This window comes from Vibrio salinus (assembly GCF_021272385.1).
GTDB classification, from domain to species: Bacteria; Pseudomonadota; Gammaproteobacteria; order Enterobacterales; family Vibrionaceae; genus Vibrio; species Vibrio salinus.
The window spans coordinates 115,343-230,685 of sequence record NZ_JAJSDZ010000007.1; the positions used below are offsets into that span (position 1 = coordinate 115,343).

104 protein-coding genes, 6 tRNA genes, 3 rRNA genes and 1 riboswitch (2 of these 114 running past the window's edge) are annotated in these 115,343 nt (G+C 43.2%); of the genes, 34 read left to right on the forward strand and 79 right to left on the reverse strand.

Going from position 1 to position 115,343, the window contains the following annotated elements; translation table 11 throughout:
* The 4 genes in view from LRQ06_RS06345 to lptM are tightly spaced (at most 28 nt apart) and all read right to left on the reverse strand, a layout consistent with a single transcriptional unit that may run on beyond the window.
* A protein-coding gene (locus LRQ06_RS06345; RefSeq protein WP_373054812.1) for a DUF484 family protein crosses the window boundary here: on the reverse strand, positions 1–550 show its 5' portion. 122 nt of this gene lie to the left of the window's left edge; the window shows 550 of its 672 coding nt (coding positions 1–550); its start codon is at positions 548–550; the stop codon falls past the left edge of the window.
* A gap of 16 nt (positions 551–566) precedes the next feature.
* On the reverse strand, positions 567–1,397 hold the full coding sequence (dapF, locus tag LRQ06_RS06350; RefSeq protein WP_232765575.1) for a diaminopimelate epimerase: 831 nt from the start codon (positions 1,395–1,397) through the stop codon (positions 567–569).
* Between the two features lie 8 nt (positions 1,398–1,405).
* Positions 1,406–2,659 carry a diaminopimelate decarboxylase gene (lysA, locus tag LRQ06_RS06355; RefSeq protein ID WP_232765576.1) on the reverse strand — a complete coding sequence of 418 codons (1,254 nt, stop codon included), beginning with the start codon at positions 2,657–2,659 and terminating at the stop codon, positions 1,406–1,408.
* A 28-nt stretch (positions 2,660–2,687) separates the two neighbouring features.
* The gene (gene lptM / locus LRQ06_RS21300) at positions 2,688–2,807 is read right to left on the reverse strand and encodes an LPS translocon maturation chaperone LptM (RefSeq protein ID WP_444485033.1); all 120 of its coding nucleotides are present in this window, start codon (positions 2,805–2,807) and stop codon (positions 2,688–2,690) included.
* Between the two features lie 74 nt (positions 2,808–2,881).
* On the opposite strand from lptM, the gene cyaY reads away from it, so the two are divergent.
* Positions 2,882–3,196, forward strand: a complete 315-nt coding sequence (gene cyaY, locus LRQ06_RS06365) for an iron donor protein CyaY (protein ID WP_232765577.1) — start codon at positions 2,882–2,884, stop codon at positions 3,194–3,196.
* Between the two features lie 12 nt (positions 3,197–3,208).
* Here cyaY and LRQ06_RS06370 read toward each other — a convergent pair whose 3' ends face one another.
* On the reverse strand, positions 3,209–5,737 hold the full coding sequence (locus LRQ06_RS06370; RefSeq protein ID WP_232765578.1) for a class I adenylate cyclase: 2,529 nt from the start codon (positions 5,735–5,737) through the stop codon (positions 3,209–3,211).
* A 352-nt stretch (positions 5,738–6,089) separates the two neighbouring features.
* Between LRQ06_RS06370 and hemC the strand changes: the two genes are divergently transcribed.
* From hemC to LRQ06_RS06390, 4 genes are read left to right on the forward strand one after another with little or no spacing between them, the layout of a single operon-like run.
* Complete coding sequence (gene hemC, locus LRQ06_RS06375) at positions 6,090–7,019, forward strand: hydroxymethylbilane synthase (protein ID WP_232765579.1); 930 nt, start codon at positions 6,090–6,092, stop codon at positions 7,017–7,019.
* Between the two features lie 6 nt (positions 7,020–7,025).
* Entirely contained in the window at positions 7,026–7,808 is a 783-nt protein-coding gene (locus LRQ06_RS06380) for a uroporphyrinogen-III synthase (RefSeq protein ID WP_232765580.1), read from the forward strand.
* Positions 7,774–8,928, forward strand: coding sequence for a uroporphyrinogen-III C-methyltransferase (locus tag LRQ06_RS06385; RefSeq protein ID WP_232765581.1), 1,155 nt, complete (start codon positions 7,774–7,776; stop codon positions 8,926–8,928). Before LRQ06_RS06380 ends, LRQ06_RS06385 begins: the two co-directional genes overlap by 35 nt.
* Complete coding sequence (locus LRQ06_RS06390) at positions 8,925–10,106, forward strand: heme biosynthesis HemY N-terminal domain-containing protein (protein WP_232765582.1); 1,182 nt, start codon at positions 8,925–8,927, stop codon at positions 10,104–10,106. Before LRQ06_RS06385 ends, LRQ06_RS06390 begins: the two co-directional genes overlap by 4 nt.
* Positions 10,107–10,161: 55 nt before the next feature.
* On the opposite strand, the gene hemN is transcribed toward LRQ06_RS06390, so the two are convergent.
* From hemN to LRQ06_RS06410, 4 genes are all read right to left on the reverse strand, one after another.
* Complete coding sequence (gene hemN, locus LRQ06_RS06395) at positions 10,162–11,550, reverse strand: oxygen-independent coproporphyrinogen III oxidase (protein ID WP_232765583.1); 1,389 nt, start codon at positions 11,548–11,550, stop codon at positions 10,162–10,164.
* Between the two features lie 129 nt (positions 11,551–11,679).
* A complete protein-coding gene (locus LRQ06_RS06400; protein ID WP_232765584.1) occupies positions 11,680–12,195 on the reverse strand; it encodes a DUF2489 domain-containing protein in 516 nt (171 codons plus the stop codon).
* A 14-nt stretch (positions 12,196–12,209) separates the two neighbouring features.
* Positions 12,210–12,770, reverse strand: coding sequence for a Der GTPase-activating protein YihI (yihI, locus tag LRQ06_RS06405; protein WP_232765585.1), 561 nt, complete (start codon positions 12,768–12,770; stop codon positions 12,210–12,212).
* Positions 12,767–13,408 (reverse strand): class I SAM-dependent methyltransferase, encoded by a 642-nt coding sequence (locus LRQ06_RS06410; RefSeq protein WP_232765586.1) that lies wholly within the window; start codon positions 13,406–13,408, stop codon positions 12,767–12,769. The genes yihI and LRQ06_RS06410 overlap by 4 nt, the downstream gene beginning before the upstream one ends.
* A gap of 651 nt (positions 13,409–14,059) precedes the next feature.
* On the opposite strand from LRQ06_RS06410, the gene yihA reads away from it, so the two are divergent.
* Positions 14,060–14,695, forward strand: coding sequence for a ribosome biogenesis GTP-binding protein YihA/YsxC (gene yihA / locus LRQ06_RS06415; RefSeq protein WP_232765587.1), 636 nt, complete (start codon positions 14,060–14,062; stop codon positions 14,693–14,695).
* Between the two features lie 475 nt (positions 14,696–15,170).
* Here yihA and spfP read toward each other — a convergent pair whose 3' ends face one another.
* From spfP to hemB, 3 genes are all read right to left on the reverse strand, one after another.
* Complete coding sequence (gene spfP, locus LRQ06_RS21305; RefSeq protein WP_438356636.1) at positions 15,171–15,218, reverse strand: small protein SpfP; 48 nt, start codon at positions 15,216–15,218, stop codon at positions 15,171–15,173.
* A 192-nt stretch (positions 15,219–15,410) separates the two neighbouring features.
* On the reverse strand, positions 15,411–18,212 hold the full coding sequence (gene polA / locus LRQ06_RS06420) for a DNA polymerase I (protein WP_232765588.1): 2,802 nt from the start codon (positions 18,210–18,212) through the stop codon (positions 15,411–15,413).
* Positions 18,213–19,023: 811 nt separating this feature from the next.
* Positions 19,024–20,064: a porphobilinogen synthase gene (gene hemB / locus LRQ06_RS06425; RefSeq protein ID WP_232765589.1), complete on the reverse strand. Its 1,041-nt coding sequence runs from the start codon at positions 20,062–20,064 to the stop codon at positions 19,024–19,026.
* Between the two features lie 176 nt (positions 20,065–20,240).
* On the opposite strand from hemB, the gene LRQ06_RS06430 reads away from it, so the two are divergent.
* Positions 20,241–21,002, forward strand: coding sequence for a TatD family hydrolase (locus LRQ06_RS06430; protein WP_232765590.1), 762 nt, complete (start codon positions 20,241–20,243; stop codon positions 21,000–21,002).
* A gap of 79 nt (positions 21,003–21,081) precedes the next feature.
* On the opposite strand, the gene ubiB is transcribed toward LRQ06_RS06430, so the two are convergent.
* The 9 genes from ubiB to LRQ06_RS06475 form a co-directional block, all read right to left on the reverse strand.
* Positions 21,082–22,716, reverse strand: a complete 1,635-nt coding sequence (gene ubiB, locus LRQ06_RS06435) for a ubiquinone biosynthesis regulatory protein kinase UbiB (protein WP_232765591.1) — start codon at positions 22,714–22,716, stop codon at positions 21,082–21,084.
* Positions 22,713–23,318: a ubiquinone biosynthesis accessory factor UbiJ gene (locus LRQ06_RS06440; protein WP_232765851.1), complete on the reverse strand. Its 606-nt coding sequence runs from the start codon at positions 23,316–23,318 to the stop codon at positions 22,713–22,715. The genes ubiB and LRQ06_RS06440 overlap by 4 nt, the downstream gene beginning before the upstream one ends.
* A gap of 11 nt (positions 23,319–23,329) precedes the next feature.
* Complete coding sequence (ubiE, locus tag LRQ06_RS06445) at positions 23,330–24,097, reverse strand: bifunctional demethylmenaquinone methyltransferase/2-methoxy-6-polyprenyl-1,4-benzoquinol methylase UbiE (RefSeq protein ID WP_232765592.1); 768 nt, start codon at positions 24,095–24,097, stop codon at positions 23,330–23,332.
* Positions 24,098–24,226: 129 nt separating this feature from the next.
* Entirely contained in the window at positions 24,227–25,717 is a 1,491-nt protein-coding gene (rmuC, locus tag LRQ06_RS06450; RefSeq protein WP_232765593.1) for a DNA recombination protein RmuC, read from the reverse strand.
* A gap of 135 nt (positions 25,718–25,852) precedes the next feature.
* Complete coding sequence (locus tag LRQ06_RS06455) at positions 25,853–26,491, reverse strand: bifunctional 4-hydroxy-2-oxoglutarate aldolase/2-dehydro-3-deoxy-phosphogluconate aldolase (RefSeq protein ID WP_232765594.1); 639 nt, start codon at positions 26,489–26,491, stop codon at positions 25,853–25,855.
* A gap of 253 nt (positions 26,492–26,744) precedes the next feature.
* Complete coding sequence (gene araC / locus LRQ06_RS06460) at positions 26,745–27,581, reverse strand: arabinose operon transcriptional regulator AraC (RefSeq protein WP_232765595.1); 837 nt, start codon at positions 27,579–27,581, stop codon at positions 26,745–26,747.
* Between the two features lie 70 nt (positions 27,582–27,651).
* Positions 27,652–28,161 (reverse strand): hypothetical protein, encoded by a 510-nt coding sequence (locus tag LRQ06_RS06465; RefSeq protein ID WP_232765596.1) that lies wholly within the window; start codon positions 28,159–28,161, stop codon positions 27,652–27,654.
* A gap of 50 nt (positions 28,162–28,211) precedes the next feature.
* Positions 28,212–29,714, reverse strand: coding sequence for an L-arabinose isomerase (gene araA, locus LRQ06_RS06470; RefSeq protein ID WP_232765597.1), 1,503 nt, complete (start codon positions 29,712–29,714; stop codon positions 28,212–28,214).
* A 9-nt stretch (positions 29,715–29,723) separates the two neighbouring features.
* Positions 29,724–30,440, reverse strand: coding sequence for an L-ribulose-5-phosphate 4-epimerase (locus tag LRQ06_RS06475; protein WP_232765852.1), 717 nt, complete (start codon positions 30,438–30,440; stop codon positions 29,724–29,726).
* A gap of 484 nt (positions 30,441–30,924) precedes the next feature.
* Between LRQ06_RS06475 and LRQ06_RS06480 the strand changes: the two genes are divergently transcribed.
* The 3 genes from LRQ06_RS06480 to araH all read left to right on the forward strand — a co-directional run bounded on the left by LRQ06_RS06480 (position 30,925) and on the right by araH (position 34,517).
* Positions 30,925–31,929 (forward strand): arabinose ABC transporter substrate-binding protein, encoded by a 1,005-nt coding sequence (locus LRQ06_RS06480; protein WP_232765598.1) that lies wholly within the window; start codon positions 30,925–30,927, stop codon positions 31,927–31,929.
* A 70-nt stretch (positions 31,930–31,999) separates the two neighbouring features.
* Positions 32,000–33,514 carry an L-arabinose ABC transporter ATP-binding protein AraG gene (gene araG / locus LRQ06_RS06485; protein WP_232765599.1) on the forward strand — a complete coding sequence of 505 codons (1,515 nt, stop codon included), beginning with the start codon at positions 32,000–32,002 and terminating at the stop codon, positions 33,512–33,514.
* A 13-nt stretch (positions 33,515–33,527) separates the two neighbouring features.
* A complete protein-coding gene (gene araH, locus LRQ06_RS06490; RefSeq protein WP_232765600.1) occupies positions 33,528–34,517 on the forward strand; it encodes an L-arabinose ABC transporter permease AraH in 990 nt (329 codons plus the stop codon).
* Between the two features lie 554 nt (positions 34,518–35,071).
* Here the strand turns inward: araH and LRQ06_RS06495 are convergent.
* From LRQ06_RS06495 to ftnA, 4 genes are all read right to left on the reverse strand, one after another.
* Positions 35,072–37,672: a pectinesterase family protein gene (locus tag LRQ06_RS06495; RefSeq protein ID WP_232765601.1), complete on the reverse strand. Its 2,601-nt coding sequence runs from the start codon at positions 37,670–37,672 to the stop codon at positions 35,072–35,074.
* Between the two features lie 270 nt (positions 37,673–37,942).
* Positions 37,943–39,130: a BaiN/RdsA family NAD(P)/FAD-dependent oxidoreductase gene (locus tag LRQ06_RS06500; protein ID WP_232765602.1), complete on the reverse strand. Its 1,188-nt coding sequence runs from the start codon at positions 39,128–39,130 to the stop codon at positions 37,943–37,945.
* A gap of 105 nt (positions 39,131–39,235) precedes the next feature.
* Positions 39,236–39,559: a universal stress protein UspB gene (gene uspB, locus LRQ06_RS06505; RefSeq protein WP_232765603.1), complete on the reverse strand. Its 324-nt coding sequence runs from the start codon at positions 39,557–39,559 to the stop codon at positions 39,236–39,238.
* Positions 39,560–39,628: 69 nt separating this feature from the next.
* Positions 39,629–40,156 (reverse strand): non-heme ferritin, encoded by a 528-nt coding sequence (gene ftnA / locus LRQ06_RS06510; protein ID WP_232765604.1) that lies wholly within the window; start codon positions 40,154–40,156, stop codon positions 39,629–39,631.
* 165 nt (positions 40,157–40,321) lie between these two features.
* Here ftnA and LRQ06_RS06515 point away from each other — a divergent pair, with 165 nt between their 5' ends.
* Together LRQ06_RS06515 and LRQ06_RS06520 are read left to right on the forward strand one after the other, a co-directional pair.
* Positions 40,322–40,753 carry a universal stress protein gene (locus LRQ06_RS06515; RefSeq protein WP_232765605.1) on the forward strand — a complete coding sequence of 144 codons (432 nt, stop codon included), beginning with the start codon at positions 40,322–40,324 and terminating at the stop codon, positions 40,751–40,753.
* 67 nt (positions 40,754–40,820) lie between these two features.
* Positions 40,821–41,687: a carboxylate/amino acid/amine transporter gene (locus tag LRQ06_RS06520; protein ID WP_232765606.1), complete on the forward strand. Its 867-nt coding sequence runs from the start codon at positions 40,821–40,823 to the stop codon at positions 41,685–41,687.
* A 31-nt stretch (positions 41,688–41,718) separates the two neighbouring features.
* Here LRQ06_RS06520 and LRQ06_RS06525 read toward each other — a convergent pair whose 3' ends face one another.
* A complete protein-coding gene (locus LRQ06_RS06525) occupies positions 41,719–42,075 on the reverse strand; it encodes a hypothetical protein (protein ID WP_232765607.1) in 357 nt (118 codons plus the stop codon).
* 66 nt (positions 42,076–42,141) lie between these two features.
* On the reverse strand, positions 42,142–42,918 hold the full coding sequence (locus LRQ06_RS06530; RefSeq protein ID WP_232765608.1) for a class I SAM-dependent methyltransferase: 777 nt from the start codon (positions 42,916–42,918) through the stop codon (positions 42,142–42,144).
* A gap of 138 nt (positions 42,919–43,056) precedes the next feature.
* Here LRQ06_RS06530 and asnC point away from each other — a divergent pair, with 138 nt between their 5' ends.
* Complete coding sequence (asnC, locus tag LRQ06_RS06535; protein ID WP_232765609.1) at positions 43,057–43,521, forward strand: transcriptional regulator AsnC; 465 nt, start codon at positions 43,057–43,059, stop codon at positions 43,519–43,521.
* A 38-nt stretch (positions 43,522–43,559) separates the two neighbouring features.
* On the opposite strand, the gene tsrA is transcribed toward asnC, so the two are convergent.
* A complete protein-coding gene (tsrA, locus tag LRQ06_RS06540) occupies positions 43,560–43,841 on the reverse strand; it encodes an H-NS-like global regulator TsrA (RefSeq protein WP_232765610.1) in 282 nt (93 codons plus the stop codon).
* Between the two features lie 294 nt (positions 43,842–44,135).
* Between tsrA and LRQ06_RS06545 the strand changes: the two genes are divergently transcribed.
* The 6 genes from LRQ06_RS06545 (at position 44,136) to choV (ending at position 51,421) form a co-directional block, all read left to right on the forward strand.
* Positions 44,136–45,917: an aminopeptidase P family protein gene (locus tag LRQ06_RS06545; RefSeq protein WP_232765611.1), complete on the forward strand. Its 1,782-nt coding sequence runs from the start codon at positions 44,136–44,138 to the stop codon at positions 45,915–45,917.
* A gap of 276 nt (positions 45,918–46,193) precedes the next feature.
* Complete coding sequence (gene betI, locus LRQ06_RS06550) at positions 46,194–46,793, forward strand: transcriptional regulator BetI (RefSeq protein ID WP_232765612.1); 600 nt, start codon at positions 46,194–46,196, stop codon at positions 46,791–46,793.
* Positions 46,794–46,806: 13 nt separating this feature from the next.
* Positions 46,807–48,264: a betaine-aldehyde dehydrogenase gene (betB, locus tag LRQ06_RS06555; RefSeq protein WP_232765613.1), complete on the forward strand. Its 1,458-nt coding sequence runs from the start codon at positions 46,807–46,809 to the stop codon at positions 48,262–48,264.
* A gap of 90 nt (positions 48,265–48,354) precedes the next feature.
* On the forward strand, positions 48,355–49,296 hold the full coding sequence (locus LRQ06_RS06560; RefSeq protein ID WP_232765614.1) for a choline ABC transporter substrate-binding protein: 942 nt from the start codon (positions 48,355–48,357) through the stop codon (positions 49,294–49,296).
* A 62-nt stretch (positions 49,297–49,358) separates the two neighbouring features.
* A complete protein-coding gene (gene choW, locus LRQ06_RS06565) occupies positions 49,359–50,204 on the forward strand; it encodes a choline ABC transporter permease subunit (protein WP_232765615.1) in 846 nt (281 codons plus the stop codon).
* A gap of 2 nt (positions 50,205–50,206) precedes the next feature.
* Positions 50,207–51,421 carry a choline ABC transporter ATP-binding protein gene (choV, locus tag LRQ06_RS06570; RefSeq protein WP_232765616.1) on the forward strand — a complete coding sequence of 405 codons (1,215 nt, stop codon included), beginning with the start codon at positions 50,207–50,209 and terminating at the stop codon, positions 51,419–51,421.
* Between the two features lie 76 nt (positions 51,422–51,497).
* Here the strand turns inward: choV and thiH are convergent, their stop codons facing one another.
* The 19 genes from thiH to LRQ06_RS06665 all read right to left on the reverse strand — a co-directional run bounded on the left by thiH (position 51,498) and on the right by LRQ06_RS06665 (position 67,102).
* The gene (gene thiH, locus LRQ06_RS06575) at positions 51,498–52,610 is read right to left on the reverse strand and encodes a 2-iminoacetate synthase ThiH (RefSeq protein WP_232765617.1); all 1,113 of its coding nucleotides are present in this window, start codon (positions 52,608–52,610) and stop codon (positions 51,498–51,500) included.
* Between the two features lie 9 nt (positions 52,611–52,619).
* Positions 52,620–53,387, reverse strand: coding sequence for a thiazole synthase (locus LRQ06_RS06580; RefSeq protein ID WP_232765618.1), 768 nt, complete (start codon positions 53,385–53,387; stop codon positions 52,620–52,622).
* 5 nt (positions 53,388–53,392) lie between these two features.
* Positions 53,393–53,599 carry a sulfur carrier protein ThiS gene (gene thiS, locus LRQ06_RS06585; RefSeq protein ID WP_232765619.1) on the reverse strand — a complete coding sequence of 69 codons (207 nt, stop codon included), beginning with the start codon at positions 53,597–53,599 and terminating at the stop codon, positions 53,393–53,395.
* Positions 53,589–54,371, reverse strand: a complete 783-nt coding sequence (locus tag LRQ06_RS06590; protein WP_232765620.1) for a HesA/MoeB/ThiF family protein — start codon at positions 54,369–54,371, stop codon at positions 53,589–53,591. Before LRQ06_RS06590 ends, thiS begins: the two co-directional genes overlap by 11 nt.
* Positions 54,368–55,615 (reverse strand): thiamine phosphate synthase, encoded by a 1,248-nt coding sequence (gene thiE, locus LRQ06_RS06595; protein ID WP_232765621.1) that lies wholly within the window; start codon positions 55,613–55,615, stop codon positions 54,368–54,370. The genes LRQ06_RS06590 and thiE overlap by 4 nt, the downstream gene beginning before the upstream one ends.
* A gap of 2 nt (positions 55,616–55,617) precedes the next feature.
* On the reverse strand, positions 55,618–57,540 hold the full coding sequence (thiC, locus tag LRQ06_RS06600) for a phosphomethylpyrimidine synthase ThiC (RefSeq protein ID WP_232765622.1): 1,923 nt from the start codon (positions 57,538–57,540) through the stop codon (positions 55,618–55,620).
* A 102-nt stretch (positions 57,541–57,642) separates the two neighbouring features.
* Positions 57,643–57,741, reverse strand: a riboswitch (TPP riboswitch).
* Between the two features lie 49 nt (positions 57,742–57,790).
* Positions 57,791–58,174 carry a fluoride efflux transporter CrcB gene (gene crcB, locus LRQ06_RS06605; protein WP_232765623.1) on the reverse strand — a complete coding sequence of 128 codons (384 nt, stop codon included), beginning with the start codon at positions 58,172–58,174 and terminating at the stop codon, positions 57,791–57,793.
* A 265-nt stretch (positions 58,175–58,439) separates the two neighbouring features.
* Positions 58,440–58,516 (reverse strand) — tRNA-Trp (locus LRQ06_RS06610).
* A gap of 46 nt (positions 58,517–58,562) precedes the next feature.
* Positions 58,563–58,639 (reverse strand) — tRNA-Asp (locus LRQ06_RS06615).
* Between the two features lie 59 nt (positions 58,640–58,698).
* Positions 58,699–58,814 (reverse strand): 5S ribosomal RNA (gene rrf, locus LRQ06_RS06620).
* Between the two features lie 86 nt (positions 58,815–58,900).
* Positions 58,901–61,790, reverse strand: a 23S ribosomal RNA gene (locus tag LRQ06_RS06625).
* 277 nt (positions 61,791–62,067) lie between these two features.
* Positions 62,068–62,143: transfer RNA gene (locus LRQ06_RS06630), tRNA-Val, on the reverse strand.
* 11 nt (positions 62,144–62,154) lie between these two features.
* Positions 62,155–62,230, reverse strand: a tRNA-Ala gene (locus LRQ06_RS06635).
* Positions 62,231–62,242: 12 nt separating this feature from the next.
* Positions 62,243–62,318: transfer RNA gene (locus tag LRQ06_RS06640), tRNA-Lys, on the reverse strand.
* A gap of 2 nt (positions 62,319–62,320) precedes the next feature.
* Positions 62,321–62,396 (reverse strand) — tRNA-Glu (locus LRQ06_RS06645).
* Positions 62,397–62,464: 68 nt separating this feature from the next.
* Positions 62,465–64,006: ribosomal RNA gene (locus LRQ06_RS06650) — 16S ribosomal RNA — on the reverse strand.
* Together the 16S, 23S and 5S rRNA genes with 6 tRNA genes alongside form the textbook arrangement of a ribosomal RNA operon.
* A gap of 443 nt (positions 64,007–64,449) precedes the next feature.
* A complete protein-coding gene (gene hemG / locus LRQ06_RS06655) occupies positions 64,450–64,977 on the reverse strand; it encodes a menaquinone-dependent protoporphyrinogen IX dehydrogenase (RefSeq protein WP_232765624.1) in 528 nt (175 codons plus the stop codon).
* 9 nt (positions 64,978–64,986) lie between these two features.
* Positions 64,987–66,444, reverse strand: coding sequence for a TrkH family potassium uptake protein (locus LRQ06_RS06660; protein WP_232765625.1), 1,458 nt, complete (start codon positions 66,442–66,444; stop codon positions 64,987–64,989).
* Positions 66,445–66,466: 22 nt separating this feature from the next.
* Positions 66,467–67,102 (reverse strand): YigZ family protein, encoded by a 636-nt coding sequence (locus LRQ06_RS06665; RefSeq protein WP_232765626.1) that lies wholly within the window; start codon positions 67,100–67,102, stop codon positions 66,467–66,469.
* A 198-nt stretch (positions 67,103–67,300) separates the two neighbouring features.
* Between LRQ06_RS06665 and LRQ06_RS06670 the strand changes: the two genes are divergently transcribed.
* A complete protein-coding gene (locus tag LRQ06_RS06670) occupies positions 67,301–69,499 on the forward strand; it encodes a 3-hydroxyacyl-CoA dehydrogenase NAD-binding domain-containing protein (RefSeq protein WP_232765627.1) in 2,199 nt (732 codons plus the stop codon).
* A gap of 54 nt (positions 69,500–69,553) precedes the next feature.
* Here the strand turns inward: LRQ06_RS06670 and glmU are convergent, their stop codons facing one another.
* The 15 genes from glmU to mioC all read right to left on the reverse strand — a co-directional run bounded on the left by glmU (position 69,554) and on the right by mioC (position 83,207).
* A complete protein-coding gene (glmU, locus tag LRQ06_RS06675; protein WP_232765628.1) occupies positions 69,554–70,918 on the reverse strand; it encodes a bifunctional UDP-N-acetylglucosamine diphosphorylase/glucosamine-1-phosphate N-acetyltransferase GlmU in 1,365 nt (454 codons plus the stop codon).
* A 150-nt stretch (positions 70,919–71,068) separates the two neighbouring features.
* The gene (locus tag LRQ06_RS06680) at positions 71,069–71,491 is read right to left on the reverse strand and encodes a F0F1 ATP synthase subunit epsilon (RefSeq protein ID WP_232765629.1); all 423 of its coding nucleotides are present in this window, start codon (positions 71,489–71,491) and stop codon (positions 71,069–71,071) included.
* Positions 71,492–71,509: 18 nt separating this feature from the next.
* Positions 71,510–72,913 carry a F0F1 ATP synthase subunit beta gene (atpD, locus tag LRQ06_RS06685; RefSeq protein WP_232765630.1) on the reverse strand — a complete coding sequence of 468 codons (1,404 nt, stop codon included), beginning with the start codon at positions 72,911–72,913 and terminating at the stop codon, positions 71,510–71,512.
* A 34-nt stretch (positions 72,914–72,947) separates the two neighbouring features.
* Positions 72,948–73,817, reverse strand: a complete 870-nt coding sequence (atpG, locus tag LRQ06_RS06690; RefSeq protein ID WP_232765631.1) for a F0F1 ATP synthase subunit gamma — start codon at positions 73,815–73,817, stop codon at positions 72,948–72,950.
* Between the two features lie 43 nt (positions 73,818–73,860).
* Complete coding sequence (gene atpA / locus LRQ06_RS06695; RefSeq protein WP_232765632.1) at positions 73,861–75,402, reverse strand: F0F1 ATP synthase subunit alpha; 1,542 nt, start codon at positions 75,400–75,402, stop codon at positions 73,861–73,863.
* Positions 75,403–75,415: 13 nt separating this feature from the next.
* Positions 75,416–75,949 carry a F0F1 ATP synthase subunit delta gene (gene atpH / locus LRQ06_RS06700; RefSeq protein ID WP_232765633.1) on the reverse strand — a complete coding sequence of 178 codons (534 nt, stop codon included), beginning with the start codon at positions 75,947–75,949 and terminating at the stop codon, positions 75,416–75,418.
* Between the two features lie 12 nt (positions 75,950–75,961).
* Positions 75,962–76,432: a F0F1 ATP synthase subunit B gene (gene atpF, locus LRQ06_RS06705; protein ID WP_232765634.1), complete on the reverse strand. Its 471-nt coding sequence runs from the start codon at positions 76,430–76,432 to the stop codon at positions 75,962–75,964.
* 61 nt (positions 76,433–76,493) lie between these two features.
* The gene (gene atpE / locus LRQ06_RS06710; protein ID WP_232765635.1) at positions 76,494–76,736 is read right to left on the reverse strand and encodes a F0F1 ATP synthase subunit C; all 243 of its coding nucleotides are present in this window, start codon (positions 76,734–76,736) and stop codon (positions 76,494–76,496) included.
* A gap of 50 nt (positions 76,737–76,786) precedes the next feature.
* Complete coding sequence (gene atpB, locus LRQ06_RS06715; protein WP_232765636.1) at positions 76,787–77,569, reverse strand: F0F1 ATP synthase subunit A; 783 nt, start codon at positions 77,567–77,569, stop codon at positions 76,787–76,789.
* Positions 77,570–77,581: 12 nt separating this feature from the next.
* Complete coding sequence (locus LRQ06_RS06720; protein WP_232765637.1) at positions 77,582–77,944, reverse strand: ATP synthase subunit I; 363 nt, start codon at positions 77,942–77,944, stop codon at positions 77,582–77,584.
* Between the two features lie 155 nt (positions 77,945–78,099).
* On the reverse strand, positions 78,100–78,993 hold the full coding sequence (locus LRQ06_RS06725; protein WP_232765638.1) for a ParB/RepB/Spo0J family partition protein: 894 nt from the start codon (positions 78,991–78,993) through the stop codon (positions 78,100–78,102).
* A gap of 24 nt (positions 78,994–79,017) precedes the next feature.
* On the reverse strand, positions 79,018–79,791 hold the full coding sequence (locus LRQ06_RS06730) for a ParA family protein (protein ID WP_232765639.1): 774 nt from the start codon (positions 79,789–79,791) through the stop codon (positions 79,018–79,020).
* Positions 79,792–79,806: 15 nt separating this feature from the next.
* Positions 79,807–80,439 (reverse strand): 16S rRNA (guanine(527)-N(7))-methyltransferase RsmG, encoded by a 633-nt coding sequence (gene rsmG, locus LRQ06_RS06735; protein WP_232765640.1) that lies wholly within the window; start codon positions 80,437–80,439, stop codon positions 79,807–79,809.
* Entirely contained in the window at positions 80,439–82,334 is a 1,896-nt protein-coding gene (mnmG, locus tag LRQ06_RS06740) for a tRNA uridine-5-carboxymethylaminomethyl(34) synthesis enzyme MnmG (RefSeq protein WP_232765641.1), read from the reverse strand. The genes rsmG and mnmG overlap by 1 nt, the downstream gene beginning before the upstream one ends.
* A 435-nt stretch (positions 82,335–82,769) precedes the next feature.
* A complete protein-coding gene (gene mioC, locus LRQ06_RS06745) occupies positions 82,770–83,207 on the reverse strand; it encodes an FMN-binding protein MioC (protein WP_232765642.1) in 438 nt (145 codons plus the stop codon).
* A gap of 183 nt (positions 83,208–83,390) precedes the next feature.
* On the opposite strand from mioC, the gene LRQ06_RS06750 reads away from it, so the two are divergent.
* Complete coding sequence (locus tag LRQ06_RS06750; protein ID WP_232765853.1) at positions 83,391–84,404, forward strand: GGDEF domain-containing protein; 1,014 nt, start codon at positions 83,391–83,393, stop codon at positions 84,402–84,404.
* A gap of 15 nt (positions 84,405–84,419) precedes the next feature.
* Here the strand turns inward: LRQ06_RS06750 and LRQ06_RS06755 are convergent, their stop codons facing one another.
* The 4 genes from LRQ06_RS06755 to LRQ06_RS06770 all read right to left on the reverse strand — a co-directional run bounded on the left by LRQ06_RS06755 (position 84,420) and on the right by LRQ06_RS06770 (position 88,527).
* The gene (locus LRQ06_RS06755) at positions 84,420–85,400 is read right to left on the reverse strand and encodes a DUF2955 domain-containing protein (RefSeq protein ID WP_232765643.1); all 981 of its coding nucleotides are present in this window, start codon (positions 85,398–85,400) and stop codon (positions 84,420–84,422) included.
* Entirely contained in the window at positions 85,400–86,302 is a 903-nt protein-coding gene (locus tag LRQ06_RS06760) for an efflux RND transporter periplasmic adaptor subunit (RefSeq protein WP_232765644.1), read from the reverse strand. The genes LRQ06_RS06755 and LRQ06_RS06760 overlap by 1 nt, the downstream gene beginning before the upstream one ends.
* Positions 86,303–86,374: 72 nt before the next feature.
* The gene (locus LRQ06_RS06765) at positions 86,375–87,052 is read right to left on the reverse strand and encodes a type 1 glutamine amidotransferase domain-containing protein (RefSeq protein WP_232765645.1); all 678 of its coding nucleotides are present in this window, start codon (positions 87,050–87,052) and stop codon (positions 86,375–86,377) included.
* 59 nt (positions 87,053–87,111) lie between these two features.
* Positions 87,112–88,527, reverse strand: coding sequence for a coniferyl aldehyde dehydrogenase (locus LRQ06_RS06770; RefSeq protein ID WP_232765646.1), 1,416 nt, complete (start codon positions 88,525–88,527; stop codon positions 87,112–87,114).
* A 156-nt stretch (positions 88,528–88,683) separates the two neighbouring features.
* On the opposite strand from LRQ06_RS06770, the gene LRQ06_RS06775 reads away from it, so the two are divergent.
* Entirely contained in the window at positions 88,684–89,568 is an 885-nt protein-coding gene (locus LRQ06_RS06775) for a LysR family transcriptional regulator (protein ID WP_232765647.1), read from the forward strand.
* 74 nt (positions 89,569–89,642) lie between these two features.
* On the opposite strand, the gene mnmE is transcribed toward LRQ06_RS06775, so the two are convergent.
* From mnmE to LRQ06_RS06815, 8 genes are all read right to left on the reverse strand, one after another.
* Positions 89,643–91,004: a tRNA uridine-5-carboxymethylaminomethyl(34) synthesis GTPase MnmE gene (gene mnmE / locus LRQ06_RS06780; protein WP_232765648.1), complete on the reverse strand. Its 1,362-nt coding sequence runs from the start codon at positions 91,002–91,004 to the stop codon at positions 89,643–89,645.
* Between the two features lie 97 nt (positions 91,005–91,101).
* Positions 91,102–92,739 (reverse strand): membrane protein insertase YidC, encoded by a 1,638-nt coding sequence (yidC, locus tag LRQ06_RS06785; protein ID WP_232765649.1) that lies wholly within the window; start codon positions 92,737–92,739, stop codon positions 91,102–91,104.
* A gap of 2 nt (positions 92,740–92,741) precedes the next feature.
* Positions 92,742–92,999, reverse strand: coding sequence for a membrane protein insertion efficiency factor YidD (gene yidD, locus LRQ06_RS06790; RefSeq protein ID WP_232765650.1), 258 nt, complete (start codon positions 92,997–92,999; stop codon positions 92,742–92,744).
* Positions 92,966–93,289, reverse strand: coding sequence for a ribonuclease P protein component (gene rnpA / locus LRQ06_RS06795; protein ID WP_232765651.1), 324 nt, complete (start codon positions 93,287–93,289; stop codon positions 92,966–92,968). Before rnpA ends, yidD begins: the two co-directional genes overlap by 34 nt.
* 46 nt (positions 93,290–93,335) lie before the next feature.
* On the reverse strand, positions 93,336–93,470 hold the full coding sequence (gene rpmH, locus LRQ06_RS06800) for a 50S ribosomal protein L34 (RefSeq protein ID WP_005378825.1): 135 nt from the start codon (positions 93,468–93,470) through the stop codon (positions 93,336–93,338).
* A gap of 236 nt (positions 93,471–93,706) precedes the next feature.
* Positions 93,707–94,447, reverse strand: a complete 741-nt coding sequence (locus tag LRQ06_RS06805) for an amino acid ABC transporter ATP-binding protein (RefSeq protein WP_232765652.1) — start codon at positions 94,445–94,447, stop codon at positions 93,707–93,709.
* Complete coding sequence (locus LRQ06_RS06810) at positions 94,444–95,115, reverse strand: amino acid ABC transporter permease (RefSeq protein WP_232765653.1); 672 nt, start codon at positions 95,113–95,115, stop codon at positions 94,444–94,446. The genes LRQ06_RS06805 and LRQ06_RS06810 overlap by 4 nt, the downstream gene beginning before the upstream one ends.
* A 90-nt stretch (positions 95,116–95,205) precedes the next feature.
* Positions 95,206–95,955, reverse strand: coding sequence for an amino acid ABC transporter substrate-binding protein (locus LRQ06_RS06815; protein WP_232765654.1), 750 nt, complete (start codon positions 95,953–95,955; stop codon positions 95,206–95,208).
* Positions 95,956–96,261: 306 nt separating this feature from the next.
* Between LRQ06_RS06815 and dnaA the strand changes: the two genes are divergently transcribed.
* The 6 genes from dnaA to LRQ06_RS06845 all read left to right on the forward strand — a co-directional run bounded on the left by dnaA (position 96,262) and on the right by LRQ06_RS06845 (position 104,512).
* A complete protein-coding gene (gene dnaA / locus LRQ06_RS06820) occupies positions 96,262–97,668 on the forward strand; it encodes a chromosomal replication initiator protein DnaA (RefSeq protein ID WP_232765655.1) in 1,407 nt (468 codons plus the stop codon).
* Positions 97,669–97,725: 57 nt separating this feature from the next.
* Positions 97,726–98,826: a DNA polymerase III subunit beta gene (dnaN, locus tag LRQ06_RS06825; RefSeq protein ID WP_232765656.1), complete on the forward strand. Its 1,101-nt coding sequence runs from the start codon at positions 97,726–97,728 to the stop codon at positions 98,824–98,826.
* Position 98,827: 1 nt separating this feature from the next.
* The gene (recF, locus tag LRQ06_RS06830; RefSeq protein ID WP_232765657.1) at positions 98,828–99,907 is read left to right on the forward strand and encodes a DNA replication/repair protein RecF; all 1,080 of its coding nucleotides are present in this window, start codon (positions 98,828–98,830) and stop codon (positions 99,905–99,907) included.
* Between the two features lie 18 nt (positions 99,908–99,925).
* The gene (gene gyrB / locus LRQ06_RS06835; RefSeq protein WP_232765658.1) at positions 99,926–102,343 is read left to right on the forward strand and encodes a DNA topoisomerase (ATP-hydrolyzing) subunit B; all 2,418 of its coding nucleotides are present in this window, start codon (positions 99,926–99,928) and stop codon (positions 102,341–102,343) included.
* Positions 102,344–102,561: 218 nt separating this feature from the next.
* Complete coding sequence (locus tag LRQ06_RS06840) at positions 102,562–103,335, forward strand: transporter substrate-binding domain-containing protein (protein WP_232765659.1); 774 nt, start codon at positions 102,562–102,564, stop codon at positions 103,333–103,335.
* Between the two features lie 61 nt (positions 103,336–103,396).
* A complete protein-coding gene (locus LRQ06_RS06845) occupies positions 103,397–104,512 on the forward strand; it encodes a succinylglutamate desuccinylase/aspartoacylase family protein (RefSeq protein WP_232765660.1) in 1,116 nt (371 codons plus the stop codon).
* An 18-nt stretch (positions 104,513–104,530) separates the two neighbouring features.
* Here the strand turns inward: LRQ06_RS06845 and LRQ06_RS06850 are convergent, their stop codons facing one another.
* Positions 104,531–105,379: a helix-turn-helix domain-containing protein gene (locus tag LRQ06_RS06850; protein ID WP_232765661.1), complete on the reverse strand. Its 849-nt coding sequence runs from the start codon at positions 105,377–105,379 to the stop codon at positions 104,531–104,533.
* Positions 105,380–105,667: 288 nt separating this feature from the next.
* On the opposite strand from LRQ06_RS06850, the gene LRQ06_RS06855 reads away from it, so the two are divergent.
* Positions 105,668–106,108: an Hsp20 family protein gene (locus LRQ06_RS06855; RefSeq protein ID WP_232765662.1), complete on the forward strand. Its 441-nt coding sequence runs from the start codon at positions 105,668–105,670 to the stop codon at positions 106,106–106,108.
* 58 nt (positions 106,109–106,166) lie between these two features.
* On the opposite strand, the gene LRQ06_RS06860 is transcribed toward LRQ06_RS06855, so the two are convergent.
* The 3 genes from LRQ06_RS06860 to glyQ all read right to left on the reverse strand — a co-directional run bounded on the left by LRQ06_RS06860 (position 106,167) and on the right by glyQ (position 110,637).
* Entirely contained in the window at positions 106,167–107,420 is a 1,254-nt protein-coding gene (locus LRQ06_RS06860; RefSeq protein ID WP_232765663.1) for a valine--pyruvate transaminase, read from the reverse strand.
* Between the two features lie 218 nt (positions 107,421–107,638).
* On the reverse strand, positions 107,639–109,705 hold the full coding sequence (gene glyS / locus LRQ06_RS06865) for a glycine--tRNA ligase subunit beta (RefSeq protein ID WP_232765664.1): 2,067 nt from the start codon (positions 109,703–109,705) through the stop codon (positions 107,639–107,641).
* Between the two features lie 11 nt (positions 109,706–109,716).
* Complete coding sequence (glyQ, locus tag LRQ06_RS06870; protein ID WP_232765665.1) at positions 109,717–110,637, reverse strand: glycine--tRNA ligase subunit alpha; 921 nt, start codon at positions 110,635–110,637, stop codon at positions 109,717–109,719.
* A 411-nt stretch (positions 110,638–111,048) separates the two neighbouring features.
* Here glyQ and LRQ06_RS06875 point away from each other — a divergent pair, with 411 nt between their 5' ends.
* Both LRQ06_RS06875 and LRQ06_RS06880 read left to right on the forward strand, forming a co-directional pair.
* Positions 111,049–111,603 (forward strand): TMEM165/GDT1 family protein, encoded by a 555-nt coding sequence (locus LRQ06_RS06875; protein ID WP_232765854.1) that lies wholly within the window; start codon positions 111,049–111,051, stop codon positions 111,601–111,603.
* 121 nt (positions 111,604–111,724) lie between these two features.
* Positions 111,725–111,985: a hypothetical protein gene (locus LRQ06_RS06880; protein ID WP_232765666.1), complete on the forward strand. Its 261-nt coding sequence runs from the start codon at positions 111,725–111,727 to the stop codon at positions 111,983–111,985.
* 9 nt (positions 111,986–111,994) lie between these two features.
* On the opposite strand, the gene tusA is transcribed toward LRQ06_RS06880, so the two are convergent.
* A complete protein-coding gene (gene tusA, locus LRQ06_RS06885) occupies positions 111,995–112,249 on the reverse strand; it encodes a sulfurtransferase TusA (RefSeq protein WP_232765667.1) in 255 nt (84 codons plus the stop codon).
* A gap of 591 nt (positions 112,250–112,840) precedes the next feature.
* On the opposite strand from tusA, the gene galE reads away from it, so the two are divergent.
* The 3 genes from galE to galK form a co-directional block, all read left to right on the forward strand.
* Positions 112,841–113,860, forward strand: coding sequence for a UDP-glucose 4-epimerase GalE (gene galE / locus LRQ06_RS06890; protein WP_232765668.1), 1,020 nt, complete (start codon positions 112,841–112,843; stop codon positions 113,858–113,860).
* Between the two features lie 31 nt (positions 113,861–113,891).
* Complete coding sequence (locus tag LRQ06_RS06895; protein WP_232765669.1) at positions 113,892–114,944, forward strand: UDP-glucose--hexose-1-phosphate uridylyltransferase; 1,053 nt, start codon at positions 113,892–113,894, stop codon at positions 114,942–114,944.
* A 74-nt stretch (positions 114,945–115,018) separates the two neighbouring features.
* Positions 115,019–115,343 carry the 5' end (the start) of a galactokinase gene (gene galK, locus LRQ06_RS06900; protein ID WP_232765670.1) on the forward strand. 830 nt of this gene lie beyond the right edge of the window, so only the first 325 of its 1,155 coding nucleotides appear in the window; the start codon lies at positions 115,019–115,021; the stop codon falls past the right edge of the window.

Below are 115,343 nucleotides of genomic sequence, written 5' to 3' on the forward strand. Positions count from 1 at the left end.
CGTGCCCCAGTTGAGTAGAGAGAGATAAGACCGCGTACGAACCAAATTCCGGAGCCCGGGAAGCCTCTCCGAATAGAGCATCGCGATCCACTTTCTTCAGACGGCCCAGAAAAGCCTGTTTACCATTAAAATGATTGGTCGTAAAACGCTGAAAATTCAGCCTGTCAATTCGGTATGAATCATCAGGGGCATCAATAAACCGAACATAAGAACGCAGGTTTAAATCCTGAGCAGTCTGGTAAATCGCTTCGAGCGATTCAACGACGCAGCGGGTACCAAGCATTTTCCCCTGTAAATCCATAAACGCATGAAACGTCAAATCATTGGATGCAGCAAGCGACATCAGGGTCGTAATTTCTTCTTCTAACTCTTCAATCCGCACTCTCTGACGGTTCAGTTGCAGATGAACGAGAGAAACAGCCCCATCATCAGGACGGGGTAAAGTTAATCTATCCACCAACTCAGGCCGGCGGTAAAAAAAATCAGGATGCTCACGAAGGTATTGTTCGATCATATCGTCAGTAAGCATTACGGTCTCAGTTTGTGACACAATATTACCACTTCAATTAACAAGAAAGCTGGCCATCATAAATATGAGTAGCCGGGCCAGTCATATATAATGGCTTTCCGGGGCCCTTCCAACTAATTTTAAGCTCACCTCCAGACAAATGCACGCTGACACTCTCATCTAACAGTCCCTGAGTAATACCGACCGCAACCGCAGCGCAGGCACCACTACCACAAGCCTGAGTTTCACCGGCCCCCCTTTCGTACACCCGTAAGCGTATATCCTGACGGTTAACAATCTGCATAAAACCGGCGTTCACCCTTTCAGGGAAACGTTCATGAGACTCCAACAAGGGCCCCAGAGTATCAACATCGGCCGTATCAACATCTTCAACCACCGTCACAACATGCGGATTGCCCATGCTGACAGCCCCACAGAATAATGTGGTATCCGCCACTCTCAGAATGTATGTTTTTTCCGTCTGCTTAGCTTTAAAGGGAATTTTGCCTGGTTCAAATTCGGGAATACCCATATTGACTTTGATTAAATCATTCTCTTCAACATTCAGTACCATTTTCCCTTTTTTAGTGCTGACATTGATGCTGTATTTGTTAGTTAACCCTTTCATTCGGACAAAACGAGCAAAACAACGGGCACCATTGCCACACTGCTCAACTTCGCTACCATCTGCATTAAAAATACGGTAATGAAAATCCGACTCTGGATCATAAGGGGCTTCAACAACCAATAGCTGGTCGAAACCAACTCCGGTGTGTCGATCGGACAAACGCCGGATCAATTCCGGAGAAAAAAAGATGTTCTGAGTAATACAATCCACCACCATGAAATCGTTACCCAAACCATGCATTTTTGAAAAGTGAAAGTGCATATACTTAATTACTCCGGCAGGACGCTTTCAAGCGCCCACAAATCGGATAGCGCCTCTCTTTTACGAACAACATAATGTTTATCACCATCCACCATGATTTCAGCAGCCCGAAGACGAGAATTATAATTAGACGACATGGAGAACCCATAAGCACCAGCCGAACGGACAGCCAGTAAATCACCCTGATCTAAAATTAATTCACGATCTTTACCCAACCAGTCACCGGTTTCGCATATTGGTCCGACTAAATCGTATTTCTTCGCCTCGCCCTGATGAGGTGCTACCGGTATGATATTTTGCCATGCCTGATATAAGGCAGGACGCATCAGGTCATTCATTGCGGCATCAATAATAGCAAAGTTCTTAAATTCAGTATGTTTCAGAAATTCCACTTTTGTCAGCAAAATTCCGGCATTAGCCGCAATTGCCCGGCCCGGTTCAAAAATCAATTCCAGATCTTTATGATTTGTCAGACGCTCCATCAAAACGGTGGCGTACTCTGCTGGCTGCGGTGGCTGCTCATTATCGTAAATCACACCAAGTCCGCCACCCACATCGAGATGCTTAATATAAATCCCCTGAGACTTCAGGGTATCAATCAATACGAGCAAACGATCAACGGCATCAATAAAAGGAGCAATCTCTGTCAGCTGAGAACCAATATGGCAATCAATTCCTTTAATTTCCAAATGTTCAAGAGTACTGGCCAGCTTGTACACCTCAGGAGCCCGCTCATAAGAAATGCCAAATTTGTTATCACGTAAACCGGTCGAAATATACGGATGCGTTTTTGCATCAACGTCTGGATTAATACGTAAAGAAATCGGCGCTTTAACACCCATCTCACCAGCAACTTTATTGATTCTGTCCAGCTCGGGTTCAGATTCAACATTAAAACATTTGATTTTAAGCTCTAACGCCCGTTGAATTTCAGCTTCTGTTTTCCCGACACCGGAGAAAACAACTTTCGAAGGATCCGCTCCGGCAGCAACAACACGTTCCAGTTCACCAACAGAAACAATATCAAAACCTGAGCCTAATTTTGCCAACGCATTTAAAACCCCTAAATTGGAATTCGCTTTAATTGCATAACAAATCAGATGAGGGTGTTCAGCTACCGCCTGATCAAACGCTTTCCAGTGACGTTCCAGAGTTGCACGGGAATAGACGTAAAGCGGTGTACCATGTTGCTGCGCTAACTGGTTTAAATTCACATTCTCAGCCCAAAGCTGGCCATCTTCCTGATAATTAAAATAATCCAAAATATACTTCCTTAAAAATCATGAATAATTATGGTTGTGTCTGTTCATTTTGTGGCGCGTCTTTGGGCATATATAATGGACCTGTCTGACCACATCCAGCTAACGCTAACACGCTTAGCATAAAAAGTGCAGTGATAATCTTTTTCATTTTCATATACGTGATTATTACATCGATGCCCTCTATAATCGCATCACAATCAAGAAAAGCAATAGGACATTAAAATGAACGATACTGAATTTCACCAACTGGTAGATATTCAATTTACGAAACTGGAACAATTGATTGACGATTCAGGTGCCGATATTGACTACGACACATCAGGCAATGTCATGACCCTCGAATTCGAGAATCGCAGTCAAATCATTATAAACCGTCAGGAACCACTACACGAAATCTGGCTGGCTTCAAAGTCTGGCGGATTCCATTTTAAACTAAATGATCAACAATGGATTTGTACTAAGACAGGAAAGGAATTCATACAACTCATCAAAGAAGAGTGTGAAAAGCAGGCTGATGAAGAAATAGACTGGAACTAAATCGCCAGAACATTAAGCATTAACGACTTCATCAGAACGGGAACTGGAGGATGAATCACTACGGTAAGGAATAATGTAGTCTGAACCGTCCTCTGCTTTAACAATCTGATAATATTGAGGAAGGTTAAAGTTAATAAACTTCGAAGCCATTGTATTATCGTGCTTCACAGACGTATAGAAAGTGTTCACGTTAGCGATCATTTCATCTTTACCGCCACGGAACTGATGATAGACTTCAACACGGTTCGTCTCATCTAAGACATAGATATTGAACCCTTTATCGCTGTCTTCGAAAAAGAACTGTACCAAGCCTTCACTGGCAAAGCCATCAATCACTTCAGGTAAGTGATACGACTGCTCTTTATCCAGCATTAGTAAAGGAGAGCCTGTTAACTTATTCTTTGAAATACTACGGTAAAAATCGACAGAGTTTTCCAACTTCTGAACCGACACGGCTCTTCTCTCGAAAAACAACCCATACATTTCATCGGCAATTTTCAGAGCTTTAAAGCGGCGGCGACGTTGCTGTTCGACAGGTTTCAGACGCAAATCAATACACTCTGCCAGCAACTGATAAACCGCATTTCGCATCACACCCCGTAGATTCTGGCTATAACAGAACACATCAACCGATTCGGGTGGAAGCGCGTCCTGGTGCATCTTGCATAATACGGTTTTCAATGCCTCCAGCATGGCCGTCTCACCCCGGAAGTGAAGCGTACGCACTTCCTGCCAGGAGTTACGGTAGACAAGATCAACGCTACCAATCAGACAGCGGGATTCAGCGCCGAAACTCAGCATATCCACATTTTTTAAATCAATCTTTAATGCCCGGCCTTCTATTTCCGACGTCGGATCGTTTTCAAAGTTAATGAACATGGCCAACTGACGAATTTCACACGGGCTTGCCAATGCCTGCATTGTCGGACGGCTTTTATGCATAGAAAACGTGTTTCTCAGATCACTGACCATCTGATAAAACTTATCAATATCAAGATCCGCATCGCGGACAATCGCATGCAGACGGGTCGATTCGGTAATTAAACCATTAAAAAATGCCCAGGCAACAATCTTACTCAGATACTCATTATGCTGCAGAAATTTTTGTCCCAGCATTTTGTGCGGATCAATCGGCGCTTTATACAGATACCACCCTGCAGGGTTTGTCCGGCCTTCACGCACTTCAATAAACGTCAAATCCGGTTCATGCAAATCGGGCGATATCTGTGAATTCAGTAAGGTCACTTTTCCGGGTAAGACTTCAAATGCGGTATATAACTTTCTGGCAAGAATCGAAATGTCCTGAGGACTGATCGATGAGGTAATATCATTTCGGCGGGCATACTGAATCAGATTCCGGTAACTTTGCATTAATGCATCCAGCAAACGGGTATGCAGTACCTGAACCTGTTCAACTTTCCAGTTACGCCGGTTATCCAGACTTTCGATAATATCGTCATCCCACTGCCATTTAGACAATAAATCGCTCAGTGCCTGTCTACGCCACGAAACAGATCCGGGCCCGGGCTGACGGGAAAGTTTTTCGTGCGTTTTCAGATAAAAGCAACGACGAACCAAGTCCAGCCTCTCAGTGTCCCCCGTGCGCTCTAAGTAACGGGTGACTTTTTCCAGCATCAAATAGTATGCATCAAGACTATACAGATCCGGTTCATGGGTGAAAAAACGACGTTTCGTATTAATACTCAGCAGTTGAGTATTAGGATATTCCCACGAATACGCTTCAAGCAAAATGGCCTTAAGTACCGATTTATAAGGTGAATCAATGCTCTTATACAATTGCCATAAGCTCGCCCCAAAATATTCTTCTGCAGGAATATGATTCAGACGGCCAAAATCTATCCAGTCATTACAGTTGATGTATGATTTACTGCACAGCTCCCGCACGTAATCGTCATAGCAGTTTTCCATCTCTGGCGGGACTATCTGCCACAATAACCGCTTACCGGCAAGACGAACGGCTGAGCGGTAAAATTCATCAAGTAACAGCAGATGCTGAGAAGAACCGCAGTTATCACCGGTCATTTCATCAGACTGGTTATGACGGAACCTTTCCTCATCCATCAAAAAGAAATTCGCTTCAACGCCCTGGGTATTTGCCCAGTTGGTAATCAATGCACATTTATTGGATAACTTTTCTCTGTCATCGTCACTCATCGATGACGATACACACACCCAAATATCCAGGTCGCTGGATGTACTCTGACCAATGGAAGACGTACTGCCCATGGTATAAAGAGCCAGAATTTGCGGTGTTTCTGCTGAAGTTAGTTTTTGTCCCAGCGTCAGCTCCATGTCATCAATAAACTGCTGCTGGACGTCTTCCGGTTCATATCCCCAGACACCATAAGGAACCTGAGCATCGTAAAAACCGGGAATTAAAGGATGATTAAAGTGGAAAAGACTGGGAATTAATCGAAATACACGTTGGCTTTGCAGATCCATCACCGCCAACGCACGTTCTGTACGCTGTTGGTTCAGATTATCTAATCTTTGAATTAATATCTGCGTGTAAGCTTGCAAGGTATATTTCCCTGATTGATAACTAACTGTAGGAATAGGTTACAGTTTACTCGAAATAACCATAAAAACGTGACGAGTTTAACATTTTTAATGCACCACCGCAAAGCTAATTCCAGCTCAGAACTCACTCATTTGGAGCAACTCACCGTACGTTTCACCAAGGGGTCTGTATTTTCGTATTTCAGCAGTCCAATTAATAATATCTCATGCTATAAACAAGATCTATCTCACATAATTTTAGCGCATGATTAACTTTTTACATAAAACAAAATTGCATATTGTTACTAATTTCATTTCCGGTACTTTAGAATGATATGATATCAACGATATTCACCAAATAAGCCGGAAGTCAATGACACATTCAAGCCCAATCCGAATCGCAACCAGAAAAAGTCCTCTCGCATTATGGCAGGCGGAATTTGTTAAAAATAAACTGGAACAGGCTCACCCCGGCCTGCAGGTTGAACTTGTCACGATGGTAACCAGAGGCGACGTTATTCTCGACACCCCTCTTGCCAAAGTAGGAGGAAAGGGATTATTTGTGAAAGAACTGGAACTTGCTATGCTTGAAGGCCGTGCAGATTTAGCGGTCCACTCTATGAAAGATGTTCCTGTGGATTTTCCTGAAGGTCTGGGCTTAGTGGCGATTTGCGAAAGAGAAGACCCGACCGACGCGTTTGTTTCCAATCGCTATCAAAATTTTGACGAACTACCACAGGGCGCCATTGTCGGAACATGCAGCCTGCGCCGGCAATGTCAGATAAAAGCACGTCGCCCGGACCTTATTATTAAAGACTTACGTGGCAATGTTGGCACACGGCTGAGTAAATTAGATGACGGTGAGTTTGATGCCATCATTCTGGCCTCTGCAGGTCTGAAGCGTCTGGGCTTAGCGAAGAGAATTACGGCCCCGCTGGCACCGGAAGAATCCCTGCCGGCCGTCGGACAAGGCGCTGTTGGTATTGAATGCAGGCTGAACGATTCAAAACTTCGAGCCTTGCTTGAACCTCTTAATGATAAAGACACGTCAGATCGGGTACGGTGTGAAAGAGCCATGAATAACACGTTGGAAGGTGGCTGTCAGGTTCCGATAGGAAGTTATTCTGAACTTCAGGGGGAAAACCTCTGGCTGCGGGCATTAGTCGGCAAACCGGATGGCACCACCCTCGTTACCGGAGAAATCAAGGGGCCCAGACAAGATGCAGAGATGCTCGGACAACGCCTTGCAAAACAGCTGTTAGCAAATGGTGCCGATGTCATTTTGGCTCAGCTATACAAATAATGCCTTATGCCGACGGTACTGATCACCCGCCCCTCCCTACAAGGCAAAGAGCTTTGCTCTTTGCTCAACTCGGCCGGGATATCTACTCAATATCAACCGCTGATAGAATTTCAACCCACTGAGACTATCCCGGATCTAAAACAGACCCTTTATCAGGCAGATATCATCATTGCCGTCAGCCAGCCTGCGGTCAGATATTTTCATCAGCAGCTGGTTAAAAATTCATTATTTTGGCCTCAAACGTCCAGATATCTTGCCATCGGTCAAAAAACCGCACGACTTTTAAGAAAATTATCTCAACAACAGGTAGACTACCCGTCACACGGTGATAGTGAACACCTGCTGTCCCACCCGTCACTACTCAATGTCCGGGAGCAAAATATTGTTATCCTGAGAGGAAACGGGGGCAGAGAATTTCTTGCAGAACAACTTTTGCAACAGGGAGCTCATGTAAAATATTGTGAGTCTTACCGGCGAAAGTTTATTCCATTTGAAGCTAGTGATAAGGTAGTTCAGTGGCAAAAACAAAATGTAAGTCATGTTGTCTTCACAAGCGAAGAACAACTTCGCTTTTTCGTTAACCAGATAACCAAAGAAAACCGGCTCTGGATGTTGAACTTACACATTTTTGTTCCAAGCCAGCGAATAGCTCAAGTGGCAAAAGAAATTGGATTTCAGAATACCATTGTTGTCGGTAGCGCCAACAATTTCGATTTAGTGGCTGCCATTCAGCCGAAAGTGATAGGAATACTTAATGACAACCAACAACACAACGCCAGAAAGCAATAAAAAGGATCAGGCTCATCCAGCTCAGGATGACAAAAGTAAATCCGTAGCGGCGACTAAAAACCCCCAGTCTTCATCAGATTATGAACAGCTACAAAAGCAAGCTAAAAAAGGCGTTAAACTTGGTGGTTTAGCGATAGTTATTTCAATACTGCTGAGTGGTGGTGTCACGGTTTATACCCAACAGAATTATCAAGCTCAGATTGCTGATTTGCAGACTCAGTTATTGCAAACACAAAAGCAATTGAAAGCCCAGTTAGATTCCTCTCTGCAAGAAACAAAAGAGGTCACGAACCATGCAGTAAATAAGACAGAAACGGCGCTGGCACAACAACATAAAAGCATTGAAAGCCTTCAGATGGCTTTAGCTGAAGTTAAAGGCAGACGTCCTAATGACTGGCTGCTGGCAGAGTCTGATTATCTGGTAAAACTGGCAGGAAGAAAACTCTTCTTAGAGCATGATCCTGAAAGCGCGACGCTCCTGATGGAGAGTGCTGACCAGAGAATCGCAGCGCTGAATGACCCGAGTCTGGTTCCTTTACGCAAAGCAATGGCAACAGACATTACAACACTGAAGTCGATCCCTCTGATTGACAAAGATGGTCTGGTACTGCGTTTGACCAGTTTGTCTCAGGTTGTCGATAAACTTCCACTGGCTAATGCCATTTTACCGGATTCCGTAGAGGTGAAAAAAGAAGAAGTAACCGGCAATATCGATAACTGGAAAACAAACCTGTTAACGTCTGCGAAAAACTTTGCCGATAAATTTATCACCTTCAGAACCCGTGATGGAAATGCCATTCCACTGCTATCCCCCGAGCAGCATTTCTTCCTGAGAGAAAACCTCAAAATGCAACTCGAAACTGCCATTAAAGCGGTCTACGATGAGCAGCAGGAAATTTATACCACTGCATTAAATACAGCAGATAAATGGTCCAAGTCTTACCTGAACCAAACGGATAACCACGTTATCGAATTCAACAAAGCACTGGAGTCTCTTAGCAAACAGAAAATCCAGGTAACTTACCCTGTCAAACTGCAATCTCAATCAATCTTAACGGATGTAATTCATGAACGCTTACGCCGGGAAGTCACCAGTTTAATCAAGGAGGATAAAGAATGATCCGCATTATTTTTCTTTTTCTTGTCCTTGGTTTAGGACTGTATGCCGGAACAGAATACGCTGGTGAACAGGGATATGTCCTGATTTCCATTGCAGACAAAACACTGGAAATGAGTGTTACAACACTGGTTATTTTTGTCGTTGTCGCTCTGGCAATTTTATTTGCGGCTGAATTTATTATTAAACGAATTCTGAGGGCTGGTTCCGACACATGGAACTGGTTTAGCATCAGAAAACTTAAACGCTCACGCCGTATGACCAATGAAGGCATCCTTAAATTAATGGAAGGAGACTGGAAACAGGCAGAACAGAAAGTCGTTCGCTGGGCCAGACACCATGATATGCCGGTACTCTGTTATCTGATCGCAGCTCAGGCGGCCCAGGAACAGGGAAATAGTGAGAAACGAGACAAATACCTGCAACTGGCTTCAGAGCAAGACAATGCTTCTCTGGCAGTTGAATTAACCAAAGCTAAACAGTACGTACAGGCAGAGCAATATGAGCGCGCCCTCGATTCACTGGGCGCGGTAGCACACGACTACCCACAGAATCCAATCCTGCTTTCTCTGCAAAAAATCATTTACGTTAAACTGGGTAAGTGGGAACCACTGCTTTCCTTAGTGCAAGATCTTAAGAGCACAAAAATGGCCAGTGGTTTTGAAATCCAGAAACTGACGGATCAGGCCTATTGTGGATTGCTGTCAGAAACCTCAGAACACAGAGGTACGGAAGGGTTACTAGACCGCTGGAGTGATCTTCCTAAGAATGCCCGGTCTTCATCCGTGATCTGTGGTCATTTAGTCCGATTACTGTTAGCCCGTAATGCCGATGAACAGGCGTATGCTCTTATTAAAGAACACACGAAGAAACACCCGAATTCTGAACTGTATGGATTATTACCAGAACTGCACCTGACCAACGAAAAGTCAGCCATTTCACTTCTGGAACATGCTCTGAAGAAAGACGCGAACAACGCAGAAGTATTAAGCGCATTAGGCAGAATTCATTTGGAGAAGCAAAACTGGTCTCTGGCCCAAAGCGAATTTGAAAAAGCATTGTCTATCCGTCCTAGCGTGAATGACTTCGGCTATTTGTCAACGGCTTTGGAAAAACAAAACAAACATCAGGATGCGCATGATGTGAGTAAAAAAGCACTTAAACTGATTACAACCAGTTAGAAAGACGGAATAAAATAAGTACGATAAAAAACCAAGTTGCATCAACTTGGTTTTTTTAAATAACTCGGGAAAACTGCTGCTGTCGGGCCCGGGTTCTCAGATATTTATCGAAACACATGCAAATATTCCGAATCAATAACCGCCCCCGGGGCGTAACCTGAATATACTGTTCGTCATCAAGAACAAGCTCATCTTTAATAAAAGGAGCTAATAGCTCAAGATCTTCGGAAAAATACTGACGGAATGAGACCTTAAACTGCGCCTCGACCCGCCGTTTATCTAATTTGAAATTACAGATAAGCTGTTTAATCACATCCCGCCGGACAATATCATCGGCTTCCAGTGATAATCCTTTCCATAATGCATGACGGAGTGTATCAACCGAAGAATAATAGGCTTTCAGATCTTTCTGGTTCTGAGCATAAGTATCCCCCACCATTGAAATAGCGGAGACTCCAAACCCAATCAAATCATTGTTACCGTGCGTGGTATACCCCTGAAAATTACGGTGCAATACACCTTGTCTCTGCGCAACTGACAGCTCATCGTCAGGCAGTGCAAAATGATCCATTCCGATAAACTGATAGCCCGCCAGGGTCAGTTTTTTTATCGTCATTTGAAGAATCGCCATTTTCTCCTGTGCATCCGGTAAATCTTTATCCTTAATTTTACGCTGGGCTGCAAATAGCTGTGGCATATGCGCATAGTTGAAAACCGACAACCGGTTAGGACGAATACTGATAACCTGATCCAATGTTTTCGCAAAACTTTCTGTTGTTTGCAGCGGTAGCCCATAAATCAGATCAAGATTAATTGATTCAAAACCAAGCTCTTTTGCCTTATCAATCAAAGCATGAATAAAACCTTCATCCTGCTCACGATTCACCAGTTTCTGAACCTGTTTATTAAAGTCCTGAACGCCAATACTCAAACGGTTAAATCCCTGCTCCCGCAAACTCGAAATCAAACTCAACTCGATCTCGCGGGGATCAACTTCAATACTAATTTCAACGTCTTCTGAAAAAGAAAACTCCTGCCTTAAGACAGACATCAGACGACGAATTTGTTCTTCTTTCAGAAATGTCGGTGTACCGCCACCGAAATGTACCTGATTGACTTTTCTGCCAACCAGTAAGGTCGCCCGTTGAGAAATTTCGTACTCGAGAGCATCAAGGTACTCCTCAGCTTTATCATTATGCCGGGTAATAACCTTATTACATCCGCAGTAATAACAAAGCTTATGACAGAAAGGAATATGAATGTATAACGATAAAGGACGGTCCGGATACTGAGCATAAGCCATATCAAGCTCAGCAATCGTAAAAGCTTCATGGAATTCAACCGCCGTCGGATATGACGTATAGCGAGGACCAGAATAGTTATACTTATCCAGTATATTCTGATCCCATTCAATTTGCTGATTGTTCTCCGCTTCGCACATCATTTTATCTATCCACAAGAAACTTCACCGCTGACCATTTTGCCACATAGAAAGAAAAAGACGTTAATTAGAAGATAAAAGTACTCAAATGATGTACGAAAATGTAAACGGGATCACTATATGATCGAAAAATTACACCAATTGAACAGATGTGGTTTTATCTGTCACATGGACTTTTACTTTTTGTTGCAACAATTTCAGCTCTTCTTTGATCAAGTCACCTAAGCGACCTTCTGCTTTCATTCGTTGCATATTTTGCTTCATTCTTTCTTTCTTAGCCAAGGCCTTCCTTGCATCTCCGCGAGCCATATCTTTAACCGTATGATATAACTCCGTCAATGCCGGATAAGACTTCTCAACATCAATACGCGCATCACCCTGTACGTATTCCAGAATACGATAGACACGAATGGTAATTTCCGATAAATCGCACTGCCCCTGAATTCCAACTTTACATAAGGTCTCAACACTTTCGAAAATATTGGCATTTCTTTTGTGCAATGCTTCTCGTTCAAGTTCAACTTGCTTCTTACGCACTTCTTCCTGAAGTTTCGTTTGCTTTTTCAGACGCACAAACAGAGATGCGGCATAGGAGGCCAGTCCGATAATAATGATGCCACCAATACTGGCTAATATGGTTAAATACATCCTAACTTACCTTTTCAGCTATCTAACTTATTTATATCCGTATCTTCAAACCGGGACAAAACATCGTCCTCTGATGATACTTTTCCGGCTTTTTTCTGAGGTTGAGGCATAATTGCCTCGTCGTCCTCTTCTGCATTTTCATCAAAATCGTCATAAAGTCCAAGTTGCTTCATCAACTGTTCAATACGATCTAATTTCTCATCAACGTACTTCTGTAACCCTTCACCTAAGCTTTCTCCGCTATCCAGGCGCTCGAGTAACACATTCAGCTGAGAATCATTTTCCAGCATCTCTAATTCCTGCTCAGCATTTAGTTTACGTTTTTGCTTCACCACTTTTTCTGAGGCATTCACAATCAGAGGAACTTTCTTTTTACTGCCGATACGGGGATCTTTTGCTTTTGATCCTGACTTTACTACATGCGCCTCTTCCTGAGAATGACGGCTGCCAGATTTCAGGCCTTTACGTTTCTTCTGCTTTTTTAATTCTCGACCTAATTTATCCGATTCTGATCGCTGACGGACAACAATCACATCGGAACTGCCAGCTGATCTGACCTTTTTCTTACGACTCATAACTTGGGAACCCTCAGTAAAATAACGTCGTTGCCTACAAATTCCAGTTCGAGCTTATCCCGCTCAGCCAAATATTGAAATGTATTACGACTATAGAACCTTACGTGCGTAAAATCATTTTTATAGTGCCATTTCGCAAATGCGTCCACATCTTTGACCATTTTCGTCATCAGCCCAATCCACCCTCCGGGCTTAACTAATTTCAGCCACGATTCCCAAACAAGGTCGGGGGTATAAATGTGTTCAATCACTTCCGTCGATACCATAAAATCGTATTGTTGTCTGAGAGGCGCAGTATCCGGGAAATAATAGATATCATACAAAGACATCCGCATACCCTGTTCTTCCAACATATGTGCAAGAGCAGGCCCCGGACCACATCCAAAATCCAACCCCTGAGACTTTACCGGCACCCGACAACAGATGGGCTCTGCGACTCTGGACAAAAAACGACGATACCTTTCATCATGTATGTCATTTTCGTGCAGATCATAAAATGATTTTTCGTCTTTCTCTTTTAATAGTGAGTCGTCCCCGACAAAGACCAGTTCGCAGCGCTGGCATTGCCAATACGCACGGTATTTATCAGTATGATAGTGATGCACCTGTTCACTATGACAAAGCGGGCAACCAGACATCCTGTACTCCTCCTATTAAAGGAAGCGCAAGATACCAGAAATGACCGATTTAGTGGAGAGGTTTAGCTGAATTTTTCATCGGCAGGCAAAAATAGAAAATAAAAAAGCGATAGAATGTTCTATCGCTGTAAAAAAGCCAGCACCTGAGTGCAAGATAACAGCACAACTGAACTGTGCACAATCATCCCTTTGTTTTAAACGCTTTCCGTGCTACTTCGTTTTCCATCATCCTGATGAATTTTACTCTCCGTGAGAAACGTCACTGTCTCAGAGCACATCCTGAGCCTGGTCCTTTACACGCCCATCCAGAGGCTAAGCAACCATCCCTATTAAATAGATATCCTATCTATTCATCATCCCCCAAGTTATCTTGTGTAACCGCAAATCGTATTAAATCAAATGCTAATAGGTTCATATCTTACACTTTAAAAACAAACCGACAAGATCAACCACCAAGACGAAGATCACGAACCGCCAATCAATAAAATAAACTGCTACTTAATCAATCAATTACAAGGGCATTCTTTTCTAAAAAGAATGCCCGAAATGATATATATATCACATTACAGTCAGCGTAATACACCGGGCATGATATAATTGATATTTATCTTTAAGTCATTACTTTCGCAAACCAACGCGACGGAGTTAATTTTGAGCGTAAAAATTCATTATCAAAACACGCAATTTATCACCAGTGCACCCGATATTCGCCACCTCCCTGCCGATGAAGGCATTGAAATTGCCTTTGCGGGACGCTCAAATGCCGGAAAATCCAGTTCACTGAATAAGCTGACTAATCAGAAGAGTCTGGCGAAGACCAGTAAAACCCCGGGGCGGACGCAATTGATCAACTTATTTCAGGTATCTCCAGGATGTAACATTGTCGATCTCCCCGGATATGGCTTTGCTCAGGTTCCGATCGAAATGAAAAAGAAATGGCAGAAATCGTTAGGTGAGTATTTGCAAAAAAGGGAATGTCTGAAAGGGTTAGTAGTATTAATGGATATTCGCCACCCTATGAAAGATCTGGACCAGCAATTAATTTTTTGGGCTGTTGAATGTCAGATTCCGGTACAGGTGCTGCTGACTAAAGCTGATAAACTGAAAAGCGGAGCCCGAAAAGCAACTGTTCTCAAAATAAAAAATCAGGCCACCGAATTTAATGGAGAGGTCTACGTTGATGCCTTCTCTTCTCAAAACGGATTGGGCGTGGATACTCTGAGAAACCGGCTGGATGAATGGTTCGCTCCGGCTCTTATTACCAATGAAGAAGCCGACGGGGAATAACAGTCAACCACAGGGTCAGTTGAACTTTTGAGTGCAGATTTTGTACAATGAAAGGTTAACAGCCCTGTCTTTTCTTCCGGCCCAAGCACAAAAAACCCCGCCATCCTGGCAGGGCAACGGGAGAGATATTAAATTTTTTTCTTTTTATTCGTTGTAATAACAGCATCGCCCATAACCGGGAATTAAGCAAATATTTACTCATTTTTTTCTTATCATGTCTTGCACAAAAAAACAAAATATTATCAATGAGTTAGAATTTACATTTAATTTATATCTCTTAATTCACATAGAAAAATAAGAATTTTGTGAAAGGAATTAAATTACAAAAAACATAGCAACACTGTATCTGATTTAGAGAAAGGCTTATGGGGAAAAGAAATAATAAAATATATCAATATAATTATTTAACTTATTGATATATTTTATTTTATACATGAAAAAACGCCCCGCTCAAACACTGAGCGGGGCGGCTGAATCAGCCTAATCCAATAACGTGAAACAAAAGGTCTGAAAGATAGAACATCTTACCTCTGTACCCTACGAGTATTAATTTACAACAATCCGACTGAAAATCAAACTTTTTTGTAGTTTTTTTTCATATTTTTTTGATTATTACGAACAAACATATGATCTAACATGACTTTATTTGATTAAAAAAAAAGCCAGCGTTTGTGCGCCAGCTCATATAAAACATTACATTTTTGTTAAAAAATGTCTAGTGAGCCTGTTCCCAATTGTCACCATCCCCAGATTCAGCCACTAATGGAACAGACAAGTCCGCAGCAGATTCCATTAATTTTTGTATTTTACTTTCAATTTTGACAATAGATGACTCTTCCACTTCAAACACCAGTTCATCATGAACCTGCATTAAAAGTCTGACCTGACCATTGCCCTCCTTCTGGATCCAATCATCAACAAGCAACATGGCTTTTTTAATGATATCGGCTGCCGTTCCCTGCATTGGCGCATTTATCGCCGCCCGTTCAGCCGCTTTGCGTCTCATGCCATTGCTTGATTTGATTTCCGGAAGATGTAAGCGACGGCCAAACAGAGTTTCAACATAACCTTGTTCACTGGCAATGCTGCGGGTATCTTCCATATACTGCATGACCCCGGGATAACGCTCAAAATATTTATCGATATAAGCCTGAGCTTCTTTTCTGGGAATACCGAGTTGTTTAGCCAGCCCAAACGCACTCATTCCATAAATTAAGCCAAAATTCACCGCTTTTGCCCGTCGTCTCTGTTCACTGGAAACCTGATCGATAGAAAGTCCTAGAATTTCTGCCGCCGTAGCCGCATGAATATCCTTCCCTTCATTAAATGCATTCACCAAAGTCTTATCAGCAGATAAGTGAGCCATAATGCGTAATTCAATTTGAGAGTAGTCAACCGCAACCACTTTCCACCCCTTCGGCGCAACAAATGCCTGACGAATTCTTCGGCCTTCTTCATTTCTGACCGGAATATTCTGTAGATTCGGTTCAGTTGAAGACAACCGACCTGTCGCGGTCACAGCCTGATGATAGGATGTATGAACCCGGCCAGTTGTCTTATTGATCATTCGGGGTAACTTATCCGTATAGGTTGACTTCAGCTTGGCCAGACCCCGGTACTCCAAAATTACTTTTGGCAAAGGATAGTCCAGAGCCAATTCCTGCAAGACTTCTTCATTGGTTGATGGAGCTCCGGAAGGCGTCTTTTTCACGACCGGAAGCGCCATTTTTTCAAATAAAATCGCTTGCAATTGTTTTGGCGAACTTAAGTTAAATTCTTCTCCCGCCATATCGTAAGCGGTTTTTTCCAGCTCGGCTAACCGCGCTGTGATTTCAACGGATTGAGTTTTCAGTTTCGAAGCATCGATGAGTACACCGGTCCGTTCCATGCGGGACAAAACAGGAACAAGGGGAACTTCAATGTCTTCATAGACCGATTTCAGCAGGCTATCCTTCTCAATTTCCCCGAAAATACGGTTATGCAGTCGCAATGTGACATCGGCATCTTCTGCCGCATACTCACCTGCCTGATCCAGATCGATCTGATTAAAAGTCAGTTGATTTTTTCCTTTTCCGGCCAATTGCTCAAATGAGATGCAGCTATGTTGTAAAAACCGTAAAGCCAGACTATCCATATCGTGTTTACCGCCCACGCTATTTAACACGTAGGAAGCTAGCATGGTATCGTGACGAATACCTTTCATCTCAATGTCGTAACGCGCCAGAATGCTTGCATCAAATTTTAAATTCTGGCCAACTTTGGCTTTATTTTCATCTTCCAGAAATGGCTTCAGGCGTGCTAATACCCCACTTCGATCCAGTTGTACGGGGGCATCCAGATAGTCGTGTGCAACCGGTAAATAGGCCGCTTTCCCTTCTTCAACCGCGAAAGACAACCCCACAAGGTTCGCTGTCATATAATCCAGATCATCGGTTTCCGTGTCAAAAGCAACAAGCTCTGCATTTTCAATGATAGACATCCATTGCTCAAAGCGTTCTTCAGTAGTAACAATTTCATACTGGCTACGATCAATATTCACAGCAGAAGCGGCCAAAGAGGAAGACTTATCGGAGGATTTTTTTGATTTCGTTAGTTTTCTGGCCGCTTCTGCATCAGCCTTTATCACACCATCTCCGCCATCCAGAAGCTCATTTAGCCACGATTTAAACGTCAGCTGTCCATAAAGCTCAATCAACCGATCAGTATCTGGTTGAGATTTTGTCAACTCCTCAGGTTTACGTTCCAGCGCCACATCAAGTTTGATCGTTGCTAATTCATAAGACAACAAAGCATTCTCTTTATGCTCTTCCAGTTTTTTTGCCATGGTTTTCGAACCACGGAAACCAAGAGCTGCCACATCATCCAGATGGTCATAAAGATCAGTTAGCCCGCCAATGCCCTGAAGCAACGCCGTCGCTGTTTTAGCCCCCACCCCCGCAACACCAGGAATGTTATCAACTTTATCACCCATCAAAGCCAGATAATCAATAATAAGCTCAGGAGGTATACCAAATTTATCAATGACACCGTCTCTGTCCATGATCACATTCGTCATGGTATTAATCAGTGTTATATTTTCATCAACTAGCTGAGCCATGTCCTTATCACCAGTACTGATCAATACGGACATCCCCTGTTTCGAAGCCTGGGATGCCAGCGTACCTATCACATCATCAGCCTCAACGCCCTCAATTGAGAGCAGTGGCAGCCCCATCGCCTGGATGATGTTATGCAGAGGTTCTATCTGACAACGCAGCTCATCCGGCATTGACGGACGGTTCGCTTTATATTCTGGATAGAGGTCATCTCTAAACGTCTTCCCTTTTGCATCAAAAACAACGGCAATATGATCCGATTCAACCTGTCTTAACAGACTTCGGATCATATTGACCACACCATAAACCGCATTGGTCTGAATTTTTCCGTTACTCATTGTGCTGGGAAAGGCATGAAATGCACGATAAAGGTAAGACGAGCCATCAACTAAAATAAGAGGCTTCTCAGGAATACTAGCCATATTGGTATCCAATCTATCTGGTTCAGAGAATATTTATAACGGACTAGGATGCCACGTTAGGCGAAAGTATTCCACGGTTGACCACGATACATTGAAAAAGTCAGATGAAGAATCCTACTTCACGCAGGATAATTGTCTGTCTTTATCATCATCTTCAGATGCTTTATTTCCAGCAGGCCACGTCAAAAAATAAACGATCAGCGCCAGAGTTCTGATACTCTGAAAATGAATTCAATCCCGCTAAAAACGCATATTCTTATTACAACCCGCCGAAATAGCTCAACAAAAGCCAGGTAAGGTTAATTAAACTGACAAATGACGCACCCCTGTGGATAACTCTGTTTATATTTTTTATCCACAAGCTATATACAAGAAAAATTTCTCACAATAACAATATTAACTAATTGTTTTAATTAAATTAATAATTACCATTAAATAATAAATTAAGATCTTTTCAGGATCCTGTGCTGTGGAAAATAAATTAACGATCACTCATTAAAATGTTAAAAAAACGATTCGCAGACATAAAAAAAGCGACATTAAAAAATGTCGCCTAGCATAAATAAGAAAGTAATTAATCTTACCATCACCTTCCGAGAAAGCTATAAAATTACACTGGAAGCAATGTGAGCAATGTCGTGTCAAAAAGAGCAACTACAAACTTTTAAAAATACAATCAAATCGAAAAATCGACTTGGTATGTTTAAGAGTCCTTTTCTCCTTAAGACAAGATAATAATAATTATTCTCATTTATATAGTCAAGCACTAAATGAAAAAAATTCTCATTTAATTCTTTATGATGCTCACGCTTCATTCTTTTAAGTGACTGGCTCTCTCTTTACCTTCTTCCGCCAGCCACTCTGCTACTCTTTTTGCAAAATATGTCAATATACCATCGGCTCCGGCCCGTTTAAAACACAGAAGCGACTCAATAATAGCTTCTTTCTCTTTCAGCCAGCCATTATTTATCGCCGCCATATGCATGGCATATTCTCCAGAGACCTGATAAGCAAATGTCGGGACCTGTAGTTCCCGTTTCACTCGGCAAACGACATCAAGATACGGCATACCAGGCTTAACCATAACCATATCGGCCCCTTCGTTCACATCCATCGCAACTTCATGAAGTGCTTCGTCAGTATTCGCCGGATCCATCTGGTAGTTTTTCTTATCTCCGCCTTTCAGATTTGATGCAGAACCGACCGCATCCCGGAATGGGCCATAATAGCAGGAAGCATATTTTGCCGAATAAGCCATAATCTGAGTATGAATGTATCCCTGCTCTTCTAATGCCTCACGAATTTTACCGATACGTCCGTCCATCATATCCGACGGAGCCACAACATCAGCACCGGCAGCCGCATGAGAGAGCGCCTGTTTAACCAGAACATCGGTAGTTTCTTCGTTTAAAACATAACCACTTTCGTCAATGATGCCGTCCTGACCGTGTGTGGTATACGGATCCAAAGCAACGTCCGTAATAACCCCCATTTCCGGAACATGTTCTTTCAATGCTTTTACAGCCCGTTGCACCAACCCTTCCGGGTTATAAGCTTCTGCGGCATCCAGTGTTTTTACTTCCTGAGTAAGCACAGGAAACAGTGCCATTGCCGGTACGCCTAAACCGGATAAATAACGAGCTTCTTCCAAAAGGACATCAATTGAAAGACGTTCGATACCAGGCATGGACTCAACGGACTCCCTACGGTCTTTTCCCATCAGGACAAAAACCGGATAAATAAGATCGCTTACCGACAACTGACTTTCCGCCATCAAGCGGCGGCTAAAATCGTGCTTACGGGTACGGCGCATACGCCGGCCCGGAAACTGACCCTGAATCGATACTGACATTTTATCTCCTTTTATTATTACTTGTGCCTACAGCACAAAATGATATCTGCTGAAAATAATACCACCGTCCAACTCATTCAACATGAATTCAAAGACGAAAAATGCCAAAATGATCTCAAGAATCATTCCCGGAACGTTTTTGATGCCGCTTAACAACAATAACAGGTGAGTTTTATATGATTGATACCCATGCTCATATCTACGCCGATGAATTTCATCATGACCGAGATGACATGATTGCCCGAGCCAGAGAACAAGGTATCGAATTAATCTTAATGCCAAATATCGATTTGAATTCAATTGAACCTATGCTCAAAACAGAACAGCAATATCCTCAGCTTTGCCGTTCTATGATGGGGTTACACCCTTGCTATGTGACTGACAATATAAAAGAAGATCTTGCTTCTGTTCATCGCTGGTTCGATGACCATAACTTTATAGCCGTTGGAGAGATTGGCATCGATCTTTATTGGGATAAGACGTTTCATAAAGAACAGGAATATGCTTTTGTTCATCAGTTAAACTGGGCGAAAGAACAAGACCTTCCCGTTGTCATTCATACCAGAGATTCTATTCAGGAAACGCTTCACCTGCTGAATCAGGAACAAAACGGCAGTCTGACCGGTGTATTTCACTGTTTTGGCGGTTCCATCGATGAAGCAAAAGCCATCAACGATCTGAATTTTCATCTGGGATTGGGTGGGGTTTCAACATTTAAAAATGGTGGAATGGACAAAGTCATTCCTCACCTGAATCTGGATTATGTCATTCTGGAAACGGACTGCCCGTATCTGGCACCGGTACCTCACCGGGGAAAGCGCAATGAACCCGCTTACACGGCACTGATTGCCGAACGGATTGCTGATTTAAGAGGAATGGAAACAAAAGACATCGACAAAGTCACAACCCGTAATGCCAAAACCCTGTTCAGGCTATAGCGGCAAACCGGAGCAAATAGCGGGCACCACCCGATGTCCTCAGGTGGTGCAATACGAAAGATAATATTACGATATTGTCTTAATAACGGTAAGTACGCCAGCTAAGCAGCCAACTGATAACCCCAACAACTCCGGAACCTGTCGATAAATCAGAATGCCCGTTCGTAGCCAGAATCGTGGCACACACAATCAACGTAGCCCCGACACCAAACAGGAATTTTGCCGTCCCGTGCTGACGCTTCGTTTGCCGGTATCCCTGATACATTTTATCCAGGCGTTCCGACATAACCCGCCCCTGTTTCAGGCTGTCATAAACCAGTTCAGGCAACTCTGGCAATTTTTCTGCCCACATAGGTGCCTTTTCTTTGATAGAGCGGATCACAGCCCCCGGTCCAATCTGCTCTATCATCCACCGCTCAAGAAACGGTTTCGCCGTTTGCCACAAATCCAGCTGAGGATAAAGCTGTCGGCCCAGTCCTTCCACATACAGCAAGGTTTTTTGCAGCAGTACCAACTGCGGCTGAACTTCCATCTGAAATCGTCTGGCGGTATTGAACAGATTCAACAGCACATGACCAAATGAAATTTCGCATAACGGTTTTGCAAAAATCGGCTCACAGACAACCCGTATGGCCCGCTCAAACTCATCGACATTGGTGTCAAAAGGAACCCATCCTGACTCAACATGAAGTTCAGCAACCCGACGGTAATCACGGTTAAAAAAGGCTAAAAAGTTTTCTGCCAGATAACGTTTATCTTCGCTGTTTAAAGTTCCGACAATACCACAATCCAATCCGATCCATTGGGGATTTTCCGGATGTTCCGGATTCACAAACACATTGCCCGGATGCATATCCGCATGAAAAAAACTATCCCGGAATACCTGAGTAAAAAACACACTGACACCACGTTCAGCTAAAAGCTGCATATTCACACCGTGGTTTCTCAGTCCTTCAATATCAGAAACCTGAATACCATAGATCCTTTCTGAAACCATCACCTTTTCATTACTGAGTTCCGAAATAACCTCGGGAACATAAAGTTCTTCACTTCCCAGAAAATTGCGTCTCAGTTGAATCGCATTTGAAGCCTCACGCCTTAAATCCAATTCGTCAATCAGTGTTTTTTCATACTCCCGTACTACTTCAACCGGCTTTAAGCGCCGGGCTTCGGGAAGCGCTTTTGCCACAATATAAGCCATGCGATACATAAGACGGATATCATCCTGAATCACAGACTCAATATCAGGCCGGATAACCTTAATCACGATATCCCGGCCGGATTCCTTCAGCTTGGCTGTATGTACCTGAGCAATAGAGGCTGACGCTAAAGGCGTAACATCAAAATCATCAAACCAGGTTTCGACCTTATCCCCAAGCGCTTCTTCGATGTGTTTCTGGGCAAGATGTCCGTCAAAAGGGGCAACATTGTCCTGGAGCAACGCCAGTTGGTCGGCAATATGAGGCGGAAATAAATCACGGCGGGTCGACATCATCTGACCAAATTTAACCCAGACCGGACCCAGTTCCTGCAACGCCAACCGAAGACGCTCCCCTAACGCTTTTTCCGGATACTTATTTTTCAGCCAGAAAAGTGACTTCCGGGCCAGTAGCGGGGCTTTTAGCAACTGATGGTCAGGTAAAAGCTCATCAACCCCATATTCAAGCTGAACCCGAATAATATGATATAAGCGTTTTACTTCGGTAAACCTCATAGTTTCTCCATCAGAGCCTGAAACCTCAACTCCAGCTTGTCCACCTGTTGTTTCACGACTTCAACCTGATCGCAAAAATAAGCGATTTCAAGTGCGGGAGGAAAAACCTTCCACTCTTCGGTCAGCACCTCTGAAAACTGGTTTCGCTTTTTCTGTGTCTGCTGTTTAGTGGTCGTCAGCAATTGCTTTCCTGTATGAACCACCGTATGAGCTACAACATCACCAACCCATTGAGACAACCACTCTTCGGCATCCGGCTCTGCATCCGAAAGCAAAACTGCAAATTTTTGAGCCAACTGAAGATCACCTTCCAATTCCAGTTGCTCCTGTTTAATAAGCTGCGTGATGTTCACCTGCTCTCTAAGCTGAGGAAGGGTTTTCAGTGATAACGACAGGTAACAGTCCGGTACGCCTTCATATTGACCCAGCACATCAACCTGATGGCTGAAAACGAATGTTAGCGTCTTATCAACTTCTTTGATATGAAGCTGGAAGACTTTCCCTTTCAGACGCAGACATTGTCTGGATAAATCAGAATCCTGATTAATACGGTAGTTAAAGCCGGTTTCGATCACCGCATTAACCAATATTTCCAAAGGCATCATACTCATTGCTAAAACTTGTAACCCCGGTGCAGCGCAACAATACCGCCAGTTAAATTATAGTAAGAGGTATGTTCAAATCCGGCTTCCATCATCATACCTTTCAACGTTTCCTGATCCGGATGCATCCGGATAGACTCCGCCAGATAGCGATAACTTTCAGAATCGTTAGCAATTAACTGTCCCATCTTAGGCAAAATATGAAAAGAATACGTATCGTAGGCTTTGGATAAAGGCTCTAAAAGTGGTTTAGAAAACTCCAATACCAACAGACGACCACCCGGCTTTAGTACCCGGAACATAGAACGTAGCGCTTTATCTTTATCGGTGACATTCCGCAGGCAAAAACTGATTGTAATACAATCAAAATAATCGTCCGGGAAAGGTAACTCTTCCGCATTAGCCTGAACATAGTGGACATTTCCGACAATGCCATGATCACGTAATTTATCTCTGCCAACATTCAACATAGAGTTATTGATGTCCGCCAGAACAACGTGTCCTTTGTCACCCACCATTCTGGAAAACTTGGCCGTTAAGTCACCAGTCCCACCACCTAAATCCAGAATTCTCTGACCGGGTCTGACACCACTACAATCAATAGTAAAGCGCTTCCACAACCGATGAATGCCACCTGACATCAGGTCGTTCATAATATCGTATTTCGTTGCCACGGAATGAAAGACCTGAGCGACTTTCTGAACTTTCTCATCTTTTGCGATCGTCTGAAAACCGAAATGCGTTGTTTCCCGGCTTTCTAAAGTGTTATCTGATTGCACGTAGTACCTACCCTAACTCCCGTAAATTCATAACAAATAATCATATGACAACAATTATCCGGCGTCTTTAGTCTACTTGATCCTGACCCGGTTGTCTTTCAGCATGGCTGATAATTACTCTTATTTCCGTTACATTTCTTCATCAGAACTTGCTCTCTGAGACAAGTCTGAAACCTGAGCAGAAATCGGTCTTTTCACCTCAACCCCCAGCTCTCTGAAACTTTCAGCCTGACGGATAGCATTACCCCGGCCAGAAACCAGCTTATTCATCGCTCCCTGATAATTTTGGTTCGCCTTATCCAGAGCCATACCTAATGAGTCCATATCATCAACAAACAAGCGCAGTTTGTCGTAAAGCTTGCTGGCTTTTTCTGCAATCAGCTTTGCATTCTGATTCTGGCGCTCATTTTTCCAGAGGTTATCAATAGTACGCAATGCCACCAATAATGTTGTCGGACTCACCAGAATAATATTTTGCTCCATGGCATCCTTCACCAATGAAGGATCAGCCTGTACAGCTAACTGAAAGGCCGGCTCCACCGGGATAAACATCAGTACATAGTCTAATGATGTAATTCCCTGCAATTGCTGATAGTCCTTTCTGCTCAGTCCTTTTATATGCCCCCTAACTGAAAGTAAGTGCTCACTTAAATAGGTCGCTTTTTGTGTCTCGGTTTCGGCATGAAAATAGCGCTCATAAGCGACCAGAGTCATTTTGGAATCAATCACGACCTGTTTATTGTTGGGTAAAAAGACCACCACATCCGGCTGGTAACGCTTGCCCGACTCATTTTGGAGACTAACCTGAGTCATATACTCATGTCCGTCCCTCAATCCGGATTCCTCCAGTACTCTGGCTAAAACAACTTCTCCCCAGTTCCCCTGCTGTTTATTATCTCCCTTCAGGGCCTGAGTCAGATTCACCGCTTCCTGAGCCATTTTTTCGTTCAGTGTCTGTAAGGTTTTCAGTTCATGCACCAGCGTGTGGCGCTCTTTTGCTTCTTGGGAAAAACTGTCATTGACCTGTTTTCTAAAACCATCTAACTGATCTTTAAGTGGATTGAGCAATCCTTCCAGACTCTGTTTATTTTGCTGATCCACCTTGGCCGCTTTCAGTTCAAAAAGCTGAGTCGCAAGCGATTCAAATTGCTGCTTCAAACGGTTTTCAGCGTTCTCAAGAAACTGAATTTTATCCTGACCATTTTGCAGCTGTTCTTTATGAAGAGCCTGCAGTTCCCGGTACTGAGCAGCAAGATTCGCTTTTTGCTCACGAGTATCACTCAATTCCTGCATTAACTGTTTTTTCTCTGACTCAACCACATCCAGATAACGGAGCTTTTCCATTACAGCCATAAACTTACCATGAGTCTGTTTCAACTCATGCCGATCCAGATCCCGTTGACTATCCATCTCTTCCAGCTCTTTATTAGCTGTACTCAAAGATTGCTCCAAATACTGGACCTTTTGCTCTGTCAGTATTATCTGACTATCTAATTCCGACCGTAACGTTTGCATCTCCCTTTGCATCTTTTGTACGGTCCACCAACGGGACACGACACTGACACCAATAACTGAGACTAAAAAAGCCAATATTATCTGATGCTCAACTATCCACTGCATTTATCTAACCTGTCTTTTCTGAACGGACCTGAACAGAATATTTTACCACTGTATAAATGTCCAGATAAACACAACCGGGATCAAAAAAGTCCATGAGTCATCAACTCATGGACTGACACTTCTATGCACAATCCGTTATTCAGAAACAACGGCTACCGCCTGCCTGGTCAACTCTGTAATATGCGACCAGTTTTTCTCTTTGATTGCGGTTTTATCCAACATCCATGTACCTCCAACCGTAGCAACACAATCTAAAGATAGATAACTTTTCGCATTACCGGCATTAATTCCCCCCGTCGGGCAAAAGCGAACATCCGGCAGTGGTGCCGTTATCGCTTTTAATGTATTTACACCACCATTGGCTTCAGCCGGAAAAAATTTTAAGCATTCATATCCATAAGACATGGCTGTCATGATCTCACTGGGAGTGGCAACTCCGGGAATAAACGGTACTTTCGTTGTTTTGGCATGCTGAAGTAATTCAACACTAAAACCAGGAGACAAAACAAACTGAGCACCCGCTGCCATTGCTTTGGCATATTGTTTAGAATTCACGACAGTACCGGCACCAACAAAAGCATCAGGCAATTCTGTTGAAATTCTTTTGATGGCATCCAGAGCACAGTCAGTCCTCAATGTGATTTCAAAGACATTAATGCCGCCATCACTCAGTGCCATTGCCATCGGTAGTGCATCATCCAGTTTTTCAATGACCATCACCGGAATAATCGGTGATGCAGCAAAGACTTCCTGTGGTTCAAGTTTCCAGTTCATTATTTTTTACTCTCAACCTTCAATTATTCAACTCATCATAAATCTATCGTAGCTCCAAAATTGCCTTCCCGATATAAGCTGAGAGCGATTTACCTTAAAATCCGTAAAAGGGAGAATAAAACAGAGGAATAATTTATTATTGATAATAAAAAAGTGATTCTCGTAGTGAGTGAATTTTCAGAAATGTCTATCTGAAAAAGCAGATTCTAGTTTCACGTGAAACTCAGCAAACAAGCCAAAGAGAATAACCAACTCAAGTAACCTGCTCCCGGTAAATTTTGGGGCTTACGCCAGCTTTGCGCTTGAACACCCGGGAAAAGTATAAAGGATCGGAATATCCGACAATGCGTCCTATCTGATTCACTGAATGGTTAGTGGTGACTAATAATTGTTTAGCCCGACTGATTCTTTGATCATCACGCCACTGAGTGATGGTCATTGCCATCTCATCCCGGAATAAATGACCTAAGCGGGAAGGCGACAGGCAAGTATGGGCAGCCACATCATCAATGGAAAATTCTTGATTCAGATTTTGCGTCATAAAGTTCATCGCTTCTATCACCCGGGGATCCAGCGCCTTGCTCAAAACATCCGGCTGCAAAGATTTACACCGAATCAATAACTGCTCAAGAAGGTTGATCGCTAAATCATTCCGGTAGGACGCTTCGGACTTGGAAGTGTACTCGATATCAATGAACAGCCGCTCAATCTGTTCAAACGCCGTTTTATCCAATCCTCTTGTGATATAAACACCATTATGTTGTTCCTGCCAACTCAACCAATCATGCCAAAAGGCACGTGGGCGAAAGTATACCCAGCGATGAAACCAGGAAACCGTCTCTTTCTTTCGGTGATAATAGTGGGCAGCGGTAGGAGGAAACAACAACAGATCCCCCACCCCGACATCGATTGAATCCGGGCCGGAAAATAAGGTTCCCTCACCTTTGCTGGTGAGGTTAATAATGTAGCCCTTCATTCCGCTGGGACGATTGATCGTATAATCCAGTTCGTCCCCTTCGATGATAGGTGTTAAGCCGGCAACCAAATGAGCATCAAAGTTATAACCGGGCTTCAGAGGATCATTTTGCATCGTTCACCAATACAATTCATTGATTCCTGAGTATTTTAATCAATCTCTTGAATGGATACATTTAACCAGCTCATAATTCTTTATATAAAACGATCCACTGAGATGCAAAAAAAGCTTCTTTAAACTCTTTTTTTCGCTGCTCACGCAAATAATCACTCGGCTGTTCTCTGTTACGATGTTGCCATTCTGACACGCTATCTGACAGGTCTACACCGGCGATTTTTCTGTAGTGAGAATGACCGGCCTGACAAATCTTATGCCGGATGTCCAGACGGGTTGGCACGCTGTTGCGCGCCAGATAGTCAATGACCAAAGCCCCTTGATGAAAGGTATAAGTCAGACCAATCGACAAAGGGTCAGCCAGCCTGACATTACACCACTGCTCAATCATGTTCTCTTTTATCCTAAAATGCCATGGAAAATCTTGCGTATCAATGAACTCATCATTATTCACCAGTTCCAGGTCTCCGGAAAACATCAGGTTTTCTCCTTCCCTAAGCTGAAAGGCACTGGGATGATGAGACAAAATATCTAATTTCCAGCTCATGTAACTTAAGGACGAGTCTTCTCTTCTATTCAAATTACCACCGCAAATAGCCCCTCATCTGTATGAGGGGCTTTGTCATATCATTATTTATGAGCAAAACGATAGTAAAGACTGTTTTGCTTCAGACTCATCTTAAACTGATTAAGATTCGTTGTTGTATTATCGATCAACACCAATTCAATACCGGTCATTTCGGCGTAATCCATTAAGGTATCCAGAGAAACCGCCTGAGTATAAACCGTATGGTGGGCCCCACCACTGTAAATCCAGGCAGCCGCCGCTTTCTCAAGGCTAGGTTGAGGTTCCCATAACGCGTGAGCTACCGGCAATTTAGGTAGTGATTTAGGGGGGGTAACACAATCTACAGCATTGACTAGCATCCGGAAACGGTCGCCCAAATCGATAACCGAAATGGTGTACGCCGGGCCGGACTGACCTGAGAAAATCAAACGGGGAATATCACAATTACATCCGATGGTATGGTGATGAATTTCCAGTTTCGGCTTCCTGGCCGCAATTGACGGACAAACCTCCAGCATATGAGCGCCCAATGCCTGACTTTTTTCACCAAAGTTATAGGTATAGTCTTCCATAAAAGAAGTACCACCAGCTTTCCCCTGCCCCATTACTTTCGTAATACGGGTCATGGCCGATGTCTTCCAGTCACCTTCACCACCATACCCATACCCTTTCCCCATAAGTCGCTGGCTCGCGAGTCCGGGTAAATTAGTGATTCCGGTCAGGTTTTCAAAGGTGTTCGTATAGGCAAATGCCCCAACCGATGTCAGAAAACGCTCCATACCAATTTCTAACCGGGCTTCCTGCTGCATAATCTTCAGAGAATCCGCATCAGTGTAAAGATCCGGGCTGACATCATAAGTAGAGGCATATTCATCCAGTAACTGCGCAACATCACCATCACTCACGGCATTCACACTGTCACTAAGCTCTCCGAGACCATAGCCGTGAACTTCATAGCCAAACTGAATTTGTGCCGACACTTTATTACCTTCCGTAACCGCCACCTGTCTCATATTGTCACCAAACCGGGCCACTTTCAGTTGCTGACCTTCATGGAGACCGATGGCAGCACGGCACCAGTCGTCAATCTGACGGTGAACATCCGGGTTACTCCAGTGACCGACCACAACTTTACGATCAATATTCAGACGGGTACCGATAAATCCAAACTCCCGGCAGCCGTGGGCACTCTGATTCAGATTCATAAAATCCATATCAATATCATCCCATGGAAGCGCCGCATTGAACTGAGTATGCAAATGAAGAAATGGTTTATTTAACTGACCGAGGCCGGCAATCCACATTTTTGCAGGCGAAAATGTATGCATCCAAAGAATCAGGCCAATGCAGTCCGGATCGTTATTAGCGAGCCGACAGACATTTAATATTTCATCCGGGGTTTTTACGGTCCCTTTATTCGTCACAGGAACAGAAATGACTTCAGTCTGATTTAACCCATGGACGATTTCTTCACTATTTCTGGCAACGTTTTCAAGCATTTTTTCGCCATACAGATGCTGAGAACCCGTCACAAACCACACTTGTTTATCGTTAAATACTTTCATAGCTATCCCTTATTCTTTGTCTGATTTTTGTCCGTAATAAGCATCTTTACCGTGTTTTCTCAGATAATGCTTATCCAGTAGGGCTTGATTGATATGACTTACATTTGAATTGATCTGAAGCGTCTTCAACGCCATCGAGGCCACCGTTTCCAAAACAACAGCATTGTGAACCGCCTGATGAGGATCAAGCCCCCAACTAAAAGGGCCGTGTTCTTTGACAATAATTCCCGGTATCGCAAGCGCATCATTACCAGCGATCGTTTCAATAATGACTTTGCCGGTATTGAGTTCGTAATGATCCGCAATCTCTTCGTCTGTCAGGGCCCGGGTACATGGGATACTGCCATAAAAATAATCGGCGTGAGTCGTTCCCAGCGCCGGGATAGGTACCCCCGCCTGAGCCCACGATGTTGCATTGGATGAATGAGTATGAACAACACCACCAAGCCCGGCGAACGCTTTATACAGTTCAATGTGGGTATCAGTATCAGAAGAAGGATTCATCTCTCCATCAACCACATTGCCTTTTAAATCTACCACCACCATTTTTTCCGGTGACAGCTTTTCATAGTCAACACCACTGGGTTTGATAACCACCAGACCTGATTCGCGATCAATTCCGGAGACATTACCCCAGGTAAAGGTCACCAGATTATAGCGTTGCAGATCCATATTCGCCTGCCACACTTTTTGCTTGAGGATATTTAGACGAGACTTTAAATTCATATCGAATTCAACAGGGGAACGAAATAGTACGTCACTGTTCATAATCAATAACTCCAACCGGGTCGATCTACCGACATATTGAGCAATCAGCATTAGCTAAAATATCGCTCAGCCCGATTGTCCAACGTTCCAATACCTATCAGTTATAGCCGTTAGAGGTTAAATAAAACATGAATGAGCCTGCTAAAAACATGGACAAATACGTTACCCCTGTTTTTGTGTGATTTAACCAAGGAAAATGCTCATATGAGTACAGGATAGGCAACTTGTATGAAATATTTCCTCCAAATCATGAAATAATCATTTCATCAATATTAATTAGCCAACAAGTGAGATCCACCTCATAGCCAGTTAAGCTATATACATGGACAAAAGCGCTACTTTTTTTAGATGTGAGTTCCATCACTTCAATCAATCATTCATTAAACAAATAATGATTTTGAAACAAACCCTACATAACGATAAAAGTGGATGGAATAGCACTATGAAGACGATTAAAAAAACGCTCGCTGTCGCTGCTTTAACTGGCGCGGCACTGTTAAGTGCCTCTGCCAATGCTTTTTTTGGAAGCAATGATGATGAAATGAAACTGGGCTATCTGGTGAAACAACCCGAAGAACCCTGGTTTCAAACGGAATGGAGCTTTGCAGAAAAAGCTGGTAAAAAATATGGCTTTGAAGTGATAAAAATGGCGGTACCGGACGGTGAAAAAACGCTGAATGCCATTGATACCCTGGCCGCCAGTGGCGCAAAAGGATTCGTTATTTGTACTCCGGATCCTAAATTAGGCCCGGCCATCATGGCCAAAGCGAAAAGCTATGACCTGAAAGTTGTCACGGTGGATGATCAGTTCTTAAATGCAAAAGGTCAGCCCATGAAAAGTGTCCCTTTAGTGATGATGGCAGCCAGTCAAATCGGTTATCGTCAGGGTCAGGAACTTTATAAAGAAATGACCAAACGGGGATGGGATGCAAAAAACTCCGCCGTGATGGCAATTACCGCCGATGAACTGGATACGGCCCGCCGACGGGTGGACGGTTCGATCAAAGCACTAAAAGAAGCTGGCTTCCCGGCAGGTCAAATCTACCGCGTACCAACCAAAACAAACGATATTCCCGGAGCCTTAGATGCGGCAAACTCGTTACTGGTTCAATACCCAATGGTGAAACACTGGTTGGTTGTTGGAATGAATGATAACACCGTGCTTGGAGGAATCCGGGCCACTGAAGGTCAGGGGTTTGATGCAGCAAATGTCATTGGTATTGGTATTAACGGCGTAGATGCGGTCACTGAACTGGCAAAAACCAAACCCACCGGTTTTTATGGTTCATTGCTGCCAAGTCCTGATGTTCATGGATTCAAGAGCATCGAATCGCTTTACAAATGGGTCAAAGACGGTGTCGAACCTAAGAAATTTGTCGAAGTAACAGATGTCGTTCTGATTACCAGAGACAACTACAAAGATGAATTAGCGAAAAAAGGACTTTAACTGAAATCCCGTATAGCGGCATGGATAACATCAAAAACATGCCGCTGATTTAGTATACCGGAGGCTAATCATGGCGACGTCATCCTCTTACTTAGAGTTTTGCCAGATATCAAAACACTTCCCTGGTGTAAAAGCACTATCGAACATTAGTTTTCGGGCTAATAGCAATAGTATTCATGCACTTATGGGAGAAAACGGAGCCGGAAAATCGACTCTGCTGAAAATTTTAAGTGGCTTGTATCACCCAACAGAAGGCCATATCACCATCGATCAGGAACAGTTTACGTTTTCTTCAACAGCAGAAGCGCTTGAACATGGCATAGCCATTATCTATCAGGAACTGAATCTGGTTCCGGAACTAAGCGTGGCCGAAAATATTTATCTCGGCCAACTTCCCACAAAAGGCGGCAAAGTGGATACGGAGACATTAAATAAGAATGCCCGCACCCAACTACAACGTCTAGGTGAAGACTTTGATCCATCACGCCCTCTGAAAGAATTTTCCATCGGCCAGTGGCAGATGGTTGAAATCGCCAAAGCCCTGAGCCGTAATGCGCAAATTATCGCCTTTGATGAACCGACCAGTAGTCTGTCTCAGCGTGAAATCGAAAACCTGTTTAAGGTTATCCGGGAATTGAGGGATGACGGCAAAATCATTCTGTATGTTTCACACCGGATGGAAGAGATCTTTGAATTGTGTGATGCCATTACCATCTTCAAAGATGGCATGCTCGTACAAACCTTTACCGATTTAACCGCTCTCACACAGGATCGTCTCGTTGAACTGATGGTCGGCAGAGAAATTAACGACATATATAACTACCGCACACGAAAATATGGTGAAAGCGGCTTAAAAATTGAGAATATCGAGGGACCGGGCCTTTCTGCTCCGCTTTCTATGGATATCCGCAGAGGCGAAATTCTGGGTTTATTCGGGCTGGTCGGTGCCGGCCGGACAGAATTAACCCGTCTGATTTTCGGGGCAGAAAAACCCGAATCCGGAGAAATCACCGTCTTCGGTAAAAAAGTCAAAATAAAAACACCGGGAGATGCCATAAAAGCAGGCATCACGCTGTGTCCCGAAGACAGAAAAGCCGATGGGATCGTCCCCATTCTTTCCGTTCAGGAGAACACGAATATCAGCGCAAGGCCGGAATATCTGACTCTGGGCGGAATCGTCAACAACAGTTGGGAAAAAGAAAACGCCGAAGCCCAATGCGACGTACTGAATGTTAAAGCCGCCAACCTTGCGCAAGCCATTGGCGAACTGTCCGGCGGTAACCAGCAAAAAGTCATTCTCGCCCGTTGGTTGTCCACACATATGAAAGTCATCTTACTAGATGAACCGACCCGGGGAATCGATGTCGGTGCGAAATCAGAAATTTACGAACTGATATTTAAACTGGCTGAAAGTGGTGTGGCTGTTCTGGTCATCTCAAGTGACTTACCAGAAGTACTCGGCATTTCAGACCGCCTTCTGGTCATGAAAGATGGCGCGGTTACCGGAGAGCTTCAACGTGAAGATTTTAATGAACAGACAGCATTGCGCTTAGCCATGCTAGGAACAAAAGATGCAGCTGCATAAGAGGAAAGATCCTATGGCGACTACAAGTACAACTAAACTCAATAATAATGAGAAAAAATCATCGATTGATTTCTCTCATGTCTGGGACAGATTCGGCATGCTCATGGTCTTTGCCGGCTTATTCTTATTATGCTCCTTTTTTGTCCCGTATTTTGCAACCTTCATCAATATGAAAGGCTTAGGGCTGGCGATTTCTATGAGCGGTATGGTCGCTTGTGCGATGTTATTCTGCTTAGCCTGTGGTGACTTAGACCTGTCCGTTGCCTCTGTCATTGCCTGCGCCGGCGTAGTGACTGCCGTTGCTATTAACGCAACCGGAAGTGTGGTTATGGGTATTGGTGCCGGATTATTGTCTGGTGTCGGATTTGGTCTGCTCAACGGTTTTGTTATTGCAAAATTACAGGTCAACGCTCTGATCACAACCTTAGCAACGATGCAGATTGCCCGCGGACTGGGCTACATCATTTCCGATGGTAAAGCTGTCGGTATTACTGAGGAAAGCTTCTTTGCTCTAGGCAACTCATCGGTCTTCGGAATTCCAACCCCTATCTGGCTAACCATCATCACCTTTGCCGTGTTTGCTTTTCTGCTTAACAAAACCGTTTATGGACGCAATACCCTTGCGATTGGCGGTAACGAAGAAGCCGCGCGTCTGGCCGGGGTTAACGTTGTAAAAACCAAGATGATCATCTTCACGGTCCAGGGATTCATCTCTGCATTGGCCGGTGTCATTCTTGCAGCCAGAATGACCAGTGGGCAACCGATGACATCAGTCGGCTTCGAACTGGTCGTCATCTCAGCCTGCGTTCTTGGTGGCGTTTCACTGAAAGGTGGGGTTGGTAAAGTATCCTACGTAATTGCCGGGGTTCTGATTCTGGGTACCGTGGAAAATGCCATGAACCTGTTAAATATGTCGCCATTCGCCCAATACGTGGTCCGCGGTGCAATCCTGCTTGCTGCCGTTATTTTCGACCGCTACAAACAAGCCTCCAGAAAGATTTAAACATGTGGTATTTTATGCTCGAATGATGGCATTTCCCTTGAGATTCAATTATCTCAAGGGATTTTTTCCTTTTCAGATCCAGAAAACAGGTTAACACACTGATTTTTAATGGGTTAATCGTCGAGCTGATGTACACCATTTCTCATAAAATATTTTGTGTATTTCCCATTTATTAGGGGCTTTACGGATCGAATTTAGGCGGTTTTCGTCTATATCTATAACAACGATATTTTCTGACGTTGTATCAAAATAATCCACTTAGCTTATGCTGATACTGTGAGCACTCCAAAGAAAGTCGCCAAAAAGAAAGGCTTGATAGCCATATCAAAGGCAATCATCTTTCACCAGACAAATAGCATGCTTTAAGCCTGGCAGCCACCCTGTACGGCGTTAATCGTTATAGGCATTGGCAACCGGGTTTATTGGGCGCTTGATTCATACCGTTAATGACAAATCCACTAACGACTGGCTACATGTTTGTTCCACATGAAACCAACGTTCAATCCACCGGCCAGTCATACAGGTGGATTGATATCATTCGATTAGGAAAGGAACTAAGGTAAATAATGAGTTAGCTCAGATAAAGCGTTAGTATGCTTGATCTCTTTAACGACTAATTGAGCCACTTTATTCGCACCTTTTTCCTGGAAATGCGTTGTATCCGGTTTTTTCAGCGTGCCGGAAGAGCGGGTTTTATAGAAAGGATATTTCTCTGGATCAACAGCCAGCCACAGTTTTTTCCATTCATCTCCCGACGTGCGATTTGCCATTTCAATCACTCTGCTTTGCATATCCAGCAAAGGAACATGGTGTTTGGCTGCCGTGTCTTTCACGGTTTGGGTATAGCTGCCAAAGAAGTGATAGCCATTCGCTTTGTTTTGTTTCGTGGTATGTTGCACTGGAGTAATTGGCACGCCTGGCCTATGTTTCACCGTTTTTGCCCGGGGCAAAGAGGTTAACATCACAGGGTGCAGGTGATGCTGTTTCGCAAAGCTGAGATATTTTTCCAGCGTAATCTGGAGAGACATATCTCGGTGACCCTCGGGATATTGAGGGTTTCCTGCTGCATCATTCGGATAAGTACAGAGGTTTGCTACATCGATCGGACCGCGTTTTTTCTTCGCACCATTACATTTTTCGTCATTATGACTGAACTGAATAAACAGATAATCTCCGGGTTGAACCAGCGGCGCCATCTGACTGAGCCATCGGCCATTGATATAATCCCGTGAACTTCTGCCTGAACGGGCACCATCGATCACCTGAATGTTTTTGTGATCAGAAACCAGATGGTCAAAAGCCTGTCCCCATCCCATTCTTGGATAAACATCGGATTCGTAGTTTGAAGCGGTTGAGTCACCGACAATAAAGATGCGTTTTTGAGCGTGCCGGACGACATCCTGGGCCTGGCTCAGTTGATGGTCCTGCAAAATATAATCTGGGATTTTTTTCAGGTTAATAATCGGGCGGAACTCTAAATCCGTCAGATAGGTTTTTGCAGCAAGCCCCGTCTTAGTGTCATACCCACGGTTATGGATAACCTGAGAGGCGAGCTGGCGAATCACTGGCTGGTATTCCCGGGTGTAATTGACCGGATTCCATGACGGACCCGGATTGAGTCCAAATTGTTCAGCGACCGATTGAAAAGCCTTAACAAAGTGTTGGTTTGCTTCAAGCCAGGCCTGGTGAGAAAACGCCGGCAGTTTCTTCATGGTCAACAGAAGCTGTGGTCCTTTAATGCCTTCATGGGCGGCCAATGATGAAGTAATTAAATCACTGAATGGGTTGATATTGGCCGTGGTTTCGCCATTATTCTTCACCTCAGCAACAATCGCACTGCTGCATATAGAACGATATTTATCACTTTTCAAACAGGATGCGCCGCTTTGATCATCGGCTGACACCAGAAGTGGCGGTGTCATACCGGCAATGCTGGTATGGTAATGACCTTGTTTATCGGTATTGATGACGGATGTCTTACCCATACTGTCTTTGATAGTCACTTCAGCAGGAAATGTCATTGCGGCATGAATGACTTCTCCGCGGATGGTACTTTTAGCCCCCAAGGTAAGACCCGGCTGCCATCCGGACAAAATATCCCGGTTCGTGTAATGCGTGAATTGCTGAGCGCTAAGCTGTGGTCTTTTTGAATCCTGCGAGTTCGCACCCGGGCCGACATTTTTGAATTCCAGGAAACGGGAATCTTTGGGATAAAACCAGATTTTATTATGATGAATATCTTTACCACTCATTTTATCCCAGCCATAAATGTGATCATCCATTTGGCAGTTAATGAATGCACTGTGACCAATGGCGTTAGGATCGGCATATCGCCCGTCAACAAACGTTCTGGTTGGATGCCATGGACGCCCTAATCCATAACTGTGAGCAGGAACCTTCTCTTCTTTACTCAGGCGGCTGTCTTTAAACACCAGACCGAAAGGCGTTTTGATGTTGGTACTGGGAGCCGTGATGTAACCCATCACTTCTCCTTCTTTTACATCACCACGGTATCTTGCAACGATATCACTGCGCTCAAATAATGCGGTGCCGTGACCGAAAATAAAGTCCACCGTACCGGTAATGCGTGATTTATCGAAATAAGTACGCCCTGCTTTTGTGTAAAACGTGTCTTGATAACTTTTCAGGCTGACATCTTTAAAGGCGACTTTGTCTGCTTTTCTAGAGATAAGTAAGGCGACGGCTTGTGTGTTACGGATTCGGGTTGGATCGCCTTTGTCTTTGGCCTGATTGGCCGGATAGTCAAACCCATTTTCTATGGTTAACGATTGGGCACTGAAGTCAGTCGCATTAATATTGACGGTTCGGCTTCCGGTGGTACCGAACTTTTTCCCGGTCTTCGGATTAATGGTACTGTTAGCGGTTGTGGCTGTAATGACGGTTTTATCACGGTCTTCGCCAATTAAATGAATATTAGGGCGTTTTACTTCCAGTTTTTCATGGTAAACACCGTTTCGGATATAAATGACATAGGGTTGATGATCATCAGGAGCATGTTCTATCGCTTGTTGAACAGAACGAAAATCACCGGAACCATCAGCAGCCACAGTGACGTCATAGAGTGGGAGAGCGACGGCAGAGGAAAGGTACAACATCGTTGATAGCCCCAGCCCTCTGACAAGGTGCTTATTCATAGCTTCACCTTTATTATTGAAATGTAAGGTCTAAAAAAAAGAAACGATGTTTTATTTTATTTTTTTTTTTATTCTAAACCGTGATCGAGCCGTAAGAGTGAATATTAAATAAGCGGGAAACCGGGGAAGATTTCCCGGTTTCTGAGGAAAATCACAAAAGGATCATCCGCGAAAAATGAAATGAACAGTAAAAATAAGCATATGAATTATATGGTCTATATGATCAGTCACCAGCTATAAGGGGTAATCGTGCTCCACTTTGCCACAGTTCTAAACCCATTGCCCGGCCACCCAACCGGAAGACCATGCCCATTGAAAGTTGAACCCGCCTAACCAACCGGCCACATCCATCACTTCACCGACAAAATACAACCCTTTGACGTGCTTACATTCCATCGTCTTTGATGATAAGGCGTTCGTATCAACGCCACCAAGCGTTACTTCTGCCGTCCTGTACCCTTCCGTACTATTGGGAATAATGGACCAATGCGATAACGTCTCAACCATTGTCGTCACTTCTTTGGGATTCAACTGGCGCAGTGGCTTATCAACCAGCTCTTTTCGGTCTATCAGGACTTCTATCACCCGTTTCGGTAACACTTTGGATAAGGTATTTTTTAACGTTTGATTCGGATGTTTTGCTTTCACGCTCTCCAGCAAGGCGTTGACGTCGTCATCCGGCACTAAATCCACCGTGACCCTCTGACCCGGCTTCCAGTAGGATGAAATCTGGAGTACAGAGGGACCGGAAAGACCGCGATGAGTAAACAGCAACGCTTCTTTAAACGTTGTGCCGTCTTCAGCGGTCATCACAACCGGAATCGCAATACCGGATAACGCCGCAAATTGATCTTTGTCTTCCTTGTGTAAGGTAAAAGGAACCAACGCGGCACTGGTCGGTATCACCGGTAATCCAAAGCTTTCGGCCACCCGGTACCCAAATGGTGTTGCACCCAGTTTCGGCATAGATAACCCACCGGTTGCAACAACAACCGATTCACTCTCAACCACCAGATCATCGACCTGCAGGCGAAAGCCACCAGCCGTCTTCACCAGTTGTTGAATATCAGCCTGATACCGGAAACGAATATTGGGCAAATCACATTCTGCGAGCAACAAGTCAACTATGTTTTTCGCCGAATCCAGGCAGAACAGTTGCCCATGTTCCCGTTCTTCATACGCAATATCATACCTGGCCACCAAACTGATAAAATCCCAGTTGGTATACTGGGATAACGCAGACTTCACGAAATGCGGATTTTGGCACAAATAGTTTGCAGCCGAGATATCGTAGTTAGTAAAGTTACAGCGACCACCACCAGAGATTAAGATCTTCCGGCCGGGTTTTTTGGCATGATCCAATACCAACACCCGGCGGCCTCTCTGACCGGCCTGAGCCGCACACATTAAGCCGGCCGCACCTGCCCCTATCACAACAACATCAACGTTTTCACTCATACTTACAAACTCAGGAAGAATAAAAGAAAGGATGTGTTAAAAACACATCCTTTACAGAGAACGGGCATTATTTTAATCAACAACCTATGTTTTTGCCAATCCTGTCTATAACAGTACAACAGCAAACATAAAGACAAGAACCAAGCAACAGGAGAGAATAAACAGTCGTCGGACCTTTTCGCATTTTTTTATAAAGATATCATCATGATGATGTAAATATTCTTTGCTTTTCAGGTAATGATAGAGACGAACCTGCTTGACCACATTACCATGAGAACTAAAGAATCCCGGCCCATCGACTTGCTGATAAAGCAAGGGATGCGCCTCCCTCATAATATAAATGAGCGTTCGTAATGCAGTAAGGGCTCTTGCTAAATTCACAAGAATTACAAGAATAAGCACAAATAAAATGGTATCTCCACTTATCATCTTTTCCTCCCTACTTCGTCACAAGCAGCCCGGAAAAGACGATCGCATCATAGTGTCTTTTCGCTGATATTATTCAGCTGGGGCATCCATGACAGAAGATGAGCTTTTGTTTGCCATTGCTGCTAGATCTTTATCAATGAAGAACAACGCTTTACCATCTTCACCAACAAGCTCTAACTTATCTAAAATCCCTTTAAATAACTTTTCTTCTTCATGCTGCTCGGCAACGTACCACTGAAGAAAATTAAAAGTTGAGTAATCCTGAGATGTGAAGGCAACGTGAGCCAGCTTATTAATTTTCTCAGTAATCATCTGCTCGTGTTGGTAAGTTTCTCTGAACACATCACCTAAGCAACCAAAGTCATACTTAGGCGCCTCAATCGCACCAAGAATGGGTAACGCACCAGTTTCACTCACATACGTAAATAATCGGTGCATATGTGCCATTTCTTCCTGCGCATGAGATCTTAAAAATTCAGCGGCGCCTTCAAAACCTTTGTCTTCACACCAAGCACTCATTTGTAAGTATAGATTGGATGAAAAGAATTCGAGATTAATTTGCTCATTTAATTTATCAATCATAGCCTTCGATAGCATAACTTTCTCCAAATTATATTTATAACCGGCTCAATTATAACACATTGTTAACATTCACTCGAATGTTAAAGAAAATGTTGATAACTAAGGAATTGCGATCAAAACAACAACTTTTGCACGACAAGACTGCTAAAGTGAAGTTACTTTTCTAAAGAGGAGCGCGTTATGTGTTACAAACATGTTCTCGTAGCTGTTGATTTATCAGAAGACAGTCACCGTCTGATTGATCGGGCCGTAATGCTCGCCAAACCCCTGAATGCAAAGCTTTCTTTTATTCATATCGATGTGAATTACGCAGAACTGTATACAGGACTCATAGACATCAACTTAGTTGACACCCAAAATCACTCAATGGAAATGGCTCAAAAGGAATTACAAAAACTGGAAGACTACGCAGGTTACCCGATTCAGCATCGTCTGGTTGGCAGCGGAGATCTGAGTGGTGAAATTTGTGATACCGTCCAGGAATACAAAATTGATCTGGTGATTCTTGGTCACCATCAGGACTTCTGGAGCAAACTACTCTCATCAACCAAACTAATTTTAAATTGTTCCCCGGTTGATATTCTCGTCGTACCGTTAAAAGAAGAAAACTGACGAACAGGCAAAACTTAGTTAAACTGACTGCCATCATTGTTTCGTTTCCGTTATTAACAACACAATCATGGCATATTTATCTGCGATAACCCTACTATGGGCATTTTCTTTCAGCCTGATCGGCGTGTATCTAGCCGGTCAGGTTGATTCTTGGTTCTCCGTTCTGATTCGTATCGCACTGGCAAGTGTGTTATTTCTCCCGTTCATCCGGTATAAAGGCATACCCGCCGTCTTAATTGCAAAATTAGCGGCAATTGGAGGAATTCAACTCGGATTGATGTACTGTTTTTACTATAAATCGTTTCTGTTGCTAACCGTTCCGGAAGTGCTGCTGTTTACGGTTTTTACTCCCATTTATGTCACACTTCTTTATGATTTACTGAAGAAACAATTTTCTGCGTGGTATTTGGTGACAGCCGCCATTGCGGTTGTGGGGGCAGTCGTCATCAAAAATACCGCCATCAATGAAAACTTCATTATTGGGTTCTTCGTTGTGCAATGTGCCAATCTTTGCTTTGCCATTGGTCAGGTTGGCTACAAAAAACTCATGGAAAGCCAGAAAATAACGCTCCCTCAACATACCGTCTTCGGTTATTTTTATCTGGGCGCGCTAATTGTTGCCACCGTTGCATTTCTTTTATTCGGTAACACAGAGAAACTGCCTACCACAACGACTCAGTGGAGCATTCTGATTTATCTGGGGCTGATAGCTTCCGGTCTGGGGTATTTCATGTGGAATAAAGGCGCATGCATCGTAAATGCTGGTGCTCTGGCTATTATGAATAATGCACTGGTTCCTGCCGGTCTTATCGTTAATATTGTTATTTGGAACCGAAATATCGACTTCCCCAGCCTTATTATCGGCGGCTCCATCATTCTATTTTCTTTATGGGTTAATGAAACCTGGGTAAAAAGAAAAATAGCATCGAAGTAAACCAATTTAAGGCCTCATAGAGGCCATTTTATTATCCAAAATAAGGTAGTGAGCATTCACTTATATCCATTTTTTTCATTAACTTCCGATATTTCTTAGCCAACTTTTTCTGTTTTTTAAACAGTTTCTTCAGTTTGCGACTATTTTTCCCCAACGATTTTTTTTGCTGCCGGGTCAGAGTTAAATCGACCTCATGGGAAACCGCACTTTCCTCCCGATTTTCTACCTTTTTATCCTGAAACAGAACGGGCTTACACAACGAGGAGGCACCATTTGCAACCCTGGCACAGCTTTTACACAAAAAACGAGGGTTATCCACCAAGCACCGAACCCGGTTTATTTGCCCGATAATTTCAGTACGACGAAACTTACATAGGCATTTACTCATACCGCACCTAATAAGAATGATTATTAATTACATTAATAGTCACTAATATAGAAAATTGCAAGTGGATTATTTCATTGCGGCTTTCACATAGACATCAAAGCGATTCTTCTTGGTTGCAATACTCATAGACGGCGTGTGTCCAGCCATAAAACCGGCGTAATCCGGCCTTTTGACTACAACACGCCTTGCTGCCAGTTCAAGTGCCGGAGCAAGTAATCCATCCGCATCGCTATCCTCACCAACCATGGTCTGAAATACCCGCATCTCTTTTTTTACTAGCGCCGATTTCTTTTTATTTTCCGAATGCGGATACATGGGATCCAGATACACAACATCAGGTCTTTTATAATCAGAAGTATCGGCAAGCGAAATTAACGCATTATGACTGGAAGCATGCAGTAACTGCACCCTATCTTTCACCCAGCCGCCGATTTCTATGTCATCAGAGGCCCGCCTCAATCCATCATCTAATAAAGCAGCCACTACCGGATGACGCTCAATCATTTGGACATAACAGCCAAGAGAAGCAAAAACAAAAGAATCTCGGCCTAATCCGGCCGTTGCATCCAATATCGATGGTACTGTTCCTTTATTCAATCCAACCGCTTTGGCAATCGCCTGACCTTTACCACCACCAAACTTTCTTCTGTGAGCCACACGACCAGAAGCCCAGTCGACAAAAATAGCGCCCAGTTTAGGTTCGTCTGTTTTTCTTAACTCCAGCCTTTCTCCGGTCCAAACTAAAGCGAACACATCCGAATCCGAGTGAATTAAAGACCATCGTTTCGATAACTCGTCCAGATAATTCGTGTCACTAACTTCGGATATGAGTTGAATTTGCAAAAGAATGACTCCACCATGTTTGTCTGAGATTACAATATCGGGAAAGGTTATTTCTCAATACCACTTATTTTTAAATTATCCAGTGGTACACTAACCTACTAATTAATTATTAATGTGCGTCGCAAGGACATAAACTATATGCAATCCAACGTATCAAAACTGGACGACTTGGACAGAGCTATTCTAAAAATATTAATGAATGATGCAAGAACACCTTACGCGGAAATGGCAAAACAATTTAATGTAAGTCCGGCAACCATTCATGTGCGCATTGAAAAAATGAAAGCCGCCGATATTATTCAAAAAACAGAAGTTGTTGTTAATACAAAGAAACTGGGCTACGACGTTTGCTGTTTTATCGGGATTAATTTAAATGCAGCAAGAGATTATCACTCTGCCCTAGAAAAATTAAATGCATTAGATGAAGTTGTTGAAGCTTACTATACCACCGGCGCTTATAATATATTTGCAAAATTAATGTGTCGTTCAATAGAAGAACTTCAGTATGTTTTAATTGATAAATTACAAGCCATTGATGAAGTGCAATCCACAGAAACGCTTATTTCACTGCAAAACCCAATAAACAGAAATGTAAATCCTTAGCTTAGGACAACATCCTAAGCTAAGGTAAATACAATTAGCTATTTATTTAAAAAATCCCGAAGCTCATCAGGAGAAATACCCTGATCGGCTAACTCTTTTGCCAGTAAATCAACTTGTTCACTTTTACGGGATTGAATCACTTGATCAAATTGGTACACTAAATCTCGTAATATTGGTAGTGGCACTTGCTTGGCAGCACTTCTTATACGTTCTCCGCTCTGGTTTCCCAGCTCGTTAAGCAGTTTACCAAACATCACCTTTTCTGGAGAATCATCCAGTTGCTCTAAAACTCGAGCCATTTCATAGGTTGTCATCGACATTCGTGTGATATCCATGAATTCAAAGTGAAAGGAAATATTATATTTTTAGGAGCCCAAATATACATGTATTCTGCACTCTAATAAACAGTTTGGCACACTATTTATGGCCATCAAGTTAGTAGATTGTCAATATTAGAATTAATAGCAAATATTTTCCCTCTTTCCTATGATATTTACATTCATTTGCACGCTATACAAAAAAAGCGTAGCTTTGCCTTATATAGCACAGGTAGTAATATTCATGATAAAAATATAAATAACACTTTATTTTTATATAAACTAACGGACATATATATGGCAACGATAATAAAAGAAAATATTGATAAACTCAGATCGTGGCTTGAAAACAATCAATTGGATGCCTTTATCATTCCTCACGAAGATGAGTACCTGGGAGAATACCTGCCAGAACATAACGAACGACTACAATGGATCTCAGGTTTTACCGGCTCAGCAGGCGTTTGCGTTGTAACAAAAACTAAGGCCGCCATATTTGTCGATGGCCGCTATACCGTACAGGTAACCAAACAAGCGCCAAAAGCACTCTTTGAATACCATCATTTAATTGATGAACCTTTCCTGAACTGGATAAAACAAGCGTTACCAAAAAACACCCGCATTGGTTTTGATCCAAAAATGCACAAGGCTGTATGGCTACCGGCAGCTCAGGAAAAATTAGCGCCGGACTACACTTTGCAACCTGTAACACATAACCCTGTCGACATATTATGGGATGAACGGCCAAAGCCTCAACTATCAGACATGGTGTTAATGCCAAATGATATTGCCGGGCAGTCAAGTTCAGAAAAACGGCTCTTAATAAAAGAAAAGCTCAATAAATCCGGTGCCGATTGCGCCATTTTAACCCAGCTTGATTCAATATGCTGGCTTCTCAATATTCGTGGCTTAGATGTTTCCAGATTACCGGTCATTCTTTCTCACGCAATTATTTACAACACTGGCAATGTCGATTTCTTCATTGATGAACAACGTTTAGCGGATGGTTTTCATCAACATGTGGGCACAGGAGTCAATTTATGTCCACCTGATCAACTGGAAGAGACGATCCGGAAACTGAAAGGTAAGCGGGTTTTACTTGATACCTCCAGCAGTAATGCATGGTTTAAGCTTCAGTTACAAAACAATGGCATTGATATCATAGAAAGTGACGACCCTTGTACGCTTCCCAAAGCGGCAAAAAACTCATTAGAAGTCAAAGGAATGAAAGATTGTCACATTAGAGATGGCGCAGCTATGGCTAAATTTCTATGCTGGCTTGATGAACAGACTGAAAAGAAACCGTTACCAGATGAAGCCACACTTTCAGATAAACTGGAAACATTTCGGCGGGAAGATCCCACTCTAATTGATTTAAGCTTTGATACCATTTCAGCGGCCGGAAGTAATGCTGCCATGTGTCACTATAATCACATCAACCAGCCCCAACCAGGTCGTCTTAGTATGAATTCTCTCTACCTGGTTGATTCCGGAGGTCAATATCAGGATGGTACCACCGATATCACCCGCACGATTGCCATTGGTTCTCCTACACATGAAATGAAACAGTTATTTACTTATGTTCTGAAAGGCCATATTGCTTTGTCGTCTACCCGTTTCCCGAAAGGAACCAGTGGTCATCAGCTTGATGCCATTGCCAGACAATTTCTATGGGCAAATGGATTTGACTTCGACCATGGCACTGGTCACGGCGTCGGTCACTGTCTGAGCGTACACGAAGGCCCTCAAAGGATCAGTAAAGCACCAAACTCGGTGGCTCTTCTTCCTGGCATGGTGATTTCAAACGAACCCGGCTATTACCGGGAAAATCAGTTTGGTATTCGTATCGAAAATCTGGTTCTGGTTACCGATGTTACAACTGAAGGTGACCAGAATATGCTGAAATTCTATCCGTTAACCCGCTGTCCAATCGATACCAGAGCTATAGATATCACCTTACTAACCACAGATGAAAAACGCTGGCTAAACGCCTACCACCAGCAGGTTTGGCTGGATGTATCACCGCTTCTCAGTGAAAAAGAAAGAAACTGGCTGAAAAATGCCACGGCCACTATTTAATTTTTGGATGAATGCCATCTTCGGGGAGTTTATACTCCCCGATAAATGCATTAGAGTTCGAAATGAAACAGCTCGAAATATTCATAAAAGATTAATTTAAAATACCTTTCAAAAAAACTAAAACTAAGTAATTGATTATTAATCATATTATTATGTTTTCCTTTTTATTCCGAATGCTTGCAGAATAAAAAATCATCACAAATTTATTTGAGATCTAAACGATTTTTGTGTATGGTTTTTATTAATTAATCGTTCAATTTAAATCGTGGAGCCTACATGCCCAAGGTCGGGATGCCTGATATTCGTAAACCTCAACTAGTGAAAGCGACCATGAATGTCATAGAAAGAGTCGGCCTCCATGGAGCAAGTATTTCTCTGATCAGCAAAGAAGCGGGAGTTTCAACCGGAATTATTAATCATTATTTTGGGGGCAAACATGGTCTTCTCGAAGAAACGATGCGGGTCATTCTTCGTGAACATTCCAAAACCATCATGCAATCCCTCTCTTGCATTCCGGTAAATGCACATTATCAACGAATCAATGCCATTATTGATGGTAATTTCAAAGGGTTTCAGACAGAAGGTGAAGTGGTAAAAACCTGGTTAGCATTCTGGTCATACTCAATGCATGACCATCAGCTTAACCGCTTACAACGAGTAAATGAAAAACGTCTTATTTCTCACCTTAAAATAGAATTGAAAGCACTATTACCAAAAAAGCAAGTTTGTCTCGTTGCCCATGGCATTGCCGCACTGATTGATGGCATCTGGCTCAGAGGAGCTTTGAACCCTAAAGGTATTAATCCGGATCAGGCCCGTAGCATCATAAACGATTATTTAGACAAGCAACTTTTTTACTACACTGACAAGCACTAAGGCTAACCATTCAATGGAAATTAAATCTCTTTATATTGACGGGAAATTAACGGATACCTCATCAGGAGAAACCTTTGCCAGTATAAATCCGGCAACGGGAGAAACCCTTGCAACTCTTGGTCAGGCTTCTGCACAAGATATTGAAAAAGCCATCGAGTCCGCCAAAAAAGGCTTTTCCATCTGGTCCTCAATGACCGCGATCGAACGTAGCCGTATTTTACAAAAAGCGGTCGAAATACTCAGAACACGCAATGATGAACTCGCGGAACTCGAAGTAAGAGATACAGGGAAACCACTTCAGGAAGCAAACTGTGTTGATATTCATACCGGCGCGGATGTTATCGAATATTATGCAGGTCTGGCTCCGACATTATTAGGCGATCAGCAACCTCTCAGTCAATCTCAGTTTTTTTACACCCGCAAAGAACCATTGGGTATCTGTGCCGGCATCGGAGCCTGGAACTACCCGATTCAAATTGCTATGTGGAAGTCAGCTCCTGCTTTAGCCGCCGGAAACGCAATGATATTCAAACCATCTGAAGAAACGCCCCTGACCGCGCTCAAACTCGCCGAAATTTATACGGAAGCAGGTCTTCCGGATGGAGTATTCAATATCGTACAAGGTGATTACCGCGTTGGTCAGATGCTGACAGCACACCCAGATATCGCCAAAGTTTCTTTTACTGGTGAAGTAGGAACGGGAAAGACAGTCATGGCTGACAGCGCTAAGACACTGAAATCTGTCACAATGGAACTGGGTGGAAAATCACCGCTGATTATCTTTGAAGACTCAAACCTTGACGATGCAGTTTCGGCATCTATGGTTGCCAATTTTTATACTCAGGGCGAAGTCTGCACAAATGGAACCAGAGTGTTTGTTCATGAATCTGTTTACGATAACTTCCTGACCCAGCTTAAGGACAGAACAGAAAAACTCATCATTGGTAATCCCTTAAACCCAGAAACACAAATCGGTGCGCTTATTTCCAGAGATCACCTGAATAAAGTTATGTCCGCAATTGAAACAGCAAAACTAAGCGATGCAAAACTGCTCGTCGGAGGATATCAGGTAACAGTAAATGGCCTGGAGAAAGGGAATTTTGTTGCTCCAACCGTTTTTTACGACTGTGATGAAAGTATGGCCCTTGTACAAAATGAAATTTTTGGGCCGGTTATGGCTGTCATCAAATTTTCGGATGAATCGGAAGTCATCAGACAAGCCAATGATACACGATATGGTCTTGCCGCCGGTGTATTTACCAAAGATATTTCACGCGCTCACCGTGTTATTCACCAGATGCAAGCCGGTATCTGTTGGATTAATACCTGGGGTAACTCCCCAGCTGAAATGCCGGTTGGTGGTTATAAAGACTCAGGTATCGGACGGGAAAACGGGGTCGAAACTCTCTCTCACTATACTCAGACAAAAAGTGTTTTCATCGAATTAGGTAAGTTTGAAAGTCCTTACTAAAACGTAACCCTAAACACAAGCTGTAACACAGAAACTTGATAGCAAAAGCTATCTTGGAATGAATTTCGTAATAACGTAAAAGGATTCATTATGTTGACTAAGAACTTCAAATTACTGGCAATTGGTTTAAGTATATTTGCGTGTGCCAATGTGTATGCAGGACAATGCAGTACGATCCGTTTTTCCGATGTCGGTTGGTCAGATATCACCTCAACAACGGCAGTTACCACGCAAATTTTACAGGGCATGGGATACAAAACAAAAATCGATTTATTGTCCGTGCCCGTCACCTATTCCTCAATGGCAAATAAAGACATTGATGTCTTTCTTGGGAACTGGATGCCGACAATGGAGGGGGATATCAAAAAATACCGTGATAACGGCTCTGTCGAAACCGTAAGAGCGAACCTGACGGGAGCCAAATACACATTGGCGGTCCCTAAATACGTCTATGACGCTGGTGTTAAATCATTCTCTGACATTGCTAAATTTGCCAATAAATTTCATGATCGTATCTATGGTATCGAGCCTGGTAATGATGGTAACCGTTTGATCCAAAGTATGATTGATAAAAATGCATTTAATCTGAAAGATTTCACGCTCGTAGAATCCAGTGAAGCAGGGATGGTTTCTCAGGTCAAAAGAGCTATTCGTCGTAAACAGTGGATTGCCTTTCTGGGCTGGGCCCCCCACCCGATGAATAGTAATTTCGATATGAAATACTTATCCGGTGGTGACGATTACTTTGGCCCAGACTTCGGCGGTGCAAGTGTTTATACCAATGTAAGAAAAGGATTCACTGGACAGTGTCCTAATGTAGGACATCTTCTTAACAACCTGAAATTTAGTCTTTCCATGGAGAACCACATTATGGACTCCATCTTAAATAAAAATGAAAAACCGGCCAAAGCAGCAATCAAATGGTTAAACCAAAATCCTCAAGTGCTGGATAAATGGCTTAACGGCATACGCACTATAGATGGTAAGCCAGCAAAACAGGCTGTTCTTAGCTATCTCAAAGAACACTCATAATTTTTAGTTAAAGGATAAAGGGGAGATGGGATCCATATTCCTCTTTTTATATAGGTAATATTGTGAATTTTTTTACAGAACATAAAATTCCTCTTGGTCACTGGATGGAATTTGTGGTCGACTGGTTAACAATCCATGCATCCGGATTTTTTGATGCCATTGCATTCACTCTTGAAAATTCCATCATGTTTCTTGTGAATGTATTTCAGTGGTTGCCACCAGCAGTTATCATCGCTCTGACTGCATTATTAGCATGGTGGTTACACAGAAAAATATCCATGGTCATTTTTGTTGTTGCTTCATTACTCCTCATACTAAACCTTGGATACTGGCAAGAAATGCTTGAAACATTTGTGCTTGTTTTTTCAGCGACATCCATTTCTGTATTAGTTGGAGTACCTCTGGGTATTATGTCAGCCCACCGCCCATGGCTATACACAATGATGAGACCTATACTCGATCTAATGCAAACAGTGCCAACTTTTGTTTACTTAATACCAACACTTGTTCTATTTGGTTTAGGGGTTGTTCCAGGCCTGATATCAACCATTATTTTCGCCGTCCCAGCTCCAATTCGCCTGACGTATCTCGGTGTAAGACGAGTACCTGAAGAACTGGTAGAAGCTGGCAAAGCCTTTGGGGCAAGCAAGATGAAACTTCTTTTTAAAGTCGAATTACCGGCCGCAATGCCGAGCATTATGACAGGCGTTTCTCAATGCATTATGTTGTCATTATCGATGGTGGTCGTAGCCGCTTTAGTCGGAGCAGATGGTCTTGGAAAACCGGTTATCCGGGCATTAAATACGGTGAACATTTCACAGGGTTTTGAAGCAGGTTTAGCCATTGTTCTGGTCGCGATCATTCTTGATCGTATGTGCAAAACACCCAGCCAAAATAAGGATCATTAATCATGTCTGAACAAACAAATGCCATATCTATTGAAAATTTAGATGTTGTTTTTGGTGATAATCCGACTAGCGCTCTGAATTTACTGGATAATGGTAAATCCCGTCAGGAAATTATTGATGAAGCCGGCTTGGTGGTCGGTGTGAATAACGTTTCTCTGGATGTGAAAGAAGGGGAAATTTGTGTTCTGATGGGACTATCCGGCTCGGGAAAATCCAGTTTACTCAGAGCCGTTAATGGTCTAAACACCGTCTCCCGGGGTTCTTTAAAAATCAAAAATGGGGATGAACTCGTTGACGTTTCCGAATGTAATGATCACCTTCTGAGACATCTCCGTACTGAGCGGGTTTCAATGGTTTTTCAGAAATTTGCATTAATGCCCTGGCTGTCTGTTCTCGATAATGTCGCATTTGGCCTTGAGCTAAAAGGCGTACCACGCAAGCAAAGACGAACGCAGGCAAAAGAAAAACTGGATATGGTTGGTCTGGCTGACTGGGCAGAGCAGTTCCCTCATGAACTATCCGGTGGTATGCAGCAGCGGGTCGGTTTAGCCCGGGCCTTTGCAATGGATACAGACATTCTATTAATGGACGAACCGTTTTCTGCCTTAGACCCTCTTATTCGTGCACAACTTCAGGATGAATTGCTAGAGCTTCAGGCGAAGCTGAATAAAACCATTCTCTTCGTAAGCCATGATCTGGACGAAGCATTAAAAATTGGAACCAGAATTGCAATTATGGAATCAGGAAAACTGATTCAACACGGTAAACCGGAAGAAATTGTTCTGAAACCAAAAACACAATATGTGCGAGATTTCGTTGCTCATACAAACCCTTTAAATGTACTTAAAGGCCGTTCTCTGATGAAACCAGCAAACGAGCTTATCCAGAAGAGTGAACGATGGCAACTATGTCAGGGATCCGATGTCTGGATTGAAAAAGAAAAGACAAATTGGATAGTTTCCGGTGAGTCCTCCTTAAAACTCATTGACTATACAAAGAAATCCGTTGATGTCGGTGACTTATGCAAAAACACTATTGTGATTGCTTCTCCCGATATTGATATGCGTGACGCTATTGAAATTCGCTACCATACCGGACACCCAATTATACTAATAGAAAATGGCATACTGGTTGGCACTCTCAGCGACGATAATTTTTATCATGCTCTACTTGGTAAATATAACCAACCAGATAAGAAAGGCAAAAATGCGGCCTGATTTATGAAAAAATCAGTTAAAAAATTTGAAAACTAACAATGTTTCATGTGAAACATTGTTAGTTTTTTATTAATACCTAACCAGAGTATACAGACTCCCAATCTTTCCAGACGGTTTCTAACCCTTTCCCTTTCATTGATGCGATTACTTCAGGTGCACTTCTGTTATCGCTCACAGCAAATTGCTCCAGTTCAGGCGTATTATTCGCATAACCTCCGGGCTGGGTTTTTGAAGCTGCAGAAAGAGAAGTAATAGCAATAGGAACAACATTGTCCCGGAATATTGGAGATTCTCGCGTAGAAAGAGAAAGTTCCACCTCAGGATCGAATAGTCGATAGGCACAAATCAATTGTAATAATTGGGCATCAGTCATTATTGACTTTGGTTCTATCGAACCCGCACATGGTCTCAATCTGGGAAAAGAAATAGAATATCTTGATTGCCAATATCGCTTCTCTAAATAATTAAGATGTGCAGCTGTGAAGAAACAATCAGTACGCCAATCATCCAGACCGATAAGAGCCCCAATGCCAATTTTGTCTATACCAGCGTTCCCCAACCTATCCGGTGTTAACAAACGATACTCAAAATCCATCTTATGCCCTCTCAGATGATGCTTAGCATAAGTCACTCTGTTATAGGTTTCCTGATAAACCATTACAGCATCAATACCTAAAGCTCTCAACTCTACATAATCTTCCTGACTAAGTGGCTGAACTTCCATTGCCAGATAATGAAAATGTTCTTTTATCATTGGTACTATTGCTCTAAAATAATCCATTCCTCCTTTTGCCTGATGCTCACCAGTCACCAAAAGCAAACTATCAAAGTTCATTTTTTTGATTGCTGCAATCTCAGTCATAATTTCCTCTTCCGAGAGTATTTTGCGCTTTATTCGATTACTCATCGAAAAGCCACAATAGGTGCAATCATTGGAACAAAGATTTGATAAATAAAGCGGTATATACATAGATACCGTATTACCGAAACGCTGACGAGTCAGATAGCGAGCCTTTTGAGCTAACGGTTCAATGTATTTTTCAGCAACCGGAGATATTAACGCTTTGAAATCTTCCAGAGTTAGCCGGGATTTTGTAAGAGCTCTTTGGACATCACGTTCAGTTTTAGAATAAATTGAGAGCCGGACATCATCCCAGTTATAATCATTTAATTGATCAACGAAACTCATATCCATCTCCTATAAATTATCAAGGAAAGAGGTCAGCGGACTGGAAGCCTGAGCATAATCACCGCTTTGGGCAAGACCCGATTCAAAAGCTAACCGGCCACATTCAACGGCTTGTTTAAAAGCAGCTGCCATTTGAGTTGGGTTATTCGCTGCCGCAATTGCCGTATTAACCAAAACAGCATCGGCGCCTAATTCCATAGCCTGAGCCGCCTGAGATGGATTGCCAATGCCAGCGTCGACAACGACGGGAACCTTAGCCTGGTCAATAATGATTTTAAGAAATTCGAGAGAAGCCAATCCCTTATTTGAACCGATTGGTGCACCTAAAGGCATAACAGCTGCACACCCAACCTCCTCAAGCCGCTTACAGAGAACCGGATCAGCGTGACAGTATGGCAATACGACAAAACCATCTTTGACCAGTTGTTCCGCTGCCGTAAGCGTCTCAATTGGGTCTGGCATTAAATACTTAGGATCCGGATGAATTTCCAATTTTATCCAATTCGTTTGTAGTGCTTCCCTCGCAAGATGTGAGGCAAAAATCGCATCTTGTGCATTTTTAGCTCCAGAAGTATTTGGTAATAAATTTAAGTTGTGAGTCATCAAAGGCGCTAAAATATCATCATCTTTATTATTTGCATCAACACGCTTTAACGCCATAGTAACCAGTTCTGAGCCACTGGCCAAAATGGCTTCAATCATTCGCTCTCGATTTGAAAATTTTCCCGAACCAGTGAATAGCCTCGAATCGAAAATTTTATCAGCTATCTGTAACATGTCTGTCAGCCTCCTGCTATAGCTTGAAATAATGAAATCTGGTCGCCACTATTTAACTGATAAGACGGCCATTGGCTTTTAGGGATAATGGTATTATTGATAGAAACAACACACCCAACATCGGGAAGCGCCAGTGTTTCCACCAGAGCAGATAGTGTCATACGATGATTAAACACCTGACGCTGGTCATTAATGAATATCTCAAGATTCATGGCTTCTCTGCTCCTTTCCGCAAACAGGGCATTCAGGATCTTTCGTTATTAATAAATAATCGGAAGTCAACGAACGACCATTAAAAATTAATAGCTTATGAGTGGATTGGGGAGAACCTGGTGCGGAAAGCTTAAGCAATCCTTTTATCGTTTCCAGAGCCTGTAACGATGCTATCACCCCGACTGTAGGGCCTAATACACCTCGAGAAGAACAATTAGCATTCACATCGGATTCTTCAGAATAGACGCACCGATAACAAGCTGTTCCTTCAGAATAACTGTACACGGAAAACTGACCATCAAATCCATTAGCCGCACCTGAAACCAACATTGTTTTATGGTGGAAACAAATTTTGTTTATTAACTGTCGGGTAGAGAAGTTATCGGTACAGTCAACAACAATATCGGCCATCATGACTTCTAGACTTAATTGCTCTTCTGAAAGTCGGTGATCAATAGCCCGAACTCGAACATTAGGATTAATGCTAGCAAGTTGACTTTTCATTGCTACAGCTTTGTTTTCTCCAATGTCATTGGCACGAAAAACAACTTGCCGATGAAGATTAGAAATAGAAACCTCATCATCATCAACAATAACTAATGAACCAACTCCTGCACCGGACAAATATGGTGTGACAACAGAAGCAAGTCCACCGCAACCAATGATAAGAACCCGACTTAGGGCCAATTTTAATTGACCCTCTTCACCTACTTCGGGTAATGCCACTTGTCTTTGATACCTCAGAAAGTCAGAGTCGCTTAAAGTATTCACCCGACACACTCCTCAGATTTTCTGCAATCAAAAAGCGATTTGAATTGTTCAACTACCAGAGGTAAATCTTTAGCCTGAGTAATAGCTCTGACAACAGCTATTGAATTAACACCTGTCTTAATAACTTGTTTACAATTGTTCAAATCTATTCCACCAATCGCCACCGTCGGTATGGGATTTTTTATTTCCGCAATCGAATCGATCAATTTCTGATACATCTCCAATCGGATTACACCCTGCGGTTGAGAAGGCATAGATTTCGTTGTTGTCGGGAAAATATGCCCTAATGCTATATAGGATGGTGAAATAGCTTCTGCCGTAAGAATCTCATAATAGCCATGAGTCGATACTCCCAAGCGTAATTTGGATTCTCTTATCCAATCCAAATCGGCAATGGTGATGTCTTCTTGTCCCAAATGCACCCCATACGCATTACTGTCAATCGCTTCTTCCCAGTGATCATTAATAAAGAGTTGTGCACCCGTTTCCTTTGCTAAGTCACTAACTAACTTAATTTGTTCCCTCAAATCCTGATGCGTTCGATCTTTAATCCTTAGCTGAACCGTATCAATTCCAGACATCGCAACCAGTTTTTCAACCCATTGGAATGAATCAACAACGGGATACAAGCCCATTTTATCTGACTCAATATTCAGAAATGGTTGAACTTCACTAGCGGGCTTATTAATAATGGAGGGAAACTTTTGGATATTATCAGGCCATGTTCCACGTGAAACATTCATTGCTGCCCGGGCCACAGTGAGAGAATCATCAAATGAAAATTCATAGGCCAATAACAAAACAAGCCAGGATAAGTGCTCAACAGGTTCGACAACATTAAGAGGCAAATCCCGACTGTACAATGTTCTTAACTTGCCACAGCAATCCAGCCAGGAATCAGACGGTTGAAAAATATCAACGTTACCAATGCAAACAGAAGCGGTTAATGGACGGGATAATAAATCGCAAGAGACAAAACCTTGAGTATAGTTTATAGAATGATGCAGCTTTCTGGAGCCAATATCAGCTCCAGAACTTTTCGAAAATAACCACGGATGTTCATCGAGATATACATCAAAGCCCAAATGATAAGAATCAGAAAACTGAATATTCAATGCTAGTTGTTCCCACGTTCGCAGTTCAATACAAACCTCTTCCAAGGTCGAACGAAAAACAGAATCCAGTATTCTCTGCAAGGTGCTCATAAGCGCCTTTTCTTTTTCCGGCAACCAAATTGTTATCATATCTAGGCCTCTTCCGAAACTTTAGCAACATGATATAACTCAGAACCCTTATCCTTAAACTCACGCGACTTTTGGCGCATACCTTCCAACGGATCATCCACCAACTTAACCTCAATTTCACCCGGGTTCTGATTGGCATAATCCCGAACTTCCTTGGATATTTTCATAGAGCAGAACTTAGGCCCACACATCGAACAAAAATGCGCAACTTTTCCAGACTCATGGGGGATCGTTTCATCATGGAACTCTCGGGCAGTAACCGGATCTAACGCTAAATTAAACTGGTCTTCCCAACGAAATTCAAAACGGGCTTTAGACATAGCATTATCACGAATTTGAGCTCCGGGGTGGCCCTTTGCCAAATCAGCAGCATGAGCAGCGAGTTTATAAGTAATCAAGCCAGTCTTAACATCATCCTTGTTTGGTAGCCCCAAATGCTCTTTAGGTGTAACATAGCAAAGCATGGCACAACCGTACCATCCAATCATAGCGGCACCTATCCCTGATGTAATATGATCATATCCGGGTGCAATATCGGTAGTAAGAGGCCCTAATGTATAGAATGGCGCTTCATGGCAATGTTTAATCTGCTCATCCATATTTTCCTTTATCATATGCATTGGAATATGTCCCGGACCTTCAATAATGACCTGGACATCATATTCCCACGCAATTTTTGTCAGCTCACCAAGGGTTCTCAGCTCTGAAAATTGGGCTTCATCATTGGCATCAGCTACCGATCCAGGACGAAGGCCATCACCTAACGAAAGAGCAACATCATATTGAGCACAGATTTCGCAGATTTCTCTGAAATTAGAATATAGGAAGTTTTCCTGATGATGAGCCAGGCACCATTTAGCAATAATGGATCCGCCCCTAGATACAATACCGGTCACCCTTTTAGCCGTCAGGTGAACATAACGCAACAACAAACCAGCGTGAATAGTGAAATAGTCAACGCCCTGCTCTGCTTGCTCAATAAGTGTATCCCGCATGACATCCCAGGTTAGATTTTCAGCAATACCATTCACTTTCTCCAACGCCTGATACATAGGGACGGTACCGATAGGAACCGGGCTATTCCGCAGAATCCATTCTCTCGTTTCATGGATATTACGACCGGTGGATAGATCCATAACCGTATCAGCACCCCAGCGGGTAGCCCAAACCAGTTTCTCAACTTCTTCTTCAATGGAAGATGTCACCGATGAATTACCGATGTTTGCATTTACTTTCACTAAGAAATTTCGACCAATAATCATTGGCTCAGATTCAGGGTGATTAATATTGCAGGGAATCACGGCCCGCCCTTCAGCAACTTCTTTACGAACAAATTCCGGCGTAATTTCTTTTGGTAGATGAGCCCCAAAGTTTTGTCCGGGATGTTGTTGATTCAGTTGCTCATCTGCCAGCTTCTGACGTCCCATATTTTCACGTATGGCGATGAATTCCATTTCAGGAGTGATAATACCTTTACGGGCATAATGAAGCTGAGTAACTCTCCTACCCTCCCTAGAGCATAATATGGAAGGAAGATTACCATATCTTAATTCATCTAAAGTTGAATCATTCAAGCGCATACGGGCGTATTCTGAAGAAAGTCCGTCAAGGTATTGGGTATCCTGTCTTTCTTCTACCCAGTTTGACCGAAGTTTTGGCAACCCCTTGTATACATCAATATGGCACTGAGAATCCGTATAAACACCGGATGTGTCATAAACGGAAATAGGCTCATTTTTCTGATAAACCGGATTTTCTTTTGTTCCTCCTGCAAACGTATCAGACAAGAGAATTTTTCTCATAGGAACCCGGATGTCCTTTCTAGATCCTATAACATACGTTTTTTCTGAATTTGGATAAGCTGAGGCTGTTATATTCTCAATAAACTGCTTAGCTTCCAATCTGGATTGTTTTCGACTCGACATAGCACTTTCCTTTGATTGAAATGGATAATGCTTGACGGATTAATGCACGTGAGAGGAAGGACGAATGATACTCAAAAAATGAGGCAATAATTAGATACATTATTGAATGTCTTCTCTGTTCCCTTCGCAGGTTTTAACCTGATCAGGTTCAACGGATCCCGAATTAACGGTCTCAGCCAAATGGCACTCCGACAAGTGAAGATATTATAGAAAAAGCTATTATCAAATAGCAATGAGAAAATAATTTTATTTAAGCTTTTGTGATCAGTTGAAAACCAACCCAGGCAGCCGTAATGCTCAGAGCAACGTTCAATAAAATATTGATTCCCATCTTAAGGAAAGCCCCTTGATCTAACAGTAAAACATTATCCATAGAGAACGTAGAAAAAGTTGTCAAAGCCCCCAAAAAGCCTAATCCTATCAATTGTCTCCAAGGCTCAGCAGATAAAATCTGTCCCTGAAATGCAGCAACCAACAATCCCATTATGAATGAGCCCAGAACGTTTACCGTAAGAGTTCCATAAGGAAAACCTCGTCCAAATAAAAAAACACACAACTCAGAAATTAAATATCGAGAACAAGCACCAAATGCCCCACCGACAGCAATAAACCCAAGAATTGAAAATTGACCCACAATTTCTCCCCCATAAAAGCATTTGGTCAGAAAAATAATCGAAGGAAATCCGGTTCATTTATACAAATAAATTAAAAGTTACAGGAGTCACTTTTAACAAAAGGTAACGACAAATAGCTTCAGATGACCAATGATCTTCAGCCCAAATTTCCTATTCAATACAAAAACCAAGACTATATTATACCAGTCCAGGCAATTAACGAATAATTTCTGTGAAACAGATCAAAAAAAAGCCTTAGTTTCTCAACTAAGGCTTCAATAAGGATGGCAGGGGTGGAGAGATTCGAACTCCCAACACGCGGATTTGGAATCCGCTGCTCTGCCAATTGGAGCTACACCCCTTCATAAATAAAATACCCCGGCACAATGGCCAGGGCTTAAAATCAAGTGGCGGAGCGGACGGGACTCGAACCCGCGACCCCCGGCGTGACAGGCCGGTATTCTAACCAACTGAACTACCGCTCCGCATTGGCTAGCTAAGTGCTAATCAGTGTCATCAGAATCTCTGATAACAGAAAATAAAAGCCTGGCGATGTCCTACTCTCACATGGGGAAACCCCACACTACCATCGGCGCTAATTCGTTTCACTTCTGAGTTCGGCATGGGATCAGGTGGGTCCAAATCGCTATGGCCGCCAGGCAAATTCGTTAATTCAGAAAGCTGTCTTATTCTCAACCCACAATCAAGATTCTCTCTTGAGTCCGCCAAAACCTCTTCGGTGTTGTATGGTTAAGCCTCACGGGCAATTAGTACAGGTTAGCTCAACGCCTCACAACGCTTACACACCCTGCCTATCAACGTTCTGGTCTCGAACAACCCTTCAGGACGCTTAAAGCGCCAGGGAAGACTCATCTCAGGGCTCGCTTCCCGCTTAGATGCTTTCAGCGGTTATCGATTCCGAACTTAGCTACCGGGCAATGCGATTGGCATCACAACCCGAACACCAGAGGTTCGTCCACTCCGGTCCTCTCGTACTAGGAGCAGCCCCCTTCAATCTTCCAACGCCCACGGCAGATAGGGACCGAACTGTCTCACGACGTTCTAAACCCAGCTCGCGTACCACTTTAAATGGCGAACAGCCATACCCTTGGGACCGACTTCAGCCCCAGGATGTGATGAGCCGACATCGAGGTGCCAAACACCGCCGTCGATATGAACTCTTGGGCGGTATCAGCCTGTTATCCCCGGAGTACCTTTTATCCGTTGAGCGATGGCCCTTCCATTCAGAGCCACCGGATCACTATGACCTGCTTTCGCACCTGCTCGAGCCGTCACTCTCGCAGTCAAGCGGGCTTATGCCATTACACTAACCTCACGATGTCCAACCGTGATTAGCCCACCTTCGTGCTCCTCCGTTACTCTTTGGGAGGAGACCGCCCCAGTCAAACTACCCACCAGGCACTGTCCTCATCCCCGATTAGGGGACCAAGTTAGAACATCAAACATACAAGGGTGGTATTTCAAGGATGGCTCCACACAATCTGGCGACTGTGTTTCATAGCCTCCCACCTATCCTACACATGTAGGCTCAATGTTCAGTGCCAAGCTGTAGTAAAGGTTCACGGGGTCTTTCCGTCTAGCCGCGGGTACACTGCATCTTCACAGCGATTTCAATTTCACTGAGTCTCGGGTGGAGACAGCGTGGCCATCATTACGCCATTCGTGCAGGTCGGAACTTACCCGACAAGGAATTTCGCTACCTTAGGACCGTTATAGTTACGGCCGCCGTTTACCGGGGCTTCGATCAACCGCTTCGACCAAAGTCTAACAGCATCAATTAACCTTCCGGCACCGGGCAGGCGTCACACCGTATACGTCATCTTACGATTTTGCACAGTGCTGTGTTTTTAATAAACAGTTGCAGCCACCTGGTATCTGCGACTCCCGTCAGCTCCATCCGCAAGGGACTTCACCATCAGGAGCGTACCTTCTCCCGAAGTTACGGTACCATTTTGCCTAGTTCCTTCACCCGAGTTCTCTCAAGCGCCTTGGTATTCTCTACCCGACCACCTGTGTCGGTTTGGGGTACGATTCCTTACTGTCTGAAGCTTAGAGGCTTTTCCTGGAAGCATGGCATCAATGACTTCACCACCTTAGTGGTTCGACGTCGTGTCTCAGCCTTAAAAAGAGCCGGATTTACCTGACTCTTAAGCCTACGCACTTGAACCTGGACAACCATCGCCAGGCTCATCTAGCCTTCTCCGTCCCCCCATCGCAACAGTAAGAAGTACGGGAATATTAACCCGTTTCCCATCGACTACGCTTTTCAGCCTCGCCTTAGGGGTCGACTTACCCTGCCCCGATTAACGTTGGACAGGAACCCTTGGTCTTCCGGCGTGGAGGTTTTTCACCCCCATTATCGTTACTCATGTCAGCATTCGCACTTCTGATACCTCCAGCGTGCGTTACCACACACCTTCAGCGGCTTACAGAACGCTCCCCTACCCAATACGATAAATCGCATTGCCGCAGCTTCGGTTTACAACTTAGCCCCGTTACATCTTCCGCGCAGGCCGACTCGACTAGTGAGCTATTACGCTTTCTTTAAATGATGGCTGCTTCTAAGCCAACATCCTAGCTGTCTGAGCCTTCCCACATCGTTTCCCACTTAGCTGTAATTTGGGACCTTAGCTGGCGGTCTGGGTTGTTTCCCTCTCCACGACGGACGTTAGCACCCGCCGTGTGTCTCCCGGATAGTACTTACTGGTATTCGGAGTTTGCAAAGGGTTGGTAAGTCGGGATGACCCCCTAGCCTTAACAGTGCTCTACCCCCAGTAGTATTCGTCCGAGGCGCTACCTAAATAGCTTTCGGGGAGAACCAGCTATCTCCGAGTTTGATTGGCCTTTCACCCCTAGCCACAGGTCATCCGCTAATTTTTCAACATTAGTCGGTTCGGTCCTCCAGTTGATGTTACTCAACCTTCAACCTGCCCATGGCTAGATCACTCGGTTTCGGGTCTATATCCAGAGACTAAACGCGCAGTTAACACTCGCTTTCGCTACGGCTCCCCTAATCGGTTAACCTTGCCACTGAATATAAGTCGCTGACCCATTATACAAAAGGTACGCAGTCACCTAACAAGTAGGCTCCTACTGCTTGTACGTACACGGTTTCAGGTTCTGTTTCACTCCCCTCACAGGGGTTCTTTTCGCCTTTCCCTCACGGTACTGGTTCACTATCGGTCAGTCAGGAGTATTTAGCCTTGGAGGATGGTCCCCCCATTTTCAAACAGGATATCACGTGTCCCGCCTTACTCGATTTCACTCATACAATGCCGTCAGTTACGGGGCTGTCACCCTGTATCGCGTGCCTTTCCAGACACTTCACCTGACACTGTATCAGCTTAAGGGCTACTCCGATTTCGCTCGCCGCTACTTTCGGAATCTCGGTTGATTTCTTTTCCTCGGGGTACTTAGATGTTTCAGTTCTCCCGGTTCGCCTCATTAAGCTATGTATTCACTTAATGATACTTACTGCTGTAAGTGGGTTTCCCCATTCGGAAATCTCAGATTCAGGTGGCTCTTACTGCCTCATCTGAGCTTATCGCAAGTTAGTACGTCCTTCATCGCCTCTGACTGCCAAGGCATCCACCATGTACGCTTAGTCACTTAACCATACAACCCGAAAAAGTTTCGGAATGTGGTCTTGTCACCAAGATTTGTCTGCCATTTTTATACATGCGGCAGACTATGATATTGCCGGACTCAATTTCCAAGAACACTTGATTGTGTTGGTCTTTCTTATACAAGAAAGTATTGAGAACTTTTACAAACAATTTTGTTTAAAAACAAAACTGCTTTGTCAGCTTTCCAAATTGTTAAAGAGCGTGATTCATAAAGAACCATGTTTAACCATTCTCTTCCTATTCATAAAGAAAAGAACACTTAAAGATGGTGGGCGATACCGGGTTCGAACCAGTGACCCCCTGCTTGTAAGGCAGGTGCTCTCCCAACTGAGCTAATCGCCCATTTTAAGTTATGGTGGAGCTATGCGGGATCGAACCGCAGACCTCCTGCGTGCAAGGCAGGCGCTCTCCCAGCTGAGCTATAGCCCCAGAACTTATGAATGGTGGGTCGTACAGGATTCGAACCTGTGACCAATTGATTAAAAGTCAACTGCTCTACCAACTGAGCTAACGACCCAATGGTATCCCGTAGGGGAGTCGAACCCCTGTTACCGCCGTGAAAGGGCGGTGTCCTAGGCCTCTAGACGAACGGGACACTAAGATACTCTTAAACGACATAAACCTTTCAATCTGTGTGAACACTCGACAATAACCATCATCGTGTAAGGAGGTGATCCAGCGCCAGGTTCCCCTAGCGCTACCTTGTTACGACTTCACCCCAGTCATGAACCACAAAGTGGCAAGCGTCCTCCCGAAGGTTAAACTACCTGCTTCTTTTGCAGCCCACTCCCATGGTGTGACGGGCGGTGTGTACAAGGCCCGGGAACGTATTCACCGTGGCATTCTGATCCACGATTACTAGCGATTCCGACTTCATGGAGTCGAGTTGCAGACTCCAATCCGGACTACGACGTACTTTTTGGGATTCGCTCACTTTCGCAAGTTGGCCGCCCTCTGTATACGCCATTGTAGCACGTGTGTAGCCCTACTCGTAAGGGCCATGATGACTTGACGTCGTCCCCACCTTCCTCCGGTTTATCACCGGCAGTCTCCCTGGAGTTCCCACCCGAAGTGCTGGCAAACAAGGATAAGGGTTGCGCTCGTTGCGGGACTTAACCCAACATTTCACAACACGAGCTGACGACAGCCATGCAGCACCTGTCTCAGAATTCCCGAAGGCACTCCTCTATCTCTAAAGGATTTTCTGGATGTCAAGAGTAGGTAAGGTTCTTCGCGTTGCATCGAATTAAACCACATGCTCCACCGCTTGTGCGGGCCCCCGTCAATTCATTTGAGTTTTAATCTTGCGACCGTACTCCCCAGGCGGTCTACTTAACGCGTTAGCTCCGAAAGCCACAGCTCAAGGCCGCAACCTCCAAGTAGACATCGTTTACGGCGTGGACTACCAGGGTATCTAATCCTGTTTGCTCCCCACGCTTTCGCATCTCAGTGTCAGTATCTGTCCAGGGGGCCGCCTTCGCCACCGGTATTCCTTCAGATCTCTACGCATTTCACCGCTACACCTGAAATTCTACCCCCCTCTACAGTACTCTAGCCAACCAGTTTCAAATGCGATTCCGAGGTTAAGCCCCGGGCTTTCACATCTGACTTAATCAACCACCTACATGCGCTTTACGCCCAGTAATTCCGATTAACGCTCGCACCCTCCGTATTACCGCGGCTGCTGGCACGGAGTTAGCCGGTGCTTCTTCTGCAGCTAACGTCAAAATAACAGAGTATTAATCTGTCACCCTTCCTCACTGCTGAAAGTACTTTACAACCCGAAGGCCTTCTTCATACACGCGGCATGGCTGCATCAGGGTTTCCCCCATTGTGCAATATTCCCCACTGCTGCCTCCCGTAGGAGTCTGGACCGTGTCTCAGTTCCAGTGTGGCTGATCATCCTCTCAGACCAGCTAGAGATCGTCGCCTTGGTGAGCTCTTACCTCACCAACCAGCTAATCTCACTTAGGCGTATCCGGTAGCGCAAGGTCCGAAGAGCCCCCGCTTTGACCCATAGGTATTATGCGGTATTAGCCATCGTTTCCAATGGTTATCCCCCTCTACCGGGCAACTTCCTAAGCATTACTCACCCGTCCGCCGCTCGTCAGCAAGAAAGCAAGCTTTCTCCTGTTACCGCCCGACTTGCATGTGTTAGGCCTGCCGCCAGCGTTCAATCTGAGCCATGATCAAACTCTTCAATTAAAGTTTTTTGATGCCTTAGCATCGGCTCAATGAATACTGATAACATGCACTACTTTATTAAAAGTAATGTTATGTTGAATTGACTGTGCCAAACATTCATTCTAAAAAGAATTCCTGTTCGTTTTGGTCACTCGTATCATTGATAAAATCTTTTGGATGTTTATCCGACGAGTGCCCACACAGATTGATAGGTTTATATTGTTAAAGAGCTTTTTGCTTCGAGTATCACTCGAAAACGGAGGGCTATTCTATCTATTTAAAAAGCCGTGTCAAATACTTTTTTCAAATATCTAATGACAGAAAAGACTCCGATTCTGACATCAACTTTAACGTCGAATACAGTATCAGCGGGAGGCATTATAGATAGGCAATATAAATTGACAACTTTTTTATTCGCTTTTACTCCAAATTCTCAAAAATAGTGGTCAGGTCTATGGTTTTATTTACATTTTTTTAAAATCATCACTAAATAATTTAACTTTATCCCAATTTGTATATTCAACTTCTTTGCTGATATCCGTCTCCCCACCTGTTATTTTCATAATAAACTGAATCATGAACTTATCGAACAAACGATAACGTGGATAGCGCAGGGCTCCGGCAAAGACACCAATTAAAGGAGGTTGCCACTGCGATTTTTTAAGAAATGTTCTGATATAGACACTTCCTTCCGGCGTGTCTTTTCCTTCGTTTTCCTTTCGGGCCGTGAGATTTACACAAACAAATGCCGCTTTGGTATTTTTCAGGGCCTGATAATTTTGACTAATAAACTGATAAAGCTTCTTGTGTAAATGACCATAACGTATCGATGCACCAACAAGAACTTTCTCATAACAGGAAAAGTCTATGTCCGGCATGTCGTGGATATCAGAAAAATCACACTCACAATTATCTAATTGTTCTGCAATGTGTTTCAAAATTTTTTTTGTTTGCCCTTCTCTTGTTGAGTACAGAAATAAAACTTTATCCACAATGTCTCCTTAACTTCGCCAAAAACTTGGGGTAAACAATACAAGTAAGGTAAATATTTCCAGACGACCAAATAACATTGAAGCTATCAAGACCCATTTAGCCATATCGTTAATATCTTTAAAATGAATGGACACTTCACCCAAACCCGGACCTAAATTATTTAAAGTTGCAGCTACAGCTGAGAACGCGCTTAATTCTTCCATTCCGGTAGCAATTAAAGCCAGCATACAGATGACAAATACCAATGCATAAGCTGAAAAGAACCCCCACACAGCATCGACCACTCTTTGTGGTAAAGCACTTTCTCCCAGCTTTATAGGGTATAACGCTCTCGGATGAATCAACCTATTCATTTCTCGTCCTCCCTGAATCGACAATAGAAGAACCCGGATCACTTTCAATCCACCTCCGGTTGACCCCGCACATCCGCCAATAAAAGAAGAGAATAACAGCAAAACCGGTAAAAATAACGGCCATTGAGAAAAACCTGTCGTCGTAAAGCCAGCAGTAGTGGATATTGAAACCGTTTGAAACAAAGCCTGATCAAAGGCATCAAATGTAGAAAGCTGATGATTGCTTTTTAGTAATAATAAGAAACAAATACCAAACAGAATTATCTGGATAAAAATAAAGGCCTTAAATTCCTTATCCTTCCAATAATACTTAGGATGTATCCCTCCGTTAGCAAAAGCAGCATAGTGCAATGTAAAGTTACAGGCAGATATAAGCAAAAAGACAACCGTGATTAAATTAATAGCATAGCTGTCAAAATATCCCATACTGGCATCATGAGTTGAAAAGCCCCCAATGGCTATAGTAGAAAAGCTGTGACAAATTGCATCAAACGGAGTCATACCCGCCAGCCAAAACGCAGTCGCACACATAATCGTTAACGATAAATAGATGTACCAGAGAATCTTGGCTGTCTCAGCAATTCTTGGCGCAACTTTGGTATCTTTGACAGGCCCGGGAATTTCAGCCCGATACAACTGCATACCACCAATACCTAACATCGGTAATATTGCGACAGCAAGAACAATGATACCCATGCCGCCAAACCACTGCAAAAACTGACGATAAAACAAAACGGCTTTCGGTAAATAATCCAAACCAACAAGAACTGTTGCCCCTGTTGTAGTTAAGGCAGAAAAGGATTCAAAAAAGGCATCGGTAATGGAAACTTTTGGGTTGTCAGTAAGAAAAAAAGGTAATGAGCCAGCACTGCCAATGACCAACCAAAACATGACAACAATAAGGAATCCGTCCCGGGATTTTAATTCTCTTTTGTAATTTCGGTTTGGAAACCAACAAACAACTCCGGCAATCAAAAGAAGAAAAAAAGTCGTTATAAATGGCACACCACCACCATCTCGGTAGATTAGTGCCACCAAGGAAGGAGCTAGCATTGACAAACTAAAAAGCGCTAACAGAAGACCAATAATCCGGATGATCGAACGAAATTGCATTATATAGCGACCAATATATTTATTAGTTATTTATTGGAGGTGTATCTTTTGGCGAAACAACCACTTTAGCGCCACTTCTATTAATGATAGTTTGTGTAAAAGAGTCTATATGATTAACTTCTAACTCAACTACAAGCATCACATTTTCACTGTATTCCGACTGCACTTCTTTAGCATCAAACTGGCTCATAATTGATTGCAAAATAGGTAAGAAATGATAGTCCAAGGTTATCACTAACTGACTGGTAATTTTTTTCTCAATTGTTTCAAGTCGTTGCAAAGCTTTCTGAACACCACCACCGTAAGCCTTCACGAGACCACCCGTACCCAATTTTATTCCACCAAAATAACGCGTAACAACTGCCGTTATTTCACCAACATCAGATCCGGTCAACTGAGCCAACATTGGTTTTCCTGCCGTCCCGGACGGTTCTCCATCGTCACTAAAACCCCACTTCATTGAATCTTCCGGCCTTCCAGCTAAATAAGCCCAACAATTATGTCTGGCATCGGAGTGGCGATTTTTCATCTGTTCAATGAAGGTCTTTGCTTCTTCTACCGAGGGCGTATGAGCAAGATAAGTAATGAATACACTTTTCTTTATTTCTTCTTCAAAAACAAAAGACGATTTAGGAATTAAATAAGGTTCAGAATTCATCTACACACGATTTATCACTAATCAAAACGAAGCTCAGTTTATCATGTCAGAAAGATAAAGATGTCATTCCTCCCAAAAGCCACCAGCGATTCCACATAAATTTTGCCAATATAAAAACTTCTGCCCAAACTGTTATGAGTCAGATCTAATAAATCAGGCCTTCTCCGAAAAAAGGAAATTGCTATTAGGGAGACAGCAATGAAGTTTCGCTCACAATCACTGGAACTTAAAGAAATAGAAAACGGGATTATTGAACTCCGGCTTCTCTCATCAAATACAGCAAACATCCTGGATATTGCAACGCTTAAATCCCTAAATAAAGCGCTTCAGATTATCAAAACAAAACAAAATGTCCGGGGATTAATGATTACCTCAGACAAACCTCATTTTTTCTTGGGAGTGGATCTTAATGAAGTTCACTCCATGTTTCAGCTAACAAAAAGCGAATTGAAAGAGTGGCTACGGTATACAAATGATCTGCTAAATCAATATGAAAAATTACCATTTCCTACCGTTTCCGTTATATCTGGCTTCGCTCTGGGAGGCGGGTTTGAATTTGTACTAACAAGTGACTTCAGAATTTCGGAACCTAAAACGGTTATGGGTTTACCAATAACAAAACTCGGAATGGTTCCAGCTTTTGGAGGCTCAGTCCGTCTACCCAGATTAATCGGCACCGAAAAAGCCATTAATATAATCGCTAAAAGCCATCTGGTTCCGGCTCACTGCGCTCTGAAATTAGGAATGATCGATAGAATATCAGATAAAGAAAATCTCAAAAAAAATGCGTTGATCATCCTTAAAGAAGCCATCTGCGGAAAGTTAGACTGGCAGACGACCCGATCTAAAAAAAGGTCCCCTATCGAAATAAAAAAAGAAAATTCATTCACTTATAATACAATTAATTCGTTAAAAAAAGCAAAAGTAAGTACCTACTATCCTGCAATAAAGACACTAATGGAATCCATTGATAAATCATCGGATAAGCCACTGGATGAAGCATTAGAAATAGAACGCCATTTCTTTTTACATCTTGTACACACCCCCCAAACAAAAGCATTAGTTCGAATGTACTTAAATGATCAATTTGTCAAATACCGCAATCTTTCACTAATTGAAAACGACATAAAAACATTCGAAACAATCGGTATTTTTGGAACAAACCTAATTGGAAACGATTTTGCTATCTCCGCAGCAATCAACAATATTCAATGCGTTATCACGGATAAATCGGATACCGCATTAAATAAGGGGAAACAGTATTTTGATGCAATCAGAAAAGATAATATTCACTTTTACCACTTAGATAAGGATGAAAAAGAAAAAATTTCCGGCAACGTACAGTACACTCGCTATCTTACCGACCTAACATCATGTCCAATCCTCATTGATACCGTAAGCGAAAGTATCAATGAAAAAAAGCAAACCCTCGGGAATCTGGAGAAAAATGCTTCTGACGACACAATACTGGTCACGGACACCGATTTATTGTCCATAAATTCTCTTGCCAGCACATTAACCCACCCGGAACGTTATTGTGGTGTTCATATTCTACATCCGGCAGCAAATACTCAGTTAATTGAAGTGGTAAAAGGAAAATCAACCTCCTTAGATACCATCAAAACTGTAGTTCAGCTTGCAGTTAAACTCGGGAAATACCCCATTCTCATTAATGATCAACCTGGTTTTTTTATTAACCGAGTTCTTCTGTCTTATTTATCAGCCTTCTGCAATCTGGCAATGGAGGGCATCAACATCCGGTACATTGATAATCTCATGGAACATACTTTTGGTTGGTCTAAAGGCCCCGGAAAGCTTATCGATATTCTGGGAACCGATGTTGTTTACCGCGCCTGCCAACAACTGACTAAAAACTACCCTGACTCTATATTTTTAAATAAAAATAATATATTGGAGTATTTGTACAACAACGATATGACCGGAATAAAAAATCAAGCCGGGTTTTATCTATACCAGAAAGACCATCATGATCGAATCACCATTACCGGTTTATCAGAAAAATTGCTGTCTCTGTCATCAGAACATTTTGTTAAACCTTCCCCAAAAGAAATCATTTACCGGCTTATGATTCCGATGTTTAACGAAGTAATACGGTGTCTGGAAGAAGAAGTGATATCAACACCGGAAGAGTGTGATTTAGCTCTGATTCACGGCGTCGGTTTTCCCGCATTCAGAGGTGGGGCTTTTCACCTGATAGATCAGATAACCATCCCTCGTTATTTGTCTGTACTGGAAAGATATAAAAAATATGGAAAAAACTATGAAGCCCCTAACCTTTTGCGAAATATGGCTGCATCTGATATGGTTTTTTACCCTACACCGCCCAAATCGGTAACGTCACTGAAAGATATGTTACTGACAATGAATACCATCTAATCAAAAATAAAAAAGCAGCTAAAATACAAGCTGCTTTTTTAATAACAATGCACATTATTTTTTCTTTTTAGGCCTTTGCCAGCCATCGATTTTCCGTTCTTTTGCTCTCGTAATCACTAACTGGTTTTTTGTGTCAATGTTACGGGTAATGGTAGAACCAGCACCAATTGTCACACCATCGGCGACTTCAACAGGAGCAACCAACTGAGTATCAGAACCGACAAACACATCATCACCAATGATTGTCTTATGCTTATTTGCACCATCATAATTACAGGTAATGGTTCCGGCCCCCAGGTTAACGCGTTGACCAATTTCTGCATCACCAACGTACGTTAAATGATTGGCCTTTGAACCTTCACCTATTTTTGAGTTCTTAACTTCGACAAAATTTCCGACATGAGCATCATTGCTCATTTCCGCACCGGGACGTAAACGGGTAAACGGACCAACCGTGCATTTTTCACCGACAGTAGCACCTTCAATAACACTGTATGGACGAATAAGAGTTCCATCATCAATTTCACAATCAATAAGAACACTACCAGCACCAACTGTCACGTTATTACCTAAAGAAACATTACCTTCAATAATAACATTAACGTCAATTTCAACATCAGTCCCACACTGTAACTGTCCTCTGAGGTCAAACCTACCCGGATCTCTCAGCATAACCCCCTGCGCAAGCAGCTGTTCTGCTAACGATAGTTGATATTGTCTTTCTAAACGAGCTAACTGAATTCTGTCGTTAACACCTTCTACTTCCATTGCTTTTTCAGGATGAACTGTCGATATTATTCCCCCTTCCTGATAAGCAATAGCAATAATATCCGTCAGATAATACTCTCCCTGAGCATTATCGTTATCCACCTTCGACAACCAACGTTTGAGATCTTTACCAGAGGCAACCAATACACCGGTATTAACTTCATTAATCGATAACTGGTCTTCTGTTGCATCTTTCTGCTCGACAATAGCAATCACATTTCCATGCTTTCGAACAATTCTACCGTACCCCATCGGGTTATCCTGAATTACCGTTAACAGGGCAATACCACCATCAATATGAGACTCCAGTAACCCTTGAATAGTATGTTCTGAAATCAGTGGAACATCTCCGTAAAGAACCACTATTTTTTCATCATCCTGAAAAAGATACGAAGCCTGATCAACTGCATGTCCGGTACCTAATTGCTCATTCTGCAGAACCCAGTTAACACTTTCATTATGCAAAGTGTTCTTCATTAAATCTCCACCATGTCCATAGACAAGGTGAATATTTTCCACTCCGACTGAATGGCACGTATCAATAACATGTTTCACCATCGGTCTGCCGGCTAATTTATGAAGGACTTTTGGCAACTGAGAATACATACGGGTACCCTTACCCGCAGCAAGAATTACAGCACTGAATTTCATGCAATGACCTTTTTTGTTATCTTTAATACTGTTATTGATTCTATCTTTTAAATAAGAAATAGTTAAATAATGCTCGTTTTTTTTTCATAAAAATCAAAAAAGGTGGCATTTCTGCCACCTTTTACTTACACGTTTATCCGTTAACTACAATTAACGGCGTTTTTTCACTAGCTCAATAACTCGAAGCTGAGCAATTGCTTTCGCTAGTTCACTGGCCGCCTTAGCATAATCCATACCGCCCTGCTGCTGTTTAATATTTTCTTCAGCATGACGTTTGGCTTCTTCTGCCTTAGCTGCGTCTAGTTCTTCACCACGAATGGCTGTATCAGCTAACACGGTTGATGTACCGGGCTGAATTTCAACCATACCACCAGAAACATAAATGATTTCTTCGTGGCCGTGCTGTTTCACAATACGCACCATACCAGGCTTAATCGCGGTCAGCAGCGGAGTATGTCCATGATAAATACCAAGTTCACCTTCGCTACCAGTCACCGTAAATGTTTCAACCATGCCTGAGAAAATTTTCTTCTCTGCACTCACAACATCCAGGTGAAAGGGCATTGATGCCATATCGCCTCCTAGTCAGCCTTATAGCTTCTTAGCTTTTTCCAGAACTTCTTCAATTGCACCACAGTACATGAACGCCTGTTCAGGAATATCATCATACTCACCAGCTAACAGTCCTTTAAAGCTACGCAGAGTCTCTTTTAGAGGTACATAGCAACCAGGAGTACCGGTAAATACTTCAGCTACGTGATAAGGCTGAGTTAAGAAACGTTCAACCTTACGAGCACGAGCAACAACAAGCTTATCTTCTTCAGACAACTCATCCATACCCAGAATAGCGATGATATCTTTCAGCTCTTTATAACGTTGCAGAGTAGACTGAACGCCACGAGCAACATCATAGTGTTCCTGACCAACAACAAGCGGGTCAAGCTGACGAGATGTAGAATCAAGTGGGTCAATCGCAGGGTACAGACCCATTGCAGCGATATTACGGCTAAGTACCACTGTTGCATCCAAGTGAGCAAACGTCGTTGCCGGAGACGGGTCAGTCAAGTCATCCGCAGGCACATATACAGCTTGGATTGACGTAATAGAACCTGTTTTAGTAGATGTAATACGTTCTTGTAGAACACCCATTTCTTCAGCAAGTGTTGGCTGATAACCTACCGCAGATGGCATACGACCAAGAAGAGCCGAAACCTCTGTACCCGCAAGTGTATAACGGTAGATGTTATCGATGAACAGAAGTACATCACGACCATCATCACGGAATTTTTCAGCGATAGTCAAACCAGTCAATGCAACACGAAGACGGTTACCCGGTGGTTCATTCATCTGTCCATAAACCATCGCAACTTTTGATTCTTCAGGTTTTTCGACGTTAACAACACCTGCTTCCTGCATTTCGTAGTAGAAATCGTTACCCTCACGAGTACGTTCACCTACACCGGCAAATACAGACAAACCAGAGTGTTGAATCGCGATGTTGTTGATAAGTTCCATCATGTTAACGGTCTTACCAACACCAGCACCACCAAACAAACCGATTTTACCACCTTTTGCAAATGGACAAATCAAATCGATTACTTTAACACCCGTTTCTAACAGTTCAGTTGCATTTGACTGATCTTCGTAACTTGGCGCTTCACGGTGGATTGAATACACTTCATCCGTACCGATATCACCACGTTCATCAATCGTATCACCTAATACGTTCATGATACGACCAAGAGTCTTAGTACCAACTGGAACTGAAATTGGAGCGCCTGTATTTTCTACTGCAACTCCACGACGTAAACCATCAGAGCTACCCATTACGATACAACGAACAACACCGCCACCAAGCTGTTGTTGAACTTCAAGAACAAGACGTTCTTTTGCATCGACTACGTTCAGAGCGTCATAAACTTTAGGAACTTCGCTCTGAGGGAACTCTACGTCGACTACCGCACCAATGATCTGTACGATCTTACCTGTAGCCATCGTTAATCCTCTAAACTATTTCGTTTTACCAATGCTAAACCGCAGCAGCACCCGAGACGATTTCTGTCAGCTCTTGTGTAATCGCGAACTGACGTTCTTTGTTATACACAAGTTCCAAATCATCAATCAAACTACCAGCATTATCGGTCGCAGCTTTCATCGCTATCATTCGCGATGCCTGCTCACACGCCTGATTCTCTACTACACCCTGATAAACCTGAGACTCGATATAACGCTTTAACAGCATATCAAGTAAAGGTTTAGGCTCTGGTTCGTAAAGATAATCCCAGGAATGCTTATGCTGGCTCATCTCTTCACTATCTGCTTTTGGCAATGGTAGTAATTGATCGATCGTTGGTTCCTGAACCATTGTGTTAACAAACTTGTTAAACACAACGTAAAGACGATCCAATTCGCCTTCATCATATTTCTTAAGCATTACACTTACAGAACCGATTAAGCTGTCAAGTTCAGGGTTATCACCTAAACCTGAAACCTGGGCTGAAATTTTCGCACCATAGCTTTTGAAAAAGGCAGCAGCCTTTGAGCCAATAGCGGCAACTTCAACATCAGCGCCTTTATCGCTCCATGATTTCATATCAAGGATGGCTTTTTTAAACATGTTGATGTTTAAACCACCACACAAACCACGGTCTGTTGAAATAATGATATAACCAACTCGTTTAGCATCACGCTCATCTAAGTAAGGATGACGATACTCTAGATTTGCATTTGCTACGTGACCGATCACTTTACGCATTGTTTCTGCATATGGACGTGTCGCTTCCATCGCCTCTTGACTACGACGCATTTTTGAAGCGGCTACCATTTGCATTGCTTTCGTAATTTTCTGAGTGCTTTTCACACTCGCGATTTTATTACGTATCTCTTTTGCGCCGGCCATCGTCACTCTCCATTAGCTGGTGGCTAAACAGCCACCGACTTCATTACCAAGTTTGGGTTGCTTTAAAATCTTCGACAAGCTTTTTCAATTTTGCTTCAATGTCGTCGTTATAAGCACCTGTCTTGTTGATTTCATCTACAAGATCTGTGTGTTGGTTATGAGCAAACGATAGTAGTGCAGCTTCGAAATCAAGCAATTTGTTGATATCAATATCTTTCAAGAAGCCACGTTCCGCAGCAAAGATAACTAGAGACTGATCAAACACTGACATAGGAGCATATTGTTTCTGCTTCATTAATTCAGTCACTTTCTGACCATGGTCTAGCTGAGCTTTGGTTGCATCATCAAGGTCAGAAGCAAACTGAGCGAAAGCCGCAAGTTCACGATACTGAGCAAGAGCAGTACGAATACCACCTGACAGTTTTTTCATAACCTTAGTTTGCGCCGCACCACCTACACGAGATACTGAAATACCCGGGTCAACCGCAGGACGAACACCGGCGTTGAATAATTCAGTTTGTAGGAAAATCTGACCATCCGTAATCGAGATTACGTTTGTTGGTACGAAGGCAGACACGTCACCAGCCTGGGTTTCGATGATAGGCAACGCAGTCAAAGAACCGGTTTTACCTTTCACTTCCCCATTAGTGAAACGTTCTACATAGTGCGCATTTACACGAGCTGCACGTTCAAGAAGACGAGAGTGCAGATAGAATACGTCACCTGGGAATGCTTCACGGCCCGGTGGGCGTTTCAGAAGTAGAGAGATCTGACGATACGCGACGGCTTGTTTAGACAAATCATCATAGATAATCAGTGCGTCTTCACCGCGATCGCGGAAATATTCACCCATTGCACAACCTGCATAAGGAGCAAGGTACTGCAATGCCGCAGATTCAGAAGCTGATGCAACAACAACAATCGTGTTTTTAAGCGCACCATGTTCTTCAAGCTTACGTACAACGTTAGCAATGGTTGAGGCTTTTTGGCCAATTGCAACGTAAATAGAGTAAATACCAGAATCTTTCTGGTTAATAATCGCATCGATCGCCATCGCTGTTTTACCAGTCTGACGGTCGCCGATGATAAGTTCACGCTGACCACGACCGATTGGGATCATTGAGTCAACTGACTTATAACCAGTTTGAACAGGTTGATCAACAGACTGACGATCAATTACCCCTGGAGCAATTACTTCTACTGGAGAAGTTAATTTTGCATCAATTGGACCTTTACCATCAATCGGTTCACCCAGTGTGTTCACAACACGACCAAGCATTTCAGGACCAACCGGTACTTCAAGGATACGACCTGTACCTGTTACTTTTGTGCCTTCCTTAAGGTCAGCATATGGGCCCATTACAACCGCACCTACTGAATCACGTTCAAGGTTAAGTGCTAAGGCATAATGGCCACCCGGTAATTCAATCATTTCACCTTGCATCACGTCAGATAGACCGTGAATGCGAATGATACCGTCGCTTACCGATACGATAGTACCTTCATTGCGAGCTTCACTAACAACGTTAAAAGATTCAATACGCTGTTTAATTAGTTCGCTAATTTCCGTGGAATTAAGTTGCATGCTCCAATCCCCATCAAGACTGCAATGCATCGCTCAGGCGGTTCAAACGACCACGAACTGAGTCATCGATGACTAGGTCTCCGGCTCGAATTACAACCCCACCAAGTAGGGTCTCATCTATACTGCAATTCAGCTGAACTTTACGAGATAAACGCTGTTCCAGTTTGTCGCTGATCGCTGCTTCCTGTTCTTTTGAAAGTTCCGTTGCAGAAACAACTTCAACAGCAACGGTTTTTTCATGTTCTGTTTTCAGAACTAAGAACTGTTCACAGACATCAGGTAAAGCCTGTAATCGGCTATTTTCTGCCATCACTTTAATCAAGTTCTGACCGAATTCATCAAACTGTTCACCACAAACGGAAACAAAAATTTCAGCAAGTTGCTCTGCTGCCATAGAGCTGTTTAAAAGCTCATGCATTTGTTCGTTTTTGGCTACTTCAGCACCAAAGGCTAACATCTCTCCCCATTGATCGAGTTGCCCTTTTTCTACTGCAAAGTCAAATGCTGCTTTAGCATAGGGGCGTGCTATTGTTGTCAACTCAGACATGCGCCCCCCTAATCAAAGTTTCGCAGTAATGTTATCGAGAATATCCTTGTGTGCGTCCTTATCAATAGAACGTTCAAGAATTTTCTCAGCGCCAGCTACAGCAAGAGCTGCTACTTGTTTACGTAAATCGTCACGCGCTTTAACACGCATAGAATCGATTTCTGCCTGAGCTTGAGAAACAAGTTTGTCACGTTCAACTAATGCTTCTTCACGAGCTTCTTCAATAATCTGAAGCTTACGTTTGTTCGCTTGTTCAACGACTTCACCAGCTGTACGTTTTGCTTCTTTCAAACGCTCAGCAGCGTTAGCTTTAGCTAGATCAAGGTCTTTATCTGCTCTTTCAGCAGCAGATAAACCATCAGCAATTTTTTTCTGACGTTCTTCGATTGCTGTAATCAATGGTGGCCACACGTATTTCATGCAGAACCAGACAAAGATTACGAAGGCAATAGCTTGACCTAACAGAGTTGCGTTAATATTCACCGCAGACTCCTTCTATGTTTGCAAATTAAAAAAATTACCTGTTATTCAGTGCAATTTAATGCTATCCAGCAACCGCAAACATTACGTACAGACCAAGACCCACAGCGATCATAGGAATTGCGTCCACAAGACCCATAACGATGAAGAACTGAGTACGAATTAGTGGGATAAGATCTGGTTGACGGGCAGCACCTTCCAGGTATTTACCGCCAAGCATACCGATACCAATTGCAGCACCGATTGCCGCTAAGCCCATCATGATTGCCGCTGCAAGATACAGCAGATCCATGTTCAAGTGTTCCATATTGACTCCAAATATACTAATTAAGTTTTATGTTTAATAAATTTATAAAATTAGTGATCTTCTGATGCCTGAGATAAATAAACTATCGTCAGAACCATGAAGATAAATGCTTGTAATGTGATGATTAATATGTGGAAAATAGCCCAAGGAACAGACAATATCCACTGTGACCACCAAGGTAACAAACCAGCAATCAAGATAAATATTAATTCACCAGCATACATGTTACCAAACAAACGAAGACCTAAAGATACAGGCTTCGAAATCAATGTCACCATTTCCAATATAAAGTTAATTGGAATGAATGCCCAATGATTAAATGGTTGTAAAGTAAGCTCTTTCGCAAATCCTAGTGGGCCCTTGATCTTAAAGCTATAGAATAAGACCAATATAAATACGCCCAACGACATTGACATTGTTATATTAACATCAGCGGAAGGAACAACGCGAAGATGAGAAAGTCCCAACATGCCAGCGACATGTGGAAGGAAGTCTATTGGGATCAAGTCCATTAAGTTCATCAGGAACACCCATCCGAAAATGGTTATTGCCAATGGAGCAATTAACGCACTTTTTCCGCTAAATACATCTTTCACCGTACCATCTACAAATTCGACGAGCATTTCGACGAAACACTGTAGTTTACCAGGGACACCCGTAGTTGCATTTTTAGCAACACGGTGAAAAATCCACAGCATGACGACACCCAGTAGAACAGAGAAAAACATAGAGTCAATATTAAAACTCCAGAATCCGTCTCCTGAACTTAAGAATGTCAAATGGTGAGAGATGTATTCTTGAGAGGTTAGAGTGGTTTCACCTGAACCAGACATAGAATATCCTATCTATTCACGGTTGATTGAAAAAAATGACATTACGACATTTACGACACTTGCCAAGCAATAACAAACAATAAATGCCCCGGCATTAACGTCCATGTTTTTAAAAACAAACACTATTAAGCCCGCAGTTATCATTAATTTGTAAATATTACCCAAATAGGCTCTGCTAACCGTCGAATGAGGCATATCACTCGAAGGTCGATGCATATAAATATTTGCTAACAACGTCGGCACAATGTACGCAAGTCCCCCAAGAAAAACAGATAGCCCGTTTTTCTCTCCAAACAAGTAATAGACAGAACCTGATAACACAATAAAAAAGCTTAGCTGCCAAAAAAAAGACAGAAAAAACCATTTATGTTGCATAAGATGCCATCCATTAGATGCTTGCTGATTATATATTTGCCTTTATTTCATAAACAAAGCCAAACCTATAATTTATTTTTAACATATTCATAAAAATAATGAATAAGAAAACATAGATTTCGAAAATGATCTACTAAATACACGTTGAGTGCAAGCTAAGATTCAAGTTTCTGAGCCAAAATCTGAAGCATTTCTTCCAGTTGAGTCTCATCACTAACATTGATGCTTATCTTACCCTTACCTTTGGCGGACAACTGAACAGAAACTTTTGTTTTCAAAATTGCACCAAGCCTGTCAGTTAGCAGTTCAGCCTGCTCGGTCATAACCGGTTTCTGTTCTTTGTCTTTAGGAGACAGTGTATTTTTTACAAGCTGTTCGGTTTGTCTCACCGTCAACTGCTTTTTAGCCACTTTCTCAGCAACAGCAATTTGCTGTTCACCTTCTAACATCAATAACGCTCTTGCGTGCCCCATATCAAGCAATTTATTGGCAACAAGTTCCTTAACATTACCTTCTAACTGGTTAAGTCTGAGTAAATTACTAACAGTTGCCCGTGATTTACCAATAACATCAGCAACTTGCTGATGAGTCAGTGATAACTCACTTTGAATACGGGAAAGAGCACTCGCTTCTTCTATTGCATTTAAGTCTTCTCTCTGAATATTTTCAATCAGAGACATAGCAATAGCGGCTTTATCATCAACACTTTTGATAACACAAGGCACACTCGTCAATCCGGCGTGTCTGGCGGCTCTCCAGCGTCTTTCACCAGCAATGATTTCGTAAGAATCACTACCTAATGGCCTAATAACGATGGGCTGAATAATGCCCTGAGATTGGATGGAAGCAGAAAGTTCTTCTAATGCCTCTTGAGACATTTCTTTCCTCGGCTGATAAACGCCAGGCTTCAACTGATTGATTGAAATATCGGCAAGTTCTCCATCGGAAGATAAACTTTGGCTATGTGTCGCCAATTGCTGTTTTTCTCTCGCCATTGAACTTGTGGACAACAAAGCATCCAACCCTTTTCCTAAGCCACGTTTAGACATGTTCAGAGAATTCCTATTTTATTGTTAGGCTAGTATTTCATCACGACGAAGCATCTCACCTGCGAGCGCTAAATACGCTTTAGCACCCACTGAATACTTATCATAGTACATGGCAGGTTTACCATGACTCGGTGCTTCAGCCAGACGAACATTCCGAGGAATAACCGTTCGGTACACTTTGTCACCAAAGTGTTTTTTTAATTGATCGGAAACCTCATTCGACAAACGATTTCGAGGATCAAACATGGTGCGCAGTAAACCTTCTATCCTGAGATTGCTGTTTACTACCGCTGCCAGTTTACTAATCGTATCCATCAATGCCGTCAAGCCTTCCAATGCGAAATACTCACATTGCATAGGAACCAAAACAGAATCTGCTGCGGCCATGGCATTGATTGTAAGGAGGTTTAAAGAGGGAGGACAATCGATAAAGATGAAATCATAGTTATCACGAACAGTATCAATAGCGTTTTTAAGACGAACTTCTCTGGCAAACACTTCCATCAGTTTAATTTCAGCTGCTGTAACATCTCCGTTAGCAGCAATCAGATGATAATGACCAGCCGTTTTTTTACAAACGACATCATCAAACGGCAGTTCTTCAACCAATAAATCATAAGCTGTATAGTCGACCTGATATTTATCGATACCGCTGGCCATAGTGGCATTCCCTTGCGGGTCTAAGTCAATTACCAAGACATTGCGTTTTGTCGCAGCCATAGACGCCGCTAAATTCACACACGTTGTTGTTTTGCCTACACCACCTTTCTGGTTGGCAATTGCTACAATTCTACCCACAGTACGCCTCGCTGGTTATCCCTTACGAGATAAAATTACAAGATGACGCTCTCCTTTTAACTCAGGAACTGTTAAATATTTGATATCCATCACAGAACACCAAGCTGGAAGCTGATCTATTTCATCGGTTGGCATCTGACCCTTCAATGCCAGAAACACTCCCGAGTCTTCTTTAGGGAGATGCCTGCACCAATTTACCATATCTATCATAGAAGCAAACGCCCGGCTAATCACTGCATCGAATTTTTCTTCTGGTTGATACTCTTCAACACGGTGCTGTACAGCAGTAACATTTTGAATTTTAAGCTCATGCAGAGTTTGTTTTATAAACCGGATGCGTTTGCCCAAACTATCCAGTAAATGAAATTCTTTATCCGGATTCATTATGGCTAAAGGGATCCCAGGCAATCCAGGCCCGGTTCCGACATCGATAAAACGTTGTCCATGAAGATAAGGAGAGACAACAATACTGTCCATGATATGCCTGACAAGCATATCTTCCGGATTGCGAACCGATGTTAAATTATATGCTTTGTTCCATTTATCAAGCAGTTCGACGTATCCAACTAACTGAATCCGCTGTTCATCTGAAACACTTAGTGAGGTTTGTTCAATGAGCCGATCTAACTGAGTTCTTAACGTCCCCATTATGCGGCTTCTCCTTTTTTCAGTAATCCATTTTTCTTCAGATAAACCAAAAGAATGGAAATAGCAGCAGGTGTAACTCCGGAAATCCGGGAAGCAATACCAATGGTCTCCGGTTTTGCATTGTTTAACTTAAGAACCACTTCATTAGACAAGCCTTTTACATGATGGTAATCAATATCCAGTGGCAATTTGGTATTTTCATGCCGTAATGATTTCTCTATTTCATCCAGCTGTCTTTGAATATAACCTTCATATTTCACCTGAATTTCAACCTGTTCCGCCGCCTGATGATCATCAATAGCCGGAGAAAACTGTCCCACGGACATTAGCACATCGTAGGTCATTTCCGGACGACGCAAAAGATCCTCACCACTGGCTTCCCGGGAAATTGGCGTTTTTAATATTGCGTTCAGCTCATCAACTCCATCTGTATTTGGATTCATCCAGGTACTGCGAAGGCGCTGACGTTCTTTTTCAATATTCTCTATTTTTTGGTTAAAACGTTTCCAGCGAATATCATCGACTAATCCTAATTCACGCCCTTTTTCGGTTAAACGTAAATCCGCATTGTCTTCTCTGAGTAACAAACGATATTCAGCACGGGAGGTAAACATTCTATAGGGCTCTTTTGTTCCTAATGTGGATAAATCATCAATAAGTACGCCCATATAAGCCTGATCCCGACGCGGACTCCAGCCTTCTTTATCCTGAGCGTACAAACTGGCATTTATACCGGCCATCAACCCCTGTGCTGCCGCTTCTTCATAACCGGTTGTACCATTTATTTGTCCGGCAAAAAACAAACCATGAATAAATTTGGTTTCGTACGTTTGTTTCAGATCCCGGGGATCAAAAAAGTCGTATTCAATAGCATAACCTGGACGGATAATATTCGCGTGCTCAAAGCCTTTCATAGACTGAACAATTTTTACCTGAACATCAAATGGTAAACTGGTTGAAATGCCATTCGGATATAATTCCGTTGTGTTCAGACCTTCCGGTTCAATAAAAATCTGATGGCTGTTTTTGTCCGCATAGCGCATCACTTTATCTTCTATTGATGGACAATAACGGGGACCGACGCCTTCAATAACTCCGGCATACATCGGACTACGATCCAGATTATGTCTAATCACATCGTGTGTTTTTTCGTTTGTATGTGTGATGTAACAGGGGATCTGACGAGGATGCTGAGCCCGGGATCCTAAAAAAGAAAACACAGGGGCCGGATCATCGCCGTGTTGAACGGCAAGCGCAGAAAAATCCACACTGTTTGCATCGATCCTCGGTGGTGTACCGGTTTTTAACCGATCCACCCGGAAGGGTAATTCTCTTAGACGATCAGCAAGAGCAATGGACGGTGGATCGCCTGCACGGCCTCCTGAGTAGTTTTCCATCCCAATATGGATCTTACCCCCTAAAAAAGTCCCAACCGTCAATACGACCGCTTTAGAGCGAAATTCAAGGCCCATTTTCGTTATAACACCGACGGCACGATCATTTTCAACAATAAGATCGTCTGCGGGCTGCTGAAAAAGCATTAAGTTCGGTGTGTTTTCTAATTTGCTCCGTACATAAGATTTATACAGGGCTCTGTCTGCCTGAGCCCGTGTGGCTCGTACAGCCGGTCCTTTTGAACCATTAAGTGTCCGGAACTGAATACCTGCGTGGTCGATCGCTTCTGCCATTAAACCACCCAGAGCGTCTACTTCTCTTACCAAGTGGCCCTTACCAATCCCACCAATGGCCGGATTACATGACATTTGCCCGAGTGTATCAATATTATGGGTAAGCAGCAGAGTCTTCTGCCCTGAACGCGCAGAGGCGAGAGCGGCTTCCGTTCCTGCATGACCGCCACCAACGACGATGACGTCAAATGTTTCGTGATATAGCATGAACCGACCTCAGATATTCATTGAAGAATGTAAATAATTAAAGGAGGCGTATTCTACCTTCTTTCTTTTAACGAGAAAATCGCTTTTGTGATTTTTAACGGGTTTGGTTTGTAATATAAATATATAAGATCTTTATATAGATCTTTTATTAGATTTATTATTAGGATCGAGGATCTATGTGGATAACAAAGAAATGATCAATAAGATCATGAGGTTTATAACGATCAGTTTCTGTGATCTTTCGTTGATCTGGCGAGGGATTAGCTGGGATCAAAATGCTTGTTTATCCACAGATTGAAATTTGATCAAAGTTATTATTTGGATAACTAAAGGATATTAACCGGATAAAGGTCATTTTATTCACAGCCTAGAGCATTTTGTGGATAAGATATTAAAAGAGGGCAGATAACTGCCCCATAACCTTGCTATATCGCTTTAGTCAAAAATGTGTATATTTTTTTCGAGCCACTCTTCTGCCGCATCTTCCGGTACCGGATACTTTTGAATGTCAATGGTCAGACAGTCACATAACGGTGTCGCTCCGATGTCTTCTAATAGATGATGAGCGTTTAATCCGGCAAGACAAAAAGTATCATAGCTTGAGTCTCCAATGCCGATTACAGCGAATTTCAATTCAGATGTTTTTGGTGGCGTAGCCATTAGTTCGTTTATGAAAGACTGTATATTTTCGGGGTAGTCACCGGCACCGTGGGTTGATGTTACAATTAACCAGATACTGTCTGCCGGGATATCTTTTAAAACCGCCTGATTATGAATGTTGGTTTCATAGCCCTGACTTTCAAGCAATTCACTGAGGTGATCGCCTACGTATTCGGCACCACCCAGAGTACTACCTGTTATAATATGAATCATAGTATTCCTTGCTAATGATAAGAATTAATCTCATGTAGAAAGAATATATGATTACACTGGATTTTGAAAATATTGGTGTAAGTTTAAGGGATTGAGGGCCTTTTATCTTGTCTGAAAAGATCCGTCTTTTTGTTTTTATCCGTTAAACTGATGATTAAGAGACGTTGAGTGAAAGCCGCAATGATGAATGAAGAAGAATCGAAAAAAGTACAATTAAATTTTAAAAAAGCCATACCGTTAATGGTAAAAAACGGGGTATCGCCTTCTCCACAGAATTATGCCTTGTGGTATACCTACGTGGAAAATTCTGATCCGGATTTAAATCAGGAGATTGATGATACATTGGATAGTTTGGGGCATTGTCCACCGACGATCAATGATGAATTATACCAGCGTTATATTGCCTCTAAATCTGAAGCAGATTTGAAAAGCTTACGTAAAAATATTGAAGTTATGCTTCAGGAACTTTCCAGTTCAATGACGGATGTATCGAATGATACTCAAAGCTTTTCTCAATTGATGGATAAGAGCTTTTCTCAGTTGGAAAAAGCAGACCGGGAAAAATTGTCACTGGATGAAGTCATGTTCCTTGTTCGGCAACTGATTTCTGAATCAAAAGAAATAAGACATTCTGCTCATTTTTTAAACTCAAGCTTGAGCTCTGCATCAGAAGAAATCAATAAACTGAAAGAACAGCTTTCTTCTCTTCAGCATTCTGCATTAACGGATGCATTAACCGGAGTGGGTAACCGCCGGGCTTTTGATCAGGATATCCTGACTTTTATTCAGACAGAGGTGCCTTTTAGCCTGATTATTTTGGATATTGATCATTTTAAACAGTTAAACGATAACTACGGTCATTTGTTTGGGGACAGTGTTTTAAAAGTCGTGGCTAAGCGAGTCTCACCTTCTGAAAACGGCTATCAGGTTTACCGATATGGAGGTGAGGAGTTCGCCATCATCGTCCCTAACAAAAAACTGAGAAGTACCCGTCAACTGGCGGATACTCTGAGGAGAAGCATTGAAAAGCTAAGAATCAAAGACAGAAAGTCCGGACAGTTAGTCTCAAACGTGACGGCTTCTTTTGGGGTGACCGAATACGATGCATCTTTGTCTCTGGCTGTCAATATAGGTAAGGCCGATGAGTTGCTGTATCAGGCGAAAACACTTGGCAGAAACCGGGTAATGCCGTTGTAAATGTATTGAACGTGTTTATTCATTGGATGAAAACCGGTCAAGCCAGTAGGCACAGGCATAAATAATCAGTAAAGCAATCATCAGTTCTGTCGCTCTGAGAGCAATGGACGTTAACCCGAAATCATTGCCGTATTTTGCAACATACAACTGATAAGGGATTAAAAAGCCCATCAGAGCGTCAGTATGAATAGCCCGGCTATCTACGGTAGAGTGCGCTATCCAGTACAGAATGGTATACACCAGAATAAAAGAGACAATAAGGTAGGTAAACAGGTTGATTTCAGTGCCCGAATAGACAATGGACATCACCACCGCCAGACTACATCCACCGATTTGAGATAACATCTTACTTTTTGAGTGGCTTTTCATGAAATCATGGGTCGGTTGCATTGCCGAGGTAATCAGAGGAACAAGGCAAAATACAGCACTTGTCACTTCATTAATCATAATAAAGGCCAGTCCGCCCCCTACCAGTAACAGCATTTTCAACCGGTCTGAACCGGTAACGGGTAAGCGAATGACTTTTATCTGTTGCGGTGTGGCCCGCACCGGAATCAGATGATTGACCATGCTTGCCACCAGAGCAACCAGTAAGGCACTGAAAATGACATCGCGGATGATATACGGGATCATTTCGACCCGATCAATACTGCTGCTGTAGGTACTGATAAAAATGATCATGAACAGGGGAAGGGTTGCTCTTCTGATCTGGATGTTGGTTGTGCACTGACGGCGGGTGTAATCAAAATAAACGACGCAAATTGTCCAGATGATAAAGGGATGGGAAGCGAAAATCTGGTTGATAAGGACAGCTCCGACGGCAGCGGATACCGGAGGGAGCATCGAGAATAATAATACCCAGGTATGACGGGAGTATTGGGTGTTTGCCACGACAACCCCAAACAAAACCAGGTAAACACTGACGTTAAGATGAAGCATTTTGCTTAGCATCAGACAAATAATGATAATCAGCGTTTTTCTGAACAATTCACGCATCAGTAGATAAATCTCATCCAGCTTAACAGGGTCATCCAGATATCCGCTATGCGATGATGATCTTTTACCATCACACTGGCACGGCTGCCGGCAATGATATTTTTGGGAAGATGACTTTCAATCCTGACCCGCACTTTTTGCTGAGGACGGATCCACCGGCTTTCATTCTTAATGTCAGCCAGTTGATTCTGAGGGTTTACACCAGACTGAATGGCGGAATCGACGGAAATGATTTTTCCGTGAAACAGCTGGTTTGGATAGGCGTCAAAAACGATATTGACGGTTGGATGTTGTGACAACACCTGTAACCCTTTTTCGGCAAAATCGGCCTCGATCCATTTTTTTTGATGGCTGACCAGATGGATGACGGATTTCGCCGGAGTGACGTACATTCCGGGACGATAGGTGAGATTGGTCACAACGCCGGAATCCTGTGCATAGACATTTGTCCTGTTAAGGTTCAGTTGGGCAAGACGAAGATCGGCTTGTGCAGCAAGCATGGTTGCTTTGTCTATCCGGGCTTCAGCCTGTGCTTCATCCAGCGTTTCCTGACTGACGGAGGAATGAGTGCTCAGAGACTGAATTCGCTGTGAATAACGACGGGCCTGTTTCCACTGACTGTTACTTTTTCTGGCTGCTGCCTGCGCTTTTTGCAGGGCGATCTGATAGTTTTGTTGATCGATCTGAAAAAGAAGTGTTCCCTTAGTGACGGGTTGTCCTTCTTTAACCATCATCTGGCTGATGTATCCACTGACTTCCGGTACCACATCCACAGAGGTCGTTTTGACTGTGGCCTGAGTGGTAAATGGCATTTTGTTATCACTGATGACCAGAAATGCGCTGAATCCAATGGCAACGGCTAAAACAGAGGTAGTGATATACGCATAGATATCGTGTTTCATTTGGGGTGCTTAAACCTTTTGATGCCAGTGTGCACTCACGGTGCACACTGGCCAACGACAGAAATAATGAAATTAGTTCAGTTTGTTGAGAAGCGTCTGTGCGACGGCTTCAGAACTGGCTGGGTTTTGTCCGGTAATGAGCAAACCGTCTTCAACCACGTATGGCATCCAGTCTGCTCCCTTTTCGTACAGGCCACCAAGACGGATGAACTCGTCTTCAATCAGGAAGGGAACCACTTCCGTTAATTCAACGGCTTCTTCTTCTGTATTGGTAAAGCCGGTGACTTTGCGACCTTTAATGAACGGTTCACCGGCAGAATTTTTGACGTTTTTCAAAACACCGGGTGCGTGACAGACAAAGCTGACCGGTTTGCCGGACTGCTCAAAAGACCGGATCAGTTCAATCGATTTCTCTGACTCTGCCAGATCCCATAAAGGACCATGACCACCCGGATAGAAAACGGCATCAAAATCGTCGGATTGCATACCGGACAGGTTAACCGTGTTGGCAAGTACCTGCTGCGCCTGCTCGTCCTGTTTAAAGCGTTCTGTTGCCGGTGTCTGGAAATCCGGTAAATCACTTTTCGGATCCAGTGGAGGCTGACCCCCTTTGGGTGACGCGACGACTATCTCAGCGCCAGCGTCAAGAAAGGTATAATAAGGGGCGGCAAATTCTTCCAGCCAGAATCCGGTCTTTTCTCCGGTATCGCCTAATTGATCGTGTGAAGTCACTACCATTAGAATTTTCATATCGTTTACCTTCTCTTTTTATTCGTATTTATTCGTGTATTTATAAAAAATAATCGGTTTTAAAGCGTTAATAGCGCTTCTGCCTGAGTTTGCTTTTCCTGATATGGCGCGCGAAGGCGTAAATTTGACAGACCGGCATCACTTTGTACAACAACCGCTCTGGCATGAGAAAACTGGCGGAAACCATGAATACCGTGATAAGCCCCCATTCCTGAATGACCGACGCCGCCAAAGGGTAGGGTGTCTACAGATACATGTGTCATGACATCGTTGATGACCAGTCCACCAGAGGTGGTTCCATGCGTGAATGCCTGCTGTTTTTCGGTATTTTCGCCAAAGTAGTATGCTGCTAACGGTTTGTGATGCGTATTAATGTAATCAATGGCTTCCTGTTCATTGGTGTACGTTTTCACTGGTAACAGCGGACCGAATATTTCTTCCTGCATGATGGCCATGTCTTCGGTGACACCAATGACCAGATGCGGTGCTATTTTTCTCGTTTCCGCATCAAATGCCGGCTCGTTATCTGAACCCAGGTAGATAATTTGAGCTCCTTTTTTCTGAGCATCGTCCAGTAATCCGACCAAGCGATCAAAATGTCTCGGACTGATAATGGCCGTGTAGTCCGTATTCTGTTGTATCTGCGGAAAACCCGTCTGGATAAAGCGCCGGGAGATGTCGATAAATTCGTCAAGCCGGGTCTCAGGCATCAGTACATAATCCGGAGAAAGGCAGATTTGCCCTGAGTTAAATGTTTTCACGGTTAGCGTCCGTTCCGCCGCTTTGGTCAGATCGGCATCTTCAGCAATCATTACCGGTGATTTTCCGCCAAGTTCCAGGGTGACCGGAACCAGATTTTCCGCCGCAGCACGCATGACATGTTTTCCAACGGTAGTACTGCCGGTAAAGACCAGATGGTCAAAGGGCAGGGCACTGAACGCCTGGCCGACACTGGCATCACCGAGGACAACGGTCAGTTCGTCGGGGCCAAAGTATTTTCCAACCAGTTCCGCCAGCAAATCTGAGGTGCGAGGGGTCAGTTCCGAAGGTTTCAGCATCGCGGTATTTCCGGCTGCAAACACACCAGCGAGTGGTCCGAATGCCAGGTTAATCGGAAAGTTCCATGGGCTGATAACACCGATCACGCCAAGTGGCTGATACATGATGGTCGCTTGCATTTCCGGATCCGGTGCGCTGACCTTTTCAGAGGCCATCCACTGTGGTAACTGCTCAATGGCGTCTTTCAACAAATTGATTGTGGTCAGGATATCCGCGACCAAAGCCTGATAAGGGCTTCTGTGGCCGAAGTCTTCACTCATGGCATCGGTGAGTTTACGATGGTTTTCACGGATTAACCGGATGCAGCGATTCAGGCGATCCTGACGCAGAGCTAAATCCGCAGGTCCGGCAGTCAGGTGTTGTTTTTTCATGTCCTGCAGACGCTGCTGCAGTTCTGTTTCGATTGTTGCTGTCATTCTGTGTGCCTTCGTTTTCTGTAGGGTCTGTCAACCAGAATGTCTCAATCGTTTCTGGTCGTTGCTCGTCGATGGGATACATAGTAAAGGTAATTGAAAACCATAGGTAACAATGCTATTTTGTCGAGGGTATAAATTTATTTATGGGATAATGTTATGTCTCTCTCCAGAATGCGAACGTTTATTGAAGTGTACCGACAGCGTTCTATCAGCAGTGCTGCCCGTTCACTCAACCTGACGCAACCTGCCGTTTCTCAGCATATTGCCGGACTGGAAGTTGCCATTGGGCGGCCATTGTTTGAGCGGTCTTCTGCGGGAGTGGAACCCACGCTCGCTGCCGATGAGCTGGCGAATGATATCGGAGATAAACTGGATGCCGCGGAAGCGGCTTTAACCTCGGCGAAGGCTCGTTCCATGGATATTTCCGGGGTATTGCAGGTTGTTGGTCATGCCGACTTTATGGCGGAAATATTGAGTGAGCAATTGCTGCCTCTTCTTGAGAGCGGAATAAAAATACGCATGAACTCAGGTGATGGTGCTCTGGTGACCAGTATGTTGCTGGAAGGACACTGTGATTTGGGATTATCAGCTCATCCGGTGATGGACAACCGGCTTAAGAGTGAGAAAATTTTTACCAGCCGGATATTACCGGTTGCCTCACCAGATGTTGCAAAGCGTATTTCGGAGTCTGATGATTTTTCTGCAGCGATTCGTTCTGAACCGATGCTTGCCTATAATTTAGAACTGTCATTGATTGAACGCTGGCTTAAAAAAAATCATATCAGTGCGGATCACTTAACTCCTTCTGTTGTCAGCCAGGATTTGCGGGCGCAAAGAAAATTGTTGTGTAAAGGTTTCGGCTGGTCAGTGATGCCGGAATTTCTCTGTAAAGATCAAATAGCCCGGCATGAGCTGGTAGAGATTCCATCGCCCGTTGGTACCCATGATATTCACTATTATCTGATTTGGTTGCCCGGAGCCTTACGACAGGTACGTGTTGCGCATGCCCGGCAGATTCTTCTGAATAAGATGCAGGGGTAATATTTGGAAGAGGGCGGCTGAATAATTTTTTGATAGAAGAACAAATGCAAACGGGCCTTTCAGCCCGTTTGGTTTTATTTTCCAATACAAAATGATGAAAAAATTCGTCCCAATAAATCATCGGAGCTAAATTCACCGGTGATTTCATTAAGGTATTGTTGGGCAATGCGAAGTTCTTCTGCCAGAATTTCACCAGCCATGTAACTTTCGAGTTGATCCTGTCCTGTGTGCAGATGTTCGGAGGCTTTTTCCAGAGCATCTAAATGTCTGCGACGGGCCATGAAGCTTCCTTCCTGACTTCCCTGAAAGCCCATACAATCTTTCAGGTGGTTTTTTAATGCCTCAATGCCTTGACCGGTTTTTGCAGACAGACTGATTAGAGTCGGAGTACTGACATGGCAGATCCCGGTTGTTTCACCGGTTTGATCAACTTTATTACGAATGATGGTCATACCCATATTGTCTGGCAGGCGATCAACAAAGTCAGGCCAGATTTCTTTTGGATCTGTCGCTTCTGTTGTGGTTCCATCAACCATGAATAGTACACGATCAGCTTGTTTTATTTCGTCCCAGGCTCTTTCTATACCTATCCGTTCTACTTCATCAGATGCTTCACGAAGCCCTGCTGTATCAATGATGTGAAGCGGCATACCATCGATATGGATGTGTTCTCTTAATACGTCTCTGGTTGTGCCTGCTATTTCAGTGACAATAGCGGATTCTTTGCCAGACAGTGAATTCAGTAAACTGGACTTTCCAGCGTTAGGACGACCGGCAATCACTACTTTCATTCCTTCACGCATGATGGCGCCCTGACTGGCTTCCTGTCTGACATGATTCAGTTCATCAATGATGGATTGCAAATCCCCTGAGACTTTTCCATCGGCAAGAAAATCAATTTCCTCTTCCGGAAAATCGATGGCGGCTTCCACATACATTCTCAGATGAATCAGCGATTCTACCAAAGTATTGATTTTTTCTGAAAATTTCCCCTGAAGGGACTTCAACGCTGACCGGGCTGCCTGTTCAGAACTGGCATCAATTAAATCCGCAATGGCTTCGGCTTGTGCTAGATCGAGTTTGTCATTCAGAAAAGCCCGTTCGGAAAATTCGCCCGGTTGGGCCGGCCGGATTCCCGGAACCGAGAGAATCCGCTTAATCAACATATCCATGACAACAGGACCACCATGCCCTTGTAATTCCAGAACGTCTTCTCCCGTAAAAGAATGAGGATTAGGGAAAAATAAGGCAATGCCCTGATCCAGTTGCGTTCCGTCTTCCGATGTAAAGGGAAGATATTCGGCATAACGTGGACGAAGGCTCTTGCCTGTAATGGCCAGAGCAACATCGGAGGCTTTTGGGCCGGATACGCGAATGATGCCTACACCACCTCTGCCTGGTGGCGTTGCCTGTGCAACGATAGTGTCTGTTGTCATAATAAAATTAAACTGAAGTAATAAGTTTTAGCGACATTGTAGCAATGAAAAAGAAAAAGGCGACCATCCGGTCGCCTTTCATTCAAATAATTTATGGTCAACTTTTGGATTTCTTCGAGGAGTGTAACCCTTTTTTCTCCAGAGACTTATAAATCAGAGTCTGCTGAACCAGTGTTACAATATTCGATACGAAATAGTAAAGAACCAAACCGGATGGGAAGAACAGGAAGAATACACTGAATGCCAGAGGCATAAACATCATGATCTTCTGTTGCATTGGATCAGTGACTGTTGTCGGACTCATTTTCTGAATCATAAACATACTGATACCCATACAGATAGGAAGAATGTAATAAGGATCCTGAGCAGACAAGTCATGAATCCATCCGAAGAATGGTGAATGACGCAGTTCTACGGATTCCATTAGTGCCCAGTACAGAGAAATGAAGATTGGCATCTGTAATACGATAGGGAAACAGCCACCAAGAGGATTCACTTTTTCTTCTTTGTACAGAGCCATCATTTCCTGACTCATGCGCTGACGGTCATCGCCAATACGTTCTTTCATTGCCTGAATTTTAGGCTGAAGCATGCGCATTTTAGCCATTGATGTGTATTGTGCTTTTGTCAGTGGATACATAGCACCACGAACAAGGAATGTCAGACAGATAATGGCAACACCCCAGTTTCCGACAAACGTTTGAATAAATGACAGAAGCATATGTAGTGGTTTCGCAATGAACCACAACCAGCCATAATCAACAACAAGATCAAGATTTGGTGCTGTTGCCGCCATCTGAGACTGCAGTTTAGGTCCTACCCAAAGTGTTGCATTGAACTTGGCTGTCTGGCCATTTGCGATGGTTTTGTTTGGTTCCTGAATACCAATATCGCCTACATTACCTATTACACGGGAGAACAATTTTGTATCTGGTGCACTGCGGGGAATCCACGCTACGGCAAAGTAGTGTTGAATCATCGCAGCCCAACCCTGTCCGTTCGCCAGAGTTTTGTGCAGGTTATGCTCTTGCATATCACTAAAGCTGAATTTTTTATAGCGAGTATCTTCTGTTGAGTAAGCACCGCCGTGGTAGGTTGGCATGGCTAAATGGCTTTTTGATTCAACTAAGCTTTGACGAAGGTGGGCATACATACCAACCTGAGCATTTTGACCTGATTTATTGTCCACAGTGTAATCAAGATTCACTGCATAACTACTGCGTTTAAAAATAAACGTTTTTGTATAGGTAATGCCATCTTTCTGATAAGTCAGAGGAACTTTCAGTTCATTTTGACCATTTGCTAAATCAAATTCACTTTTGGTAACAGAGTACGTCGGACGACCGTTACTGCGGTCAATACCCTGAGGACCAATTAAGCCACTTTGTGCGATAAACTGGTGGTCGGAGGTATCTGTAAGCAATGTAAATGGGCTATGTGAGTTAAGGGTTGCATCGTATTTATTCAGATTGGCTGATACAACATCACCACCAACGGTATTAATTTTTAAGGTTAATACGTCTGTTTTGACTGTAATTAATTTGCCCGCTTCCTGCTGAGCGACAACAGGGCTTGCTAACTCTTGTACCGAATTAGTAGAAGCCGGTGCTGAGTTACTGGTTTGAGCCTGTTCAACCGCCTCTGGTGCTGGATTCTTCGCTACTTGCCACTTTTGGAATAGTAAGAAAGAGACCAGAGCCAAAGCGATTAACAGGATATTACGTTGAGAATCCATCGTTATTTATCTCTGTCTTGTTTTTGGTTTGGTGGAACGGGGTCATACCCTCCCTCATTTAGAGGATGGCATTTTAATAGACGTTTGCCTGTTAACCAAGATCCTTTTACAAAACCGTGAACTTTTAACGCTTCTATGGCGTATTGTGAACAGGTTGGAGTAAAACGACATCGTGGTCCAATAAGTGGACTAATTATCCATCGATAGAGATAAACCACTCCGATGGCTAACCACGATAGGGGCGAGATAGGCGCAGCCATAACTTATCAAACAATTTAAACATTTCTTCATTGCTGAGTTCCTGAGCACTTTTTTTCGCAATTACGACAAAGTCTTTACTTGGAAGCTGGTGCTGTTTAAGGCGAAAACTTTCACGTGCCAACCGTTTAAAACGATTACGGCCAACGGCAGTCTTAATTTGCTTTTTAGGAACGGCTAATCCCAGTCTTGGATGAGATAGGGCATTATTTCTGGCAATGATGGTAAAATGAGGGGAGCCAGCACTGTGAGCTTGCTGGAATACATGTTGATAATGCTCGGGAGTTAGCAAACGTAACCCCCGATTAAAAGCGTGCTTATTCAAAATAAACTATCGATTATTTTGAAAGACGCGCACGGCCTTTTGCACGACGTGCATTAATAACTTTACGACCGTTCTTTGTCGCCATACGAGCACGGAAACCGTGTGTGCGTTTGCGCTTTAGAACTGTAGGTTGAAAAGTGCGTTTCATTGTATTTACCTTACTGATCAGTAGTTTCTAGGTTCAATTTAAACCCGGCGTGGGTTTGGTGTTCTCTATTATATAAAGAAGCACATTCCGACGCCTCTCAACAAAGAGGCGGAATTGTAATCAGAGACAGGGTGAGTGTCAATGATTACCATGGTAATGCTCAGTGGTAATTCACTGACACAAAGCAACCAAATCCGGTCGATGGATTATACGCGCTGCCAGTAAATTCTCAAGGATCATTGTTCGATCCCAACCTGATTTAAAAATTTTTTCAGTCTGATATCCTGTGGATTATTGAAGATATCTTGTGGAGGACCCTGTTCGACGATGTTTCCTTCCGCCATGAAGATCACCCGGTCTGCCACTTCTCTGGCAAACTGCATTTCATGGGTGACCACCAGCATGGTCTGATGATCCTTGGCCAGTTTCTTCATTAACGTCAGGACTTCGCTAACCCACTCCGGATCCAGTGCTGACGTAGGTTCATCAAACAGGAGCAGCTCAGGTTTTAGTGCCATGGCTCTGCCAATTCCAATTCTCTGCTGTTGTCCGCCAGAGAGAGAGGCAGGGTATTGATCGGCTTTATCCCCAAGACCAATGTTGTCTAAAATCGTTTGTGCCTGTTGGTAAGCGTCTTCTTTCTTTCTGCCCTGAACGGTAATCAGCCCTTCAGCAATGTTTTGCTTGGCGGTCAGATGCGAAAATAAGGCATAATTCTGGAAAACAAAGCCGGTTTTTCGCCGTAAAGATAAGATTTCAGATTTTGCCGGTGATTCGCTGTCTACGGAAATATCGCCAATTGAGACGATGCCTTTGTCGGCTTTTTCCAGGTAGTTGATACAGCGCAGTAGTGTTGACTTACCGGTACCACTTGAGCCAATGATAACGATAATTTCTCCCGGTTTTATGTCTAAGTTGATGCCTTTCAGAATTTCAGCGTTACCAAAGCGCTTATGAATGTTTTCAATTTTAATCATCGTGAATACGCCTTATTGAGTTTGGTTTCAGCCCAGGTCTGTATGTGCGTCAGGATGACCACTAATCCCCAGTAAATAAGAGCAACCGCGAGAAAAGATTCGAAAAATTTAAATGTTGAAGATGCTTCCATCTGAGCTTTTGCCATGATTTCTGCCACCCCAAGGGTGAAAGCCAGTGACGTTGATTTAATCATGTCGATGAAGTAGTTCATCAGGGATGGTAAAGCGATACGGCTGGCCTGAGGAAGAATAATTCGTCTCATCGCCTGCCCCGTTGTCATTCCAACAGAGAGACTGGCTTCCATCTGGCTTCTGTCGACGCTGATGATGGCTGCTCTTATTGTCTCTGCCATATACGCAGCAAAGTGAAGTGTCAGGCCGAGAATCGTTGCACTGAAGGCATTGAGCCCGATAAGTACAGGAAAAATCTGAGGTAATCCGTAGTAAAGCAGAAACAGCTGAACCAGTAGCGGAGTGCCGCGAAAGAAGCTGATATACAATTGGCAAAGCTGGTTGAGTACGGGAATTTTAAATATCCGTATATTTGCCAGAATGACCGATAGAATAACTGAAAAAACCATCCCCCAGCAGGCAAGCTCCATTGTTGTGCTGAGATATTTAAACAAAATCGGCATTAATGAAAGCATGTATTCGAAATCAAAACTCATAACGTACCCGGTTGTTGAGATTATTTAATAATGAGAAAACCCACTATCGACAAAAGACAGTGGGTTTATTTATCTGTATTAGAATGTCGATTACTTTTTCGTAATGTCAGTACCAAACCACTTTATGGAAATTTTAGAAAGCGAGCCATCCAGTTTCATTGAAGCCAGCGCTTTATTGGTTTGATCGCGCAATTCCTTACCTCTTTCATTGTTCAGGAAAGGCCATGCATTTTCAATGGTTTCAAATGGTTTACCAGCAAGCTGCAGTGGCAATCCCGATTTATTGATAACCTCAAGAATAGACAGACGATCCATAACGAAAGCATCAACTCTGCCAAGAGCAACATCCTGTTCAAAACTTGAGTCGTAAGTTTTGATATTTATTTCGTTGTTTGTATCGTATTTACGTAGTAACTGTTCAAAGTTTGAACCTAAATTAACCGCAACAGATTTTCCTTTCAGATCAGCAAGAGAGTGAATGCTGTTGTTGCCTTTACGGACAGCTAGCTGGGCTCCGTCGATAACATAAGGATCAGAGAACAGATATTTTGCTTTGCGGGCATCGGTGATCGTAATTTGATTTGAAATGGTATCAATACGGCCGGTTTCCAGTAGCCCAAATAATCCAGCAAAATTTGAGGTAACGAATTCCACCTTGTAATGGTTTCTTTTACCAATTTCATTCCAGATATCGACTTCAAAGCCTTGTAGTTTATCTTGCTTTACAAAAGTAAAAGGAAAATAACGGCCAGACATGCCGACTTTTATTTCTGTAGCTGCCTGAATACTCATTGTGGTAAATGCTAATACCGCAACCGCTACTTTTAACCATTTATTCATGTTTTTCTCCATACTAGAACAGGGAATTATTTTATATTGAATTTATCAATAAGGATAAATAACTATCGGTTATGGGTCATAACTAATAAATATGCGTCTGGGGATAACTTTGCATGATCATTGGATATGTGGAGAACTTTGTGGGTAAATTATGATCGAAATGTGATAACCAGCGTAAAAAAGGCAAAAAAAATGTGAATAACCCGGATCAATGTGAATATAACTAGGATCTATTGCTGGCGATCTTAGTTATCAACAGGTAAAATCGACCTTCTTTAATGATCATTTACTTAGAGTGGGGGATACGTGTCATCTTCGCTTTGGTTGCAATGTTTGCAACAGCTTCAAGAAGAGCTACCTGCAACAGAATTCAGTATGTGGGTTAGACCTCTTCAATCGGAACTCAATGACAATACTCTCACTTTGTTTGCTCCTAATCGTTTTGTATTAGATTGGGTCAGAGATAAATATCTGCATAATATAAATCGTTTATTAAAAGAGCATTGTGGTAACGACATTCCAAATTTGCGTTTTGAAGTAGGAAGCCGCCCTGTTGCGTCAGCTCCGAAACCAGAACCGGTCAGAACTCGGGCTGATGTTGCGGCCGAATCGTCTGCGCCCGCCCAATTACAGGCCCGAAAACCGGTAAATAAGACATGGGATGATGATTCTGCGCCTGTTTCTATTAACTATCGCTCAAATGTGAATCCGAAGCATAAGTTTGATAACTTTGTTGAAGGTAAATCGAATCAGTTAGGACTGGCTGCGGCAAAACAGGTTTCTGATAATCCGGGTGCCGCTTATAACCCTCTTTTTGTTTATGGTGGTACGGGGTTAGGTAAAACGCACCTTCTGCACGCAGTAGGTAACGCCATTGTTGACAATAATCCTAATGCGAAAGTGGTTTATATGCATTCTGAACGTTTTGTTCAGGATATGGTTAAAGCATTGCAAAATAATGCGATTGAAGAATTTAAACGCTATTACCGCAGTGTTGATGCCTTGTTGATCGATGATATTCAGTTTTTTGCTAATAAAGAGCGTTCGCAGGAAGAGTTTTTCCATACGTTTAATGCTTTGTTAGAAGGTAACCAGCAGATCATTCTTACGTCGGATCGCTATCCAAAAGAAATCAGCGGGGTAGAAGATCGTTTAAAATCTCGTTTCGGTTGGGGATTAACGGTGGCGATTGAACCACCTGAGCTTGAAACCCGGGTCGCTATTCTGATGAAAAAAGCAGAAGATCATCAGATTCATCTGGCAGATGAAGTGGCTTTTTTTATTGCGAAGCGTTTACGCTCCAATGTCCGGGAGCTCGAAGGTGCTTTGAACCGGGTTATCGCTAATGCGAATTTTACCGGACGTCCTATCACGATTGATTTTGTTCGCGAAGCGTTGCGGGATTTGTTGGCATTACAGGAAAAGCTGGTTACTATCGATAATATTCAAAAAACGGTAGCGGAATACTATAAAATTAAGGTGGCAGACTTATTGTCAAAGCGTCGTTCCCGTTCGGTTGCCCGGCCTCGTCAGTTAGCGATGGCGTTAGCAAAAGAACTGACAAACCACAGTTTGCCTGAAATTGGAGATGCTTTTGGAGGTCGGGACCACACGACTGTGTTGCATGCCTGCCGTAAAATAGAGCAGTTAAGAGAAGAAAGTCACGATATAAAAGAGGATTATTCCAACCTGATTCGGACACTCTCTTCGTAAGAAACCGTATTATCGATCTGAACGAATGATTAACTTAGGTAGCAATAAGACCTCAATATGAAATTTACAATTGCAAGAAGTCATTTTATTAAACCATTGCAGCAGGTATCCGGTACGATTGGTGGTCGCGCAACGTTACCCATTCTTGGGAATTTACTGCTTAATGTTGAAAATCAGGTATTGTCTGTTACTGCTACGGATCTAGAAGTTGAGCTTATTGCTCAAATTGAACTGGATGGTGATATTGAACCGGGTAGTGTGACGGTTCCTGCCAGAAAATTCCTGGATATCTGTCGTGGCCTTCCTGATGATGCTGAAATTTCAGTGTTACTGGAAAATGATCGTTTGCAGATGTTGTCAGGAAGAAGTCGGTTTTCACTGGCAACACTGCCGGCGAGCGACTTTCCTAATATCGAAGACTGGCAAAGTGATGTTTCTTTGTCTCTTCCTCAGTCTGAGCTGAAGTCTCTTATCGAAAAAACGCAATTTTCAATGGCAAATCAAGATGTACGTTATTTTCTGAATGGGATGCTTTTTGATATTGATGATACGATTCTCAGGGCAGTAGCGACTGACGGTCACCGGATGGCTGTAAGTCAGGCCAGTTTGCCTCAGGCTTTGGAAAATAATCAGATAATCGTTCCCCGTAAAGGGATTCTGGAGCTGGTTAAATTGCTGGATCAGCCTGATGAACAGGTGACTCTTGAAATCGGAAGTTCAAACATACGGGCACAGGTCAATCAGTTTGTTTTTACGTCAAAACTGATTGATGGCCGATTCCCGGACTATCGTCGGGTTTTACCTCAGAATACAAATAAAACCTTGGTTTCTGAATGTGATATACTACGTCAGGCTTTTACGCGTGCGGCGATTTTATCGAATGAAAAATTTCGTGGTGTTCGTTTAAATATTGATGGGCAGGAAATGCGCATCACGGCGAATAACCCTGAGCAGGAAGAAGCAGAAGAAATTCTGGACGTCGAATTTGAAGGCGCAGCGATAGAAATAGGTTTTAATGTTAGCTACGTATTGGATGTATTGAACACATTACGTTGTGAAAAAGTAAGAATCACAATGTCAGATCCTAATGCCAGTGCATTGATTGAAAATGTGGATGATGACAGTGCTATGTACGTGGTGATGCCGATACGTCTTTAGTATGCCTTTATCTCGCCTCATGGTTCATCAGTTTAGAAATATTAAAGCCTGTGATATGTCATTATCATCAGGCTTTAACTTTCTTATCGGACCGAATGGGAGTGGTAAAACCAGCGTTCTTGAAGCCGTTTATATGCTGGGGCATGGGCGGTCATTTCGTAGTTCTGTCACGGGACGGGTGATACAAAATGAAGCGCCGGAGCTGTTTGTTCATGGCAAATTTTTGAACTCGGACCAATTTGAAGTACCCATCGGCATTAATAAGCAGCGTGATGGGTCAACAGAGGTTAAAATAGGCGGTCAGTCAGGACAGAAACTCGCCCAACTTGCACAGGTTATGCCTTTGCAGTTAATTCACCCTGACGGTTTTGAACTGCTAACCGACGGACCGAAACAAAGGCGGGCTTTTATTGATTGGGGAGTCTTCCATACAGAGCCCCAGTTTTATGATGTATGGATGCGTTTTCGTCGTTTGAATAAACAACGCAATGCGTTATTAAAAACCGCAACAACGTACCGGGAGCTGAGCTTCTGGGACAAAGAATTAAGTGTGCTGGCTGAACTGATTGATCACTGGCGGGGTGATTATATTACGCAGTTAACACAGGTAGCAAAACCAATTTGCAGTAACTTTTTACCCGAGTTTGATATTACGTTAAAGTATTATCGTGGTTGGGAAAAAGAAACCGATTATCAAACGCTTCTGGAAAGAAGTTTTGATAGAGATTGTGCTTTAGGGTACACCTTTAGTGGTCCTAATAAGGCCGATTTAAGAATAAAAGTGAATAGCACTCCTGTTGAGGATGTTCTATCCCGAGGTCAGCTTAAATTGATGGTCTGCGCACTGCGTGTCGCCCAGGGGCAACATTTAACTTCGTTAACGGGGAAGCAGTGCATTTATCTGATAGACGACTTTGCATCTGAGTTAGATAGTGCTCGTCGGAAAAGACTGGCTGTTTGTTTAAAAGAAACTGGCGCACAAGTTTTTGTAAGCTCTATTACTGAAGGTCAGATTAGCGATATGCGTGGATCTGACAGTAAATTGTTCCATGTGGAACATGGCGCAGTTGAGCAAGGATAAATATTGAGAGAGTAACTCATGTCGAATAATTACGATTCATCGAGTATTAAAGTACTGAAGGGGCTTGACGCCGTACGTAAGCGTCCAGGAATGTACATAGGTGACACTGATGATGGAACCGGTTTGCATCACATGGTATTTGAGGTGGTGGATAACTCGATAGATGAAGCATTAGCGGGTTACTGTAAAGATATCATTGTGACAATACACGAAGATAATTCTGTTTCCGTACAGGATGATGGTCGAGGTATTCCAACTGAGCTGCACGAAGAGGAACAGGTTTCTGCTGCAGAAGTGATTATGACCGTTCTTCATGCCGGTGGTAAGTTTGATGATAACTCTTACAAAGTTTCCGGTGGGCTACACGGCGTTGGTATTTCCGTGGTAAATGCACTGTCGGAGAAAGTGGTATTAACGATCAGCCGTAATGGTTCTGTGCATACACAGACTTATCGGCATGGTGTTCCTGAAGCGCCTCTTGCGGTTGTTGGCGAAACATCTAAAACCGGAACATCCATTCGTTTCTGGCCAAGTAATGAAACGTTTACGAATACAGAATTTGAATATGAAATTCTGGCAAAACGTCTGAGAGAGTTGTCTTTCCTTAATTCCGGTGTTTCGATTAATCTGATCGATGAGCGTGAAAAAGACAAACAGGCTCATTATATGTATGAAGGTGGTATCAGCGCGTTTGTTACTCATCTGAACCGTAATAAAACACCGATTCATGATAAAGTTTTTCACTTTAACGTTGAACGTGAAGATGGTATTTCTGTTGAAGTTGCCATGCAGTGGAATGATGGATTCCAGGAAAACATTTACTGTTTTACCAATAACATACCTCAGCGCGATGGGGGTACACACTTAGCTGGTTTCCGTGCTGCACTGACCCGGACACTAAATACCTATATGGATAAAGAAGGGTATTCCAAAAAAGCGAAAACGGCGACTTCTGGCGACGATGCCCGTGAAGGATTGACTGCCGTGGTTTCTGTTAAGGTTCCGGATCCCAAGTTTTCCAGCCAGACAAAAGATAAGTTGGTTTCCTCTGAAGTTAAATCGGCTGTTGAATCGGCCATGGGTGAGAAGTTATCCGATTTTCTTGTTGAACATCCGGTAGAAGCGAAAACGGTATGCACGAAAATTATTGACGCAGCCCGAGCCCGCGATGCTGCTCGTAAAGCTCGTGAAATGACCCGCCGTAAAGGGGCTTTGGATCTTGCTGGTTTACCGGGTAAGCTGGCGGATTGTCAGGAAAAAGATCCGGCTGTTTCCGAACTGTATATTGTGGAAGGGGACTCTGCTGGTGGTTCAGCAAAACAGGGCCGTAACCGTAAAAATCAGGCGATTCTTCCGCTTAAAGGTAAAATTCTGAACGTTGAAAAAGCCCGTTTTGATAAAATGCTGTCTTCTCAGGAAGTGGCGACGCTTATCACTGCATTAGGATGTGGTATTGGTCGTGATGAGTACAATCCGGACAAATTGCGTTATCATAATATTATTATCATGACGGATGCGGATGTCGATGGTTCTCACATTCGTACTTTGCTTCTGACGTTCTTCTATCGTCAAATGCCAGAGCTCATTGAGCGTGGCTATGTTTATATTGCTCAGCCTCCACTGTATAAAGTGAAAAAAGGTAAGCAGGAGCAATATATTAAAGATGAAGAAGCCATGACTCAGTATCAGATTTCTATTGCTCTGGATAATGCATCGCTTCACGTTAACCCAACGGCTCCTGCAACAGCCGGGCTGGCACTGGAAACCTTGATTCAGCATTACAACTCCGGGGTTAAACTGATCGAGCGTATGAGTCGTCGCTATCCTCATACTCTGATGAATGAGTTAATTTATATTCCAAGAATTTCTCGTGAAGAAGGTACACAGGAATCTGACGTAGCGGCATGGACCAAACGTTTGGTTGACCAGCTCAATGCCAAAGAAGTCGGAGCAAGTCAGTACGATTACTCTGTTGAGTTTAATGAAGAGCATCAACTGTATGTTCCCCGGATTAAAGTGCGTACTCATGGTGTCTCTCATGAATATCTGCTTAGCGTGGATTTCTTTAATTCTAAAGAATACGGCCAGCTGGCGGCTCTTTATGAAGAGCTGGACGGCTTGATTGAAGAAGGCGCTTATATTAAACGGGGAGAGCGCACTCAGCCAATTAAAACGTTTGTGGAAGCGGTAAACTGGCTGATTAAAGAGTCTCGTCGAGGCTTGTCAACACAGCGGTACAAAGGGTTGGGTGAAATGAACCCTGAACAGTTATGGGAAACCACCATGGATCCGGAAACTCGCCGCATGATGCAGGTAACGATTGAAGATGCGGTTGGTGCTGATGAATTGTTTACCACATTGATGGGGGATCAGGTTGAACCTCGCCGGGCCTTTATTGAAGAGAATGCGTTACGAGTCGCCAACCTGGACGTATAGTTCTCTTTATTTTTTGGTATCTTATGATGAAGGCCACTCGTTAGAGTGGCTTTTTTGTTGCCCGAAGCCGTATCGGACAGACAGTGTGACGCAAGTTGACGCAACTCTGCATCAGAATGCTTCGGTGATATTACGCCGGTGTATGGACTTCATTTTTGTGCCTGTTGTAGAGTTATGATTCTTTTCTTTTTAATTCTAAAAACTCATGGAAGCAAATAATGAAAAAATTCTTTAAAGGACTTATTTTTTTATCAACACTTGTCAGTTCTGCCTCGTTGTGGGCACAACCGGATACGATTCGCTTTGGTGTGGACGCAACGTACCCACCATTTGAATATAAAAAGCCAGATGGCACTCTTGCCGGGTTTGAAATTGAGTTGGGCGACGCCATTTGTGCAGAAGTAAATAAAAAATGTGAATGGCATCCAACCAGCTTCGATGGACTTTTTCCCAGCTTAAAGGTGAATAAAATTGACGCTATTTTCTCTTCTCTCGGGATTACGGAAAAGCGAAAAAAAGAAGTCGATTTCTCTGATCTGGTGTGGTCTGGTTTTTCGTCAATGTTAAGTCGTTCGGACTTAAAACTTAAGCCAACGAAAGATTCGTTAAAAGGGAAAGTTGTAGGTGTTCAGCAGGGAACAATGCAGGAGAATTATGTGCGTCAGCGTTTTGAAGCGCATGGTGTTCAGGTCCAGACGTATCAGGATCAGGATCAGGTTTACGCTGATTTGATGAATGGCCGGATCGATGCCTCGTTTCAGGATATGCTTCAGGCTCAGTTTGATTTTATTGATGGTGGAAAACATCATCAGTTCGTAAATACCAAGGTAGAAGATAAATTATTGCCGGCTGATACGGCGATTGCGATTCGTAAAGGTGACAGAGAAATGCAGGCTCTGATTAATGAAGGGTTAAGAAAAATTCATGCCGACGGAACGTATGACCGTATTCAGCGTAAATATTTTGGTGATCTGAACCTTTATAAAAAATAGTTCAAATTGGAGAAGCCGGATTAACGATCCGGTTTCCGCTGCCTTTTTTACAGAGATAGACATGGAACATAAAAAAACACCTTTGATTTCCCCGGTACCCGGTACCGAACGGGTGATACACAGTTTTCATTTTGGTCACTCCGGAGCTGAACCCAAAGTTTACATTCAGTCCTCACTCCATGCCGATGAGCTTCCGGGGATGCTGGTGGTATGGAAGCTAAAACAGATACTAATGCGTTTGGAAGCCGAAAACCGGATCCGAGGAGAAATTATACTGGTTCCTGTGGCAAATCCTATTGGGCAAAATCAGCATCTTATGGACGTTCACCTTGGTCGTTACGATATGGAAACCGGACAAAACTTCAATCGTGGCTACATGGTTTCAATGGATCGTCTTATTGAAAAACTGGAGCCGGTATTAGATGACGATACGGAGTTAAACCGGATAAAAATAAAACAGGCTTTGCGGGATACTTTGGATGACATGCCTGTGAAAACCGAGCTTCAGTCTTTGCAGAAAATCTTACAGACGTTTTGTTGTGATGCCAACGTGATACTTGATTTACACTGCGACTTTGAAGCTATCACCCATATCTATAGTACGCATTATTCCTGGCCGAAAATAGAACCACTGGCTCGTTATCTCCGTTCTCCGGTGAATATGCTGGCCGACGATACCGGAGGAAGTCCGTTTGATTCCTGTTTTGATATGACCTGGAAGCGGCTTCAGGATCATTTTGGTCGGGATAAGGTGCCATTTAACTGCTGTGCCGCAACCCTTGAATTAAAAGGTCAGGCCGATGTTTGTCATCAATATGCCGATGATGATGCACTGGCGATTTTGAACTTCCTTGGCCATCAGGGTGCGGTCAATGTAGATATACCACCCATTCCGGTCGAGTCGGCGGTATCGGGGGACTTAGATGCCGTTGAGCCGTTAACCAGTTCTATGGGAGGGATGGTTGTGCTACATGTCCTTCCCGGGGAAAAGGTTGCTGCCAATCAGGTTGTTGCTGAAATTATTGATCCGATTGAAGATAAAATTGAGGTAATACGGGCAACCCAGCCTGGCATTGTATTTTCCCGCACGAACAGGAGAATGGCCACAGCCGGAATGTTGATCGCTCACATTTCCGGATCTAAAAAAATAAGAAGTGGTTACTTACTCGCACCATAATAACTGATAAATAAAGGCTTAGAAATTTTCACATGCCGTAAATATGTCAGGATTCTGAATATCTGAGGGGGTTTTCAGACGACGAACAATGGCTGGCGAAATGGCATCACTATCGGCAGAAAATAAACCAATATCTTTTAGTTTATTTTTGAGTGAAGCGTTCTGATTAAGCCTTTCAAATACCACTCTGGAGGAAAAGGGGATGCGGGAGTTTCTTCCCTGTATTCCCAGTGTGATTCCGGACAGCCAGTCGAATTGGTTTTTTGCGGCGCCATAAAGAATGGTATGGGACAGTGCTCTCTGGCAATGAACGCCATAATCAATAATTTGAATTCGTTCGCCCAGAACAAAAACCAGCCCGACAAATTTTCCTATCTCGGCATTGTCCAGCATGGCCTGCTCTGGTTTGGCTCGTTCATAAAAATGCGAATAACCAATCCCGTCTTTTTGCGATAGTCTTGCAAACCCTTTGCAAATATGGCCGTCGTAGGAAGGTGTCATGTAGTAATAATAATAATCGCCCAAATACTTTTCGAGTTCTGGTTTGGAATGGTTCATCATTTTTTCGAGTAGTTTCGCGTGGCGTTCACCTAAGGTGGATTCACTAAAGCTCTGGTCTGGTTTTTTAATATGTGTTTTCGGTGAAATTAATTGACGAAACTGTTCCGGGTCAAGAATCAATTCATCACTTTCTATTCCGAAAAAATTGCAGATTTTGTGCAGATTTTTTAATGAAGGAACGCTTTTCCCACTTAAATATTTGGTAAATTGCTGCCTGTTGATACCGATTTTTCGGCTGCATTCTGTTATGTTTCCGGCGTAGCTGCACAATAGTTTCAGATTGTCTGGAATAGGATTGTTTTTCATTCGGCTTCACCCGATAACCACTTGTATACAGGCAGTCTATTGGTATTCCTGTCCAAAGATCAAATGGTATCTGCCGGAATAAGAGTTGGAAAAAATTTTAAAGAAATGCTTGAAACGAATTTTTATGCCCCGATATAAGTAATTGAAGAGGATGCCGTAAGGGCCTCTGGTGGAAATGGCCGCTTTCGCTCTGAAGAGGTGAGTGGGTTTCTGAGAAACAACCGGATGGGTTCATGTCCTGGTGAATGAACACCATTCCACTATTGCTTAATTAAATAGGATAGTATTATGAGAACTGTAGATTTCACTCCTTTATATCGCAACGCTATTGGTTTTGATCGTCTTTTCAATATGATGGAAACCGCAACGGCTAAAAATAATTCAGCGGGTTATCCTCCTTATAACATCGAGCAAAAAACCGACAATGAATATCGTATTACCATGGCCGTCGCCGGTTTTGCTGATAAAGACATCGACATTACTCAGCAGGAAAATACGTTGATTGTTCGAGGAGAACGCAAACCGGAAGAAAGTCGAACCTATATTTATCAGGGTATTGCGGAGCGTGATTTTGAACGTAAATTTCAGCTGGCTGATTACGTAAAAGTGGTTGGTGCCGAAATGGAGAATGGTTTGCTTCACGTGGATTTGGAAAGAGAAATTCCGGAAGCCATGCAACCCCGTAAAATTGCGATTAATACAAAAGGCTTGCTGGAAGGAAAACAATAACAGGCAACGCTTTGTTATAAAGTAGTGAAGAGCGCTCAACCGGCGCTCTTTTTAATGTTTATAGACCGGCATAGGCTCTGGCAACTTCTTCAGCAATAATGGCGATGCCTTTCTTCATCGACTCATCATCCTGAACGTAGTTCATTCGGATACACTGTCTGGTGTGCGCCCAGTTTTGATCTTTCTGACCAAAGAAAAAGTATTCTCCCGGGATGACCAGAACGCCACGCAATTTCAGTCTCTGGTAGAGTTCCTGAGATGTTATGGGTAATTCATTAAACCAAAGCCATAAAAAAATGGCACCTTCCGGTTTATGAATTCGAAAGCGGGTATCAGGTATTGCTTCCTGTAGCCATGCCACAGCTTGTTTGGCTTTCCGGTAGTAAAATGGTTTAACGACTTCTTCGCTCAGTTTAAGCAGATCGCCGCTTTTTATCATGTAATTGGCATAGGCCGGGCCGATGCTCCCTGGTGCCAGACTGATGATGCCATTCAGATTACTCAAAGCAGTAGTCACTTCCTCACTGGCAATGACAATGCCACAGCGAACGCCTGGCAGACCTATTTTAGATAAGCTCATACACAGGATGGTATTTTCATTCCAAAATGGTTTTTCATCACTAAAGATAATATTTGGAAACGGTAGTCCGTAAGCATTATCGATGATAAGCGGAATCTGGTTTTCCCGGGCAATTTGATCCAAGTGGCGAATTTCTTCACTGGTCAGAACATTTCCTGTCGGATTGGTTGGGCGGGAAGCACAGATAGCAGCAATCGATTCGTCTATCTTTAACTGACTGAAATCAACATGATATTTGAATTGACGGTTATCCAGCAGTTCTATTTCTGGCTTAAAGGAGACAAAAATATCATCGTTGATGCCGGAGTCTGCATATCCGATGTATTCCGGGGCCAGTGGCAGAAGTATTTTTTTATGAGTTCCATCTGCCTGTTTTCCGGCCAGTAAATTGAACAGATAAAAGAAACCACTCTGACTGCCATTGGTCAGGCTGATATTTTTCTCTGTGATATTCCAGCCATACGTTTCCCTGAACAGGGTGGCCAGCGCTCGCAAAAAAGCATCCTTACCCTGAGGCCCGTCATAGTTCGCTATGGCAGCAACCAGTTCTCCACTGGTGAGGAGTTCCTGGCTCGCTCGTTCAAAATACTGGAGCATCTCTGGAATTGCGGCTGGATTGCCTCCGCCCAGCATAATAGCTCCTGGTGTTCTTAGACCATCATTTAAGTCATCCATTAACTGGGTTATACCCGAGTAACGGTTAAATTTATCACCAAAAGAAGAGAACTGCATTACGGGTTACCTAAAAAGTAATTTTTCTTAATTTAAAATAAATAAAGGGGAATTTTTCGCAAAAACAAGCAAAATAAAAACATACATGAATGTTTTTGGTTAGAAAAGCATTAATTCTCTCTTTTTGAAGATTGTGTTGAATTTGCTGATTATTTTTTATAAAAAAACCCAGCGGGAAAGCTGGGTTTATCTGGGGGATTATTATTTTAGAAACGATATTATTTCTGTAATAAAGAAATATCAGCGATTTCCAGAAATAGATTTCTCAGATTATTAAGCAATGTCAGGCGGTTTTTCTTAAGGGCTTCATCATCAGCCATTACCATCACATTATCAAAGAAATCGTCGACCGGTTGACGTAAAGAAGCCAGTTTACTCAAGGCTTCCTGGTAATTGCCGGTAGCAAAAGCGGGTTCCAGTACTTCTGTCATTACTTCAACTTCTTCCGCTAAGGTTTTTTCCTGAGTTTCCTGAAGCAGGGATAAATCGACTTGTGATGACAGCTCACCGTCAAATTTTGCCAGAATATTACCGACACGCTTATTCGCGGCGGCCAGCGCTTCCGCTTCATCAAGCCCCCGGAAATGAGAAACGGCTTTTACCCGTTGGTCAAAATCCGTTGGTTTGGTTGGATGACGGGCAAGTACTGCCTGAATGATATCAATGCTGAAACCTTCGTCCTGATACCAGGCCCGGAAGCGGCCGAGCATGAAGTCGATAACATCATTTGCAACGTTGCTGTTGGTCAGTTTACTACCAAACAGAGATTTTGCTTTTGCCACCAGATCGATCAAATCCAGGTGATAGCCGTATTCAACAATAATGCGTAGTACACCCAGAGAAGCGCGGCGCAGAGCAAACGGGTCAGAACCTTTAGGTGCCTGGCCAATACCAAAGATACCTACGATGGTGTCTAACTTATCTGCCATTGCTAATGCAGAGGAAACGCCATTCCCCGGTAGATTATCACCAGCAAAACGTGGCATATATTGCTCGTACAGCGCATTGGCAACGGCATCGTCTTCTCCGTCATGTCGGGCATAATGCATACCCATAACACCCTGAGTTTCTGTGAACTCAAAAACCATGTTAGTCATCAGATCGCATTTGGCCAGTAATGCTGCCCGTTTGGATTTTTCAGCATCTGCACCGATTTGATCCGCGATATAAGCAGCCAGTTCCGTAATCCGGTCCGTTTTATCTTTAATGGTACCAAGTTGTTTCTGAAAAACTGCATTTTCAAGAAGAGGAAGCCGATCGATTAGCGGGCTTTTACGGTCGGTGTTAAAGAAGAACTCCGCATCGGCAAGACGTGGGCGTACTACTTTTTCATTCCCTTCGATGACATGGCGTGGTTCTTTAGACTCGATGTTAGAAACAAAAATAAAGTTTGGCAGAAGCTGGTTATTATCGTCATAAATAGGGAAGTATTTCTGATCCCCCTTCATGGTATAAACCAGTGCTTCTGAAGGGACTTCTAAAAATTTCTCTTCAAATTTTGCGGTAAGAACGACCGGCCATTCAACCAAAGAGGTCACTTCTTCGACCAAATCATCGTCTAAATCGGCGTTTCCACCGACATTTTGAGCTGCTTTCTGGGAATCAGCGATAATGGTGGCTTTACGGGTTTCATAATCGGCAATGACTTTACCACGGCGTTCTAAAATTGCCGGATATTCATCCGCAGCGTTGATTTCAAATTCGGCTTCACCCATAAACCGGTGACCACGAATTGTCCGGCCGGAAGGCACACCAAGAATCTCGCCTTCAATGAGGTCGTTATCCAGTAATACGGTTAAGGTTTTTACCGGACGGATAAACTGAGTTTCTTTGTCACCCCAGCGCATGGGTTTTGCTATCGGTAAATTGGCCAGTGCTTTTGCTGCCAGATCGATAATGATGTTCTGAACCGGTTGACCTTTCACTTCATGTTTGTAAAGTAACCATTCACCTTTGTCCGTTACCAGCCGCTCAGCCTGATCAACAGTTATACCATTACCACGGGCCCAGCCCTGAGCTGCTTTCGTCGGATTTCCCTGTTCATCAAAGGCAACCGAAATGGCCGGTCCACGCTTTTCAACAATTTTGTCTTGCTGGCATTCGGCTAATTCAGCCACTTTCAGAGCCAGACGACGTGGTGTGGCGTACCATTTTACACCAGCATGAGAAAGCTCTGCCGAGTTGAGTTCTTTTTCAAAGTTACCTGCGAAAGCTTCCGCAAGTGTCCGAAGTTGTGTTGGTGGCAGTTCTTCTGTTCCCAACTCAATTAAAAATTCTTTAGCCATGATTCTTCCCCTTATGCCTGTTTGTCTTGCTTTTTGCACATTGGGAAGCCCAGCGCTTCACGAGATGCGTAGTAAGCTTCAGCAACGGATTTTGTCAGATCCCGGATACGCAAAATATAACGCTGCCTTTCCGTTACCGAAATGGCTTTGCGGGCATCCAGTAAGTTAAAGGCATGCGCCGCTTTTAAAATACGTTCATAAGCGGGCAGAGGAAGGGGTTTTTCCAGTCCCAGTAAATGCTGACACTCTTTTTCACACTGATCGAAAAAGCCAAATAAGAAATCGACATCCGCATGCTCAAAGTTATAAGCCGACTGTTCCACTTCGTTTTGATGGTAGATATCGCCATAGGTGACTTTGCCTAGCGGGCCGTCCGTCCAGATCAGATCGTAGACGGAATCCACGCCCTGAATGTACATGGCCAGACGTTCAATACCATAGGTGATTTCGCCGGTTACCGGTTTGCATTCCAGTCCGCCGACCTGTTGGAAATAAGTAAACTGAGTGACTTCCATTCCGTTTAACCAGACTTCCCAGCCCAGTCCCCAGGCACCCAATGTCGGGTTTTCCCAGTTATCTTCTACGAAGCGGATATCATGAACCGTCGGATCAATACCAAGGACTTTTAATGAACCCAGGTACAGTTCCTGAATATTGTCGGGCGACGGCTTAATCACAACCTGAAATTGATAATAATGTTGCAGACGGTTAGGGTTTTCACCATAACGGCCATCGGTAGGGCGTCTTGATGGCTGGACATAAGCGGTTGCCATTGGCTCCGGGCCAAGCGCTCGCAAACAGGTCATCGGGTGAGAAGTACCCGCACCCACTTCCATATCCAATGGTTGAACAATCGTACACCCCTGTTGGGCCCAATAATCCTGCAGCGCGAGGATCATACCCTGAAAGGTTTTTATATCGTATTTTTGCATAGTCGGGTTCGCGCGATTCTTTTGTAATGAATGAATTAAAATAACAATGAAGTATACCGATATATTGACCTGTCGAGTAGTGGAAATCGTGTTTTATTAGAGGATATAAATTTTCTGTTAATAAACAAGATGCCTCATAATCAGGCATTTTTTGTTTAAATGAGCTTCGTTAGTCACGATTTTTTACTTGAGAATAACCGGCCAGACCGATAAAATCCGCTTTGTCTTTGGGGAGTAGCATACGGTTTAATTTTGGTTACCGTTCGTTCGTCAACATCATTGGCGCAAAATCGCCATGGCGTTCGAAATCATCATCTTTGATTTTGCAAGACCTTAGACAGATACATGTTACCGGGGTGGGGCATGGTATTTGTCTATGGTTATTATTATCCCGCCTCAGAGAAGCATGTCGTGAGCGTTTTAGCTATATCAATTACAACGGTAGCCTTGGCCGAAATTGGTGATAAAACTCAGCTTTTATCCCTGATGCTGGCAAGTCGGTACGGGCGGCCAATTCCTATCATTACCGCTATCTTTTTAGCAACCGTCGTTAACCATGCTTTAGCTGCATGGCTTGGGGTTGAGGTGGCCGGTCATTTGTCGCCTGAGATCCTGAAGTGGGGGATGGTTGTCAGTTTTATTATGATGGCCGGTTGGGTTCTTATTCCAGATAAAGCCGGCGATGATGGGAAGCTGGTTAGTAAGAGTCCATTCATCGCCAGTTTTGTTGCTTTTTTTATTGCTGAGATTGGCGATAAAACGCAAATTGCCACTTCTCTGTTAGGAGCTCAGTTTTCTCAGGGGCTGGACCTGGTTATTGTGGGGACGACGCTTGGAATGTTGCTTGCGAATGTTCCGGTTGTCATGATTGGGAAATTTTCTGCAGATAGACTACCTTTAGCATTAATCAGAAAAATCACTGCATTGTTGTTTATCGCTCTTTCATTTGGTGTGATTTTTTTGTAAGGCAGGAAACACTGAAAGCTGCAGAGAATGTGTTCGCTTTCGTACGGCGACGTGACGTATACCCGCCGGAAAAAACAGATTTATGCTACGTTAATAGTAGTTACTGAAGAGGAGGCAAGTTATGCTAGTTCGTTATATGGGGATGACTCCTAAACAGCAAAGTTACTTGTTTACATTCGGCCTGGTACTAACTATTTTGGGGATGGTATTAACCGATATGTGGTTGCCGATGGTTGTCGGAGCCATCATTCTTACCGGTTTAACCGTAGAAGCATGGATTCGGTATGAACATCTGGTCCCAATGCATAATGAAATTCGTTCATTGAAAAAACAGGTAGAAACGCTTCAGCATAAAATCAATGACATTGGCCAGAGAGAATAACGGATTTAACTAGGCTGTTTTGATGCCTTTTGCAATAAGGTATTCGTAAGGGCGTTCATTTGTCTGACTTTCCAATAACTGATGATCCATAAAGCGGCAGAAACTTGGGATGTCTCTGGTGGTTGACGGGTCGTCAGCAATTACGAGTAGTTTTTCTCCATCACTCATACCTCTGATGGTTTTCCTGACCATCATTACTGGCTCTGGACAACGCAAACCTTCAGCATTTAACGTTTGAGTTGCTTTCTTTGGGTCGATACTCATGGGATGGTCTTATTTCTGATAATGAGAGCCTGATGATACTTATGAAGAAAAAATATTCAATAACCTCTTGGCATTAACTTCATTTTGTTTTAATTTGTTAATAGTCTGTTAACAGGAAGTGGCGGAGTGGATATGAAATCGATAGATAGAGTGACTATTTATTCTGCTCTTAGTTTTGCCTGTCTCTGTTCGTTGTTATTACGGACAGAAGAAACTTTCTCGTTATTTCCGGTTTTCGGATTGTTAGCTTCTATCTTCGGAATCGTATTGGAAGTGCGGTTTTGGAGGGATATATCGGAAGACTATAACTGATTCAGTAATGTCTGACGTTATCCTATTTTTGACTTCATCTTTTTAAATATCACCTTTTTAAATCTTGGATTTCCCGCATTAACTTGCGGGCTTTTTTTATTTTTACCTGTAAACGTTTCCTTATTTATGCCTCTGGTAGGGCTTTTATGGTTGATCTATATTTGTTTTATTTGGTGGAAACGTTTACACATTGAGTGTTTGATCACAGATTAATAAAGGCAGAGATTGGTAAACTCGTCATCAGAACGTATCTGTTTCAACTGAATAACAGAGGTGAATGTGAACGTATTAGTTACAGGTGGCCTAGGTTACATTGGCAGCCATACTTGTGTGCAGATGATAGAGGCCGGTATTACTACGGTCATTATTGATAATTTGTCTAACTCAAACCCTGAGGTCCTGAATCGGATCGAATCTATTACCGGTATTCGTCCCCGGTTTTTTGAAGGTGATATTCGTAGTGAACGCTTTTTAGATTCGGTGTTTTCTCAGATCCGTATTCATTCCGTCATTCATTTTGCAGGCCTAAAAGCCGTCGGTGAATCTGTCGCTAAACCCATTGAATATTATGACAATAATGTCAATGGCACTCTGGTGTTACTCAGAGCTATGCGAAAGTCGGGTCTTAAATCTATTATTTTCAGTTCATCGGCCACTGTGTATGGTGATCCTGAGACAGTTCCAATTACTGAATCCTCACCGACAGGTAATACAACGAATCCTTATGGAACCAGTAAATGGATGGTTGAACGTTGTTTACAGGACTTACTGGCATCAGATCCTGCCTGGAGTATCACTCTTTTACGATATTTTAATCCGGTCGGTGCCCATACCAGCGGATTGATGGGAGAAGACCCTAAAGGGATTCCGAATAACCTGATGCCTTTTATTACTCAGGTGGCTGTTGGCCGCCGGGAAAAGTTGTCTGTTTTTGGTGATGACTATCCTACTCCGGATGGAACCGGCGTTCGGGATTATATTCATGTAATGGATTTGGCTGATGGTCACATAGCTGCGTTGCGGGAAGTCAGTAAAAGAGAAGGTTTGCATGTCTTTAATCTTGGAACCGGAAAGGGGACAAGTGTTCTTGAGATGCTTTCCGCGTTCAGTGAGTCTTGCGGTCATCCTGTGCCTTATCAGATTTGTCCACGTCGCCCCGGTGATATTGCTGAATGCTGGGCAAGCACGGCTAAAGCCGAAAAAGAGCTGAACTGGAAAGCGACCCGAAATGTGGCCGATATGACTAGAGATAGCTGGCGCTGGCAGTCTGAAAATCCAGATGGTTATGAAAAAAAATAACATATTTCTAAGTAGTTAGAGTCAGGTAATTATGTCTAAAAATTTATTTAATCCGGTTGATGATCCTCATCGTCGTTACAATCCTTTAACTGGTCAGTGGGTATTAGTTTCTCCTCACCGGGCTAAGCGTCCGTGGAGCGGACAGGATGAAGCGCCTTCTGATCAGATTCTTCCTCCTTATGACGAAAAATGTTTTTTATGCCCTACAAATACCCGTATTTCAGGAGACAAAAACCCGGACTATCAGGGAACGTATGTTTTCAGTAACGATTTTGCTGCATTAAAACCGGATACACCGGAAGCGCCGGAGTCTGAAAATCCATTATTCAGGACTCAGAGTGCGCGTGGGTTAAGCCGGGTTATTTGCTTTTCTCCGGACCACAATAAAACACTGCCGGAATTGCCGGTTGATAAAATTCGGGGAGTTATTGATACCTGGAATGAACAACTGGAAGAATTGGGGCAGGAATATCTTTGGGTTCAGGCCTTTGAAAACAAAGGTGAAACAATGGGGTGCTCACAACCTCATCCGCACGGTCAGATTTGGGCAAACAGTTTTTTGCCTAATGAAATTGAAAGAAAAGACATGAACCTTAGGGCTTATCAGGTTCAACATGGTTCTAATCTGTTGGTGGATTATGTCAAAGCAGAGCTGGAAAGTGCTGAACGTGTTGTGGTCGAAACTACGCACTGGGTTGCTGTCGTGCCATATTGGGCTGCCTGGCCATTTGAAACCTTGCTATTGCCGAAAATGCATATCCGGCGCATGAGTGAGTTGAATGAAGAGCAAAAATCGGATCTGGCTCTGGCGTTGAAAAAACTGACCAGTCGCTATGACAACCTTTTCCAGTGTTCTTTTCCTTATTCAATGGGCTGGCACTATGCGCCATTTTTTAAAGACGGCTCAGGCATTGAACACTGGCAACTTCACGCGCTTTTCTATCCGCCTTTGCTGAGAAGTGCCACGGTTCGTAAATTTATGGTCGGGTATGAAATGTTGGCGGAAACCCAGAGGGACCTGACTGCTGAGCAGGCGGCAGAGCGTTTAAGGTCCTTAAGCGATATCCATTACAAAGAACAATAATACGTTGAACCAACACGAGTTGGTTAATTGAATAAATTTGCCTTATATGGCTACAGATAAATGAGAATACCGTCATGAAAGACTTAATCCAGACAGTAAAAGCGGCGTTTATACAGACTCTTGGTTATGAACCTGAAAAAATTATTCAGGCACCGGGCCGGGTGAATCTGATTGGAGAACATACTGATTATAATGATGGTTTTGTTTTACCCTGTGCGATTAATTATCAGGTGATTGTCGCGGCATCAAAAAGAGAAGACAACACTGTCAGAGTGGTTTCTGCTGATTATGAGAATAAGATAGATGAGTTTGATTTTACAAAAGAAATTGAATTTCAGTCTGATAAAATGTGGGCGAATTATATTCGAGGCGTGGTGAAGTATTTAAAAGAACGAGGTC

Excerpts from the sequence above, each read along its gene's own strand:
- atpG (WP_232765631.1), bottom strand. The coding sequence starts at position 73,817 with ATGGCCGGCGCAAAAGAGATACGTAATAAAATCGCGAGTGTGAAAAGC.
- atpA (WP_232765632.1), bottom strand. The coding sequence starts at position 75,402 with ATGCAACTTAATTCCACGGAAATTAGCGAACTAATTAAACAGCGTATT.
- thiH (WP_232765617.1), bottom strand. The coding sequence starts at position 52,610 with ATGAGTTTCGTTGATCAATTAAATGATTATAACTGGGATGATGTCCGG.
- LRQ06_RS06385 (WP_232765581.1), top strand. The coding sequence starts at position 7,774 with ATGACAACCAACAACACAACGCCAGAAAGCAATAAAAAGGATCAGGCT.
- uspB (WP_232765603.1), bottom strand. The coding sequence starts at position 39,559 with ATGATAAGTGGAGATACCATTTTATTTGTGCTTATTCTTGTAATTCTT.
- ubiB (WP_232765591.1), bottom strand. The coding sequence starts at position 22,716 with ATGAGGTTTACCGAAGTAAAACGCTTATATCATATTATTCGGGTTCAG.
- glyS (WP_232765664.1), bottom strand. The coding sequence starts at position 109,705 with ATGGCTAAAGAATTTTTAATTGAGTTGGGAACAGAAGAACTGCCACCA.
- gyrB (WP_232765658.1), top strand. The coding sequence starts at position 99,926 with ATGTCGAATAATTACGATTCATCGAGTATTAAAGTACTGAAGGGGCTT.
- yihI (WP_232765585.1), bottom strand. The coding sequence starts at position 12,770 with ATGAGTCGTAAGAAAAAGGTCAGATCAGCTGGCAGTTCCGATGTGATT.
- thiC (WP_232765622.1), bottom strand. The coding sequence starts at position 57,540 with ATGTCGAGTCGAAAACAATCCAGATTGGAAGCTAAGCAGTTTATTGAG.
- LRQ06_RS06665 (WP_232765626.1), bottom strand. The coding sequence starts at position 67,102 with ATGAATTCTGAACCTTATTTAATTCCTAAATCGTCTTTTGTTTTTGAA.
- LRQ06_RS06390 (WP_232765582.1), top strand. The coding sequence starts at position 8,925 with ATGATCCGCATTATTTTTCTTTTTCTTGTCCTTGGTTTAGGACTGTAT.
- rmuC (WP_232765593.1), bottom strand. The coding sequence starts at position 25,717 with ATGCAGTGGATAGTTGAGCATCAGATAATATTGGCTTTTTTAGTCTCA.
- LRQ06_RS06860 (WP_232765663.1), bottom strand. The coding sequence starts at position 107,420 with ATGCAGTTCTCTTCTTTTGGTGATAAATTTAACCGTTACTCGGGTATA.
- LRQ06_RS06680 (WP_232765629.1), bottom strand. The coding sequence starts at position 71,491 with ATGGCATCAATGCCCTTTCACCTGGATGTTGTGAGTGCAGAGAAGAAA.
- betB (WP_232765613.1), top strand. The coding sequence starts at position 46,807 with ATGGAAATTAAATCTCTTTATATTGACGGGAAATTAACGGATACCTCA.
- LRQ06_RS06850 (WP_232765661.1), bottom strand. The coding sequence starts at position 105,379 with ATGAAAAACAATCCTATTCCAGACAATCTGAAACTATTGTGCAGCTAC.
- LRQ06_RS06380 (WP_232765580.1), top strand. The coding sequence starts at position 7,026 with ATGCCGACGGTACTGATCACCCGCCCCTCCCTACAAGGCAAAGAGCTT.
- LRQ06_RS06545 (WP_232765611.1), top strand. The coding sequence starts at position 44,136 with ATGGCAACGATAATAAAAGAAAATATTGATAAACTCAGATCGTGGCTT.
- choV (WP_232765616.1), top strand. The coding sequence starts at position 50,207 with ATGTCTGAACAAACAAATGCCATATCTATTGAAAATTTAGATGTTGTT.
- tsrA (WP_232765610.1), bottom strand. The coding sequence starts at position 43,841 with ATGTCGATGACAACCTATGAAATGGCTCGAGTTTTAGAGCAACTGGAT.
- LRQ06_RS06805 (WP_232765652.1), bottom strand. The coding sequence starts at position 94,447 with ATGATTAAAATTGAAAACATTCATAAGCGCTTTGGTAACGCTGAAATT.
- LRQ06_RS06400 (WP_232765584.1), bottom strand. The coding sequence starts at position 12,195 with ATGTATTTAACCATATTAGCCAGTATTGGTGGCATCATTATTATCGGA.
- LRQ06_RS06660 (WP_232765625.1), bottom strand. The coding sequence starts at position 66,444 with ATGCAATTTCGTTCGATCATCCGGATTATTGGTCTTCTGTTAGCGCTT.
- LRQ06_RS06895 (WP_232765669.1), top strand. The coding sequence starts at position 113,892 with ATGTCTAAAAATTTATTTAATCCGGTTGATGATCCTCATCGTCGTTAC.
- thiE (WP_232765621.1), bottom strand. The coding sequence starts at position 55,615 with ATGATAACAATTTGGTTGCCGGAAAAAGAAAAGGCGCTTATGAGCACC.
- LRQ06_RS06725 (WP_232765638.1), bottom strand. The coding sequence starts at position 78,993 with ATGTCTAAACGTGGCTTAGGAAAAGGGTTGGATGCTTTGTTGTCCACA.
- LRQ06_RS06430 (WP_232765590.1), top strand. The coding sequence starts at position 20,241 with ATGATTGATACCCATGCTCATATCTACGCCGATGAATTTCATCATGAC.
- mioC (WP_232765642.1), bottom strand. The coding sequence starts at position 83,207 with ATGATTCATATTATAACAGGTAGTACTCTGGGTGGTGCCGAATACGTA.
- glmU (WP_232765628.1), bottom strand. The coding sequence starts at position 70,918 with ATGAAATTCAGTGCTGTAATTCTTGCTGCGGGTAAGGGTACCCGTATG.
- mnmE (WP_232765648.1), bottom strand. The coding sequence starts at position 91,004 with ATGACAACAGACACTATCGTTGCACAGGCAACGCCACCAGGCAGAGGT.
- dnaN (WP_232765656.1), top strand. The coding sequence starts at position 97,726 with ATGAAATTTACAATTGCAAGAAGTCATTTTATTAAACCATTGCAGCAG.
- lptM (WP_444485033.1), bottom strand. The coding sequence starts at position 2,807 with ATGAAAAAGATTATCACTGCACTTTTTATGCTAAGCGTGTTAGCGTTA.
- hemN (WP_232765583.1), bottom strand. The coding sequence starts at position 11,550 with ATGATGTGCGAAGCGGAGAACAATCAGCAAATTGAATGGGATCAGAAT.
- atpB (WP_232765636.1), bottom strand. The coding sequence starts at position 77,569 with ATGTCTGGTTCAGGTGAAACCACTCTAACCTCTCAAGAATACATCTCT.
- LRQ06_RS06500 (WP_232765602.1), bottom strand. The coding sequence starts at position 39,130 with ATGAGTGAAAACGTTGATGTTGTTGTGATAGGGGCAGGTGCGGCCGGC.
- yidD (WP_232765650.1), bottom strand. The coding sequence starts at position 92,999 with ATGGCTGCGCCTATCTCGCCCCTATCGTGGTTAGCCATCGGAGTGGTT.
- LRQ06_RS06770 (WP_232765646.1), bottom strand. The coding sequence starts at position 88,527 with ATGACAGCAACAATCGAAACAGAACTGCAGCAGCGTCTGCAGGACATG.
- LRQ06_RS06755 (WP_232765643.1), bottom strand. The coding sequence starts at position 85,400 with ATGCGTGAATTGTTCAGAAAAACGCTGATTATCATTATTTGTCTGATG.
- araH (WP_232765600.1), top strand. The coding sequence starts at position 33,528 with ATGGCGACTACAAGTACAACTAAACTCAATAATAATGAGAAAAAATCA.
- ftnA (WP_232765604.1), bottom strand. The coding sequence starts at position 40,156 with ATGCTATCGAAGGCTATGATTGATAAATTAAATGAGCAAATTAATCTC.
- betI (WP_232765612.1), top strand. The coding sequence starts at position 46,194 with ATGCCCAAGGTCGGGATGCCTGATATTCGTAAACCTCAACTAGTGAAA.
- mnmG (WP_232765641.1), bottom strand. The coding sequence starts at position 82,334 with ATGCTATATCACGAAACATTTGACGTCATCGTCGTTGGTGGCGGTCAT.
- LRQ06_RS06750 (WP_232765853.1), top strand. The coding sequence starts at position 83,391 with ATGAATGAAGAAGAATCGAAAAAAGTACAATTAAATTTTAAAAAAGCC.
- tusA (WP_232765667.1), bottom strand. The coding sequence starts at position 112,249 with ATGAGTATCGACCCAAAGAAAGCAACTCAAACGTTAAATGCTGAAGGT.
- hemC (WP_232765579.1), top strand. The coding sequence starts at position 6,090 with ATGACACATTCAAGCCCAATCCGAATCGCAACCAGAAAAAGTCCTCTC.
- yidC (WP_232765649.1), bottom strand. The coding sequence starts at position 92,739 with ATGGATTCTCAACGTAATATCCTGTTAATCGCTTTGGCTCTGGTCTCT.
- LRQ06_RS06480 (WP_232765598.1), top strand. The coding sequence starts at position 30,925 with ATGAAGACGATTAAAAAAACGCTCGCTGTCGCTGCTTTAACTGGCGCG.
- thiS (WP_232765619.1), bottom strand. The coding sequence starts at position 53,599 with ATGAATCTTGAGATATTCATTAATGACCAGCGTCAGGTGTTTAATCAT.
- asnC (WP_232765609.1), top strand. The coding sequence starts at position 43,057 with ATGCAATCCAACGTATCAAAACTGGACGACTTGGACAGAGCTATTCTA.
- araC (WP_232765595.1), bottom strand. The coding sequence starts at position 27,581 with ATGCAAAATGATCCTCTGAAGCCCGGTTATAACTTTGATGCTCATTTG.
- atpH (WP_232765633.1), bottom strand. The coding sequence starts at position 75,949 with ATGTCTGAGTTGACAACAATAGCACGCCCCTATGCTAAAGCAGCATTT.
- LRQ06_RS06760 (WP_232765644.1), bottom strand. The coding sequence starts at position 86,302 with ATGAAACACGATATCTATGCGTATATCACTACCTCTGTTTTAGCCGTT.
- LRQ06_RS06855 (WP_232765662.1), top strand. The coding sequence starts at position 105,668 with ATGAGAACTGTAGATTTCACTCCTTTATATCGCAACGCTATTGGTTTT.
- LRQ06_RS06815 (WP_232765654.1), bottom strand. The coding sequence starts at position 95,955 with ATGAATAAATGGTTAAAAGTAGCGGTTGCGGTATTAGCATTTACCACA.
- araG (WP_232765599.1), top strand. The coding sequence starts at position 32,000 with ATGGCGACGTCATCCTCTTACTTAGAGTTTTGCCAGATATCAAAACAC.
- rpmH (WP_005378825.1), bottom strand. The coding sequence starts at position 93,470 with ATGAAACGCACTTTTCAACCTACAGTTCTAAAGCGCAAACGCACACAC.
- dapF (WP_232765575.1), bottom strand. The coding sequence starts at position 1,397 with ATGCACTTTCACTTTTCAAAAATGCATGGTTTGGGTAACGATTTCATG.
- LRQ06_RS06495 (WP_232765601.1), bottom strand. The coding sequence starts at position 37,672 with ATGAATAAGCACCTTGTCAGAGGGCTGGGGCTATCAACGATGTTGTAC.
- cyaY (WP_232765577.1), top strand. The coding sequence starts at position 2,882 with ATGAACGATACTGAATTTCACCAACTGGTAGATATTCAATTTACGAAA.
- LRQ06_RS06560 (WP_232765614.1), top strand. The coding sequence starts at position 48,355 with ATGTTGACTAAGAACTTCAAATTACTGGCAATTGGTTTAAGTATATTT.
- glyQ (WP_232765665.1), bottom strand. The coding sequence starts at position 110,637 with ATGCAAAAATACGATATAAAAACCTTTCAGGGTATGATCCTCGCGCTG.
- LRQ06_RS06840 (WP_232765659.1), top strand. The coding sequence starts at position 102,562 with ATGAAAAAATTCTTTAAAGGACTTATTTTTTTATCAACACTTGTCAGT.
- LRQ06_RS06475 (WP_232765852.1), bottom strand. The coding sequence starts at position 30,440 with ATGAATTTAAAGTCTCGTCTAAATATCCTCAAGCAAAAAGTGTGGCAG.
- LRQ06_RS06810 (WP_232765653.1), bottom strand. The coding sequence starts at position 95,115 with ATGAGTTTTGATTTCGAATACATGCTTTCATTAATGCCGATTTTGTTT.
- LRQ06_RS06845 (WP_232765660.1), top strand. The coding sequence starts at position 103,397 with ATGGAACATAAAAAAACACCTTTGATTTCCCCGGTACCCGGTACCGAA.
- atpD (WP_232765630.1), bottom strand. The coding sequence starts at position 72,913 with ATGGCTACAGGTAAGATCGTACAGATCATTGGTGCGGTAGTCGACGTA.
- araA (WP_232765597.1), bottom strand. The coding sequence starts at position 29,714 with ATGAAAGTATTTAACGATAAACAAGTGTGGTTTGTGACGGGTTCTCAG.
- LRQ06_RS06520 (WP_232765606.1), top strand. The coding sequence starts at position 40,821 with ATGGCATATTTATCTGCGATAACCCTACTATGGGCATTTTCTTTCAGC.
- atpE (WP_232765635.1), bottom strand. The coding sequence starts at position 76,736 with ATGGAACACTTGAACATGGATCTGCTGTATCTTGCAGCGGCAATCATG.
- LRQ06_RS06580 (WP_232765618.1), bottom strand. The coding sequence starts at position 53,387 with ATGTTACAGATAGCTGATAAAATTTTCGATTCGAGGCTATTCACTGGT.
- LRQ06_RS06670 (WP_232765627.1), top strand. The coding sequence starts at position 67,301 with ATGAAGTTTCGCTCACAATCACTGGAACTTAAAGAAATAGAAAACGGG.
- LRQ06_RS06525 (WP_232765607.1), bottom strand. The coding sequence starts at position 42,075 with ATGAGTAAATGCCTATGTAAGTTTCGTCGTACTGAAATTATCGGGCAA.
- LRQ06_RS06410 (WP_232765586.1), bottom strand. The coding sequence starts at position 13,408 with ATGTCTGGTTGCCCGCTTTGTCATAGTGAACAGGTGCATCACTATCAT.
- LRQ06_RS06775 (WP_232765647.1), top strand. The coding sequence starts at position 88,684 with ATGTCTCTCTCCAGAATGCGAACGTTTATTGAAGTGTACCGACAGCGT.
- LRQ06_RS06880 (WP_232765666.1), top strand. The coding sequence starts at position 111,725 with ATGCTAGTTCGTTATATGGGGATGACTCCTAAACAGCAAAGTTACTTG.
- polA (WP_232765588.1), bottom strand. The coding sequence starts at position 18,212 with ATGGCTAGTATTCCTGAGAAGCCTCTTATTTTAGTTGATGGCTCGTCT.
- rsmG (WP_232765640.1), bottom strand. The coding sequence starts at position 80,439 with ATGGGGACGTTAAGAACTCAGTTAGATCGGCTCATTGAACAAACCTCA.
- LRQ06_RS06765 (WP_232765645.1), bottom strand. The coding sequence starts at position 87,052 with ATGAAAATTCTAATGGTAGTGACTTCACACGATCAATTAGGCGATACC.
- LRQ06_RS06455 (WP_232765594.1), bottom strand. The coding sequence starts at position 26,491 with ATGAACTGGAAACTTGAACCACAGGAAGTCTTTGCTGCATCACCGATT.
- recF (WP_232765657.1), top strand. The coding sequence starts at position 98,828 with ATGCCTTTATCTCGCCTCATGGTTCATCAGTTTAGAAATATTAAAGCC.
- LRQ06_RS06720 (WP_232765637.1), bottom strand. The coding sequence starts at position 77,944 with ATGCAACATAAATGGTTTTTTCTGTCTTTTTTTTGGCAGCTAAGCTTT.
- LRQ06_RS06515 (WP_232765605.1), top strand. The coding sequence starts at position 40,322 with ATGTGTTACAAACATGTTCTCGTAGCTGTTGATTTATCAGAAGACAGT.
- hemB (WP_232765589.1), bottom strand. The coding sequence starts at position 20,064 with ATGTCAGTATCGATTCAGGGTCAGTTTCCGGGCCGGCGTATGCGCCGT.
- LRQ06_RS06440 (WP_232765851.1), bottom strand. The coding sequence starts at position 23,318 with ATGCCTTTGGAAATATTGGTTAATGCGGTGATCGAAACCGGCTTTAAC.